Annotated in this window: 94 protein-coding genes, 2 rRNA genes, 1 riboswitch and 1 other annotated feature (2 of these 98 running past the window's edge); of the genes, 13 read left to right on the forward strand and 83 right to left on the reverse strand. The window is 39.3% G+C overall.

Features of this window, described 5'->3' with window-relative positions; genetic code table 11:
- The 14 genes from IGJ19_RS13555 to pth form a co-directional block, all read right to left on the reverse strand.
- A 23S ribosomal RNA gene (locus IGJ19_RS13555) occupies positions 1 to 644 on the reverse strand (it extends 2,271 nt beyond the left edge of the window).
- 230 nt (positions 645 to 874) lie between these two features.
- Positions 875 to 2,435, reverse strand: a 16S ribosomal RNA gene (locus IGJ19_RS13560).
- The 16S and 23S rRNA genes sit together here, the layout of an rRNA operon.
- 914 nt (positions 2,436 to 3,349) lie before the next feature.
- Complete coding sequence (lysS, locus tag IGJ19_RS13565) at positions 3,350 to 4,846, reverse strand: lysine--tRNA ligase (protein WP_010734126.1); 1,497 nt, start codon at positions 4,844 to 4,846, stop codon at positions 3,350 to 3,352.
- Positions 4,847 to 4,961: 115 nt separating this feature from the next.
- Positions 4,962 to 5,960, reverse strand: a complete 999-nt coding sequence (gene dusB / locus IGJ19_RS13570; protein ID WP_142433808.1) for a tRNA dihydrouridine synthase DusB — start codon at positions 5,958 to 5,960, stop codon at positions 4,962 to 4,964.
- On the reverse strand, positions 5,961 to 6,848 hold the full coding sequence (hslO, locus tag IGJ19_RS13575; protein ID WP_071866559.1) for an Hsp33 family molecular chaperone HslO: 888 nt from the start codon (positions 6,846 to 6,848) through the stop codon (positions 5,961 to 5,963).
- A gap of 151 nt (positions 6,849 to 6,999) precedes the next feature.
- The gene (ftsH, locus tag IGJ19_RS13580; RefSeq protein ID WP_019722333.1) at positions 7,000 to 9,096 is read right to left on the reverse strand and encodes an ATP-dependent zinc metalloprotease FtsH; all 2,097 of its coding nucleotides are present in this window, start codon (positions 9,094 to 9,096) and stop codon (positions 7,000 to 7,002) included.
- A 90-nt stretch (positions 9,097 to 9,186) separates the two neighbouring features.
- On the reverse strand, positions 9,187 to 9,732 hold the full coding sequence (gene hpt, locus IGJ19_RS13585; protein ID WP_010734122.1) for a hypoxanthine phosphoribosyltransferase: 546 nt from the start codon (positions 9,730 to 9,732) through the stop codon (positions 9,187 to 9,189).
- Positions 9,732 to 11,162 (reverse strand): tRNA lysidine(34) synthetase TilS, encoded by a 1,431-nt coding sequence (gene tilS / locus IGJ19_RS13590; RefSeq protein WP_430604216.1) that lies wholly within the window; start codon positions 11,160 to 11,162, stop codon positions 9,732 to 9,734. The genes hpt and tilS overlap by 1 nt, the downstream gene beginning before the upstream one ends.
- Positions 11,163 to 11,240: 78 nt before the next feature.
- Positions 11,241 to 11,711 (reverse strand): S1 domain-containing RNA-binding protein, encoded by a 471-nt coding sequence (locus tag IGJ19_RS13595; protein WP_010734120.1) that lies wholly within the window; start codon positions 11,709 to 11,711, stop codon positions 11,241 to 11,243.
- 46 nt (positions 11,712 to 11,757) lie between these two features.
- Positions 11,758 to 12,183, reverse strand: a complete 426-nt coding sequence (locus IGJ19_RS13600; RefSeq protein WP_010734119.1) for an FtsB family cell division protein — start codon at positions 12,181 to 12,183, stop codon at positions 11,758 to 11,760.
- A 63-nt stretch (positions 12,184 to 12,246) separates the two neighbouring features.
- The gene (locus IGJ19_RS13605; protein ID WP_019722335.1) at positions 12,247 to 12,522 is read right to left on the reverse strand and encodes an RNA-binding S4 domain-containing protein; all 276 of its coding nucleotides are present in this window, start codon (positions 12,520 to 12,522) and stop codon (positions 12,247 to 12,249) included.
- A 9-nt stretch (positions 12,523 to 12,531) separates the two neighbouring features.
- Positions 12,532 to 14,130, reverse strand: coding sequence for a putative polysaccharide biosynthesis protein (locus tag IGJ19_RS13610; protein WP_071866557.1), 1,599 nt, complete (start codon positions 14,128 to 14,130; stop codon positions 12,532 to 12,534).
- Positions 14,131 to 14,145: 15 nt separating this feature from the next.
- Positions 14,146 to 17,667 (reverse strand): transcription-repair coupling factor, encoded by a 3,522-nt coding sequence (mfd, locus tag IGJ19_RS13615; RefSeq protein WP_071866556.1) that lies wholly within the window; start codon positions 17,665 to 17,667, stop codon positions 14,146 to 14,148.
- Positions 17,668 to 17,684: 17 nt separating this feature from the next.
- A complete protein-coding gene (gene pth / locus IGJ19_RS13620) occupies positions 17,685 to 18,245 on the reverse strand; it encodes an aminoacyl-tRNA hydrolase (RefSeq protein WP_071866555.1) in 561 nt (186 codons plus the stop codon).
- Between the two features lie 346 nt (positions 18,246 to 18,591).
- Here pth and IGJ19_RS13625 point away from each other — a divergent pair, with 346 nt between their 5' ends.
- Both IGJ19_RS13625 and IGJ19_RS13630 read left to right on the forward strand, forming a co-directional pair.
- Positions 18,592 to 19,566: an L-lactate dehydrogenase gene (locus tag IGJ19_RS13625; protein ID WP_019722338.1), complete on the forward strand. Its 975-nt coding sequence runs from the start codon at positions 18,592 to 18,594 to the stop codon at positions 19,564 to 19,566.
- 297 nt (positions 19,567 to 19,863) lie between these two features.
- Positions 19,864 to 21,264, forward strand: a complete 1,401-nt coding sequence (locus tag IGJ19_RS13630; protein ID WP_071866554.1) for a L,D-transpeptidase family protein — start codon at positions 19,864 to 19,866, stop codon at positions 21,262 to 21,264.
- Positions 21,265 to 21,312: 48 nt separating this feature from the next.
- On the opposite strand, the gene IGJ19_RS13635 is transcribed toward IGJ19_RS13630, so the two are convergent.
- Positions 21,313 to 21,819, reverse strand: a complete 507-nt coding sequence (locus IGJ19_RS13635) for a VanZ family protein (RefSeq protein WP_071866553.1) — start codon at positions 21,817 to 21,819, stop codon at positions 21,313 to 21,315.
- Between the two features lie 122 nt (positions 21,820 to 21,941).
- Here IGJ19_RS13635 and IGJ19_RS13640 point away from each other — a divergent pair, with 122 nt between their 5' ends.
- Both IGJ19_RS13640 and IGJ19_RS13645 read left to right on the forward strand, forming a co-directional pair.
- A complete protein-coding gene (locus tag IGJ19_RS13640; protein WP_430604217.1) occupies positions 21,942 to 23,747 on the forward strand; it encodes a M3 family oligoendopeptidase in 1,806 nt (601 codons plus the stop codon).
- Between the two features lie 126 nt (positions 23,748 to 23,873).
- The gene (locus IGJ19_RS13645; protein ID WP_430603971.1) at positions 23,874 to 25,169 is read left to right on the forward strand and encodes an ISL3 family transposase; all 1,296 of its coding nucleotides are present in this window, start codon (positions 23,874 to 23,876) and stop codon (positions 25,167 to 25,169) included.
- A gap of 216 nt (positions 25,170 to 25,385) precedes the next feature.
- On the opposite strand, the gene IGJ19_RS13650 is transcribed toward IGJ19_RS13645, so the two are convergent.
- From IGJ19_RS13650 to IGJ19_RS13730, 17 genes are all read right to left on the reverse strand, one after another.
- A complete protein-coding gene (locus IGJ19_RS13650; protein WP_430604218.1) occupies positions 25,386 to 26,903 on the reverse strand; it encodes a PcsB-like coiled-coil domain-containing protein in 1,518 nt (505 codons plus the stop codon).
- 363 nt (positions 26,904 to 27,266) lie between these two features.
- The gene (gene mreD / locus IGJ19_RS13655; protein ID WP_065096081.1) at positions 27,267 to 27,791 is read right to left on the reverse strand and encodes a rod shape-determining protein MreD; all 525 of its coding nucleotides are present in this window, start codon (positions 27,789 to 27,791) and stop codon (positions 27,267 to 27,269) included.
- 3 nt (positions 27,792 to 27,794) lie between these two features.
- The gene (gene mreC / locus IGJ19_RS13660; protein ID WP_010734107.1) at positions 27,795 to 28,649 is read right to left on the reverse strand and encodes a rod shape-determining protein MreC; all 855 of its coding nucleotides are present in this window, start codon (positions 28,647 to 28,649) and stop codon (positions 27,795 to 27,797) included.
- Positions 28,650 to 28,808: 159 nt separating this feature from the next.
- Positions 28,809 to 29,447 carry a thiamine diphosphokinase gene (locus tag IGJ19_RS13665; protein WP_071866550.1) on the reverse strand — a complete coding sequence of 213 codons (639 nt, stop codon included), beginning with the start codon at positions 29,445 to 29,447 and terminating at the stop codon, positions 28,809 to 28,811.
- Positions 29,447 to 30,097: a ribulose-phosphate 3-epimerase gene (gene rpe, locus IGJ19_RS13670; RefSeq protein WP_019722345.1), complete on the reverse strand. Its 651-nt coding sequence runs from the start codon at positions 30,095 to 30,097 to the stop codon at positions 29,447 to 29,449. The genes IGJ19_RS13665 and rpe overlap by 1 nt, the downstream gene beginning before the upstream one ends.
- 12 nt (positions 30,098 to 30,109) lie before the next feature.
- Positions 30,110 to 31,009, reverse strand: a complete 900-nt coding sequence (gene rsgA / locus IGJ19_RS13675) for a ribosome small subunit-dependent GTPase A (protein ID WP_029593934.1) — start codon at positions 31,007 to 31,009, stop codon at positions 30,110 to 30,112.
- 151 nt (positions 31,010 to 31,160) lie between these two features.
- Positions 31,161 to 33,209, reverse strand: coding sequence for a Stk1 family PASTA domain-containing Ser/Thr kinase (pknB, locus tag IGJ19_RS13680; RefSeq protein WP_108145313.1), 2,049 nt, complete (start codon positions 33,207 to 33,209; stop codon positions 31,161 to 31,163).
- Entirely contained in the window at positions 33,206 to 33,946 is a 741-nt protein-coding gene (locus IGJ19_RS13685; protein WP_010734102.1) for a Stp1/IreP family PP2C-type Ser/Thr phosphatase, read from the reverse strand. Before IGJ19_RS13685 ends, pknB begins: the two co-directional genes overlap by 4 nt.
- Before the next feature lie 12 nt (positions 33,947 to 33,958).
- Positions 33,959 to 35,317: a 16S rRNA (cytosine(967)-C(5))-methyltransferase RsmB gene (gene rsmB, locus IGJ19_RS13690; protein ID WP_104872214.1), complete on the reverse strand. Its 1,359-nt coding sequence runs from the start codon at positions 35,315 to 35,317 to the stop codon at positions 33,959 to 33,961.
- Positions 35,317 to 36,261 (reverse strand): methionyl-tRNA formyltransferase, encoded by a 945-nt coding sequence (gene fmt / locus IGJ19_RS13695; RefSeq protein ID WP_010734100.1) that lies wholly within the window; start codon positions 36,259 to 36,261, stop codon positions 35,317 to 35,319. Before fmt ends, rsmB begins: the two co-directional genes overlap by 1 nt.
- Entirely contained in the window at positions 36,254 to 36,745 is a 492-nt protein-coding gene (gene def / locus IGJ19_RS13700) for a peptide deformylase (RefSeq protein ID WP_071866546.1), read from the reverse strand. The genes fmt and def overlap by 8 nt, the downstream gene beginning before the upstream one ends.
- Positions 36,746 to 36,758: 13 nt before the next feature.
- Complete coding sequence (gene priA, locus IGJ19_RS13705) at positions 36,759 to 39,167, reverse strand: primosomal protein N' (protein ID WP_430604219.1); 2,409 nt, start codon at positions 39,165 to 39,167, stop codon at positions 36,759 to 36,761.
- A gap of 190 nt (positions 39,168 to 39,357) precedes the next feature.
- A complete protein-coding gene (gene rpoZ / locus IGJ19_RS13710) occupies positions 39,358 to 39,663 on the reverse strand; it encodes a DNA-directed RNA polymerase subunit omega (protein ID WP_010734097.1) in 306 nt (101 codons plus the stop codon).
- A 4-nt stretch (positions 39,664 to 39,667) separates the two neighbouring features.
- The gene (gene gmk, locus IGJ19_RS13715; RefSeq protein WP_034688579.1) at positions 39,668 to 40,282 is read right to left on the reverse strand and encodes a guanylate kinase; all 615 of its coding nucleotides are present in this window, start codon (positions 40,280 to 40,282) and stop codon (positions 39,668 to 39,670) included.
- A 264-nt stretch (positions 40,283 to 40,546) separates the two neighbouring features.
- Positions 40,547 to 41,437, reverse strand: a complete 891-nt coding sequence (locus IGJ19_RS13720) for a YicC/YloC family endoribonuclease (protein ID WP_074801781.1) — start codon at positions 41,435 to 41,437, stop codon at positions 40,547 to 40,549.
- Between the two features lie 18 nt (positions 41,438 to 41,455).
- Positions 41,456 to 41,674: a YdbC family protein gene (locus IGJ19_RS13725; protein ID WP_019722353.1), complete on the reverse strand. Its 219-nt coding sequence runs from the start codon at positions 41,672 to 41,674 to the stop codon at positions 41,456 to 41,458.
- A complete protein-coding gene (locus IGJ19_RS13730; RefSeq protein ID WP_142433061.1) occupies positions 41,644 to 43,335 on the reverse strand; it encodes a patatin-like phospholipase family protein in 1,692 nt (563 codons plus the stop codon). The genes IGJ19_RS13725 and IGJ19_RS13730 overlap by 31 nt, the downstream gene beginning before the upstream one ends.
- A 231-nt stretch (positions 43,336 to 43,566) precedes the next feature.
- On the opposite strand from IGJ19_RS13730, the gene IGJ19_RS13735 reads away from it, so the two are divergent.
- A complete protein-coding gene (locus tag IGJ19_RS13735; protein ID WP_071866542.1) occupies positions 43,567 to 44,343 on the forward strand; it encodes a hypothetical protein in 777 nt (258 codons plus the stop codon).
- Between the two features lie 53 nt (positions 44,344 to 44,396).
- Here the strand turns inward: IGJ19_RS13735 and thiT are convergent, their stop codons facing one another.
- From thiT to glmU, 3 genes are all read right to left on the reverse strand, one after another.
- Positions 44,397 to 44,981, reverse strand: a complete 585-nt coding sequence (thiT, locus tag IGJ19_RS13740) for an energy-coupled thiamine transporter ThiT (RefSeq protein WP_071866541.1) — start codon at positions 44,979 to 44,981, stop codon at positions 44,397 to 44,399.
- 83 nt (positions 44,982 to 45,064) lie between these two features.
- Positions 45,065 to 45,167: riboswitch (TPP riboswitch) on the reverse strand.
- Between the two features lie 23 nt (positions 45,168 to 45,190).
- Positions 45,191 to 46,159 (reverse strand): ribose-phosphate diphosphokinase, encoded by a 969-nt coding sequence (locus IGJ19_RS13745; protein ID WP_019722356.1) that lies wholly within the window; start codon positions 46,157 to 46,159, stop codon positions 45,191 to 45,193.
- Positions 46,160 to 46,248: 89 nt separating this feature from the next.
- Positions 46,249 to 47,622 carry a bifunctional UDP-N-acetylglucosamine diphosphorylase/glucosamine-1-phosphate N-acetyltransferase GlmU gene (gene glmU, locus IGJ19_RS13750; protein ID WP_074801778.1) on the reverse strand — a complete coding sequence of 458 codons (1,374 nt, stop codon included), beginning with the start codon at positions 47,620 to 47,622 and terminating at the stop codon, positions 46,249 to 46,251.
- A gap of 237 nt (positions 47,623 to 47,859) precedes the next feature.
- Here glmU and IGJ19_RS13755 point away from each other — a divergent pair, with 237 nt between their 5' ends.
- Entirely contained in the window at positions 47,860 to 49,155 is a 1,296-nt protein-coding gene (locus IGJ19_RS13755; protein WP_430604220.1) for an ISL3 family transposase, read from the forward strand.
- A gap of 145 nt (positions 49,156 to 49,300) precedes the next feature.
- On the opposite strand, the gene purR is transcribed toward IGJ19_RS13755, so the two are convergent.
- From purR to mprF, 6 genes are all read right to left on the reverse strand, one after another.
- Positions 49,301 to 50,119, reverse strand: coding sequence for a pur operon repressor (gene purR, locus IGJ19_RS13760; RefSeq protein ID WP_010734088.1), 819 nt, complete (start codon positions 50,117 to 50,119; stop codon positions 49,301 to 49,303).
- A 175-nt stretch (positions 50,120 to 50,294) separates the two neighbouring features.
- Positions 50,295 to 51,116 carry a metal ABC transporter permease gene (locus IGJ19_RS13765; protein WP_019722358.1) on the reverse strand — a complete coding sequence of 274 codons (822 nt, stop codon included), beginning with the start codon at positions 51,114 to 51,116 and terminating at the stop codon, positions 50,295 to 50,297.
- Positions 51,089 to 51,769 (reverse strand): metal ABC transporter ATP-binding protein, encoded by a 681-nt coding sequence (locus IGJ19_RS13770; protein WP_074801775.1) that lies wholly within the window; start codon positions 51,767 to 51,769, stop codon positions 51,089 to 51,091. Before IGJ19_RS13770 ends, IGJ19_RS13765 begins: the two co-directional genes overlap by 28 nt.
- 18 nt (positions 51,770 to 51,787) lie before the next feature.
- Positions 51,788 to 52,726, reverse strand: a complete 939-nt coding sequence (locus IGJ19_RS13775) for a metal ABC transporter substrate-binding protein (protein ID WP_074801772.1) — start codon at positions 52,724 to 52,726, stop codon at positions 51,788 to 51,790.
- Between the two features lie 534 nt (positions 52,727 to 53,260).
- Entirely contained in the window at positions 53,261 to 54,109 is an 849-nt protein-coding gene (gene ispE / locus IGJ19_RS13780; protein WP_071866538.1) for a 4-(cytidine 5'-diphospho)-2-C-methyl-D-erythritol kinase, read from the reverse strand.
- A gap of 112 nt (positions 54,110 to 54,221) precedes the next feature.
- The gene (gene mprF, locus IGJ19_RS13785; protein WP_071866537.1) at positions 54,222 to 56,792 is read right to left on the reverse strand and encodes a bifunctional lysylphosphatidylglycerol flippase/synthetase MprF; all 2,571 of its coding nucleotides are present in this window, start codon (positions 56,790 to 56,792) and stop codon (positions 54,222 to 54,224) included.
- Positions 56,793 to 56,987: 195 nt separating this feature from the next.
- Between mprF and proC the strand changes: the two genes are divergently transcribed.
- Positions 56,988 to 57,782 (forward strand): pyrroline-5-carboxylate reductase, encoded by a 795-nt coding sequence (gene proC, locus IGJ19_RS13790; protein WP_074801768.1) that lies wholly within the window; start codon positions 56,988 to 56,990, stop codon positions 57,780 to 57,782.
- 136 nt (positions 57,783 to 57,918) lie between these two features.
- Here proC and IGJ19_RS13795 read toward each other — a convergent pair whose 3' ends face one another.
- The 10 genes from IGJ19_RS13795 to yfmF form a co-directional block, all read right to left on the reverse strand.
- Positions 57,919 to 58,272: a hypothetical protein gene (locus tag IGJ19_RS13795; protein WP_430604221.1), complete on the reverse strand. Its 354-nt coding sequence runs from the start codon at positions 58,270 to 58,272 to the stop codon at positions 57,919 to 57,921.
- A gap of 568 nt (positions 58,273 to 58,840) precedes the next feature.
- On the reverse strand, positions 58,841 to 66,739 hold the full coding sequence (locus IGJ19_RS13800) for a QWxxN domain (RefSeq protein ID WP_430604222.1): 7,899 nt from the start codon (positions 66,737 to 66,739) through the stop codon (positions 58,841 to 58,843).
- Positions 66,740 to 67,113: 374 nt separating this feature from the next.
- Positions 67,114 to 67,308: a hypothetical protein gene (locus IGJ19_RS13805; RefSeq protein ID WP_130029219.1), complete on the reverse strand. Its 195-nt coding sequence runs from the start codon at positions 67,306 to 67,308 to the stop codon at positions 67,114 to 67,116.
- 193 nt (positions 67,309 to 67,501) lie between these two features.
- On the reverse strand, positions 67,502 to 69,058 hold the full coding sequence (gene rny, locus IGJ19_RS13810; protein ID WP_071866532.1) for a ribonuclease Y: 1,557 nt from the start codon (positions 69,056 to 69,058) through the stop codon (positions 67,502 to 67,504).
- 288 nt (positions 69,059 to 69,346) lie between these two features.
- On the reverse strand, positions 69,347 to 70,387 hold the full coding sequence (gene recA, locus IGJ19_RS13815; protein ID WP_010734076.1) for a recombinase RecA: 1,041 nt from the start codon (positions 70,385 to 70,387) through the stop codon (positions 69,347 to 69,349).
- 105 nt (positions 70,388 to 70,492) lie between these two features.
- Positions 70,493 to 71,737, reverse strand: coding sequence for a competence/damage-inducible protein A (locus IGJ19_RS13820; protein ID WP_071866531.1), 1,245 nt, complete (start codon positions 71,735 to 71,737; stop codon positions 70,493 to 70,495).
- A 226-nt stretch (positions 71,738 to 71,963) separates the two neighbouring features.
- Positions 71,964 to 72,542 carry a CDP-diacylglycerol--glycerol-3-phosphate 3-phosphatidyltransferase gene (gene pgsA / locus IGJ19_RS13825; protein ID WP_019723896.1) on the reverse strand — a complete coding sequence of 193 codons (579 nt, stop codon included), beginning with the start codon at positions 72,540 to 72,542 and terminating at the stop codon, positions 71,964 to 71,966.
- A gap of 171 nt (positions 72,543 to 72,713) precedes the next feature.
- Positions 72,714 to 73,604 carry a helix-turn-helix domain-containing protein gene (locus IGJ19_RS13830; RefSeq protein WP_071866530.1) on the reverse strand — a complete coding sequence of 297 codons (891 nt, stop codon included), beginning with the start codon at positions 73,602 to 73,604 and terminating at the stop codon, positions 72,714 to 72,716.
- A gap of 294 nt (positions 73,605 to 73,898) precedes the next feature.
- On the reverse strand, positions 73,899 to 75,188 hold the full coding sequence (gene yfmH / locus IGJ19_RS13835) for an EF-P 5-aminopentanol modification-associated protein YfmH (RefSeq protein ID WP_086335491.1): 1,290 nt from the start codon (positions 75,186 to 75,188) through the stop codon (positions 73,899 to 73,901).
- A complete protein-coding gene (gene yfmF, locus IGJ19_RS13840; protein ID WP_074801424.1) occupies positions 75,181 to 76,449 on the reverse strand; it encodes an EF-P 5-aminopentanol modification-associated protein YfmF in 1,269 nt (422 codons plus the stop codon). The genes yfmH and yfmF overlap by 8 nt, the downstream gene beginning before the upstream one ends.
- 222 nt (positions 76,450 to 76,671) lie before the next feature.
- Between yfmF and mscL the strand changes: the two genes are divergently transcribed.
- Positions 76,672 to 77,136: a large conductance mechanosensitive channel protein MscL gene (gene mscL / locus IGJ19_RS13845; protein ID WP_010734070.1), complete on the forward strand. Its 465-nt coding sequence runs from the start codon at positions 76,672 to 76,674 to the stop codon at positions 77,134 to 77,136.
- A 35-nt stretch (positions 77,137 to 77,171) separates the two neighbouring features.
- On the opposite strand, the gene IGJ19_RS13850 is transcribed toward mscL, so the two are convergent.
- The 12 genes from IGJ19_RS13850 to IGJ19_RS13905 form a co-directional block, all read right to left on the reverse strand.
- Complete coding sequence (locus IGJ19_RS13850) at positions 77,172 to 77,609, reverse strand: GNAT family N-acetyltransferase (protein WP_161642450.1); 438 nt, start codon at positions 77,607 to 77,609, stop codon at positions 77,172 to 77,174.
- A 93-nt stretch (positions 77,610 to 77,702) separates the two neighbouring features.
- Positions 77,703 to 77,948: a Veg family protein gene (locus IGJ19_RS13855; protein WP_010734068.1), complete on the reverse strand. Its 246-nt coding sequence runs from the start codon at positions 77,946 to 77,948 to the stop codon at positions 77,703 to 77,705.
- A 116-nt stretch (positions 77,949 to 78,064) separates the two neighbouring features.
- Complete coding sequence (locus IGJ19_RS13860) at positions 78,065 to 78,640, reverse strand: sigma-70 family RNA polymerase sigma factor (protein ID WP_074801430.1); 576 nt, start codon at positions 78,638 to 78,640, stop codon at positions 78,065 to 78,067.
- Positions 78,641 to 78,717: 77 nt separating this feature from the next.
- Positions 78,718 to 79,248, reverse strand: coding sequence for an NYN domain-containing protein (locus tag IGJ19_RS13865; RefSeq protein ID WP_010734066.1), 531 nt, complete (start codon positions 79,246 to 79,248; stop codon positions 78,718 to 78,720).
- 3 nt (positions 79,249 to 79,251) lie between these two features.
- Entirely contained in the window at positions 79,252 to 80,115 is an 864-nt protein-coding gene (rlmB, locus tag IGJ19_RS13870) for a 23S rRNA (guanosine(2251)-2'-O)-methyltransferase RlmB (RefSeq protein ID WP_023520524.1), read from the reverse strand.
- A complete protein-coding gene (locus tag IGJ19_RS13875) occupies positions 80,099 to 80,503 on the reverse strand; it encodes a Mini-ribonuclease 3 (protein ID WP_010734064.1) in 405 nt (134 codons plus the stop codon). Before IGJ19_RS13875 ends, rlmB begins: the two co-directional genes overlap by 17 nt.
- Positions 80,500 to 81,912: a cysteine--tRNA ligase gene (cysS, locus tag IGJ19_RS13880; protein ID WP_086335490.1), complete on the reverse strand. Its 1,413-nt coding sequence runs from the start codon at positions 81,910 to 81,912 to the stop codon at positions 80,500 to 80,502. Before cysS ends, IGJ19_RS13875 begins: the two co-directional genes overlap by 4 nt.
- The gene (epsC, locus tag IGJ19_RS13885) at positions 81,896 to 82,444 is read right to left on the reverse strand and encodes a serine O-acetyltransferase EpsC (RefSeq protein WP_010734062.1); all 549 of its coding nucleotides are present in this window, start codon (positions 82,442 to 82,444) and stop codon (positions 81,896 to 81,898) included. The genes cysS and epsC overlap by 17 nt, the downstream gene beginning before the upstream one ends.
- Positions 82,445 to 82,526: 82 nt before the next feature.
- Positions 82,527 to 82,759 (reverse strand) — a binding site (T-box leader).
- Positions 82,756 to 84,216: a glutamate--tRNA ligase gene (gene gltX, locus IGJ19_RS13890; protein WP_010734061.1), complete on the reverse strand. Its 1,461-nt coding sequence runs from the start codon at positions 84,214 to 84,216 to the stop codon at positions 82,756 to 82,758. It overlaps the preceding feature by 4 nt.
- Positions 84,217 to 84,541: 325 nt before the next feature.
- The gene (locus tag IGJ19_RS13895; RefSeq protein WP_019723035.1) at positions 84,542 to 85,690 is read right to left on the reverse strand and encodes a PIN/TRAM domain-containing protein; all 1,149 of its coding nucleotides are present in this window, start codon (positions 85,688 to 85,690) and stop codon (positions 84,542 to 84,544) included.
- A 26-nt stretch (positions 85,691 to 85,716) separates the two neighbouring features.
- On the reverse strand, positions 85,717 to 87,087 hold the full coding sequence (radA, locus tag IGJ19_RS13900; RefSeq protein WP_019723034.1) for a DNA repair protein RadA: 1,371 nt from the start codon (positions 87,085 to 87,087) through the stop codon (positions 85,717 to 85,719).
- A 65-nt stretch (positions 87,088 to 87,152) separates the two neighbouring features.
- Positions 87,153 to 87,680: a dUTP diphosphatase gene (locus IGJ19_RS13905; protein ID WP_161642453.1), complete on the reverse strand. Its 528-nt coding sequence runs from the start codon at positions 87,678 to 87,680 to the stop codon at positions 87,153 to 87,155.
- A 214-nt stretch (positions 87,681 to 87,894) separates the two neighbouring features.
- Between IGJ19_RS13905 and proB the strand changes: the two genes are divergently transcribed.
- Entirely contained in the window at positions 87,895 to 88,698 is an 804-nt protein-coding gene (gene proB / locus IGJ19_RS13910) for a glutamate 5-kinase (protein WP_074801434.1), read from the forward strand.
- Positions 88,698 to 89,945, forward strand: coding sequence for a glutamate-5-semialdehyde dehydrogenase (locus tag IGJ19_RS13915; RefSeq protein WP_071866523.1), 1,248 nt, complete (start codon positions 88,698 to 88,700; stop codon positions 89,943 to 89,945). Before proB ends, IGJ19_RS13915 begins: the two co-directional genes overlap by 1 nt.
- 175 nt (positions 89,946 to 90,120) lie before the next feature.
- Here IGJ19_RS13915 and IGJ19_RS13920 read toward each other — a convergent pair whose 3' ends face one another.
- The 4 genes from IGJ19_RS13920 to IGJ19_RS13935 all read right to left on the reverse strand — a co-directional run bounded on the left by IGJ19_RS13920 (position 90,121) and on the right by IGJ19_RS13935 (position 93,624).
- Positions 90,121 to 90,429: a hypothetical protein gene (locus tag IGJ19_RS13920; protein WP_071866561.1), complete on the reverse strand. Its 309-nt coding sequence runs from the start codon at positions 90,427 to 90,429 to the stop codon at positions 90,121 to 90,123.
- An 84-nt stretch (positions 90,430 to 90,513) separates the two neighbouring features.
- Positions 90,514 to 90,954, reverse strand: a complete 441-nt coding sequence (locus IGJ19_RS13925) for a DUF2798 domain-containing protein (RefSeq protein ID WP_161642456.1) — start codon at positions 90,952 to 90,954, stop codon at positions 90,514 to 90,516.
- Between the two features lie 190 nt (positions 90,955 to 91,144).
- The gene (locus IGJ19_RS13930) at positions 91,145 to 92,329 is read right to left on the reverse strand and encodes a glycoside hydrolase family 73 protein (RefSeq protein ID WP_071866521.1); all 1,185 of its coding nucleotides are present in this window, start codon (positions 92,327 to 92,329) and stop codon (positions 91,145 to 91,147) included.
- 449 nt (positions 92,330 to 92,778) lie between these two features.
- A complete protein-coding gene (locus IGJ19_RS13935) occupies positions 92,779 to 93,624 on the reverse strand; it encodes an SDR family oxidoreductase (protein ID WP_071866520.1) in 846 nt (281 codons plus the stop codon).
- Positions 93,625 to 93,745: 121 nt separating this feature from the next.
- On the opposite strand from IGJ19_RS13935, the gene IGJ19_RS13940 reads away from it, so the two are divergent.
- The 3 genes from IGJ19_RS13940 (at position 93,746) to IGJ19_RS13950 (ending at position 97,858) form a co-directional block, all read left to right on the forward strand.
- Positions 93,746 to 94,213 (forward strand): Rrf2 family transcriptional regulator, encoded by a 468-nt coding sequence (locus IGJ19_RS13940; RefSeq protein WP_066025859.1) that lies wholly within the window; start codon positions 93,746 to 93,748, stop codon positions 94,211 to 94,213.
- 172 nt (positions 94,214 to 94,385) lie between these two features.
- The gene (locus IGJ19_RS13945) at positions 94,386 to 95,993 is read left to right on the forward strand and encodes an SWIM zinc finger family protein (RefSeq protein ID WP_430604229.1); all 1,608 of its coding nucleotides are present in this window, start codon (positions 94,386 to 94,388) and stop codon (positions 95,991 to 95,993) included.
- Positions 95,994 to 96,172: 179 nt separating this feature from the next.
- Entirely contained in the window at positions 96,173 to 97,858 is a 1,686-nt protein-coding gene (locus IGJ19_RS13950) for an IS1182 family transposase (protein WP_430604230.1), read from the forward strand.
- 90 nt (positions 97,859 to 97,948) lie between these two features.
- Here IGJ19_RS13950 and IGJ19_RS13955 read toward each other — a convergent pair whose 3' ends face one another.
- From IGJ19_RS13955 to IGJ19_RS14030, 16 genes are all read right to left on the reverse strand, one after another.
- Positions 97,949 to 98,281, reverse strand: a complete 333-nt coding sequence (locus IGJ19_RS13955) for a DUF4176 domain-containing protein (protein ID WP_430604231.1) — start codon at positions 98,279 to 98,281, stop codon at positions 97,949 to 97,951.
- The gene (locus IGJ19_RS13960) at positions 98,274 to 99,167 is read right to left on the reverse strand and encodes a DUF4176 domain-containing protein (RefSeq protein ID WP_430604232.1); all 894 of its coding nucleotides are present in this window, start codon (positions 99,165 to 99,167) and stop codon (positions 98,274 to 98,276) included. The genes IGJ19_RS13955 and IGJ19_RS13960 overlap by 8 nt, the downstream gene beginning before the upstream one ends.
- Before the next feature lie 35 nt (positions 99,168 to 99,202).
- Positions 99,203 to 100,111 (reverse strand): hypothetical protein, encoded by a 909-nt coding sequence (locus IGJ19_RS13965; RefSeq protein WP_430604233.1) that lies wholly within the window; start codon positions 100,109 to 100,111, stop codon positions 99,203 to 99,205.
- 5 nt (positions 100,112 to 100,116) lie between these two features.
- Positions 100,117 to 101,709, reverse strand: coding sequence for a hypothetical protein (locus IGJ19_RS13970; RefSeq protein ID WP_430604234.1), 1,593 nt, complete (start codon positions 101,707 to 101,709; stop codon positions 100,117 to 100,119).
- Positions 101,700 to 102,050 (reverse strand): hypothetical protein, encoded by a 351-nt coding sequence (locus IGJ19_RS13975; RefSeq protein ID WP_430604235.1) that lies wholly within the window; start codon positions 102,048 to 102,050, stop codon positions 101,700 to 101,702. Before IGJ19_RS13975 ends, IGJ19_RS13970 begins: the two co-directional genes overlap by 10 nt.
- A gap of 9 nt (positions 102,051 to 102,059) precedes the next feature.
- Positions 102,060 to 102,314 (reverse strand): hypothetical protein, encoded by a 255-nt coding sequence (locus tag IGJ19_RS13980; RefSeq protein ID WP_071866513.1) that lies wholly within the window; start codon positions 102,312 to 102,314, stop codon positions 102,060 to 102,062.
- An 11-nt stretch (positions 102,315 to 102,325) separates the two neighbouring features.
- The gene (locus tag IGJ19_RS13985) at positions 102,326 to 102,727 is read right to left on the reverse strand and encodes a DUF4176 domain-containing protein (protein WP_108173512.1); all 402 of its coding nucleotides are present in this window, start codon (positions 102,725 to 102,727) and stop codon (positions 102,326 to 102,328) included.
- Positions 102,724 to 107,133 carry a type VII secretion protein EssC gene (gene essC, locus IGJ19_RS13990; RefSeq protein ID WP_430604236.1) on the reverse strand — a complete coding sequence of 1,470 codons (4,410 nt, stop codon included), beginning with the start codon at positions 107,131 to 107,133 and terminating at the stop codon, positions 102,724 to 102,726. Before essC ends, IGJ19_RS13985 begins: the two co-directional genes overlap by 4 nt.
- On the reverse strand, positions 107,120 to 108,292 hold the full coding sequence (gene essB / locus IGJ19_RS13995) for a type VII secretion protein EssB (protein WP_086335481.1): 1,173 nt from the start codon (positions 108,290 to 108,292) through the stop codon (positions 107,120 to 107,122). The genes essC and essB overlap by 14 nt, the downstream gene beginning before the upstream one ends.
- Positions 108,289 to 108,564 carry a type VII secretion protein, YukD family gene (locus IGJ19_RS14000; protein ID WP_430604237.1) on the reverse strand — a complete coding sequence of 92 codons (276 nt, stop codon included), beginning with the start codon at positions 108,562 to 108,564 and terminating at the stop codon, positions 108,289 to 108,291. The genes essB and IGJ19_RS14000 overlap by 4 nt, the downstream gene beginning before the upstream one ends.
- A gap of 13 nt (positions 108,565 to 108,577) precedes the next feature.
- Positions 108,578 to 109,063, reverse strand: a complete 486-nt coding sequence (locus IGJ19_RS14005; protein ID WP_142433078.1) for a hypothetical protein — start codon at positions 109,061 to 109,063, stop codon at positions 108,578 to 108,580.
- Positions 109,064 to 109,076: 13 nt separating this feature from the next.
- Positions 109,077 to 112,475, reverse strand: a complete 3,399-nt coding sequence (gene esaA, locus IGJ19_RS14010) for a type VII secretion protein EsaA (RefSeq protein WP_430604238.1) — start codon at positions 112,473 to 112,475, stop codon at positions 109,077 to 109,079.
- Between the two features lie 247 nt (positions 112,476 to 112,722).
- Positions 112,723 to 113,016: a WXG100 family type VII secretion target gene (locus tag IGJ19_RS14015; RefSeq protein WP_430604239.1), complete on the reverse strand. Its 294-nt coding sequence runs from the start codon at positions 113,014 to 113,016 to the stop codon at positions 112,723 to 112,725.
- A 148-nt stretch (positions 113,017 to 113,164) separates the two neighbouring features.
- Entirely contained in the window at positions 113,165 to 114,049 is an 885-nt protein-coding gene (locus IGJ19_RS14020) for an Rgg/GadR/MutR family transcriptional regulator (RefSeq protein WP_115358384.1), read from the reverse strand.
- A 366-nt stretch (positions 114,050 to 114,415) separates the two neighbouring features.
- On the reverse strand, positions 114,416 to 115,312 hold the full coding sequence (locus IGJ19_RS14025) for a phytoene/squalene synthase family protein (protein ID WP_430604240.1): 897 nt from the start codon (positions 115,310 to 115,312) through the stop codon (positions 114,416 to 114,418).
- A protein-coding gene (locus IGJ19_RS14030; protein WP_074801476.1) for a phytoene desaturase family protein crosses the window boundary here: on the reverse strand, positions 115,299 to 115,343 show its 3' end. It continues 1,446 nt past the right edge of the window; the window shows 45 of its 1,491 coding nt (coding positions 1,447-1,491); its start codon lies beyond the right edge, outside the window — the gene reads right to left on this strand; the stop codon is at positions 115,299 to 115,301. Before IGJ19_RS14030 ends, IGJ19_RS14025 begins: the two co-directional genes overlap by 14 nt.

Consider the following 115,343-nt stretch of genomic DNA (forward strand, 5'->3'; position numbering starts at 1 on the left):
TAACCTCGCATGCAATCGTAACTCGCCGGTTCATTCTACAAAAGGCACGCCATCACCCATTAACGGGCTTTGACTTGTTGTAGGCACACGGTTTCAGGTTCTATTTCACTCCCCTTCCGGGGTGCTTTTCACCTTTCCCTCACGGTACTGGTTCACTATCGGTCACTAGGGAGTATTTAGCCTTGGGAGATGGTCCTCCCGGATTCCGACGGAATTCCTCGTGTTCCGCCGTACTCAGGATCCTCCTAGGTGCCTTCCAAATTTCATCTACGGGGCTTTCACCCTCTTTGACTGACTTTTCCAAGTCATTCGACTATCTGAAAGAACTACCATATCGGAGTCCTACAACCCCAATGAGCAAGCTCATTGGTTTGGGCTTTTCCCGTTTCGCTCGCCGCTACTCAGGGAATCGAATTTTCTTTCTCTTCCTGCAGGTACTTAGATGTTTCAGTTCTCTGCGTCTACCTCGTATACGCTATGTATTCACGTATACGTAACATCCTATAAAAGATGCTGGGTTCCCCCATTCGGAAATCTCTGGATCATAGCTTACGTACAGCTCCCCAAAGCATATCGGTGTTAGTCCCGTCCTTCATCGGCTCCTAGTGCCAAGGCATCCACCGTGCGCCCTTATTCACTTAACCTTATCAACCTTACGGTTGGGTTTTGATCTTTCTTCTAGCGATAGAAGTCCAATCAAGAAAAATAAGCAATTGAACTTATTAAAAAACTCATTCAACGCGGTGTTCTCGGTTTGTATTACTTACATTTTTACTTCAATATCCAGTTTTCAATGAACAAAATTTTGAGAGTAGACCTCTCAAAACTGAACAAAGTATCGACAAACGTGTGTAGTCTCCGTAATATTCCTTAGAAAGGAGGTGATCCAGCCGCACCTTCCGATACGGCTACCTTGTTACGACTTCACCCCAATCATCTATCCCACCTTAGGCGGCTGGCTCCAAAAAGGTTACCTCACCGACTTCGGGTGTTACAAACTCTCGTGGTGTGACGGGCGGTGTGTACAAGGCCCGGGAACGTATTCACCGCGGCGTGCTGATCCGCGATTACTAGCGATTCCGGCTTCATGTAGGCGAGTTGCAGCCTACAATCCGAACTGAGAGAAGCTTTAAGAGATTAGCTTAGCCTCGCGACTTCGCGACTCGTTGTACTTCCCATTGTAGCACGTGTGTAGCCCAGGTCATAAGGGGCATGATGATTTGACGTCATCCCCACCTTCCTCCGGTTTGTCACCGGCAGTCTTGCTAGAGTGCCCAACTAAATGATGGCAACTAACAATAAGGGTTGCGCTCGTTGCGGGACTTAACCCAACATCTCACGACACGAGCTGACGACAACCATGCACCACCTGTCACTTTGCCCCCGAAGGGGAAGCTCTATCTCTAGAGTGGTCAAAGGATGTCAAGACCTGGTAAGGTTCTTCGCGTTGCTTCGAATTAAACCACATGCTCCACCGCTTGTGCGGGCCCCCGTCAATTCCTTTGAGTTTCAACCTTGCGGTCGTACTCCCCAGGCGGAGTGCTTAATGCGTTAGCTGCAGCACTGAAGGGCGGAAACCCTCCAACACTTAGCACTCATCGTTTACGGCGTGGACTACCAGGGTATCTAATCCTGTTTGCTCCCCACGCTTTCGAGCCTCAGCGTCAGTTACAGACCAGAGAGCCGCCTTCGCCACTGGTGTTCCTCCATATATCTACGCATTTCACCGCTACACATGGAATTCCACTCTCCTCTTCTGCACTCAAGTCTCCCAGTTTCCAATGACCCTCCCCGGTTGAGCCGGGGGCTTTCACATCAGACTTAAGAAACCGCCTGCGCTCGCTTTACGCCCAATAAATCCGGACAACGCTTGCCACCTACGTATTACCGCGGCTGCTGGCACGTAGTTAGCCGTGGCTTTCTGGTTAGATACCGTCAAGGGGTGAACAGTTACTCTCACCCTTGTTCTTCTCTAACAACAGAGTTTTACGATCCGAAAACCTTCTTCACTCACGCGGCGTTGCTCGGTCAGACTTTCGTCCATTGCCGAAGATTCCCTACTGCTGCCTCCCGTAGGAGTTTGGGCCGTGTCTCAGTCCCAATGTGGCCGATCACCCTCTCAGGTCGGCTATGCATCGTGGCCTTGGTGAGCCGTTACCTCACCAACTAGCTAATGCACCGCGGGTCCATCCATCAGCGGCACCGTAAAGCGCCTTTCAAAACGAAACCATGCGGTTTCGATTGTTATACGGTATTAGCACCTGTTTCCAAGTGTTATCCCCTTCTGATGGGCAGGTTACCCACGTGTTACTCACCCGTTCGCCACTCCTCTTTTCCCGGTGGAGCAAGCTCCGGTGGGAAAAGAAGCGTTCGACTTGCATGTATTAGGCACGCCGCCAGCGTTCGTCCTGAGCCAGGATCAAACTCTCATAATAAAAGTTAGAACAATCTTTCGATTGTTAAGCTCAATTGTTTGCTAGCATATTGCTTGCTTGTTAAAAATGTTTGTTGTCTTGAATTGAATCAAGACGCCCTACACATTTGGTTTGTCTTACTTTGTTCAGTTTTCAAAGGTCTACGTGATAAATGAAACACAACTGTCTCAACTTATCGTTTGTGATTGCCGTAGCAACTTTTATATCTTAGCAAACTCTCGAATGATTGTCAACTATTTTTTAAAAGTTTTTTTGAACTCTTTTTTCATGAGGTCGTTTTAGCAACTCACTTATCATAACTTATCGTTTGTTATTTGTCAACAGTTAATTTTGTTTTTTTTCTTTGCGAAATCAACGTTTATCTGTTGTCGTTCACAAGCGACTTGGTTATCTTATCATGTGTTGTCCCACACGTCAAGAACTTTTTTATGATCATTCAGAAGCTATGAAACTTAACTTTTGAACAAATAATAATATACCAACTAAAATCTTATTGGTCAACGAATTTTTTTGTGTTTTTTCAAGTTTTTTAGTTATACGATTAATATACTAAAAAACGATTTAAACGTTCGCGTTTCGCATGGCATAAAGATGTTGAAAACCTTTATCTACATAAATCATTCGCCATTGCAATTACGCTGAAACTTCTATAAAGTAGACTCATTTCTAATGGTTCCGTTTTCTTTTTTTATATCTATCTTATCCCTTTCCATAATTTTCTCTGAAATGGTTCATTGATACGCATTTACTTAAAAATTAGTTTCAATAAAGTCTTAAATATAGAACAAGATTTCAAGCAAAGTTATCTCATTTTTTCTCTAAAAAATAAACCGACAGCAGCTAGAAATAAAAAACATTTCTGGCTATTGTCGGTTTGGTTCCCTGAACTGGTTGTTTCTATTTATGTCTCAGATTTAACGCATGGTTGGGAATAGTAATACGTCACGGATCGATTGAGCATCGGTCAATAGCATGACTAGACGGTCGATTCCGATACCTAGTCCGCCAGTTGGTGGCATGCCATATTCTAGCGCTTCTAAGAAGTCTTCGTCTAAACCATGTGCTTCATCGTTTCCAAGCTCGCGTTCTTTTTCTTGCGCTTCAAAACGTTCTCTTTGATCGATTGGATCATTCAGCTCAGTAAAGGCATTAGCAAATTCTTTACCTGTGATGAACAATTCGAAACGGTCAGTAAAACGTGGGTCTTCAGGATTTTTCTTCGCCAATGGAGAAACTTCTACTGGATGTCCATAGACAAAAGTAGGTTGCACTAAGGTTTCTTCCACAAACGCTTCAAAGAATTCATTGATGACGTGACCAACACCCATTGCTTCTGTCACTTCAACTTGGTGTTCTTTTGCAATCGCTAGTGCTTCTTCTAAGGTCATTTCTTTCCAGAAATCAACACCTGTATGCTCTTTGATTGCATCGACCATATGCACACGTTTGAAATCACTCTCTAAATCAACTGCTTGACCTGCATAAGTGATTTTAGCTGTTCCTAATACTTTTTCAGCTGCATTACGGATGATACCTTCTGTCAAGTTCATCACATCTTGAAAATCAGTATATGCAGTGTATGCTTCAAGCATCGTGAACTCAGGGTTGTGGGTCGTATCGATTCCTTCATTACGGAATACACGGCCGATCTCATAAACTTTTTCCATACCACCAACGATCAGACGTTTCAAATGAAGTTCTAACGCAATACGTAGATATAGATCCATATCTAACGCATTGTGATGTGTGATAAACGGACGTGCTGCTGCTCCACCGGCTTCATTATGCAAGACTGGTGTTTCAACTTCGATATAGCCGTTCCCATCTAAATAGCGACGGATCTCACTAATGATTTGACTGCGTTTCATGAAGCGGTCAAAACTATCTCTATTACTTACTAAATCAAGGTAACGCTGTCTGTATCGTTGTTCGATGTTCGTTAATCCATGATATTTATCTGGTAATGGACGAAGTGCTTTTGATAAGATGACGATTTCAGAGGCTTTAATCGATACCTCACCTGTATCAGTTTTCATGATTTCTCCAGTTACGCCAAAGAAATCTCCTAAGTCAGCATGTTTGAATACTTCATAAGCTTCTTCACCTACTCGGTCTTTGCGTACGTAGATTTGGATTTGGCCTTCTCTGTCTTGCAGATGGGCAAATCCAGCTTTACCTTTTCCACGGCGTGTCATCATACGGCCAGCAACACTCGCTGTCAATGCCATCTCCGCCAATTCTTCTTTTGTACGTGGATCAAATAATTCGTGCAATTCTTGGGAATTATGTGTACGCTCAAATCGCTTACCAAATGGATCGATCCCATTTTCTCTCAATTGCTCCATTTTTTCACGACGAACAATCATTTGATCGTTTAAATCTTCTAATTGATTTTGTTGTTCCTCAGTCACAAAAGTTCCTCCATTCTCATCTTATTCTCTTCCTTATAATGCCAATGAAACGCAAAAAAAGCAAGCCGAACTTAGTGTTTCGGCTTGAATTTCGCAAAAAACTTAGAATAACTTCCTAAGATTGAAGTGATAATTTTTCACTTTTTTCAACCAATTGGTCAAGCAGTTCATTGATTTCATGCTGTTTTTCAGTCTTATTGATCGCTAATTTGATCTTGGCTGCCCGAGAGATACCTTTTAGATAGTAGGAAGCGTGTGTCCGAAACTCACGACAGGCGATGGTTTCTCCTTTTAAATCAACTAAACGTTCTAGATGTAATTTTGCAGTAGCGATTTTTTCGCGTGCGGTTGGTTCCGGAATCAGCTCTCCAGTTTCTAAATAATGTTGTGTCCGATGGATCATCCAAGGATTCCCTAAAGCAGCACGGCCGATCATGACGCCATCGGCACCCACGTATTCCAACATGCGTTTTGCATCTTCTGGCGTTTTGACGTCTCCATTACCCATAAAAGGAATCGTTAGATGTTTTTTGACTTCCTTTAACACTTCCCAATCGGCTTTTCCTTCATACATTTGCACACGTGTTCGTCCGTGCATGGCTACTGCACCGGCACCGGCTGCTTGAGCAGCTAATGCGTTTTCGACAGCAAAAACATGTTCTTCGTCCCAACCAATACGCATTTTCACAGTAACTGGCACATCAACTGCCGATGCAACTGCATGAACCATTTCATAGACTTTATCAGGGTCTAATAACCATTTTGCACCTGCTTCAGCTTTGATGATTTTATTGACTGGGCATCCCATATTGATATCAATGATATCTGCTGTAGTATGCTTCTCAACAAACTGAGCTGCTTCTACTAGTGTGTCTTTGTTCCCACCAAATATTTGCAAGCTTAATGGATGCTCAGTTTCGTCGATATGCAGCATTTCCAATGTTTTTTTGTTGCGGAAATGGATACCTTGGTCACTGATCATCTCGCAAACGACCATTCCTGCACCAAATTCTTTGACGGTTACACGAAATGCGGCGTTCGTGATCCCTGCCATTGGTGCTACAACCACGCGATTCGGTATTTCAACGTTCCCGATTTTCCATGTGTGATCCACTTATAATCCTCCCAAGGCTTCTGTCTTCAATGCTGCTAGGTCATCTTCTGTGTAGGTATACTTATTATTACAAAATGAGCAAACTGCTTCTGCGCCATGGTCTTCATCGATCATTGCTTGGATTTCTGCTGCGCCTAAAGCAATGATTGCTTCACCAAACTTTTCTTTCGAACAATCACATTTGAACTGCACAGGCATTTTTTCTAGTACTTGCAATTCGTCTGTTCCTAACAATCCTTGCAAGATTTCTTCAGGTGTCAACCCTTCATCTAAGAGTGTAGAAATACGTGGTGTTGTTTTCAGTTGCTCTTCGATTTTCGCAATCGTTTCTTCGTCTGCCCCTGGCATGATCTGGATCATAAAACCACCCGCTGTCTTGATGGTATCATCCGTATTGACTAAGACGCTTAGCCCTACAGCTGAAGGGATTTGTTCTGAAATCGCTAAATAGTACGTGAAATCTTCAGCTAGTTCACCAGATACAATCGGTGTTTGTCCTGAAAAAGGTTCTTTTAACCCTAGATCTTTAGTCACACTGAACATCCCTTGTGTCCCTACTGCTCCACGTACATCGATTTTTCCTTCTGCGTTCAGCGGTAAACTTAGGTGTGGATTTTTGATGTACCCTTTGACATCACCTTTACCATTCGCATCAACAACGATCCCACCTGCAGGGCCATCTCCTTGGATGCGTACTGTTAATTTATCTTCTCCTTTAACTGTCGCACCTAGAAGCAGACTACCAACTAATGCACGGCCTAATGCTGCTGATGATGTATGCCAAGTATCATGGCGTTGCTGCGCTTCTGCGACAGTATTGGTTGCACGAACAGCATATGCTCGAACAAATCCGTCATTGGCTAATGCCTTTACTAAATAATCTTCCATTTGTATGTACCTCATTTCCCGATTTTAAACTCATAGTGAATCATACTAGTAACTTCCAAATTTTTCAACTTTTGAATTTGTAAATTCTGCGTTTCTTTTTTAAATATCAGACACAAAAAAAGAGCTGCGACTTTCGTCACAGCTTCTTTCTTTATCTATTTTGATCATCTGAATGATTTTGTTCATCCGTTGAAGTCGATTGATTGTCATCATTCAACTCTTTTTTCGCTTCATCAAACTCATGTTTTTCTTCTGCTTGTTTTTCCGCATCTTTTTCTTCTAGTGCACGTTTTGCTTCTTCAAACGTTTGCGCTTCTTTTTCACTAGGGAAGTCTGCCGATTCTGCTCCTTCAGGCATTACACCTTTTTCAAAGAGAGATTTGATTGCTTTGGCATCCAATGTTTCAAATTCAAGCAGTTTTTCTGCGATCAGTTTGTGTTGCGCACGGTGTGCTTCGATGATTTCATGTGCTTTTTGATGTGCTTCCATCAAGATCTTGCGTACTTCTTGGTCGATTTCAAAAGCAACTTGTTCTGAGTATGCTTTCGTTTGACCATAGTCACGGCCTACGAATACTTGGTGGTTTCCTTCATATTGGACAGGACCTAAGCGATCACTCATCCCATACTCTGTAACCATACTTCTTGCTAGTGCTGTTGCTTGTTCAAAGTCATTTGATGCACCAGTAGATTGAACGTTGAAGATGATTTCTTCTGCGGTACGTCCACCTAGTAATCCAACGATTTGTTCAAACATATCTTCTTTTGTCATTAAGAATTGATCTTCTTTTGGTAAAGCGATCATATATCCACCAGCACGTCCACGTGGGATGATCGTTACTTTGTGAACGACACGGGCACGACTCAAGACAAGCCCAACGATCGTATGACCTGCTTCATGGTAAGCGACCATTTCGCGTTCGCGTTTGCTGATGACACGGTCTTTCTTCGCTGGTCCAGCAATCACGCGGTCTTCTGCTTCATCGATATCAGAAGCATCGATTTTTTTCTTGTTTCGACGAGCAGCTACTAACGCTGCTTCGTTTAAGACATTTTCTAAATCCGCACCAGCAAAACCTGGTGTTTGTTGTGCCACGACTTTTAAATCAACATCGTCAGCAATTGGTTTGTTTCTTGCGTGAACTCGTAAAATCGCTTCACGGCCTTTGACATCTGGACGACCAACTAAAATTTGACGGTCAAAACGTCCTGGACGAAGTAAGGCTGGATCTAATACGTCTGAACGGTTTGTCGCTGCAATCACGATCACGCCTTCGTTGCCATCAAATCCATCCATTTCAACAAGCAATTGGTTCAGTGTTTGTTCACGTTCATCGTGTCCACCACCCATACCAGCGCCACGTTGACGACCGACAGCATCGATTTCATCAATAAAGATGATTGCTGGAGCATTCTTTTTCGCAGTTTCAAATAAGTCACGAACTCGGCTTGCACCGACCCCAACAAACATTTCAACAAAGTCTGAACCCGAAATAGAGTAGAATGGTACGCCAGCTTCACCAGCAACTGCTTTGGCAAGCAACGTTTTACCTGTTCCTGGAGGTCCTTCTAGGAGAACTCCGGCTGGGATACGTGCGCCTAATTCAATGAAGCGTCTTGGATCTTTTAGGAACTCAACGACTTCGACAAGTTCTTGTTTTTCTTCTTCCGCACCCGCTACATCAGAGAAACGAACGCGATTTGCTTTTTTGTCGGCTTCTTTTGCTTTGGATTTCCCAAAGTTCATCACACGGCCTCCGCCGCCTCCGCCGCCTCCTTGTTGTCCCATCATCATATAGAAGAAGAAGACGATGATCACGATTGGCAAGAAGCTTAATAGGAGTGATACCCATACGCCGCTACTTGATTCTTCTCTGATCGTAGTTGCTACGTTGTTGTCTTTTGCCAACTCTGTGACTTGGCTCAATGTTGTATCGTTTGGCAAAATAATCGTAGTGAAGTGCGTAGTTGATGTCTCGGTAGTACCTAGAATCGATAGACCGCCACTATTTGCAACTGTCTGTTGTTCTTTGTATTCACCTGAGATCTTATACACACCATTAGCAGGTTGCACCTCAAAGTTTTTGATTTTGCCTTCTTGTAATTGTTCAGTGAATTTTGAGTACTCGATATCTGACGACCGTTGGCCATTGTTACCAAAAATAAAGTAGACGACCATTACCATCGCTAAGATTACGAGGACATAATACAAGGCATTTTTCATCATGCCATTGTTTTTTTTGTTCATAGTTGTCCTCCCTATGCGTTATTTTTACTTGATAAATCTTTTATCAATCCTGACCATACTATTGTAACATAATTTATGAGAGATAGATGATTAATTTGATTGATAAACGCTCGGTTTTAGTACACCGATGTATGGAAGATTTCGATAGGCTTCTGCATAATCTAATCCGTAACCTACCACAAACTCGTTTGGCACATTGAAACCAATGTAATCCGCTTCGATATCTACGACTCTGCCTTCGGGCTTATCAAGAAGTGTCACGATTTTAACTGAGTTTGCTTTACGGTATTTAAATAGATCGACTAAATAAGCAAGTGTTCTTCCGCTATCAATGATGTCTTCGACGATCAATAAATCACGGCCTTCCACATTCGTATCCAAGTCTTTTACGATTTTCACTTCACCTGATGAAACAGTTGCGTTACCGTAACTTGAAACATCCATAAAATCCAATTCTAGGTAAGCATCGATCGAACGGATAATGTCTGCCATAAATGGGACAGCACCTTTCAATACACCAACAACCAACGGATTTTTATCTTGATAATTTTCAGTTAACTCTTTTCCTAGTTCTTTACAACGAACTTGTATCTCTTCTTGCGTGATCAATACTCTCTCGATATCTTTTTCTAACATCAGGTTCTCCTTCCAATTGCTTCTTTTTGATATTTGTAAAGAAGTATGTAGTGTATTTTATCAGTTTCTACACCAATACTCAAATAAGAATGGACAAAAGGGACTAGACTCCATAGATTTCTCCCTTCATCTATAATAACCCATGAATTTTTTCGTTGTGCAACAGATATTTTTTTATCGATAAAATATCTTGACACTTTTTTGTTCAATGTCTCCGTCAATTGGATGCGATCTCCCGGTTTTCGCCGATCGACCCAAAGCGATTGTTCGGCTGATAACCAGAGATCATGAGTGAAGATTTCACCTGTTTCATCCAGTTTCCAATCTGGAAGTTGGTCGGGGGTGTAGATCCCTAACCATTCCGACTCTCCTAACTGAATGGATTGATTCGGTATGATTTCTAACGGAGTATCTTGGTGATTAGTTGATCGTTCCTTTTTTCTTTTATAAAGATAAAGTACTTCATAGGAACGTTCGATCACCCAGCGTTTGCCCAGATCAATCTGCCATTGTCCTGCGGCTTGTTCACATTGTTGTAACAACGTATCAATCTGTTTTTCTTTGATCGTCACTTTCGTAACTGGAAAAACGTAATCAAAGAACGTGTAAAAGAAGAAGTAACGTTCAAATGATTCCAAACTTTCGATCACCGTCCACGGAATAGATAAGCGCTCTTCTCCATACGTAAGATGTTCCGTGATCATCTGATGAGTATTTTTTCGGATAAATTGCTCTGCCCATTGGATTTGTTGCGAGAATTTTTGGAAATGAGCCATCGCCTGGGTATTTTCTTTTTTCAATTGTGGTACGACTAAATGACGCAGTCGATTACGTTGGACAGTTAGTTCCTGATTGGTATGGTCCTCAAAAAAAGGTAAATCTTCTGCTTCCGCATACGCATACAATTGTTCTTTACTAAATGACAACAACGGTCGAATCAGTCGCCCACCAGCAAAAGATTGCGTTTCCTTGATTCCCGCATACGTACCTAGCTGCCCACCACGAATGATTTTCATCAAAATCGTTTCCATTTGATCATCCCCATGGTGCGCTGTCATCAATGTATCATAATGATCATGTCGTACGATCTCATCAAATTTCTCATACCGAAAAGCTCGAGCAGCCGTTTCAATTCCTTGTTCCGCTGGATTCTCCCATACTTTCAAGTGGAAAGTAAGATTGTTTTTATCGCAAAAGTCAGCAAGATAGGCTGCTTCATCCGCAGAAACGCTCCGTAAGCGATGATCGATATGGACAACCCCTAACCGAAAGCCAATTTGTTTTTGGGCGGTCATTAAGCAATCGAGTAAAACCATCGAGTCTACACCACCGGAAACAGCAACTAGTATTTTCGTATGTTCAGACAGATAGCCACGGCGTAAGCCTCTTTTTATAAATGCTTGTTTAAACTGACTTGCTCTTCTATCCATTGGTGTCACATCCTTTTACAAAATAAAAAGAGCGGACAAAAGTCTGTGACAATTGCCTGCCCTTCAATTTCGCTTAGCTTAGCTACGGCGACCGCCACGGCCTCCGCGTTTTCCTTCTGTGTTGCGTTTTAAGGAAGTCAATCGATCATCGCTATCTTTTAAAAATGAGCTCATCAATGAATCGAAGTCTTCTTTTGTATTGGAAGGTTGGCTGCGAGAAAAAGATTTTTTCTGCGGTGCGCGTCCTCGATTATCTCGAGTTTCTTTTTGTGGATATCTCTTTTGACGATTTTCATCATTAGTTTCTACTGGTTGCTCTTGTGCTTTGCGGATAGATAAACCGATTTTCCCATCATCATTGACTGTAATGACTTTGACTGTTACCTCATCACCAACGCTCAATACATCATGAATATCCTTGATATAACCGTTTGATACTTCACTGATATGAACTAACCCTGTTTTGCCAGCTCCTAAATCAATAAACGCGCCAAAATTTGTGATTCCTGAAACTTTTCCTTGCAGTTTTGCTCCTACCTCGATTGACATAAAAAAAATGTTCCTCCTAATTATTTCCCTTTTTTTATATTACTGCTTATTGGGCAGTTGTTGAACTCGTTGTTTGTTCATCGGTGTCTGCTGAATTATCTGTCGTAGATTCAAGTATCGGGTAGACTTGCTCCCCTTCTTTTGAATAGAAAAATTTGCTTCTAGCAAGTTTTGCTACGTAATCTTCATCTTTAAGCAATTTCACGTCTTCTGTGAGTTGGTCTACATCTTTATTGATTTGTTGTAACTCTGTATCTGCTTCGACTTTTAATTCATTTAAATGATTCATTCGTTGCATATCATTAAAAATTTGGAAACCTATTACAGCGAAAATGACCAAAGCACCTAAAAAGATGGCTGCTAACCTGCGTCTACGAAAAATCAATTGGCGTTGTTGTTGTTGAAATTCGACATATTTTTTCTTTGCATACTCTGTGTCTAGTGCAGCGATTTTATTGCTTTTGTTTGCCACCTGTATTCGCTCCAATCTTTTTTGATTGTCATTCTTTATTATACCAACATCCTGAATGCTTGTCTAATCTATTTCGCTTGTGTTTTGTACTCGTGTTTCTGACAAGACTTCATACATTTTTTGTGCATCTTCTTTTTTTGTTGACTCGTGCAACTCTGCTACCTTGATTTCCATCGTCTTGTTGCCAAATTGGATGTCCAATTGGTCTCCAACCTTGACATCACTGGAAGATTTCGCGAGTTTGCCATTGATTTTGATTCGTCCTTTATCCGCCACTTCTTTAGCGACAGATCGGCGCTTGATGATTCGCGAGATTTTTAAAAATTTATCTAGTCGCATCTCATGTCCTCACTTTTCTTTTTTTATTTTTTTCAAACGTAAGATTTTCTTACCAAATGGCAGTAACAGCCATTCACGGATCGTAAATAATTTTGTCCAGATCACTGCATATACAAATGTGACTACGCCTATAATGACACCGCCTAGGCTGGCAAAAAGAGCAGTCGAGCGATGGCTCACTGGACCAAACAATAAGTTTAAGAAGCCATAATACACAAACAACGCTAAGACCATACAACCTAAACATTGGATCAATTTCTTACCAAATTTTCGTTCGTGCCAAAAACTATTGATTGCTGGAGTTTCAGTACGGACAAAATACCATAAAGTCACTGATAGTCCAAGTAATGTCGATAAACTAGCACCGACTGTTCCTAAATAACTCGTGAGAAGGGGGGTAGCTAAAGCTTTAGCAAGCAAGCCCCAACCAGCACCCTTTAATGAGGGGCGAAAAGAGTTTTTACTTTGAGCAATGCTTTGGTACGCTTGAATAATTGCAGTTAGTCCAATGGAAAAAACAAACAGAACTAGTGTCATATTCCCAGCATAATCTTTAAACAATGCGTAATTGATATAAGGCAACAATACAGCTAATCCTACTGAAGCTGCCAACGCCAATGCAGTCGTCAGACGCAAGTAAATTTTTGCTGTGGAATAAAATTGTCCTTTGACTGCACTCGTTAGGTAGCGTGTCAACGCGGGTAAGAACGTAGCACTTAAAGCTGTAGCAATAACTAATCCTAATTGAACTAACGGTTGCCCACGATCATATACTCCTTTAGCTATTTTAGATGCTTGCTCGGATAAACCATAGATTTGTAACGCATTCTTAACAAAAAAAGAATCAATCAATTGGAAGAAGATCAATAGACCACTATAAATGGATACTAATCCCCCTTCAATCAAGAACCGGCGCACGAGTGATTTCGCTGGCCTTCTTAAAATCGGAAAGTGGCGGAAGCTCAATGCACCACCATGGATTTTTTGTTCATAATAATACAGTACACCATATGCACATACGCCACCAAATACTGCGCCACTCATTGCCGCTGTGCCTGTTTGATAGACTGTCCAGCCTAATCGCTTAAAGGCAATCGCGCTAAAAACAATGATCGCTACACGAACAATTTGTTCAACGACTTGCGAAACCGCTGTGGGCTCCATTAAAAACCGACCTTGAAAATTCCCACGATAATAAGATAGTCCTGGCATCAACAAAAACGTGAAGGAGACGATCCGAATCAACGGCATCAGTTGTTGATCCCCCATCATGAGAGCGATCCAGTGACTAAATGAAAATACGAAGAGCCAGAGTAAAAAGCCTGACCAAAAAACAAGGGGATAAAGATTTTTCAATGCTTGTCTTTGTTCGAAAGGGTCTTTTTTTTCTGCTACATATTTAGAGATAAACTGGGGTAGCCCCGACAAAGCGAGTGTCATCGCAATACCATAAATAGGATAAACTTGTTGATAAACATAAAAACCTTCATCGCCCACTAAGTTTTGCAATGGAATCCGATATAGTGCGCTGAGGACTTTTGCTATAAAGGAGGCAAGCGTCAACACAAAGGCACCGTGCATCACTTGACGCATTTCTTTATGATCCAAAGGTTCAGCCCCTTCCTATGCAGTCGCATATTTCTGTTCGCGCAATGCTTTGACAAATTGTTGGATTTCTTGCAACCAAACAGCAGTCGTTGTTTGAGGTGGCAAGGTCAAACGAATCATCATTTGTTCTTTTTCCACACCAAGTCCTGCTTTTAATTTTGTAGCAGTCAGCGCTTCAAATAATTGTTCAACCGTGTAGCGTTTTGTTCCCACTTTGCTCAACTTGAACACAATGGTTTGTTGTTGCTTACGGATCATCTCTAGCAATGCACGATCGCCATCCATTTTGATTTGTCCAATCGTCAACAAATGTGCGACTTCTTCAGGATATTCACCAAAACGATCCAGGAGATCTGCTTCTAATTCATCCAACATCTCTTGTGAATCCAATTCGCGAATCCGTTTATATATTTCGATTTTTTGGCGTTGATCTGACACATAACTTTCTGGTAGATAGGCATCGACGCCTAGATCAATCTCCACAGAAGTTTTTTCTGTTTGTTGATTTTTACCTTGTTTACGAGCGACTGCTTCACTCAACATTTGAGAGTACATATCGAAACCAACAGCATCGATAAATCCATGTTGTTGCGCCCCTAGCAAGTTACCAGCACCACGGATCGATAAATCTCGCATCGCGATTTTAAATCCTGAACCCAATTCCGTAAAGTCTTTGATTGCTTGAAGACGCTTTTCGCTGACTTCATTAAGGATTTTTTGCTGTTCGTACATAAAATAAGCATAAGCGACGCGATTGCTTCGTCCGACACGTCCTCGTAATTGGTAAAGCGTAGAGAGTCCCATATAATCGGCATTTTCTACGAAGAGTGTGTTTGCATTTGGAATATCCACCCCTGTTTCGATGATCGTCGTCGTCACTAAGACATCATACTGTCCCTCGATAAAGTCGAATAATGTGTTTTCCAGTTGGACTTCCGTCATCTGTCCATGTGCATAGGCGATCCTCGCTTCGGGAACTAATGCTTGGATTTCTTCTACTTTACGCTCAATCGTTTCTACACGATTATATAAGTAGAAAACTTGTCCACCACGTCCCATCTCTCGTTGGATCGCTTCTCGGATCGCACCTGGATTTTTTTCCATCACATACGTTTGGATCGGATACCGATTCGCCGGTGGCGTTTCGATCACCGATAGATCCCGTACGCCCAGCATCGACATATGCAGTGTTCGCGGAATAGGTGTCGCTGTCAAAGTCAGCACATCCACTTGCGCACGCAATTGTTTCAAACGTTCTTTGTGTTTTACACCAAAACGTTGTTCTTCATCCACGATCAATAGTCCTAAATCGCTAAATTCAATATCTTTTGATAATACTCGATGGGTACCCACAACAATATCTAGTTGTCCTGTGCGTAATTCTTCGATCGTTTCTTTTTGTTGTTTCTTTGTTCGGAAACGACTCAGCAAACCAACATTCACTGGGAATCCCTCAAAGCGTTCCAACATCGTTTCGTAATGTTGTTGCGCCAAGATTGTTGTCGGCACAAGAAATGCCACTTGTTTACTTTCTTTGACTGCTTTAAAAGCGGCACGTAGCGCAACTTCTGTTTTCCCATAGCCGACGTCCCCCACGAGTAAACGATCCATTGGTTTTTCTTTTTCCATATCTCGTTTGATTTCCGCCGCACTTCGGAGTTGGTCATCTGTTTCCGAATATGGAAAAGCATTCTCAAATTCTTTTTGATAAGAGTCATCTGGACCAAATGCGTATCCCTTTTCTGCTTCTCTGACCGCATACAATTGGATCAAGTCATCCGCAATATCTTCGATTTTTGAGGAGATTTTACGTTTCGTTTTCGTCCATTCACTACCACCGAGTTTGTTGATTCGTGGTGTTTTGGATTCCGAAGCTACATATTTTTGGATCAAATTCAACTGCGTGACAGGAATAAATAGCTTATCATCGTTTTGATAAATGATCGTCATATAATCTTGGTGGACCCCATCGACTTCTAAGGTTTCCATGCCGATATATTTCCCGATCCCGTGATTCGCATGAACAACATAGTCTCCAGCTTTTAATTCGTTGTAGCTTTTTAGTCGTTCTGCATTCGTTACCGTTTGACGACGTGTCTGTTTTTTTGTTGTCTTTTGAAAAATCTCTTTTTCCGTGATCGTTACGATTTTTTCTTGCGGCAACTCAAAACCTGTCATCAATGCGCCTTCGACTAATTGGACTTGGCCTTTGATCAATTGGTCTGCTTCTGTTTCTACCACTAATATATCTTCATCACGTAACATTTGCTCCGCCTTACGGATACGTTCTTTCGTTGGAATGAAGATGACGACCGTTTGCTCTTGTTTGCGCCAACGATCCATTTCCGTTTTCAGCAATGGCATTTGCCCAAAGAACTGTTGCATCGTGCGATACTGGAACTGGTACAGTGCTTGGAACCTGAGATTTCCCATTCCTTTTTGGAATAAAGAGAAAAAAGTGGTCGCAAATTTTTCTTTTTGGATGATCCCATGTACATCTGCCACAAATTGTTGTTCAGAGAATACGCGCAACTCACTGATTTTTTGTGTATGCCATTCCGCTGCTTCTCTTTCCATTTCACGATTCGTTTCCATGATTCGTTGGTAATCGTCCACGATCAGCAAGCTATCTTGGGGAAAATAATCCAAAATCGATAAATGTTCAGGATACAAAAGATCCGCATAGAACTTCGCTTCGTCTGTCGGGACATTTCGTTGCCACTCCGAGATCAACTGACCGAAATAGTCATGCAAAAATTGTCGTTCAGTAGGTTCTGAGGTCGTTGCTAATTTCTTTTCTAAGAGGTTTTCTATTTTGTTGATACCGTCAAGCAGATTCTCTTGAGAATAAATTTGTTCACTTGTTGGTGGCAACCACACTTCTTCAATCTTTTCGATCGATCGTTGCGTATCGGCTTCGAAGTATCTCATAGAATCAATTTCGACATCAAATAATTCCACACGAATAGGGTATTCAAATGTCAAAGGATAGATATCGACAATACTCCCTCGCATACTAAATTCCCCAGGTTTTGCGACCATCTCTGTCCGCTCATAGCCCATCAAGACGAGTTGTTTTGGTAATGAGTCCACGGCGATCTCGTCGCCAATCTGCCAATGTAATTGGGCGTTGTTCCATGTTTCTTTATCAGGAAGACGTTTGTGCAATGCTGCCACTGGAAGAAGATAGATTCCTGGCTCATCTTGTTGCAAACGATTCAACGTCGCTACACGTTCAGCCCGAGCTTCAGGAGAAGAAAAAGCCATTTCTGCGGAAAGCACTTCATCTACTGGAAATAAGTGAATACTTTCAGCCGGCAGAACGTGTTGCAGATCCTCTGCCAATTGGTTGACGTAATATAAATTCGGCATCAGGATAATCAGATTTTTATCCAGTTTTTTAAACGCATGGGCAAACAACAACGTCTTAGCAGATCCAGCTAAACCTGTAATCAACTGTCTAGACATCCGTTGTTCAAGATTCATGGACCATTCAGCCACTTGAGCATCTTTGCCAATCAATTGGATCATATCCATCGTTTCATTCTCCTTTCTTAATTAAATTGATTCATTGTATCTATAAAGGAATGGCCATCCAATAGAAATTCAATAGCAGCTACAGATTGATCGATGCTTTGTTCGATCAAGGGTTGCGTCTCTTTACTAAAGGGACTGAGAACATGTTGGACGACTGTTTTTTTACCTTCTGGTCGACCAATACCAACTTTTATTCGATCAAAGATCGTACTATCCAAATGAGAGATAATACTCTTGATCCCATTATGTCCGCCTGCACTTCCTTTTTGTCGTAAACGGATTTTACCGATTGCTAAATCTAGGTCATCATAAACAACCACCAACTCTTCTGGATAAATCCCAAAGTAAGTCATCAATGGACCAACCGCTCGGCCAGATTCATTCATAAATGTTTGGGGTTTGACTAATAAAATTTTCTCACCTTTGTGGAAAAATTCAGCTACTTCTGCTTCAAATGTGTTTTTCTTAAAGGTCGCTTGGTGTTTTTCAGCCAAACGATCCACCACCATAAATCCAACGTTATGCTTTGTATGTTCATATTTCGTTCCTGGGTTTCCAAGCCCTACGATCATTTTCATTTCTGCGCTCATCCAATCTTATAAACAGCACAAAAGGCTGGACTGCTCATCGGCGGTCCAGTCTTTGACTCGATTTTTTTATTATTTTAGCTCCTATTAGTATAACACACAATCCTTTGTTACAGCTAAAAAGAGAAACTTAATAAATGAAAAAATGATTAAAATTATAATTCAAAACTAATGAAATCATTGGTTTTGCTAAATAGTGAAATAACGCACATGTAAGCTTTTACATATGGTACAACCTTGTTATCTGTTATATTTTGTAACCAAATAGCGTGACAGCAGGCTTTTTCCATGTTAGCATAGGCATGGGAAAAACAAATCAATGGAAGGATTGATATAAATGACTGCAAACGCAGAAAAAAAAGATCATCAAAAAGTAATACTTGTTGGAGACGGTGCTGTAGGTTCTAGCTATGCCTTCGCTTTAGTTACACAAAATATCGCTCAAGAAGTTGGTATCATCGATATCAATACAGCAAAAACTGAAGGAGATGCGATCGACTTATCACACGCTCTAGCATTTACTTCACCTAAAAAAATCTACTCAGCTTCTTATGCAGATGCACATGATGCAGACTTAGTCGTTATCACAGCTGGTGCACCACAAAAACCAGGTGAAACACGTTTAGATCTAGTAAATAAAAACTTAAAAATCAACCGCGAAGTTGTTACACAAATCGTTGACTCAGGTTTCAATGGTATTTTCTTAGTTGCTGCTAACCCAGTTGATATTTTAACTTACTCTACTTGGAAATTCTCAGGTTTCCCTAAAGAGCGCGTAATCGGTTCAGGAACTTCACTTGACTCTGCTCGTTTCCGTCAAGCACTTGCTGAATTAGTTGACGTTGATGCACGTAACGTCCATGCGTATATTTTAGGTGAACATGGAGATTCTGAGTTCCCAGTTTGGTCACATGCCAATGTTGCTGGTTTACAAATCTATGAATGGGTGAAAAATAATCCAGACGTTGATGAAGAAGCAATGGTCAACTTATTCTTCGGTGTACGTGACGCTGCTTATACGATCATCGAGAAAAAAGGCGCAACATTCTACGGTATTGCTGTAGCTTTAGCACGTATCACTCGCGCGATCTTAGACGATGAAAATGCAGTTCTTCCATTATCTGTTTATATGAATGGTGAATATGGACTAAACGATATCTATATCGGTGCACCTGCTGTCATCAACCGTCAAGGTATCCAAAAAGTCATTGAAATTCCATTAAGCGACAGCGAACAAGATCGTATGGCCGCTTCAGCAAAACAATTAAAAGATATCTTAGATGAAGCTTTTGCTAAATTGGATGCTGAATAATTAATTACTTGAGACGCTATCGTTCTCACTAAAAAAGAATACACGTTGTTCCAGAAGTAATGTCTTCGAAAACAACCTCATCTTCACAGGAAATCCTGAAAATCGACCTTCCATTTTCTAGGATTTCCTGTTTTTTTATACACTTCTGCATATAAAATTATTGTCTAACTATCGTTATTTTTCTATGCAGTATGTTAATTTTTATATAAAGAGGAACATCATTTCGTCTTTTACTGTAAATTATGCTATGATAGAGTCGTTACACCCTATAACTATTATTATTAAGGAGTTGCAGATATGACAAGATCTTCTCATCGAAAAAAATCAATGCGTATTGGTTTGCTTTCTGTTCTCGGTGTGATTCTAGTATTAATCGGCTTTTACACCTACCGTAGTACATATTACACGAATCGTTTTCTTCCTAAAACGGAAGTCAATTCGATCAATGTAAGTAACCTGACTATCGACCAAGCAAATGACAAGCTAAAAGAAGCTTATTCCAATAAGACGATTTCAATCAAAGAAAACGGAACGGTTTGGAAAGAGATTGCAAAGTCCGATCTTGGTTATAAAAAGGATTTTTCAACTGATCTAGCTTCCATCTTGAAAAACCAAAATGCTTGGACTTGGGGAATGAACTATGTAGCTGCGGCCGAAAAACAAGAAATCGATCCATTAAGTGCGGAACGGGAACAACTGGATCAAACGATCGAGACATTGTCTACGGAATTGACTGAATTGAATAAAGATCGTACACCTACTGCCGATGCAACGATTGAAAAGTCTGGTGACTCATTTAAAATCAAGCCTGAAGTGAAAGGGAACACGGTCGATGTCGAGGCCGTTACGAAGGAATTGACGACTGTCGTAAATGATGGAAAAGATACGATTGATCTGACTGAGTTCCAAAAAGAACCTGCCGTCACATCTACAGATAAAAAGTTGACTGAGCAGTTAACGACAATGAATAATATCGCTAAAGTAAAAGGAACTTACAGTATCAATGGTGAAACAGTGACGATCCCTTCTTCACTCATCGTTGAATGGTTAACCTATGAAGATGGAAAACCAGCACTTGATTCAGAAAAAGTTCGTCAATATGTTAGTGAACTTGGCGAAAAATACAATACAAGTACGAATGATACTAAATTCAAAAGTACCAAACGTGGCGAAGTAACTGTTCCTGCTGGCACGTTCAGTTGGACGATCCAAACAGATAGCGAAGTAACAGCTTTAACAGAAGCAATTTTAGCAGGACAAGATTTCACACGTTCACCAATTGTTCAAGGTAGTACAACTGCCGACCACCCATTGATTGAGGATACGTATATCGAAGTCGATTTAGAGAATCAACATATGTGGTTCTACAAAGATGGGAAAGTAGCACTTGAAACAGATATCGTTTCAGGAAAACCTTCTACCCCTACTCCTCCTGGTGTCTTTTATGTCTGGAATAAAGAAGAAAATGCTGTATTAAGAGGAACGAACGATGATGGTACACCATATGAAAGTCCAGTGAACTATTGGATGCCAGTCGATTGGACAGGTATCGGTATCCACGATTCGGATTGGCAACCAGAATATGGCGGCGACTTATGGCGAACTCGTGGTTCTCATGGTTGTGTCAATACGCCACCAGGTGTCATGAAAGAATTATTTGGAATGGTTGAAAAAGGTACGCCTGTTTTGATTTTTTAATCGTAACTACTAGAGCACAGTTGCAGACACGCAACTGTGCTCTCTTTTTTACTTTCTCTTCTTTATAAAAGTAAATAAAATACATATAATAACTGCAGTCAATGCCCCCATCGAATCAAGCATGACATCTTGGAACATTGGTGAACGATCACCTGTCAACATTTGATGGAACTCATCTAGACCGGCGTATCCTGTCGCAGATAACCAAGCAAGAACCCCCGTTAACCACCAGATTTTCATTTTCGGGAATACACCTAGATACAGACTACCTCCTAATAGAAAATAGGTGCCAAAATGGGCGCCTTTTCTTAAAAAGAATTCAATGAATTTGCTGTATCCAGAATGGTCGATACTGATAACACTTTCTCCATAAGTAAACTGGATACCTGATAATGCTTCTTTAAAGGGTTGGTTTGGGAACCAGGCATCAATTCTTGAAAGTTGCGATTGTTGTCCATAGGTTTGCGAGGAGCTATAAAATAAAATAGCCATGATCATTAATGCAAACACTAAATAGAAATTTCCATTTTTTCTTTGTTTTTTTAAAAACTCCATAAGTCACCTCTTCTTTCTATGATAGCTTTTTTTTCATAAAACGACAATAATTTCTCCAAGACTTATTCCTTCTTTAAATGCTATACTAGAGATAGTACCATAAATATGAGAGGGGTTTTTTGATGACTTATTCGCTTAACTGGGATTTAGATTCTATCTTTCCTGGAGGAAGTGCTTCAACTGAATTAAATGAACGTTTGGCTCAATTAGAACGACAAATAGAAACATATTACGAACAAATCAATCAATGGTCATTTTCATCCGAAGATATCGATTCTCTTGTGACGATTTTGGCACTTCAAGAAAAAGTAACCAATGGCTTCAGCCAATGTAATAGTTATATTACTGCTTTATTATCTGCTAATGTCAAAGATTCCGATGCAAAGATTTTGTCTGGTAAACTCTATGCTTCGTTACCACGTTGGCAAGCAGCAGATACGATCTTATCGAAAAAATTTGCAGAAATATCTGACAATGAATGGACAAACTTGATTGCCCAAGATCAATTAGCTCCGATTGCTTTTCGTATGAACGAAATTCGTCGCGATGGCGCACGCTTGTTATCTGAAAACGAGGAGCACATTATCAATACATTATCTTTGGATGGTTTGAATGCCTGGAGTAGTCATTATGATACGATTGTCGCTAGCGTGACTGTACCATTTGAACAAGAGGGAGAAATCATTGAATTATCTGCTGGTCAAGCATTCAATAAAATGATGGGTGATCCTGATCCAGAAGTCCGCAAACAATTATTTACAGCTTGGGAAACTGCTTGGCAAGAAAAAGCACCTTTATTTACAGACACCTTGAATCATTTAGATGGGTTCCGTCTATCTACCTATAAACTACACGGTACAACAGATTTCTTACAAAAGCCTTTAGAATATAATCGCTTGAAAAAAGAAACATTAGATGTAATGTGGGAGACGATCCAAAAAAATAAACAACCCCTTGTCGATTACTTAACAAGAAAAGCCAATCTTTTTGGTAAAGAAAAAATGGAATGGCAAGATCAAGATGCACCGATCATTCTAGGTGATATGAAAGAAAAAACCTTTACCTTTGATGAAGCAGCAGCATTTATCATTGAGAATTTCAATAAATTCAGTCCTAAAATGGCTGAATTTGCTCAAGACGCTTTTAACAAAAGTTGGATTGAAGCAGAGGATCGTCCTGGCAAACGACCTGGTGGTTACTGCACGGAATTGCCTGAAACACAAGAATCCAGAATCTTCATGACTTATAGCAATTCAGTCAACGAAGTCGCTACTTTAGCCCATGAGTTAGGTCATGCTTTCCATAGTAGTACGATGTGGGATCTTCCAGCGTTGAATCGTGAATACGCAATGAATGTTGCTGAAACAGCAAGTACCTTTGCAGAATTGATCGTAGCTGATGCAACACTTAAAGCGGCATCAACAAAAGAAGAAAAAATCAATTTGTTGGATACAAAATTACAAAATGCTCTGGCTATGTTCATGAATATCCACTCTCGTTTTATCTTCGAAAATCAATTCTATACTGCTCGTCAAAAAGGACTAGTGGCAGAACAAGAGATCACTGATATGATGATCGAAGCGCAAAAAGAAGGATATGCAAATGCATTATCTACTTATCATCCTTATTTCTGGGCAGCAAAACTACATTTCTTTATTGATGATGTACCGTTTTATAATTTCCCTTATACTTTTGGTTACTTGTTCAGTTTAGGTATTTACGCCTATGCTAACGAGCAAGGTTCAAGTTTTGAACAAGAGTATATCGACTTACTACGCGATACTGCTTCAATGACAACGGAAGAATTGGCTCAAAAACACTTAGGTGTAGACTTAACGAAACCAGATTTTTGGCAAGCAGGCATCAACATGGTCTTAGAAGATATCCAAAACTTCATGGAATTGACGGAAGAATTTATGGCTCTATAATTTATGGGACTGATGAATCAAAATTGATTCTTCAGTCCCATTTTCATTTTAGGTATTAAAAAACATATCGTTCTCTAGTATGATTAAATCACCACAAAATAAACAACTGAGAGGACGATATGCTATATGAATGATTCTATCAAAAAAATGCTGAGATTAATAGATAAAGATTTGATGATTACTGAGATCTCTTACGAGATCTTTCATCAGGAAAAGACATTGGTCATTAATGCCATTCTCTCACCTGATCCTCGTACCTGTAGAAGTTGTGGTTCTACTGTGGTAGATGGAAACGGGAAAGCAATTGTGGTGAAAAATGGGAAGAAGGAAATCATTGTCCGCTTTGAACAATACAATCATATGCCAATGGTTATGCGCTTAAAAAAGCAACGCTATACCTGTAAAAACTGTCGAACCCATTGGACTGCTCAAAGCTATTTTGTCCGCCCAAGATATTCAATTGCGGAACATGTCAGATATAAAATTGCTTCTTTACTGACTGAAAAAGTCTCTTTATCTTTTATTGCGAAAAGCTGTCAGGTATCTTTGACTACCGTTATTCGTACATTGAAAGAGTTTAAAAGCTATTTACCAAAGCCCACTAAGAGGATTCTCCCCAAAGTATTGATGGTTGATGAATTTCGTTCGCACACTTCCATAGAAGATAAAATGAGCTTTATTTGCGCAGATGGAGAAACAGGTAATTTAATTGATATCTTACCTACGCGTAAATTACCTCGATTAACAAACTATTTCTTGGGCTGCACCAATCCAGAAGAAGTAAAATTCTTAGTCACAGACATGAACGCCGCCTACTTCCAGCTCACCAAACGCGTTCTGCCAAATGCGAAAGTAGTGATTGATCGGTTTCATATTGTCAAACACATGAATCAAGCTTTCAATGAGTTGCGTATCCGTGAAATGAATGAACTGCGTAAAGCAGGACAGAAAAGCCATGCAGAAAAACTGAAAAAGAACTGGCGCTTTCTGCTAAAAAATCGTGCAAACATTAACCACTATGAATATAAAACATGGAAAAGTTTCCGAGCACCTAAATACCCATTTCTTACTGAAGCAATGATGATTGATCGATTGCTTAGCTTTTCTACGTCCCTAAAGGAGGCGTATCCCTTTTTCCATGAGTTAGTTGAAGCTTTTCGAGACAAAGACCCTGACTTGTTTTTCTCCTTATTGGCAGAACTTCCCGAAACGTTAGATGACGGCTTTCGTGAGAAACTTCAAAACCTTCTGACCTACCAAGAAGGCATCGCCAATGCGATGATTTATCCATACTCCAATGGAAAAATAGAAGCAAAGAATACCCACATAAAAACAATGAAACGAGTATCCTACGGATTTAAATCATTTGAGAACATGAAAATTAGAATCTTTTTGACCAATCAATTAATCAAAGTTAGATAACAAAAAATCTGAGCCAGAATGAGGTTCATTCTGACCCAGATTTAATTTTTCGCAACTCATCAGTCCTTATTGACAAAGAGCCGAATTTATTTGATCATGCTTTCTAAGCAAGAAAATTTTAAAGGATCGGACAGACAGTTATCAAAACTGTTTGTTCGATCCTTTTTAGTTTCGTAAAAAAAGAACTAACTCACTTAAGAGTTAGTTCTTCATAAATTACATACTTACAGCGAAGTCAGGTGCATACCATTGAACTGAGCCAATTTTAACACTTTCGCCCGGTTGTGGTGCATGGATGTATTGTCCGCCACCTAAAGAAATTGCTACGTGGTAAGTGCCACCAGCTGCTCCCCAGAACAATAAGTCTCCAGCTTTTGCTTGAGAAACTGAGATTCTAGCTCCTGCTGATTCTTGAGGTACAGTCCAACCACCGATGTCACGGCCAGTTACTTGTAGGTACACATAGCGTGTAAATCCAGAACAGTCAAATCCACTTGGATCTTTTCCACCCCATACATAAGGAGTCCCAATGTATTTCATCGCTTCAGCTACAATCGCTGCTCCATTAGTAGATGGAGTCGTTGGCGCTGGAATTGATGGTGCCGGCGTTGATGGTTCAGGTGTTGGAGCTGGTGTTGCAGGTGTTGATGGCTCCGGTGTTGATGGTGTTGATGGCTCCGGTGTTGATGGTGTTGTTGGCTCCGGCGTTGATGGTGTTGTTGTTTCTGGAACAGATGGTGTAGTAGTAGATTCTTCTGTTGAAGATTCTGGTACACTACTTTCAGTTGTTGAATCTTCTGTTGATGTAGATGATTCAGGAACTGAAGATTGTTCTGTTGAAGATTCAGCACTTGATGATGATTCTGAAGTAGCTGATTCAGAAACTTCTGTTGATTCTTGTACTGATGAAGAAGCTTGTTCTTGTTCTTGCTCTTGTGCTGCTGCAGCGGCAACTGCTGCTGCTTGTTCACGTGCTTCTCTTTCAGCTTGTTCTTGTGCTGCTTGTTGACGCGCTTGCTCTGCTAAACGAGCTTGTTCACGAATACGTGCTTGCTCTGCTTCAGCTTCTGCTTTTTGGCGGTTCAAGTCTTCTTTTTTATCTTCTGCTGTTGCTTGTTCAGCCGCTAAAGTAGTTTTTAGAACATTTAAATCAGCTTGTTTTGATAGTAAGTCGCCTTTTTGTGATTCTAAAGCCGCTTGATTTTCTGCTAACTCTTTTAGCTTCGCTTCATTTTCAGCTTTTTTATCTTCAACTGCCTGTTTGTCTTCTTTTTGTTGTTTCACTAAGTCTTGGTTCGCACGTACAATCGATGACATTGCTTGAACGCGTCCGATTGCATCTGAGAATGACTCAGCATTCAATACTGCATCGATGTAGTTAGAGCTTTTGCTGCTAACTTGTGTTTCACGTGCTTGCTCTTGGATTGTTGCTTCACGTTTTTCGATACGTTCTTGTAGATCTGCAATTTCTTGTGTCAATTGAGAAGACTCTTGACGTAATGTTGCTTGATTAGCTAATAAAGTTTCAGCTTTTGTATTGATGTCAGCGACTTGACCTTCTAATGCCTCGATTTGAGATTGGGCACTTGCTTGTTGGTTTTGTAATTCCGCAATTTTTTGATCTTGTTGTTGTATTTGAGAATCAAAATCTTCCGCCGCGGCTGCGATCGGTGATGCTACGGCAGTCAAGGCCATTGAACTTACCATTACTGCTGATATTAAACTCTTTTTCACTCTTCATTCCTCCGACTGGCTTAATTTAATAAATATCTAAAAATATTTAAGTCTTTCTTAACGATAACAAAATTGTACCATAGCTGTATGTCAATGAGATAATAGTTATGTTACAAAAACATTTCAAAACAACTGATTATAATGACAGAAATGTAAGATGACATGGTTATTTTCATAATACATTTTTCAATAATTAAATAATGCCCGTTTTAAATTAAATAAAAAAAGGCTGAAACATTCGTCCTTTCGCACCACCTAAAACCGAATAAACGGTGGGAACAGAAGTAATCTCTTCGGAAAATAAGGCGCCATCCACAAAAATTTGAAAAACAATTTTCGTGGATGGCGCCTTATTCTGCGAGGCTAGACACTTCTGTCCCGACCTTCTTTAAATAGCTTCTTTAATGGGAATACAAGTAGAGCGAACAATACCATATTCAATAATAATGTTGGACCTAAATATTTAGTGATAAAGTACGTACTATCTACACTCGCAAGTTTGAATACCATTTGTACGATCAATGTAAACAACTCATAGCCTGTGATGAAAATGATGAGGCTAAAAAACTCAGTAAAAATATTTACATGGATGACCGATTTCATCCCATACATGATAAATACTAATAAAGGTAAAGCAACTGCATAAATGCCAATCACACCAATATAGTAAGAATCAAAGATAATACCTAAAACTAATGTCGTGATCAGTAAGTAGCGTTTGGAGAAACTCAAACTGCAAAATAGTAAAACCAATATCAAAAGATGCGCACTTGCCATGTAGTCACCGCTCGACCACCTGATCATCATTCGGGTAAAGTGCCCATCGATCAACATGAGTAAGAACAAGAGGATCGGCAAATAAATGGTCATTTTCTCTTTTTTCAGCATGGACTACTCCTCCACAAGACGTTTGATGATCGTTACTACTGGGAGATCATACATATCCGCATAAGGTTTGACATAGACTTCGCGATCTAGCCCATAACTATCTGGTTTTGTTTTGATGACTGTACCGATTTGCAGATCTGCTGGCGAGTTGCCTCCAAGACCTGATGTTTGTACTACGTCGCCCTCTTTGATTTCACTGTCACCTGTTAGCTGTGTCACAACTAGCGCTTGTAACTTTTCGTCATAATTCTTGAGTAAACCGAAAGATTCTCCGTTTCCAGAAGATACGCGGACAGGGAAATGGTTGGAACTTACGTTTGATGAAGTCAGCAATTCTACTTTAGAAGAAGTGGCATTGACTTCAATGACACGTCCGACTAAACCTTTTTGCGCCATGACTGCCATATTGACTTCGATTCCATCATTTGATCCTTTATCGACGACTAATAGATCTTGCCATGAGTCAGGTGAACGAGTGATCACATTTGCTGTGACTCTTTCATAACTCGTCAACGTTTGGCTTAAATCGAGTTCGCTTTTTAGTGCATCGATTTCTTTTTGCATGTTCTTGTTTTTTTGAGCTATCTCATCATAGCTGTCGATTTTTTCTTTTAACCGTTCATTTTCTGAATAGGTGGTGAAAAGATGATGTACTGAATCCACGCCATTTTGGACCCATTTGACCGGAGCAGAAATCGTCCGATCGACAAAAGAGACACTGTCGTTCACAATAGATTGGAAGAAATTGGGCTTTCCTTCATTCGCTCGCTGGGCAGCTGTCACACTTAGGACCGTTACTACAATAATAACGATGACTAAGGTAATAATGATATTTTTATTAGGATTGAACTTCTTCACAAAGACACCTCGAATTAAATTAGACTCTTACCTGTAATTTTATCATTAAATAAGGGGAAACAAAAGGCTCGACCCTTCTTTTAAGCTTTTTTTAGCAAATAATTTAAACTGTCATTTTTCCGCTTCATTTCTTTTGCTACTTTGTCCTGAACCGATCCATCAATCTTTACTTTGGATGACTGAAATGATTCCTTCAGAGAAGCTGAAGGATGCTTTGTCAGTGACAAATTCATTGCTTGCATAAGAAGTTGGACGAGATACTTCCTCGTTTGATAGTTGATATTTGCTGTCAGATAATGTCAATTGACTAACAGGTGTCAAACAACAGTAAGCCAAATACTTCATTTCAGGATTTTTTTTTATCTCGTAAGCTCCTGGTAGATAGTAAGTGATCACGTTTTGTTTGTCTTGTATTTGGATCTGTCGTATAAAGGGTTGAAACCGTGGTTCTAATGCTAACCATAGATTAGCTAATAAATGATCTAATCTTCCACCAGTTGCACCGATCAGTGTCACGCTTGCTTCTGGAAAGTGTTCGAATGTCTTTGCTAAACCTAGCTGAGTGTCCGTATCGTCTTTCTCTGCTGGCGCTTGGTGTACTTCGACAGCTTTATCGGATACTCGTTGATATTCTGAGGAAGACAATGAATCAAAATCACCGATTGCTAGATCTAACGAATAGCCTTTTTCAAGCAAATAGAGTGCCCCACGGTCGATGCCCACGTATCGATCAAATGATTGCTGTGACAAGTCTGGCCAATTTTCTGGTGATCCGCCTGCAACAAGTAATACTTCCATTAGCCTAATGCCTTTTTCAATTGATCGATTTGAGCTGCTGGATCTTCTGCACTATAGACATAGGAGCCTGCCACAAATACGTCTGCACCTGCTTCATGACAAATTTTTGCAGTTTCTGGAACGATTCCACCATCCACTTCGATTTGATAGGTCCAATCGTTCACCTTGCGTAATTCCGCTAACTCTGCGATTTTATCCACTGTTTCTGTAATAAAGCTTTGTCCGCCAAAGCCTGGATTGACTGTCATCACTAACACTTGATCAACTAAAGGCAAAACATGCTTGATCATTTCGATCGGTGTACCAGGATTGATAACGACCCCTGCTTTGACATCTAAATCTTTGATCATCTGGATCGCACGATGGATATGTGGTGTCGATTCCACATGGACCGTAATGATATCTGAACCTGCTTTTGCAAAATCAGCAATATAATTTTCAGGATTGATGATCATCAAATGAACGTCTAACGGTAGTTTTGTGACCGGACGAATTGCTTGCACTACATTCGATCCGAATGTAATGTTGGGAACGAATTGGCCGTCCATTACGTCCACATGGATATAGTCTGCTCCACCTTTTTCTACTCGTTCAATGTCTGTTTGGAGATTGGCGAAATCTGCGCTTAAAATCGATGGTGCTATTTTCATAAAAATACCCTCCTACTTTCTTCTAGTTTCTTTTTTGTTGTACATCGGTTTACGGTTTTCAACTTCTTGCAAAAATTGCAAGTAATTGTCATAGCGAGTCTGTGCAATTTCTTTTGCCGCTACTCTTCGTTTGACTTCACAATCTGGCTCTTTTACGTGCATACACTCTCTAAAGCGACAGTCTACAGAAGCATCGACAAATTCAGGGAATTGTTTGGATAACTCGACAGGTTCGATGACTAAGAAATCAATAGAACTGAAACCTGGTGTATCGGCAACCAATCCATCATAAAGTGGTAATAACTCGACATGTCTTGTCGTGTGACGTCCCCGTCCCAAAGAATCAGATATTTCACCTGTTTCTAACTCAAGCTCTGGTGAGATTTGGTTGAGCAACGTCGATTTACCTGCACCTGACTGTCCCATGAAAACAGTCAGTCTTTCTGGAAAATAGCGAACTAATTCATCCGTATCACCCTGTGTGCGAGGGACGATCACTGGATAGCCAATTTTTTCGTAAGTCTCTTTAATTTCTTTTATTTGTGTAGAATCGACAGCTAAATCCGTTTTCGTCAAATAGATCACTGGCTCGATCGATTCATATTCCAACATGACTAAAAAACGGTCGAGTAGATTATAAGAGAATGTTGGTTCGATCAAACTCGTCACAACAACTCCTAAATCAACATTTGCTACTGGTGGTCGTACTAATTGATTTTTACGTGGTAAAACTTCTAGTAGATAGCCATCGGTCTTGTTTTCACTTTCAAATATGACTTGATCGCCAACAAGGGGCGTGATCTTTCGATTACGAAAATTCCCTCGACCTCGTGTCTGATAGGTCTCTCCATCTTTATATACGTAATAAAATCCACTTATTGCTTTTCTGATTTGCCCTTTAATGAAACCCACCTCCATTTTTAGTATATTTTACCATAGGACAGCAGAAGTTAGGAGAAATCACCAAAAAATAGACCTAAGAATTTCCTCAAATGCCGCCGACATTTTGAATTCTCAGATCTATTTTTTATCATTGTCGTTTTAGTTCGTTTAATTCTGTCTACTAGTCACTATCCGTCGAGGACGTTGTAGTGGTACTACTACTAGTTGTTTCGGAACTTGAACTACTGCTTGAACTGCTAGAAGAACTGCTGGAAGAATCTTTTTCAGAACTTGATGATGCTTTCGCTGGGTCTGGTCCTTTTGAGTAAATCACATTGACGATCGTTCCTGATGTGATCGATGCACCTACTCCTGGATCTGTACGGATCACTTTGTCTTTTTCTACTGTATCTGAAAACTCATACGTTTCATGACCAATGTAGTCGGCACCGATACCAGATAAGTAACTTTGCGCATCACTTTTCGTATAACCAGAAATGTCATTCAGTGTCTTCGCATCTGGTCCTTTACTCACCACGAAACTAATAAATGTCGCATCCGTCAATGGTTCCCCAAAACTTGGTGACTGACTGATGATTGCACCGGCTGGGACCGTATCACTATAATCATTCGTTGCACTGATATTCGTATAGCCATTCGTTCTCAAAATACTAAGAACTGTTTCATAGTTTTGTCCGGTGTAATCGCTCATCGTCGGCTGACTTCCTTTACTAACAGTAAAAGTAATCGTATCTGATGTGGGATCGACTTCTGTTCCTTCATCTTCTGATTGTGAGATGATATTTCCACTAGTGACCTCATCACTAAATTCTTCTTCTTTTTTGATTCTACTTGAAGAGAAACCTAAATCCAGTAGCTGCTTGCGCGCTTCATCGTAAGACATACCCGTAAAATCATCGAGTTGGATTTTCTTCTTACCTGTACTGATATAAAGCGTGACTTCACGATTTTGTTTCACTGTTGTTCCTGAGGCTGGATCTGTTTTGACCACATTTCCTTTCTCAATCGTATCGTCAGCAATTTCTTCAGTGTTCGTTGCTACCTTTAATTTTGCTTGTGTCAAAGCTTCTCTTGCTGAAGCTTCGGATTGACCCGAAACATCGGGAACCGTTACTTCTCCTCGTCCACCTGAAGCAAATAAAATCGCTGTCCCAATCCCTAACAAAGCAAGCAAGACCAGCAAAATGATCCACCATTTTTTTCTTTTTTTAGTCTTTACATCTGGCATTGTTTCTTCGGGATCTGGTAATTCTTCCGCTGGTTTCTCTTCGGGAAGAGGCATTGACTTAAAGGAATCTGGCATCGGTGTTTCTGCCGTCAGTGGTGTCAATACTCTTGTTTCGTTGTCCATCGCCTGGGGTTGCCATTTTTCTTCGTTTGCTCGTTCTAACGACAACACCGTTGCTAGGTCATCTGCCATTTCTTCTGCCGTTTTATACCGGTCGACAGGTTCTTTGGCTGTTGCTTTCAAGACCACATTCTCCAATGACTGAGGTGCCCCTGGATCTAACTCTTTGATTGAAGGCAAGTCATCCTGAAAATGTTTCAGTGCAATGGTGACAGCTGATTCCCCATCAAAAGGAACGCTCCCTGTCAGCATTTCATATAAAATGATCCCTAACGCATAGATATCTGATTGTTTTGTCGCCATACTACCTCTTGCTTGTTCTGGTGAAAGGTAGTGAACCGAACCAAGCATCGTATTCGTTTGGGTGATCGATGTTTCCGATAAAGCAATCGCAATACCAAAATCGGTGATTTTCACAACACCTTCATTATCGATCAAGACATTTTGTGGTTTTAGATCTCGGTGGATGATTTGATGGCTATGTGCTAAAGAAATCGCAGACAAGATTTGTTGCATGATGTTTACTGCTGTTTCATAAGGAATCGGATAGTGCGTTTGGATATACCGTTTTAAATCCATTCCTTTTACATATTCCATAACTAAGTACTGCATGTTATCTTCTTCACCGACATCATAAACACTGACGATATTTGGATGAACTAGTTCGGTTGCCGCTAATGCTTCTCGTTGAAAACGACGGATCGCCGTTTGGTCATTTTGGAAATCAAAGCGTAGGACTTTGATTGCAACATCTCGATCTAAAATCAAGTCATGGGCTAAAAAGACATTTGCCATACCGCCACTACCGATGTTACCGGTAATTTGGTAACGACCATTTAATTTTCTTCCTGGCTCAATCATGCAACATCCTCCTTGTATTCAATAAGAAGAACGCTGATATTATCTGCTCCGCCAGCTTCATTTGCTTGATCCACTAATTGCGTTACTTTTTCTGATAATGATCCTTCTTGATTGATGATCGTACCGATCGTTTCTTCTGACAGCATATTCGTCAAACCATCCGAACATAGAAGTAAACGATCTTGGAGTTGCCAAAGATACGTTGCAACATCGACTTCTAATGATCCTGGCATGCCGACAGATCGAGTCAAGATGTTCTTACGTGGATGATTGACGGCCATTTCTTCGCTGATTTCACCAGATTTGACTAATTCATTTACTAAAGAATGGTCTTCCGTCAAGCGAATGATCCGATTGTCGCGAAGCAAATACGCACGACTATCCCCAACATTGGCAATCGTGAAACGTTCCTCTGATAGGGCAGCTGCTACGATCGTTGTTCCCATTCCGTTATATTCAAGCTGTTCTTGTCCTAATTGATGAATCGCGCGGTTTTCTTCTTGGATCGCTTGGATAAACCACTGCGCGATTTTTTCGTCATCAAGTAACGCTTGCTCTTCCCAGGCTTTCCCTAAGTTTGTGACGGCCATTTGACTAGCAATATCGCCTGCGCGGTGCCCACCCATGCCATCTGCTAAAACCGCCAGCGTGAGACCGACTTGGTTTTCAAATACACTGACATAATCTTGATTCGTATTACGTCTTCTTCCTACATCTGATTGATATTCAATCTGCATACTTTCACCTCATTACTTTTTGCGCAAACAACAAATGAAAAAGCCATCTGTATAAGATTGATGTGGATACAACGTCAACATCTTCTCCTTGATTGATGATTGTAGCACAGGATCAACTAAAACATCAATCTTCTCAAAATCAGGATGTCGTTGTAAAAACGCTGAAACAACTTCTTGATTCTCTTCTTTCAAAATCGTACAAGTACTGTAGGTCAATATTCCTGAAGGTTTAAGAGCCGTAGCTACACTTTCCAAAATAGCTAGTTGGATAGCCGGTAAATTGGCTAATTCTTTTTCATTATTTTTATAACGAATATCTGGTTTTCGGCGTAACAAGCCAAAACCGGAACATGGAGCATCTACTAAAATACGGTCAAATTGTTCTGCTTCAAACTGTTCTTTGACTTCACGTGCATCCATTTTTTGTGCGAACACTGCGTTGGCAACTCCTAAACGGCGAGCGTTCTCTTCCACTAGTTTTACTTTGTGGTCATGGACATCTAGAGCCACGACTTCTCCTCCACAAGTTGGATCAAGGAACGTGGCGATATGGGTCGTTTTGCCACCAGGGGCAGCGCAGGCATCTAGTACATGATGTTCTGGCTCAATCTGCATTGCTGGTGCAACAAGCATCGAGCTTTCATCTTGGATCGTCATCAAGCCATCGTGAAAAAGTGTCGTAGAGGCGAGTCTGCCCTTTTCAGCAATCACACCATATGGGCTTATTGGACTTGCTTTTACATCTAGTCCTTCTTCTTTCAATTGATCCAGTGCTTGTTCACGCGAAAGTTTACGGGTATCAATACGGCCACTCACATGACTTGGTTGATACAATGAAAGACCTAACTTTTCTGTTTCCTCGTAGCCGATTTGGTCAATCAAGCGCTGTGTCAGCCAATTCGGCAGACTTAATTTAACGGCTAAACGTTCGACTTCATCTGTGATAGTTTCCAGATCAGGTTTTCCTTGACGTAAATAATTTCTTAATACGCCATTCACAAATTTCCCTGTGCCGGGGTTACCTTTGATTTTTGCAATTTCTACTGCTTCATTCAAAATTGCATGATCAGGTACTTTATCTAAAAATTCGAGTTGATAGACAGACAAATACAGCAAAGTTTTGACCCAGTCATCCACTTTTTTTGCATTTGCAATCAATGGCGCAACATAAAATGCAATCAAACGATGGCGACTGATCGTTCCATACACTAGTTCTGTAAACAGACCGATATCTTTTTGGTTAAGGTCGCCTTGGTTGATCATCTCATTCAATAATAGATTGGAGTATGCTCCACCTTTGTTGACACGCTCTAATGTCATCAACGCCATAAAGCGAACCGAACGTTTCATTTTTTTTGGTATTTTCGCCATTATTTCACCTGCTGTCCTACAGCGACTTGTTGTCCACTGCCATTTAGGAATTCTTGTATTAGTTGTTTTGCTTTACCGGCAGGTTGTAGTTCTTTGATCGATAATACCGTCTGTTCCCCACAAGCTACCCATAATTGTTTTTTATCTTTATGGATGATAGTTCCTGGTGTTTCAGATGTCGTCTCATCTGCCAACACATCTACTGCCCAAAGCTTCCAGCGTGTTCCTTCATAGGTTGTAAAAGCAATGGGCCATGGACGCATGCCACGAACTTGGCAGTCGATTTCTTCTGCTGTTTTTTCCCAATTGATTGCTTCTTGTTCACGTGTGATATTCGGTGAAAACGTTGCTTGGTCCTCATTTTGAGGCGTAGGCGTCAATTCGCCAGAAATGATCTTTGGTAGTGTTTCTAGCAATAACTCTTTGCCTAATAGACTAAGTTTTTCAAACATCGTACCGACATCATCTTGTTTAGTGATTGGTAGGCTTGCTTGTGAGAAAATACCACCCGCATCCATTTTTTTGATCATCTCCATGATCGTTACACCTGTCTCTTTTTCCCCGTTGATAATGGAATAATGGACTGGTGCACCACCACGATATTTTGGCAACAAAGAGGCATGAACATTGATTGCTCCATGTGTTGGAACTTGCAATAGTTTCTCCGGCAAGAATTGACCAAACGCAGCTGTTACCAGCACATCTGGTTGCAAATCAATGATTGTTTGCATTTCTGGAGAACCCGTGATTTTTTCTGGCTGTAGCACAAGAAGATCGTGCTTCAAAGCCGCCACTTTCACAGGTGTCGGGGTAATGATTTTTTTTCTTCCCACTGGTCGATCAGGTTGTGTCACGACAGCGACGATCTCATACCCTTGGTCGATCAGCCCTTCTAGTACAGGAACTGAAAATGCTGGGGTTCCCATAAATACGATTTTAGTCATCTAAATGTTCCTCCATGTATTCTTCGAGTTTTTCTTCGGGGATTTGTTCGATCATTTTATCGATAAATAAAATCCCATCTAAGTGATCGATCTCATGTTGAAAGGCGCGTGCAAGATAACCAAACGCAGTGACTTCGATTTCCTCTCCGTCACGATCATAATATCGAACCGTTACTTCATCTGCACGTTTGACTGTACCGTAGACATGCGGAATACTTAAGCAACCTTCCACATCGATACTTTCTCCTTTTGCCTCGATAATCTCAGGATTGATGAGTTCAAACTTATCCCCTTCATCGACTTCAACAATAGCGATCCGCTGATTTTTGCCGACTTGCGGCGCGGCGATGCCGACTCCGTCATTTGCCACCATTGTTTCATACAAGTTATCTAACAAGACGATTGTCTCATCAGTGATCATATCGATTGGTTGGGCTTTTCGATTCAATTTTTTATTTGGGTGGATCATTATTGGATAACTCATAGTGTTTCCTTTCTTAAATAAAATGTAGCGGCTCATTGTCGATCGCAACAAATAGATTTTGTCGCTGTTCTTTTTGACTTTGATCCAAAATTTCTTTCAGGACATTAGGCAGTTCTGGTTCATGTTTATATTTGATGATCAGCTGATAGTAATAGCGATTTTTCACACGTAAAACGGTGCTAGGTACCGGACCTAACAGAAGGCTGTTCGTTCCTAATACTTGCTTTAATTGACTGGCGATCTGAAAGATTTTTTTGGCTGCGACTTGTTCTTCTGGATGACTCGTCGTGATTTTCACAGTGAAGTAATAAGGCGGATAGCCTCCACGATGGCGTACATTCATTTCTTGTTGATAAAAGCGTTCATAATTTTGTTCCTTTGCTAAAGTTACCGCATAGTGATTCGGATTAAATGTTTGGATCACAACTTCCCCAGCTTTTTCGGCTCTTCCTGCCCTTCCGGAGACTTGTGTCAATAATTGGAAGGTATGTTCACTAGAACGAAAATCTGGCAGGTTCAACGATGTGTCTGCATTTAGAACGCCGACTAAGGTCACATCAGGAAAATCTAACCCTTTTGCGATCATCTGCGTTCCTAATAGAATATCCGCTTGTTTGTCCCCAAATTTTTGTAAGATTCGTTCATGCGCACCTTTTTTTCTTGTGGTATCCACATCCATCCGCAAGATTCTTGCTTGAGGATAAAGTGCTTTTAGCTCTTCTTCCACTTTTTGTGTTCCCGTTCCATAATACCGGATTTTGTTTTCTCCACAATTTGGACAACGATGCGGGATCGCTTCTTCATGTCCACAATAATGGCAACGCATCGAGCGAGAATCCATATGGAGAGTCAAAGAGATATCGCAATTTGGGCAAGGCAAGACAAAGCCGCAATCTCGGCACATCACAAAGGAAGAATACCCTCGTCGATTCAATAGAAGAACTGTTTGTTCTTTTTTTTCTAATCGATCTTGGATTTTTTCTTGTAATAATTGAGAGAACGTCGATGCTTGATTCTTTTCTAATTCTTCACGCATATCGACGACTTCGATCTCAGGTAATTGCGCACTCATTTTCGCACGCTGACTCAAGTGCAACATGCGATAGACCCCTTTTTGTGCACGGGCTCTTGATTCGAGGGAAGGTGTCGCACTCCCCAAAACGATCGGGCAATGATGGTAATTCCCACGCCATATAGCTAAATCTCTGGCATGGTAACGCGGGGTTTCATCTTGCTTATAGCTTGATTCATGCTCTTCATCAATGATGATCAAACCAATGTTGTCTAGTGGGGCAAAGATCGCTGAACGTGCACCGACGACGACTTGCGCTTCATTGCGCTCGATTTTACGCCATTCATCATATTTCTCACCTTGAGACAAGCCACTATGTAAAACTGCGACGGATTCTCCAAAGCGCCCTTTAAATCGTTCGACCATCTGAGGGGTCAATGCGATTTCAGGGACCAACATGATCGCTGTCTTCTTCTCTGCCAAGACATCAGCAATGGCTTGAAGGTAGACTTCCGTTTTCCCACTACCAGTAATTCCTTCAAGTAAAAAGGTGTCATTCTTTTCCTGATGACAGGCTTCAATGATCTGCTGAACCGCCGATTGTTGTTCTTCATTCAATTGTAAGGCAGTCGTTCGTTCAAATATCCGATCTTTATAAGGGTCGCGATAACTTTCGACTTCTTCGATACGCAACCAACCTTTATCTCTACCTTGATTCAATACGGCAGAACTGACTCCTTTTTCTTTGAAATAAGCAATAGGCATCGGGTTTTCCATTTCTGACAAATAAAGAAGTAATTCTTTTTGTTTTTTCGCATTTTGTCTCAAGGTGCCCCAAGCTTCATCGAGTTGTGCTTTTGACAAAAGAGAGTGAACGACACGGATCGTTTTCACTTTGTTTTTTGTATGGACTTCGTAACGGATATCAACTAGCTTGTTTTTACGCCAACGGATCAATTGCGGTAAGATCCCAGTTTCTTCCGCTTCCTTCCAAGAAATCTCTTGTCTACCTGCGAAAAATGCAACGACTTCTGGTTCATCGGTCACTGGGTAAATGAGCTTATCGTATTCTGCTTTCATGACACTTGGGAGCATCGTTTGTAAACAGGTGATCTTAAAAGCATAAGTAATGGTTTTCATATAGTCTGCTAACCTCATCAACTCTTGATTGACAACAGGTGCCAAGTCAAGTAATTGAAGGATCGGCTTTAATTCTTTTTTAAGAGGTTGCTCGTTGGCTGTCAACGCCATCACAAAGCCTTGGACTTGGCGATTGCCGTTTCCAAATGGTATCGCTACACGCATACCGACTTGGATAGCCGCTTCCATTTCAGAAGGAACCAAGTAGGTGAATGCTTGATCGGTTTGCATAGTTGGTACATCGACAATCACATCCGCAATAACAGTCATGGACTCCTTCTCCTTTCTTCATCTTGGTTTTAAACACAAAATGGCTCTTGCCTATTTTACTAGAGATTCCTTGTTTTGTCTTACTTTCTGCCAAATCCTAACAAAAAATTAACGCAGGAAAAAAAAGAGCCTAGGAACATTTCCCAAGCTCAAATCTTTCGCTATCCATAAGCTGAATAGTGAGTTGATTTTATAGTTTTTGCTCGTCACGAATACGCGACTCTAATTCTTGTTGTGCACGGTCTTTTTGCGCACGACGTTCTTCGTCTTCCATACGTAGACGTTCACGTTTTAATTCAGGATGTGGATCACTGATCACATTTCCTGCTTCGATTTCTTCTAAAGCTTGTCCAACACTTTTGACAGAATCAAATGAATCCATTGTTGGTTGTGCTTTTGCGTCTAATTCATGTGCACGTTTACTTGCTAAGATCACTAGAGAATATTTTGAATTCACGCGATCTAATAATGAGTCGATTGAAGGCTTTAACATCATAAGACTACATCTCCTTTAACATTTTGATATATTTTCCGATGACACGATCGACACGGAAATGTTCACTTGCAATAATATCTTTGATTCGGTTGACCGCTAATGGAACTTCATCATTAACAACAGCATAGTCATACAGTGCCATCATCTCGATTTCTTCCTTAGCGACTTTCATTCGTTCTTCGATTACTTCATCTGCATCTGTCCCACGCCCAACGATTCGTGATTTCAATTCAGCTAAATCTGGGGGCGTCAGGAAAATAAATACGCCGTCAGGTACTTTTTCTTTTACTTGTTGTGCACCTTGGACTTCAATTTCAAGAAAAACGTCTTTTCCTTCGTCTAAGGTTTTGTTGACATACGATAGTGGTGTACCATAATAATTCCCGACATATTCTGCATATTCCAACATTTCGCCTTCAGCGATCATTTGTTCAAATTCTTCGCGGCTTCGGAAATAGTAGTCGACTCCTTCAACTTCTCCTTCACGCATCTTGCGTGTCGTCATCGAAATCGAATATTGGAAATCATTATCCTCACTCTCAAAAATTGCTTTTCGCACTGTGCCTTTTCCCACACCCGATGGACCAGACAACACGATTAATAATCCACGCTCTGACATGACGACGTCCTTTCAACTAGTCTTTTTTATACTATTGCTTATTTTGCACTTTTTTCTTGCAACTTTCAAGGCTATTTTTTTATTATAGCTAGAAAACCTAGAAAAAGCTAGTCTACTTCCCACTAAAGAGTCCGAGACAAAAGTAAAATTTACTTTTGTTGTATACCTAAAAAACGAATAAACGGCGGGAACAGGAGTAACCTCTTTGGAAATAAGACGGAATCCTGCCTAACGGACAGGTCATCGATCAGACAGGCTGGACACTTATTCAATATTTTGGATTTGCTCACGGATTTTTTCTAAAATCGTTTTAGACTGAACAACATGGTTTTTGATTTCGATCGCGCTTGATTTTGAGCCGATCGTATTGATTTCGCGATTCATCTCTTGTAAAAGGAAATCTAGTTCTCTACCGATGGGATAATCTGCTTCAAGTAGCTCTTCCAATTTCTGCGTATGGATGATTAAACGGTCGATTTCTTCATGGATATCGCCACGCTCTAAAAGAATCGCTATTTCGGTCAATAAACGATCTCGCTCAACTTCTGTACCAAGAAAAGCTTCTAATTTTTCTTGGTATCTCGTCTGAAATTCTTGCTCGTAAATCTCGACAAAGCTAGCTAATCCAGCAATATTTTGTTTTAATTCTGCGGTTTGTTGAAGTAAAACGTTCGCCAAAGCTTGGCCTTCTATACTCCGACTTTCTTCGATTGAACGAAGTGCCGTTTGCATCGTTTCTTTCGCTAATTGTGCAAGTAATTCTTGATCCTCTTCCGTTGCTTCAGCAATTGTCACAAACTCTTCGTTTAGTGCAAAACGTTCGATCAGTTTACCGATCGACAATGCGTTCGCTTCGCCATACCTTTCTTTAATACCGGTAGTCATCTGTGTATAGAGCGTATCGATCAGTTGCCAATTGATCGTCACTTTTTTATCTTGTTCACCTAAATATGTTAGGTTGATAAAGACATCGACACGTCCTCGACTTAACTTCGTTTTGATCAATTGTCTCAGTTCATTCTCAACAAAGCCTAATACTTTAGGGCTACGTATCTGGATATCTAAAAACCGTTGATTGACGCTTTTGATCTCGATTTCAAGTTGATAGTTCTTTTTTTCGCGGATGGCATTGCCAAAGCCAGTCATGCTCTTCATGCGACAGAGTCCTTTCTTTTACATATTTTTAATTGCTTTTTGTAACTCTTCAAACTCTTCGTTCGTTAATGTTAGTCCCTTACCCATTTTTTCATGGTCCGGTGCCCAATCCCGCAAGTCAAATTTCGGTGGTCTACCATTCCAACTCACTAAGTTCAATTCTTTGCGCCATCCTTTATTGTTTTCAGATAATACTGCAATTTCTTCTACGATCTCATATGAGAATTCTTGTGCCATTTTTGTTCCTCCTTTATATGATAAAGATAGAGATACATCAGAGTTTCTACTGTATCTGCATTGAGTTGTCGTTGTAAGCGATCACGCTTTTTTTCTTTCACGTATTGGTAGATCGCGTGTTCCTTCATTACGTGTATTTTAGCATTTCGCTCCAGTTTTCGAAACTTCAACCATTCGCTGGCGTTTAATTGACCGACCTTTTTTAAAAATGCTTCATCGATTTTACTTTCTTGGCAAATGATTGGTAACATTTCTTCGACGGTATACACTTTATTCGGTAAGATCAATTTTTGTTTCGCTAGTAGCTCAAGCATCGCCAATCCGCATGTTTCACTTGTGACCCTGTCTTTATATACATTACGCAAGTCCCGCCAGAATTTTTCTTTGTAAAAAAAGGATACGTCTAAATCAAGTGTTTCGACTAAGAAACGTAAGAAACGTCGCCAATAACGTTCAGCTGGCTTTGCGGTTTCAAACGTATACCAGTTTCCTTGATAGATCCCTAAACATTTTTTAGCCTCTAAATAACCTAATTGGATATTCAATTGGTTTCTTTGTCGCTCAAAAACTAAGAAACCACCTAAAGACCAGTTTGAACAACATTTCCAGGTCACCAAAGCATCAGGTTCCTTGTATTTTTTGGCTACACCAGGTCCTTGGACATCGACAATCAAGACTTCGGTTGCACCTTGTTGGATAGCAACATCTACTGGCACGTTATTTCGATAGCCACCATCAACATATTTTGATCCATCGATCTGGCGATAAGCCATGGCAGGATAAAAAGAAGCAGAGGCGAGGATCCAATCGGCGATCTCTGTTGGTTCTAATGCTTGCATCTTTGTAACTGTTTCTTGAAATTCTGGGATTTTAGTTGCGATTGTATAGAGTTGCGGTTTTTCTGTACATTTGATTTTTTCTGCATCTAGGTATTGCTCTAGTAACGCTTCCAACGGTGCAATCGAGGTTCCTCCTTCGACTACTGCACGACGTGTCATCAAGCTGGCTTCTTGGATATAACGTTGCCTCAAATCTTCTGATAAGGCAACCTCTGGTAAAGCCAATACTTGATTGGTTGATAGTTCCTGCCATAACTCAATGGCTTGTGCTAGTTGATCCTGAACGACTAAAGCCCCATTTAGCGCACCTACAGAAGTGCCAGTAACGAGTGAAATCTCTAGATTTTCTTCTTTCAATGCTTTCCAAACACCTATTTGATAAGCTCCATGCGCCCCGCCCCCACCTAAGACAAGCCCTGTATGATAGGAAAGTTCCTTCTCAAACGATTGCGTTCCCGAATAACCACTTCGGTGGAAAAGGTCGACCATGTTGGGTGAGATCGAATGATCAAAGCGGACGAGTCCGTATTTTTTGAAAAAATAACGACCCGTACTTTCTAACAATAGGAAAATATCGGACCACTGCCAATATTCTTCTTCAATCAACACGTTGGTATAGATCATTTTTTCATTCGTTATTTCTGCAGTAAAGTAAATGTTCAGCCTTTTCGATACGATCTTCCATGCCTGTTGTTTTTTTGCCTGTTGCCAAAAATGTTGCCGGCTTTCTTGATGTGTAGTAAAAAAACTAAAAACTTGTTTTGCTTGCTGCACTCGATTCTGCTGATAACGTTCCGACCAATAGACTTTTTGAACTTTCATAGACACCTCGTATTCTCTTTTTCTTTTATTATATCAGTAATCAGAAAAAAAGGGCGGGGTGAATAGTTATCCGATTCCAGTGTTATATATATATAAATTTTTACTCTATGTTCATCTTTTATTCATAAAAAAAAGTTGCTTTGTAATCGAATTTTAAAATAAAAGAAACAAGCTTTTTTTCAGTAAATGTTGTAAAATGAAAGGGATGAGATACAGGGGAGGAGGAGCATGATGAGTGATTCAGTATATGTACATATCGATACAACTAGTAACGCCGTTTTGACCAAAGGGCTGACTATCAATGATTTTTCAAATAGCATCGTGCATTTCCCTCAAAATCTACTTTTGTTGGACCCTTCCGCATCTGCTGGAGAATATGAATCACACACAGGCTTGAAGGTCATTCGTGGAACTGAGAATATCCAAAGATTTTTCCAAACCGTTCGTAGCCGTAACAATAATACGGATCTTAAATGGATCGATTTTACTGATTTGACGATGTTAAAAGAATTAAGTCCTTTAGAAATCTCAGAGTTGCTTTATTTTGGTCATATGAAAACACATCTCCATTCACCTTTTTTCTATAAATTACAAAATAACTTTGTTTATTTTGATTTGAGCGATCATCTAGGTAGAACCTATTATCGTTATTTAGATGAATTTTATCGGATTTTTGCCAACAAATTAAGCACGATCTTGGCGGGGAAAATCAACGAAAAAAAATCATTCTTTCGAAAAGAGATCCCCGTTGAAAAAATCAGTGTGGAGATACTGAAAAAGATGCGTAATTTGATGCAAGAAGGAATCATTTTTTCGTTTGATCAAGCAGGTTTGGTCGATGACAAGTATGAGATCCCGATTTATGTCATTGAAGATTACGTTTGGAAATTAAAAGGGACACGTTACTTGGAAGAAAAACCGGTAGCTGTTCTCGTCTATCATGCCACTCAACAACGTTGGCAACTAGACGGCAACGTTTCTGATTTTGTCTACAACACATTTGTATAATGACATTCAACTCCACTAAAAAAGCGTAAAGGTAGCTACCTTTACGCCTTTTTTTAATTTTTGCTTTTACGTACTTGCAATCCTTCTCCTTCAAATAAAGAAGGAACGGTCTGTTCAATACCTAGTAGGACAATAGTTGTTACAATCCCAGTAGCTAACCCACTAGCGCCATTCATGACTAAGGAGAACAACCATGGATTCATCCCCCATAGTGCGAAACTTCCCCAAAAAGCAACCCCAGCGACAAAATGCCAGAAATATCTGGCAGTCACACCAACGAATGTCGCTAAAATGATCGTTGAGGCCATTTTCTTACGATTGCCTTGCAGATAACTCTGCTGCATTCTTTGCGAAAAAATCCCTGCAACGCCAGCAAACGTGAACGCGATCGGATACTCGATCAATACTTGGATGACACTCAAATAATAGACAGTTCCCATGGGAAAATGAAGGATTCCCCACAGAAAAGCCGATCCCATACCAGCTTTCCAACCCCTTCTTAAGGCAAATAAAGTTAAAGGGATTTGTCCGAGCGAGATTGCAAAACTACTACCGATTTGTAGAGGAATCATCGACAATACTAAAGATAATGCTGCGACGATCGTTCCCTCGATCCAGACACGATGATTCTTATTCATAAAAAAGCTTCCTCCTTTATAATTGGACATCACAAAGGAGGAAGCAAGTTTGTTTTTTTACAAACAGCTTCGTGCTTTCACACTAGCTATTCATTCACAATTCCTACGCTCGCATAACCGAAACAGGTACGAAGGGTTTAGAATATATTCAGTCTCAGCCCAAAATGGACTCCCCTTTGTGATTGTAATTATTTAGTTTTTATTTTCCTTTATCTTTTTGTTTCAAATAAAGGACTAACTGGTTTGTTTTCATGGATACGTTTGATTGCGTCACCCATCAAGCCACCAACGCTTACTTCGTCAATCTTATCAATTTTGCGATCTTCTGGCAAATAGATTGAATCCGTTACAACTAAGCGCTCGATTGCAGAGTCTTCGATTCTTTGTAAAGCAGGTCCTGACAGTACAGGATGTGTACATGAAGCATAAACGCTCACTGCTCCAGCTTCTTTCAACGCATTGGCAGCCAATGTGATCGTTCCAGCTGTATCGATCATGTCATCGATCAAGACACACGTTTTGCCTTCTACTTGACCAATGATATTCATCACTTCTGCCACGTTTGCTTTTGGACGGCGTTTATCAATGATTGCAATTGGTGCTTTTAAAAATTCAGCCAATTTGCGTGCACGAGTAACACCACCATGGTCAGGTGAAACAACGACAACATCATCGCCTTGAATCCCTTTTTCTAAGAAGTAATTCGCAATCAGTGGTGCGCCCATCAAATGGTCGACCGGAATATCAAAGAAACCTTGGATTTGGACTGCGTGCAAGTCAAGTGTCAACATTCTTGTTGCTCCAGCTTTTTGGATCATATTTGCCACTAATTTTGCAGTGATTGGTTCACGCGCGCGCGCTTTACGGTCTTGACGTGCGTAGCCGTAATACGGCATTACAACGTTGATCGTTTTGGCACTTGCACGCTTCAATGCATCGATCATGATCAACAGTTCCATCAGGTTATCATTTACCGGACTACTTGTTGATTGAATAACATATACGTGTGAACCACGGATACTTTCTTCGATATTGACTTGGATCTCACCATCACTAAATTGAGTGACGGATGATTTTCCTAATTCAACCCCAACAGCTGCAGCAATTTTTTCTGCCAATGGACGATTTGAGTTTAATGCAAATATTTTTAATCTTGGATCAAAGTAATGTTTGGACATGAGGACCTCCGCTTTCTTTTTCACAACTCTACTACCTAATAAATACTAGTCATATTTGCCGAATAAATCAAGTGATTTTGCAAAAAGTATCAATTTGAATATGGGAGTTTCTTCGCGTATCCTTCTTTATTGACTTGTCTAGCGCGTGCGATTGCCATCGCATGTTCAGGAACATCGTTAGTGATCGTCGAACCAGCAGCGATACATGTATTCTCTGCCACTTCCACTGGCGCCACAAGATTCGCATTTGACCCAATAAAACTATGGTCACCGACTGTTGTATGATGTTTTGCTTTTCCGTCATAATTGACAAAGACGACACCACACCCCACATTGATTTCTTCACCTAGTGTGGCATCCCCGACATACGTCAAGTGACCAACTTTTGTGTTTTTGCCTATTTTCGCATTTTTCACTTCTACAAAGTTGCCGATATGGACGCCTTCTGCAATTTCTGCTTTTGGACGTAAATGGGCATACGGTCCTACATCTGCTTTACTTTTGACAACACTGTGTTCGATCACTGAGTTTTCGATGACTACTTGGTCACCGATCTTGCTGTCAACAATACGTGAATGTGCACCAATAAAACAATCTTCGCCAATTTCTGTTTCCCCTTGGATCTGAACGCCCGCTTCGATCACTGTATCTGAACCAATCACAACATCTGCATCAATATACGTAGTTGCAGGATCAACAAAGCTAACGCCATTGACCATATGTTTTTTGTTGATTCTTTGGCGCATCAACTCGTTTGCTTTTGCTAGTGCCATACGATCATTGACACCCATACACTCATCGAAATCTTCCGTCTGATACGCAGCAACTGGATTTCCAGCATCTTTCAGGATCTCAACGATGTCTGTTAAATAATACTCGCCTTGTGCATTGTCGGTTCCTACTTTATCCAATGCTTCAAATAACGCTTTGTTATCGAAACAGTAAGTTCCTGTATTGATTTCTTGAACTAACGCTTCTTCTGGAGAAGCATCTTTTTGCTCAACGATTTTTTCAACGATTCCTACATGGTCACGAATGATTCTGCCATAACCTGTCGGATCTTCTGCTTGTGCAGTCAAAATCGTGGCACTTGCATTTTTCCCTTGATGGTATTCAAACAAGTTGTTCAACGTCTCAGTTGTCAACAAAGGGGTGTCACCACTAATGACTAACGTCGTGCCTTCCTTGCCTGCTAAAAATGAGGCTGCTTGTAGTACCGCATGACCCGTCCCAAGTTGTTCAGCTTGTAACGCATACTCGCTGCGCTCGCCTAACTGAGCTTTGACTTTCTCTGCACCGTGACCAACGATCGTCACGATTTGATCAGGGTTTGTCTCACTTACACGGTTGATGATATGTTCGACCATCGGTTTTCCAGAAACAGGGTGTAGGACCTTGTATAGTTTTGATTTCATGCGAGTACCTTTACCCGCGGCTAATATGATTGCATAACGTGCATCCAAATATGTCACTCCTAAATTACGATTTATTATTTTTAGTTTAGCCCAGTCGCTCTTTTTTTTCAACTAAACGTTCATTTTAGCAACCAGGACGCAAAAAAAAGGGCTCTATAATTTATGGGACTGATGAATCAAAATTGATTCTTCAGTCCCATTTTCATTTTAGGTATTAAAAAACATATCGTTCTCTAGTATGATTAAATCACCACAAAATAAACAACTGAGAGGACGATATGCTATATGAATGATTCTATCAAAAAAATGCTGAGATTAATAGATAAAGATTTGATGATTACTGAGATCTCTTACGAGATCTTTCATCAGGAAAAGACATTGGTCATTAATGCCATTCTCTCACCTGATCCTCGTACCTGTAGAAGTTGTGGTTCTACTGTGGTAGATGGAAACGGGAAAGCAATTGTGGTGAAAAATGGGAAGAAGGAAATCATTGTCCGCTTTGAACAATACAATCATATGCCAATGGTTATGCGCTTAAAAAAGCAACGCTATACCTGTAAAAACTGTCGAACCCATTGGACTGCTCAAAGCTATTTTGTCCGCCCAAGATATTCAATTGCGGAACATGTCAGATATAAAATTGCTTCTTTACTGACTGAAAAAGTCTCTTTATCTTTTATTGCGAAAAGCTGTCAGGTATCTTTGACTACCGTTATTCGTACATTGAAAGAGTTTAAAAGCTATTTACCAAAGCCCACTAAGAGGATTCTCCCCAAAGTATTGATGGTTGATGAATTTCGTTCGCACACTTCCATAGAAGATAAAATGAGCTTTATTTGCGCAGATGGAGAAACAGGTAATTTAATTGATATCTTACCTACGCGTAAATTACCTCGATTAACAAACTATTTCTTGGGCTGCACCAATCCAGAAGAAGTAAAATTCTTAGTCACAGACATGAACGCCGCCTACTTCCAGCTCACCAAACGCGTTCTGCCAAATGCGAAAGTAGTGATTGATCGGTTTCATATTGTCAAACACATGAATCAAGCTTTCAATGAGTTGCGTATCCGTGAAATGAATGAACTGCGTAAAGCAGGACAGAAAAGCCATGCAGAAAAACTGAAAAAGAACTGGCGCTTTCTGCTAAAAAATCGTGCAAACATTAACCACTATGAATATAAAACATGGAAAAGTTTCCGAGCACCTAAATACCCATTTCTTACTGAAGCAATGCTGATTGATCGATTGCTTAGCTTTTCTACGTCCCTAAAGGAGGCGTATCCCTTTTTCCATGAGTTAGTTGAAGCTTTTCGAGACAAAGACCCTGACTTGTTTTTCTCCTTATTGGCAGAACTTCCCGAAACGTTAGATGACGGCTTTCGTGAGAAACTTCAAAACCTTCTGACCTACCAAGAAGGCATCGCCAATGCGATGATTTATCCATACTCCAATGGAAAAATAGAAGCAAAGAATACCCACATAAAAACAATGAAACGAGTATCCTACGGATTTAAATCATTTGAGAACATGAAAATTAGAATCTTTTTGACCAATCAATTAATCAAAGTTAGATAACAAAAAATCTGAGCCAGAATGAGGTTCATTCTGACCCAGATTTAATTTTTCGCAACTCATCAGTCCTTATTGACAAAGAGCCAAAAAAAGAAGAGACATCATCCATCGCCTCTTCTTTTTCCATAGCACCGCTATGTTCGTTGTTTTATTCTTCGAAATAGTTACCTGGTACTACAGTGATATTTTTCGTTTTTGTATCCACATCTTTGACGTAAAGTAGTGACGTGTAGTCATTGATTGCGCGATGTCCGTTGAATTTTGATTCCGCAAACACAGTGATACCGACAAGCTCAGATTCAAATTCTTCAATCAAGCTCTTCATTCCGTTCACTGTTCCGCCGCCTTTCATAAAGTCATCGACGACAAGCACGCGAGAACCACGTTTCAAACTTCTTTTTGATAGCTCCATTTTTTCGATCCGTTCCGATGAACCTGAAACATAGTTCACACTCACTGTAGAACCTTCTGTGATCTTAGAGTCACGACGTACGATGACAAACGGTGCGTTCAAGTAATAGGAAACGGCTTGAGCGATAGGCACCCCTTTTGTGGCTACAGTCATTACAGCATCGATTTTTTCTCCTAAATATTTTGAGGCAATGATTTTCCCTACTTGACGTAATAGCTCAGGTTCTCCTAATAGATCAGATAAGTAAACATAGCCTCCAGGGAGTAAACGGTCTTGTTCAGACAAGCGCTCAGCTAGCGATTCAACATATTTCTTTGCTTCTTCGTAGGAAATCTCCGGAATGAATAGAACACCTCCGGCTGCGCCAGGGATTGTTTCAAGCGTTCCGTAACCTCTTTCTTTAAATGTTTTTTTGATGATCCCCAAATCTTCACTGATCGAAGATTTAGCAGATTCATAACGTTCGGCAAAGCTTGTTAATGAAATCAATTCATGCGGATGATCTAATAAATACTGTGTCATATCGACAAGACGCTCACTGCGACGTACTTTCAAAAATTCCAGCTCCTTTTTCCAACAAATTTTATCGTGTTTCATTATATAAGTTTTTTCGGGAAAATTCGAGCATTTTATCCAAAATTAAGAAAATAGTTCGGTATTTATAAAAAAACAGGTAGCTATTTAAGACATTTGTTTGTCCCAAATAACTACCTGTTTTTCAAATAGTAATCTATTTTTTCCTTCTAATTCCTAATAAAATACGTTTACTCAAGTTGACTAATAAGAATAAAAAGATAAATACTAACGTGATAGTTGCCCCTGGAGGTGTATCCAAGTAAAACGAACTAGTCAACCCAGAAAGCATACCAATAAAACCAACGATGATACTAATCAATATGACAATATTGAAGCTTTTCCCTAAACGCATCCCGATTGCTGCTGGTAAAACCATAATAGCAGAAATCAGCAACGCGCCTGCTATCGGGATCATAACAGCGATTGCTACCCCAGTAATGATATTGAACATCATTGACATCCAACGAACCGGCAGTCCATCGACATGAGCGGTGTCTTCATCAAAGGTCAACACGTACATCGGACGTTTGAATAAGAAAAACAAAAGACCGATCACTGCAAACAAAATACCTAGGAATAGAACTTGTGGCCAAGTGATCGTCACAATCGATCCAAATAAATAAGATTGGATGCTCGTGGCAGAATTACCCCCACTCAAATTCATCAAAACTAATGCAAGCGCAAGTCCTCCTGCCATTAAGATCGCAATGGAAATCTCTGAATACGTACGATACATCGAACGTAGGTATTCTAAAATGATTGCAGCGATAACGACTACCACCATTGTGGTCATCGTTGGATTGAGATTGAGGAAAAATCCTAAGGCTACCCCTGCTAAAGAAACATGAGACAGTGTATCTGCCATCAACGATTGCCGACGTATCACTAAGAATACTCCTAACATCGGTGCGATTCCTGCAATAAAGATCGCAGCAAGAAATGCCCGCCTCATGAATTCATATGAAAGCAACGCCATTGAGAATCCTCCTTTCTCACTAAACGGATTTGTCGATCCGCATATTGTTTGATGTCTTCGTGATCATGAGTGATCATCAATACAGCTTTACCATGGTCGTGTGCGCTATGGCGCAACAAACGATAAAATTCATTTCGTGATTCTTCATCCATTCCAGTAGTTGGTTCATCAAGTACAAATAAATCTGGATCAGTCGCAAAAATACGTGCTAAACTGATTCGTTGCTTTTGACCACCAGACAGCTCACCGATCCGACGATGACGCATATCCCACATACCAACAGATTCTAAGGCACGCTTGACATGCTCATGGTCTTTTTCGCTTAACCGTTTGAACCAACGACCTCTCGGATATCTGCCAGAACGTACTAATTCTAAGACTGTACTAGGAAAACCCGCATTAAAGGAAGAAACTTGTTGTGGAATGTACCCGATACTTAATTTGTCTCCTTCTTGATTTTTTCCTGCAATTTTTATGGTCCCTTTAGAGGGTTTCAATAGCCCCAAAGAAGCTTTGATCAATGTAGATTTTGCCGCTCCGTTTTCACCAGTCAAAATCACAAATTCACCGGCATCTACATGATAAGAAACTCCTTCTAACACAGGTTCTTCATCATAATAGAAAGTAAGATCGGCTATTTCGATATAACGCACATAGAGGACTCCCTTCCTTTACTTTATGCTTTCTTTTAATGCCTCTAGGTTTTTCTCCATGGTAGAAATGTAGGTTTCACCCGCTTGGATTTGTTCATTCGTCAAACTCTCAAGGGGGTTGAGTACTTCAAGTTTTACACCTGTTTCCTTCGATAATGTCTCTGCTACTTTAGATGACGCATTTTCTTCAAAATAGATGACTTCGATTTTATTTTGATCGACAAAATCTTTCAATTCAGCTAATCGACTAGGTGTAGGCTCTTGATCCGGTGAGACTCCTGAGATGGCTACTTGTTTTAGGTCGTAGCGATTTGCTAAATAAGCAAAGGCAGCATGTTGCGTCACAAACGTTCGGTTTGTTGCACCTTTTAATGCTTCTGTATAGGCCTGATCCAATGCTTCTAATTTTTTGATATAAGCTGCGGCATTTTGGTCAAATGTGTCTTTCTTCTCTGGATATTTCTTGCCGAGCTCTGTAGCAATCGTCTGTACTTCTTGGATCGCTAATGTTGGATCTAACCAAACATGAGGGTCATAGGCATGGTCATGCTGATGTCCTTCTGATTCTTCGTGTTCTTCTTCATGCTCTTCTTGTGACTCTAGACGTTCAATTCCCTTAGCAGCTTCGATCATCAACGTTCGATCGGTATCGACCGTGTCTTTCAATGAGTCAACAAAAAATTCCATGTCTGAACTGTTATAAACAAAAACATCTGCATCCGCAATGGTTGCACTTTGTTTGGCACTTGGTTCAAAATCATGGGGTTCCGTTCCTGCGGGAATCAATAATTCGACCTTCCCAGTATCACCAACGACTTCTTTCGTAAATTCATACATCGGGTAAAACGTTGCGACAACGTTCAACTCATCTTGTGCCGATTCTTGGGTTGTCTGTCCACACGCTGTAAATAGGAAAGCTCCTATTGCTAAAGATGCGGCTAATAAATATTTCTTCATATATGCTCCTTTCAAAACAAATCGTAATATTACGATTTATCAACGAGGATTAATGTACCAAATTAAAAAAAAACAGTCAATAGTTTAACCTGATTTTCTGATTTAAATGCAAACTTATCCTGTAAATCGGAAAACAAATGAATTGCCCGTCATATCAACAACGAACGTAATCGTTTTCTTTCAACTTTGGTTAAAAAGTGTCTGTTCCACACTATTATTTTTTGTTCCGATAACACTGAACGATTGGTTGAGATTGATAACAAAAAAGAAGGTAACGATCCTTCATCTTCTAAAACGAAATCAGCGGGAAAGATGTCTGGGATATTAGTCCTCTTATATCTCCTAAAACTGAATAAACGGCAGAAACAGAAGTAACCTCTTCGAAAATAAGGCGCCATCCACAAAAATTTGAAAAACAATTTTCGTGGATGGCGCCTTATTTCTCGAGGCTAAACACTTCTGTTCCGATCTCTTTTACCGCTTATTTCTCGAAGCTGACTACTTCCGTCATGACATCGTGTCTCTTTCATGCGTTTATAGCGTTCTGACAAGATAAACTTCCTCACAAAAACCTTTTAATCCGTTGTAGACACGTTGGGCTCTGGAATAGTGTTGACAAAGGGCAAAAACAGTTGGACCACTACCACTCATCAGGGCCGCATCTGCGCCATATTTGATCATTCGCTCTTTGATTTGATAAATGACCGGATGGCGTTTTCCTGTCACATCTTCAAGACTGTTCCCCATTTTCGTCAACATTTTTTGATAATCTTGTTGTCGAAGCGCATCAGCCAAACCAGGAATATCTTGATGTTGGATTTTTTGCGTATCGATTTCTCGAAAAACAGTTCGTGTCGAAACACTCATTTTAGGTTTTACCAAGATGATCCAGCAAGAGGGCATCGCTGGCAACAATTGGACGATTTCTCCCTTTCCGCCTACGTAAGCTGTTTGTCCGTAAACACAGTAAGGTACATCTGTCCCCACTTCCAAACCAATCTCAGCTAGTTCTTCTAAGCTACAGCCTAAATCCCATAACCGGTTGATCCCTCTTAATGCTGCAGCACAATCTGTACTTCCACCACCTAGTCCAGCGGCAACAGGGATATTTTTCTTCACAGCGATTTTTACGCCTTTTTTTATCTGGTATTTCTTTTTCAGCAACAAAGCTGCTTGATACACATTGTTACGCTGATCTACCGGTAAAAATGCTTTATTCGTCTCAACAATGATCCGATCTTCCGATAGCTCTTCAAAGAACAAGTGATCAGCTAAATCTACACTTGACATCACCATTTCCAACTCATGATACCCATCTGGTCTTTTATATAACACATCCAACCCTAAGTTTATCTTCGCTGGTGCTTTTTCAATCAATTCCATCCTCTCACCCATTCGAAAAGTCTAAGTCGAAAGTATTCTATCATAGGGGAAAATAAAAGTATAGCTTCCACCAACATGCGTAAACACTTTCCTCACAGCTTTACAATCATTTTTACAATTCTGTCAGAACTTCTTCTGCTAGACTTGTTCCTTTTTCTTTCCCTTTACCAATCAATAAGAAAAGCTGCCATGTGGCTAAAGTAAAACTACTTCCTTTCATATACGCAAAATAACGGCCTTCCCAATGAGTAACATACCGTTGTTTTTCTTCGTAAGTTAATTGGAATGAGTAAAAGAAATTCCCGTAATTGAAGATGATCCTCATCACTTTTTCTTGCAAGAACGAGAAATCAGTTTCTCCGACATTTGCAAGGGGAGCCAGCCCTAGATTCGCTTCTGCATACCCATTTTTGCGATAGACATCCAGTAGATTTGCAAGTAAGTAATCACCTAGACTATTCGGCTGGTTCGGTAGATACCGCAATAAATCATACCCCGCTTGGCGGTCATTGATTGGTTGAGATGTAATGAACCCAACGATTTTCTGCTCTTTCCTAACAATACCAATACCACTCATCAAGAGATAATCTTTCTCAAAATAACCAACAGAGAAATGCTTCTCACGAGAACCATCCAACCATTTTTGAGAAACTTCCTGAATCGGTTCGAGCAACTCTTCAGGTAATTGGTCATACCAAGTAAAATGGTATCCCTCATTCGTCAAACGTTGCAATTCGATCTGCTTTGTACGCCAGTGAAGCGCGTCTGAAGAAAGATTAGTAATCGCTGCTTCTCCAACTTTTGCAAAGTGAAAACCCGCTTCGTGAAGCATGACGACATAACTTTCGGATACTTTATAAAAAGCTAATTCATAGCCAAAACAATCGGCTTTTTTCAAAAACTCATGCGTAGCTGTACGTATCTTCGTTGGATCACCAATCGGATCACCAAGAACAAAACATTTATTTCCTTTGATTTGGTAACCAAACACTACTTTATCTTGACCATTTTCCTGATAATAAAAATAAGTATATCCAGGTAAGTGCAGATAATGACTAGCCGCGGTTCCACCATAGGCTGTCAAGAGGCGATTTAAACGCATTTGATCCAGAGGTTCACCAAACCCTGTTTCTGAAGCTAAATATTGGTACAATGCAACTAACGCAAGTAATGAGATTCCTAAACCAATCAGTCCTGAAAACCAAACATCCTCAGATGGAAAGAGAATAAAGCGATTCGCAGTTAAATCTCCTACCCAAAAACTTCCACGGTGATAGCCTGCGATTGCATAAACAATAAATAAAAAGCCAAACAAACACGCATCAAATATGATTGCTCCCCATGAATAGACGAACTTTTCACGATAAAACTCTTTTCGGGATAACCACACCGCTAATAAAATCAAAAGGTATACAACAATCAGTTCCCATGATAAGGTGCGCATTACAGTATTGATGATTCCAAAAGCGAGTAAAGCAATAGTAGGAATAAACGCTTTTTTGACTTTCATCGCTAAAGCTCTAGCTAGCCCTAACAATAAGAACCCAACCAGCAGGTTCAATGACTGATCTAAAAAATCAAACGAAAAGGGTAAGAGTATTTGAAACAACCGACTGACAGTCGAAAGATTCGTGATCGTTGAAAGTAAGACCATCATGATTCCCGCAAAATAAACGGCACATACTAACACTAAATGAGCAATTTTTTGAAAAAATAGTCGGGGAATATTATCTAAAAATCGATTGATTTTGACGCCTGTGTGTGTCAAAAATAAAACGATCCCTGAAAGAAATGGTAGAACATAGTAGAACAAACGATAATAAAGCAACCAAACAAGTGCAACATCTTGCCGCACGCCAAGTTGACTCATTCCTAAGATCATCAGCACATCAAATGTGCCTACACCACCTGGTACCATTGTCAACATCCCAATCAATGTGGCAATGATAAACATAGGGTACAAGGACCATACAGAAATATCTACAGCCATCAAGCGCCCAATCAACAAGAAAACCACTAAGGCACCAGTCCATTGTCCAAAGGAAGCCAGTAACAAGCCCAGTAAACCTTTAGGATAAAATTCTGCAAATAGCGTTTTACGTTTCAAATAGGCAAACAAAAAGATAAGCGGTGCTAGAAAGCTACCACCAAATAACCAAATCCAATAACTACGAAACACACTATCTGTTTGAAGAAAGAAGACATTGATGAACGTCACTAATGACCAAATAGAAAGACCCGTCAATAGAAACAAAGCAACCTTAGAGACTGTTGCCAACACCATTTTTCGATTCGTGTGCTTGCCATAAAAACTGGCGCGCAAGCTTGCTCCGACAATCCCTCCGAATCCTGCCAAGTTATTGATCGTATTCGTAATCCATGCAGATAACAAAAAGTCTTTACGACTCATTTTGGGCTTGCCTTGTTTTTCCAATACTCGAATCGTTACCCAATCATAAAGTAACATCGGCATCACACCAATCAAACCTGCTAATATCATCCATGCTAACGTGACATGACTTTGTTGTTCCATCGTGTGCCAGACATCTTGCCAACTCATCCCATGGGCAATGTTTGCGACTTGATTCGCCACAAAAACAAGGATCGATCCAAAGAAAATCAGCTTCAAAATCAACTGATGTGCTTTCACCCACTGGATCATGATCTGTAATTTATTTTTCACCGGCACCCTTCCTCACCTGTAGACTTTCTAAACATATACATTCATGTTATCTTATTTACATTGATTTTTCCACTTTGGGCATTAGGTTGTGAAAGAAGCGCTTTGACCTGAGCAGTAAGTTGGAAAAACAGTTCGTCTCTCGACTTGCAGATTATGAGAAAGAAAGCTATGCTAAAAATCAAAGGAGAGGATTACATGAAAATCGGATTTATCGGTACAGGAAATATGGCACAAGCAATTATTCACGGTATCTTAGCAAATAATCTAGTGGCTAAAGAAGATATTTTTGTTTCAAGCGGTCATTATGAAAATGCTCAACGCTTTGCTGGTAAAGTTGGGATCAATGCTTGTCAAACCAATCAAGAGATTGCTGAAAAAGCAGAAATCGTTGTTTTGGCAGTAAAACCAAAAATCATCGAACAGGTGTTAAATGAATTACGCGACTATCGTAAACAACAGTTGTTTATCTCAATTGCTTCAGGAAAATCGCTTGCAACACTAGAACAAGCACTTGATCCAGAAGCTGCTATCGTTCGTGTGATGCCCAATGTCAACGTGAGTGTTGGCGCGGGTGTTTCTGCAATCTGCAAAAACCAAGCAGCAACAAATGAACAGTTGACACAAGCGACACAAATCTTTGAAGCGATTGGCAGTGTTTATCCTTTAGCAGAAGATGATTTCAGTACATTTATCGGATTAGCTGGAAGCTCCCCTGCTTTTATTTATATGTTGATCGATGCAATGGGACGTGCAGGTGTTTTACATGGACTACCTAAAAAAACAGCAACAGAAATTGCAGCCAAAGCGATTTTAGGTTCCTGTCAAAAGTTCCTAGCAAGCGATGAAAATCCTTGGGAATTAGTTGACCAAGTATCTTCTCCAGGCGGAACGACAGTTGCTGGTGTCGTCGCATTAGAAGAGGCTGGGTTTATCCCCGCAATCATTACAGGGATCACGAAAACGATCGAAAAAGACAAAGAAATGTTGTAAACGAAGAAGCGATGCAAGGATAGACTGAAAAAAATAAAATTTAATATTGTTAAAACAAAATAAGCCGAATGATCCGAAAACAACTGTGTCTACTTCCGGATTATTCGGCTTGTTTATATTGAACATTTGCTATTATTTATTTCTTGTTTCTATGCGAAGTAAAAGTTACTCCACATAAAATTAGTATTCCTACAAGCATTAATCTAGCGTACAAAAAACGTGTAATCTCAAATCTTTCAACTTCAAATGAGCTTACTATTTTAGGTGGTAAGTAAAAACACAAGAATAGAAGAACCGCATATTGGATTTTTCTTATCCTAGTTTCATTCTTAAACGGTTTAACGGATAAAAATGGAACGCCAAAAACATAGCCTAAACCACTGGTTGATATTAGTATAGATTTATTTCCTTTCAATAAAAACTCAACCAAGCCGATAAAGGCTAATACAAGTGAAAATATAACTAGTAATTGAACGATGTATTTCTTCATACGATTAGTCATCTCGTTCTGTGATGCTTTCCATGATGTACCCTCCATGAGTCATCCCATACTTCTCGAACATATCATCCAGTCATATCACCAGTAGCTAAAGAGAATGCACTTGCTTCTCCACTAGATAACATACTCATTGTGACAGACAAGGTAAAAATTTCAGATTTAATCATTTATACTCCTCCTTTAACATTTAGTGAGAGTGCTCGCTAAACATTAAACCACTCATTTAGAGTACTGTATTCAATAATTTGTGTTTTTTTATTGTTACTATTCGACATACGATAACCTATTGTTAATACGTCCTTTATCCGTTGATTTTCAAATTAAATAATAACAATAATACATAAAAATCCTTGTAAATTCACTTTTTTCTGTCACCTTAGAACTGAATAAACGCCGAGAACATCCGTAACCTCTTCGAAAATAAGACTGCACATTTTTATGCTTACTGTCTTAGTGATCGAAGAGGTTGTTCTTCATATTTTAGCTGATACTTACAGTAGTAAAATTATACCTTATCTCTGTTCTATCTTTTTTTGGCTAGTGTCCTTTACTGTTCGTTTTACAGACTGACCTGTTTTCCCTTCACGATAGACTGCTGGTAAGTGATTGTCGCGTTGGTCTCTTTACTAACCTTTTTGCCATGACTTATGATCTTTGCAAAATCTACCGCTCCATCTCTTGTTTGAGCAGATACTTCTGTCGACATTTTTGGTACTACTTGTTTCTTTTCTAAACGTTTATCTTGTTCTATCACTAAAAAATCACCTGTTTTCATTGTCGTTGCAACAGGAAACAGCTTACCATCTCCCGATTCTTCTTTTGTCTCTCTTTTGACGCGGGGGTGATCGTGGGACTCATTTTTATCCTCATCCCCTCTCATGATCCTTGCAAAATCTGCCGCTTTATCTCTTTTTTGAGCAGATGCTTCTGTCGGCATTTTTGGTACTACTTGTTTCCTTTCTACATTTTTATCTGGTGGTATAACTGAAAAATCATCGTTAGACTTCTGGTAAGTTGCTGTCGCATTGGTCTCTTTATTAATCTTTTTACCATGACTTATGATCCTTGCAAAATCCGCTACTTCATCCCTTATTTGAGTAGATCCTGTCGGCATCATTTCAGACAAGTCTTGCTTCTTTTCTAAATCTTTAGTTTGCTCTAACACAAAGAAATTACCTGTTTGCATCATTGCTAACACAGTGAATAGCTTGCCATCTCCCAATCCCTCTTCCTTTGTTTCTCTTTTGACACGCGGTTGGTTATAGAACTCATTTTGATTGGCGAAATCTCTCATAATCGTTGCGAGTAATTGAGCATCCGTCAGTTTAAAGTTAGTAAATAACATAGCATCTGTTTGAAATGCTTTGACGACCGTTTTTTTAGATAAACGAGGGGCATTTTGCTGTTTTGCTACCCCTGTAACAAATTGATCAAAATTCGGATGTTCAAAAAAACCCGAGTATCTTGTAAGAAAATCATCTTTCACATTTTGTCCACTCGGCAAAAATCCAGTAAGCGTTAGCCCATATTTAACAACATCATATGTTCCTGAAACAATATGTGTGGTTTCATGCGTGATCGTTATCTCTGGAGGCGCTGCTATTTGGATTCCTGGTAAAATTTCTGGTCTTTTATGGAAAGCATCAGCTACAATAATGATGCGACACTCGGCATCTTCTTTCAATACAAAGGCATAGGCTTTCGGATTATCATTACTAACAGAGTAATAGGCATGTGTCTTCTCATCTAGAACAAAATCAGTCGAAACGATCCAAATATTTTCAAATCCCCAGTCTGCTGATTGTCTCAGAAATTGTTCACCTTTGGTTGCGATTGAAAGGAGTCTCTTTACCGATTCCTTTAAAATCTTCTCTTGCTGAACAGAAGGTGGCACGTCAAGGAAATTTATTAAGTATTGACCTTCGGCTGTTTCTGCGATTTTATCTACTTTTAACAATTCTAAACACACATCTTTGACGATTCTGAAATTTTCTATGGCATTCTTGAATTCTTGAGGAAGTTTCTCTATAAACGGTCTAAGTGATTCCGGCACCATACTTATGTCTAAACCGGAAAAAACACGAAACTGGTCATCTGGTTTCAAAGACAATACTTTGGCAATCTCATCAGAAATCGATTTTTGTGCTTTCTCCTCGTCGATATAGACAATTCTTTGTGGCTCTGGGACAAAATGATCCAATGGTTTGATCGGAACTAATTCATCTTCCAACCTTGAAATGCCTTGCATTGGCGAATACTCGATTGCATTAAGCATACCGTACCATCCCCACCATCTATTTGGGGATTCTGGAAGGGTATTATACGGCGGATACAATGAATTCTCATTCCTCTGCGCAACTGTCTTTCCCCGAGCTGATCCTACATCCTCTTTTTTTGACATACCTTCTTGCGGAGAATTAGGGCTATTATATTGGACAGTCCCTGGATATTTTTCATTGGCTTTCTCTAAAGGCGTTTCAAACCGAAAAGCACCATTATTCGTGTCCAATCGTAATACGGTCATCGGTGCAAGAATATTTTTTTTCACCAAATGGTAACGATTCGTTTCCTTGTCCAACAAAACTAATGGAATGTATTGCTCTTGGATTCTGATATAAGATCGCCCAGCAGAATTCCACATCAACCCATTTTCATCCGGTGGGGATAGCGTAGTCGGAGTCAGTAATGACTCATACTGACTTAATTCCTTTCCTACCTTCTCACGTACTGCTAGCGAAACTGTTGGGCTAGTTTCTGCTTCAAAATACCACTCTATCCCGTTAAAGTTTACCGGATATATCGCTCCTCTATCATGTATATCATAGCGGACACCATGATTCTCAATTGTACTGATTCTGACAGGCACTAATTTCTTATTCATTTCAATGAACGTTTGCCGAAAATCTCCTTCTCCAGTAACAGTTAATGTAGTTGCCTCCCCATAAGCTTTAGGATTTAAATTTAGTTCTTTTACAGCTACATCTCTGTTAGGAATCTTCCTTGAAATTCGGTTAACCAAATATTTGTGTCTGCGAAAAAAAACTGCCGGTCCCTCAAACAGCCTTAGCTTTGTTCCACGCAATGTAAAATGATTTCCATAAACAGTCCCTTTTTTTAAATCTGATACTGGGACGTACAAATGATCTTGCACACGTTTCACGCGTATTTCTGGACCATTATTTGGTAAAGTAGCTTGCGTATAACTTTTCGCCCAATCGTGGGTTTCTATTCCAAATTTTTCAAGTTTTGCCACTACTTCCTTGAGTTCTTTTCTAATAAATGCTTGGTTTTTTAAACGTATCAACCCCTTAAATAGGGCTTGTGAACTATCATTTAGAAATTCTATTCCTGGATCAGCGTAACGTATAGCACTAACAACAATTGATCGGAGTTCTGATGTTCTTGGGAGGAAGCGCGTACTATGACGTACTATACCTGCTACACCTTGTTTCATGATCGTTCTTGCCATACCAAATACAAATCTCGTATTGAGGGCTGTGACTTGACCCAATACAGGAATCAAGGACACTGCATCGAGCATACAACTGGGAACCGCCTCACCAATATCTTTATTCATACTACCGACCACGCAATCGTAAAAAGGAATGAGATGCTTGAAAACATCCCAAATTTTTGTAACCATTGTTGTCTCTCTTCCTGAATCATAGAGTTGTCGATAGACTTTATCCCTGTGTTTACCGCTGATATGGTTGATAAACGCCTCCTGTGCATTTCCTTTCAATAAAAGTTTGTTCTGATTCGATTCTAGTTTAAAAATATAAGGCTTATCTCTGATCAGAACTTTATCACCATATTTTCGAAATTCATTTTTCCAAAGATCTTGTCGATTAAAAAGTCCATATCGGAGATATGACATAGGATCTTTATCAACGCGATAAAGCTTGTATCCTCCATCTTTTTCAAGCCTTTTCAACGCATAGCATCTTTCTTCTCCACCAAGAATAACTACAAATAAATCTGTCTCATCTAAGGTAAGAAGCGTCTCTACTTCCACTTCTTTTGCCAAAAAGACTGGTGGAAAACCTGACGTTCCTGGTCCACTTGCCGAATGCCTTGCTTTATGACTCAGCACTGCCTGTGCCTCATATATACGACTTTCCGATGAAAATATAAAATTCAAATCATCTTTGTGAAATGAATCCACCGCAAGTCGTATCAGAAACTGATCCAATGAATAAAATGATTCAGATACAGCTTTCGTTAACCGCATATACCATTCATTGATATCTGGTGGAATCCATGGACCAGGACAGGGATTTCCGCCAGCGAGATAAACTTGCCCACCCGCAAGACTAACCGCGATACCTAGTTTTTTGCACTCTTCCAGTACTTCATCCACAAGCGCTGATTGTTGGCGCCAGTCTATTACTGCTGTTTGATAAGATAAGACAAGGTCATTGACCATTTCTTGCTTTTTTATTAGTTCAAAATAGCCACGTTGCAAATAATTGACAAAGGTGCTTAACGCGACTTGTTGATAGTCCCCTTTTGCTATTGGACCTCTGAGAATATCTGGGTCCAACTGAGCGATAGCCAATGTCGCTGGAATTAAAAGATGAGAAATTTCTTCGACAGTATCAATCCCTTTATCTCTAAAACTCTCAAAAAAAAGTTCGCCTACTGATTTGATTTCTGTCTGATTGAATTTCTCAAGATACCCTAAATCCTTTAATATTCTAGAGCCAGTCATCTGCATTAAAGAATCATAATCAGCGATCAATACATCGTCACCAACCTCACTTGATTTAAGAAAATAATTAGGTAGTGCTCGATTCATGAACATAATCCATAGTTTAGTGATATTATTTTGTCTTCCTATTTTTTGATCGACTTGTTGAGTGGCAGATTTCGGTGGGATGTTGATTAGATCAGCTTTTATCAATTCTTCTACGGAAAATGACTTCCTAAGCTGGCCGATCGTAAATGTAGATGGGTCAGATGAATCAATGATTTTTTTTGCGGCATACCCTTCTATTGTGGTACCCAGGACATTTTCAACTGTCCATTTCATTACGGTCAATTCAGCGTCCCTATCTGAGATCACTTCCTCTGTCTTTCCACCATATAGTTTTAACTCTTTCAGGATAACTTTTGCTATCGCTTGGACTTTCTCAGATGAGACTCTGCCATCCATCCCTGTTTGTCCAAACCATTCCCCCATAGCGGACAAAACATCTTCTTTGCTTACTTGGGTAGTAGACAACATGCCTTTTTGACGAAAAAATGTCTCAACTTGTGTCATGATTTTCTTATCCAACCACTTATTGATTGTTACTGCTGGTATAGATTCTGCTTTTTCATCTACAATCGCAGAGGGAGTGGTGGTAGGCAAAACTAAATGATTGCTTTCGATCATGTCCCACAACCAATTCGTGAACGTGATTTCTGCGCCTTTATTTGAAATGACGCCATCTACTTCCTCACCAAGGATGACTTGAGCAATTTGTTTCATTTTTACCATGTCTATAACCTCTTGATTTGCTCCTTCCAGCAGTACCCAACTTGAGACTATTTTCGCAAAAGCATCAGCATCCGTAGTTTCACAATCTACGCCTTTTTCAGTTAAAAATTTAGCTACTCTTTGTTTTTCTTTCTCTAACTTTATACGATCTACGGTAGTATGTAACACTTCTTTTGGCTGGCTATTCGTTTGTGTCGTAGGCTTAAAATCATTTTCTAAAAAAAAACGTTCAATCTTTTTCTTAACTTCTTCTTCATGCTCCTGTTCTTGATTCTTTTTGATTTCTTCAATATCGATACCCAAACGATTGTCTTGCCCCTTCTTATACGTATAGCCAATCTGTGCGTTATTGTTTTCCCACTGCAACACAATCGCTCGTGACTCAGCATCCGTCAAGGGAACAGCTGCCCCACCATAAGCCCTCACAATCATATTCGCTGCTATGTTCTGTCTTTTGCAGATTTCTTCGTACTGTAAACCTGCAAAGATCCATTTTTGTAACAACAAAACCAGTTGACGTGGTGTTGCCGTTGTAAAATACATTTGTTCTTTATATAGGAACTTGCCGACTTCGCCATTCGCTTTTTGGGTATTCTCTCGCATATCAAAAATCTGTTTATGATAATAAATTGGTACGATTAGTGTTTGCTTAGGAATACTATCTGGTCGATCAAGGATAAAGTCCTCATAGATCTGATTGTTTTCTTTTAAATATTTTTGAACTTGAAGAATTGAGGCAGTCTCTGCTGGTGATAAACCATATTGAATGGTTTGTTTCGTCTTCTCTTTATAAAGATACCCCGCTAGCAACGTGTTAGTTTTCCATTGTTTATAAATTGCTTGTAATTGTATATCGGATAAGAAATCTCCTAGTCTACTATTTTCAATCCCGTACCCTTTGTGGATGAGATAAGCTAAATATTGTGCCCGCTCTGACTGTATGGTTTGGTCATTTTTCCAATTCCTACCTGCCCAATTTTGAACAACCTTAATCAACTCCAAGTCGGTATCTATCTGGCTAACAACTCCTGTACCGATGAAAAAAGATTTAAGTATCTGATTCACATCAGTTGTCTGATTTTTCTGCTGAAAAAGCGGTTCATCAAAATGAAAAACTGGCAATAATTCTGACTGATCAAAGGGTTGTATATCTTGAGAGATGGCTTCGGTGATTTGAAGGACCATACTATAGTCAGAAGCACTAACAGGGATGAATAAATTATTGGTTAGATCATTTTCTGTGACTGTTTCATTATGTTTTTGTATCGGATTGATCTCAATATTCTTAGTTTCAGTAAAAGTATATGGTTTAAACACGTTATTTGTTTCCCATTGAAAGAAAATATTGATTGCTCTAATGGCAGATAACTGCACGACGGAAAGACCATAAGCACTAAGAATAATTTTAGCAAGCTGTTGTCTCTTCTCAAGAAGTTCATGGTTTGATGCACCTCTATTCGCCCAGCTTTGAAGAGCGAGAAAAAACTCATTATATGGCTTATCTTTAATGGCACATAACTCACTGCGTTGTTCACAAACAGCTTGTCTGATTCTTTCATTTGCTTTGTCTGTTTCACTGCGCTGCCCAAAGACTTCTTGATCATACCAGAACGGTGTAAATGGTTCATTGACTGGTACAGGTGAAGGTTTATTTTCCATATAAGCTAACATGATTTTGTTGATTTTCTCATGTGTTGCTTCAGAGAGTGCTTCCGACGATTTCAGTCCAACAAGCGTTGGGTTTGTTGTTTCAATTAAAGGTGGCGCATCCATTGACTGCGTAGGGATGGTTGCTGCTTCCGCGCCAATTCTTGTTTGTAAGTAATCATAACGTTTAACGAAACGATCGAACACTTCTGAAAAATCTTTGGCCAAAGCAACAAGTTTTGCGGTGATGCTCACTTCTGTTCCGTGAGCGGCTTGTCTTTTCGAATCACTTGCCAGAAGCTGCTGTTTTAAAATATGCTGTCGCTCATATTTTCTATTATCTTTGCCTAACGGATCAGAAGATTTCTCTTGTGTTTTAGGATCGCTAGAAAAAGTTTGGATCAATAACTCTGTAAAATGCCCTAACATATTGTATTTTTCATCTGTGTGATTCAATGAATCAATGATCTGCTCTTGCTGATAAAAGAATGAGCTGAACACTTCATTTAGACCATTCCAAAAAGAAGTCACACTAAGAGTTACGTTTTCTGGTACTGGAACGTCTGTTGTCGTCCCATTCTTCTGATACTTTTCCTCAAAAGTCTTTTGAAAAAAATTTTTCAACTTTTCAGCCGCATTACTTGCATTAAATTGCTGTGGATCATTTGCATCCGTACTTTTCTTGAATGAAAATTGCTGGAGAGAGCGCGTTGTATTACTTCGTGTTTCATTCAATGTTTGTGAGGCGGCGATAGCATTTTGGCAAACTGTCTTAAAGTGGATTTGTGTATGATTTTTATTTTCCCATAAGCCGTATTCTTTTTTGTGGAATGCTTGTTCGGACGTTGAACAGTCAATAAGTTCTGAAATACCATAGGCTAATTTGTGCACATCTATACTGAATTGGTGAGCAGCGTCTGCTAAATCCGAAAGCGGCGAGACAACTTCTAGTTTGTTTTGTTTTATTTGAGTAGTATTCGTTGGTAAAGGCGGGGTTATTTTTTGGGGGTTAAAAGTCGAGCTAGACTTGAGCGCAGGCATTCGTACTTGATTTCCGATCTGTTGAATTTCGACATGCGTATCTACTTCTAACACCGCACCTGAATCTTGGACAGCTCGTTGCTGATCAGGGCGATCCTCTGGCATCCGTAGACCTGCTAGAACGCTCCATATAAAGAGGAAGCCTGCAGGGGTCAGGAGGTCTGTCGGCGTCTGACCTAATCTACTTGCAATGTCATACATCGTATTTTGCCGTTCTTTTGGGTCATCCTTCATATTAAATTCGTTGTAGAATTCACCGATTCTTCTATTAAAATCTTCTCCTGGCATTTCGTCTCACTCCTTCATTAAAAGATGCACATCAACTGAATAAAGTGTTAAAAATCACTAGTTTTATTTGCTTTTCTACATATCTCTTCTCCCCTTCACTTTCATCATACAAGGGTGGTAAACATTTATGTGCCTTTTATTCAAGTATTTTAGAAAAAAATGGTCAAATAAATTAGCTTGAACGTTCCAAGATGAAATGCCTGATTTTCAATTTATTACTCAAGAAGGTGTGCATTTTTTTGCTAGGTAAAAAGGAATTCATTTAAGTGTTTTTACACACCTAAAACGACTGAAATGAACACTTCCTGGCATTTCAGCCGTTTTTTATGGATGTATGTAATCATATCTTTTCTTATTGTCTTGTTTTCATTTGTTTATTTTTTAGATTTGAGTTTAACGATCGACAATTCTATGACATAGTAAAACATCAGACTATAAATGCCACTCGGCAGGAAATCACGATTCACGATATATTCAATCGTGATCCCAAAAGCACTCCCAAACAATCCAGAATAAATGACGATTAGATAGGGATGATCGTCAGCAAATTTCATTATTTTTATCAGCAATATGCTTCGCCTCCTTATACTATAGTTATTTCAAGTATTACTATACCGTTAAAAAACTATGGATATCTTATCTGTCATAAAAGATCATTTTAAAGTCATAAGCGTTGTCACGATCTGTTATGCCCTAGAATCAAAAAAAATGACCCAACAGACTAATCTAATCTGTTGGGTCATCCTATATTTTAACTATTTTTTATTTCGCATAATCGGTTGCACGAGTCTCTCGGATCACGATTACTTTGATGTGTCCTGGGTAATCCAGATCATCTTCGATACGTTTACGGATATCGCGTACTAAGCGTACCGCATCTAAATCAGAGATTTCTTCTGGTTTGACCATGACGCGTACTTCACGTCCGGCTTGGACAGCAAAACTTGATTCAACACCGGCAAAGCTGTTTGAGATTGTTTCTAGGCTTCTCAAACGACGGATATAGTTTTCCAATGATTCACTTCTTGCACCTGGGCGAGCTGCTGATAATGCGTCTGCAGCGGCTACTAGGACGGAAATAACAGAAGTCGCTTCGACATCGCCATGGTGAGAGGCAATCGCGTTGATCACAACTGGATTCTCTTTGTATTTCGTTGCTAGTTCTGCACCGATCTCAACGTGAGATCCTTCGATTTCATGGTCTAACGCTTTTCCAATATCATGAAGCAAGCCCGCACGTTTTGCCAATTGGATATCTTCGCCTAACTCCGCTGCTAAGATTCCTGATAATTTCGCTACTTCGACCGAATGTTTCAACACGTTTTGGCCATAACTTGTTCGGAAATGGAGACGACCCATGATCTTGATCAAATCTGGATGAAGCGTATGTGCGCCGACTTCAAAGGCTGCTTCTTCTCCATATTCACGAATCCGTTCGTCCATTTCTTTACGTGATTTTTCAACCATTTCTTCGATACGCGCTGGATGGATCCGTCCATCTTGAATCAGTTTTTCTAATGTCATTCGTGCGATTTCTCGACGAATTGGATCAAATCCTGAAAGAACGACTGCTTCTGGTGTATCATCAATGATCAAATCGATTCCTGTAAGTGTTTCAAGGGTTCGAATATTTCGTCCTTCACGTCCGATGATACGACCTTTCATTTCGTCATTTGGTAATGTCACGACGGACACTGTCGTTTCAGAAACTTGATCTGCTGCACAACGTTGGATAGCCAATGAGAGCAAGTTCTTCGCTTTGCGATCTGCTTCTTCTTTTGCACGTTGTTCTGATTCTTTTACCATCAAGGTCAGTTCATGATTCAACTCTTCTTCGGTTGATTTCATGATTACTTCTCTTGCATCTTCTTTCGATAAACCAGCAATTTTTTCTAATTCTTTTTGTTGATCTTCAATCAATCTTTCAACGTCTTTTTCTCGCTCTTCAATTAATTGCTGTTTTGAACTAAGTGCCTCTTCTTTACTTTCAAGTGAGTTTTCTCGTTTTTCTAACGAGTCATCTTTACGATCTAACGTTTGTTCACGTTGGATCAATCGATTTTCTTGAGATTTTAGCTCTAATTTACTTTCTCTCAGCTCACTTTCAACTTCAGAACGATATTTCTGATTTTCTTCCTTAGCTTCCAACAATGCTTCTTTTTTTAGAGTTTCTGCTTCTTTTTTTGCACCTTCAAGAATACTTGCAGCTGATGTTTTTGCACCAGCAATTTCTTTCTCATGACGTGACTTCGCAACCATAAACCCTAAACCAAGACCGACAATTAAACCGATGATAGCGAGGAGAATGTTGAGTCCCATTAAATCCACCTCCATACTATCTTTTCCATTTTTATCATCTACCAATTTCTATGATAAATTATTCTAAACTATAAATATGCTGTTGCATATGTGCATAAAAACCTGCACAAGTTTATTCTAATGTTTGTTTCCAGTAGTGTCAACTTTAAATACGAAAAGAAACGGCTTCCTCGATTTTCAAAAAAGGGAGGTTTTGAGCGAGTGATGACTTATTTTTTGGTTCTTATTCTAGTGAAAAATAAAAAAACATCCGGTAGTTATTAGACTACCGGATACCCGCTTATTTCTTTATTCATCTAGTGGTAATTCTTCTTGTGCTTCTTCTGGTACATCAACTGGTTCACCGATGCCATAAGCCGCACGCACTAATGTAGATACTTCAGCCATCATCTCTGGATGATTTGACATATAGATTTTCGCGTTTTCACGACCTTGACCGATGCGATCTTCTTTGTAAGAATACCATGCACCACTCTTATCAACGATATCTTTTTCAACTGCCATATCCAATAGCTCGCCTTCTTGAGAGATACCTAAGCCATACATCACATCGACTTCAGCGATTTTGAATGGCGGTGCTACTTTATTTTTTACGACTTTGATCTTTGTACGGTTACCGACAATGTCCGTTCCTTGTTTCAATTGTTCCGCACGACGTACTTCCAAACGGATCGTTGCGTAGAACTTCAACGCACGTCCTCCTGGTGTAATTTCTGGATTACCGAACATCACGCCAACTTTTTCACGAATTTGGTTGATGAAAATCGCGATCGTTTTTGTTTTGTTGATCGATCCTGAGAGTTTACGTAAGGCTTGAGACATCAAACGAGCTTGTAACCCTACGTGTGAGTCACCCATCTCCCCGTCGATCTCTGCACGTGGTACTAAAGCTGCTACTGAGTCGATAACGACAATATCTACTGCACCACTTGATACTAAAGCATCAGCGATTTCTAATCCTTGTTCTCCGGTATCTGGTTGAGAAAGGAGTAATTCATCGATATTTACCCCTAATTTTTGGGCATATTGTGGATCCAAGGCATGTTCCGCATCAATAAAGGCGGCAGTCCCACCATTTTTTTGGACTTCTGCGATTGCATGGAGTGCAACCGTTGTTTTACCTGAACTTTCTGGACCGTAGACTTCAATGATCCGTCCACGAGGATAGCCACCTATCCCTAAAGCAACATCTAGTGCAAGAGAACCACTTGGAATTGTCGAGATTTGTTGGTCGATTTTTTCGCCCAGTTTCATGATCGAACCTTTCCCATAGTTCTTTTCAATTTTTTTCAATGCAGCATCTAAGGCTGCTTTACGATCATCTGCCAATACGATAATCCTCCTTATTTTTACGACTCAAAGTAACATTTCATTACGTTTATAATATCTTTTTTATTTATAAAAAGCAAGCAAAAACCGAACAAATATTCGCATTTATTTTTTTCTTAATAGTTGCTTTCTTAGCAGATCAAATCCTTGCATAATCGCACTATTTCTGATTGCCGAACGGTCTCTCGTAAAGTGACATTCTTTTGTTTCTACGCCTTCTTTTGATGCAACGGCAAGCCAAACTGTACCCGCAGGATGTCCTTCTAATGTGTCGGGTCCCGCCACACCGGTAAACGCTACGGCATAATCTGTACCAACGAGTTGGCGTGCTCGAATCGCCATTTGTTCGGCACATTCTTTACTGACTGTGCCAAACTGCTCTAATAGTTCTGGATCGATGCCTAAGAGCTTTGCTTTGGTCTCTGCTGAATAAGTCACAAAGCCCCCAGAAAAGACTTGAGAGACGCCAGGAATTGCTCCTAACGCGGATTGAAAGCCTCCCGCTGTCAAACTTTCAGCTGCTGTGACTGTCTTCCCCTGTTCTTTTAGCAGATCCACGACGGCTTGTGGCAACGAATAGTCATCCCCATAGCCATAAAAATATGCACCGACACGGGCTTGGATTTTTTCTTCTAGTGCGTGCAATGCTTGATTCCCTGCATGGATATCTGACGTTTTGACTGTCAATCTCAGTGTGACTTCATTTGGTTTGGCATAAGGAGCAATCGTGGGATTGATTTGGGTAGCAATCAAGTCTTTTAGATCGGTTACTAATTGTGATTCACCGATGCCATAGAAGCGCAACACTTTTGAAATCAGTTTTTCTTCTGAAGGGAATTGTTGTTCTAACAGTGGTCGCACTTGTTCTACAAACATCGGCTTCAACTCACTTGGTGGCCCAGGAAGTAAAAGATAAGCATTGCTTTTCGTTTGATAAAACGTGCCTAACGCTAAGCCAGTTCGATTAGGTAATGGTGTGCCCCCTTCAATGATCTGAGATTGTTGTAAATTGTTCTCCGTCATTTTTCTTTTTGTCGTTTCGAAAAATGCCAGCAGTTTCTTGTACCCTTCTGTGTTTTGGATCAGCTCTTTGCCGAGGTGTTGAGCGACAACTTCTTTTGTTAAGTCATCTTCTGTTGGTCCTAGTCCACCACATAAAATGATTAGTTCACTTCTCGATTCAGCTAACTGGAGTAACTCCTCCAAACGAGTCGGATTATCCCCGACAACTGTGTGATAATAGACATCGATTCCTAGATCTGCTAACTGTTCTGATAAAAATGTCGCATTCGTATTCACGACTTGTCCAAGTAATAATTCTGTTCCTACTGCTATGATTTCAGATTTCATATTTGATCGCTTCCTTTAGTTGAGGTTGCTTTTGCAACATCTCTATTTATCTGTAAATCAGTCTTTTTTCGACTAATTGTCTCTACCAAATAGTATACGCTATTTGCTGATAGAATCATTTCTCCTTGCTCAATTTGTTCTTGTGATTGCGTCTATGTCAAAAAAATAAAAATCAGACCGGGAATGACCGATCTGATTGCAAGGGTAATTAAGTGACTCTATGATTTTACATGGATCCTTTGAATACGCCACGATTTTTGATAAAGTAATCGACACCTGAATAGATGGTAAAAATCAGACAAGCGTATAACATGATTTGATCGAGGGGTACATTGATCAAGTTGAATGGGATATTATTGATAAATAATAAAATAATCGCAATCATTTGCGTAGCTGTTTTTACTTTTCCAGGCCAAGCAGCTGCCATGACTTCCCCATCCTCGACAAGCAATAATCGTAACCCTGTTACAGCCAACTCACGACAAACGATGATCGCAATCACCCATGCTGGCGCTTTCCCTTGACCTACCAACATGATAAAAGCTGTCATAACTAACATTTTGTCTGCTAATGGATCAGCAAATTTTCCGAAGTTCGTCACTAATCCTCTGGACCGAGCAATTTTCCCATCTAGCCAATCCGTCACACTTGCTAAAGCAAAAATGATGGCTCCTACTAGTTGCGTGATCGCTAATGACGTTGTTCCTACCGTTAATTGCCCCCAATCTAACGGGAGACCGACTACTAAAATAAACACCGGAATCATACAGATTCTAAGTACAGTTAATTGATTTGGTAAATTCACAAGAACGACTCCTTTCTTTCCTATTTTACGTCAGTCCAGCAAAAGTTTCCACCAATAGTCTCTCAATTGCTCAACAAATCTTTCACTACTTTATAACCTACTATCCAAACAAGAAAAGAGAGCCCAAGACGAGATTCCGGCTCTCTTTTACACGGTTGTTTTTTAAACTAATTATTCTGCATACTGCAAGGAAAGCGAAATATTCTTCAGACTTGTATTGTTTGGTCCTGCGTTGATAGGCAGTTCTTCGCCATTTAATTTGACCGTTGCATTACTCGCTGCCCCAAGTGTGATCATCGCATTTGTCGTATTTTCTGGAAGCTCTGTTGTTTTTGTATCATTGGCAACCAAGGTTTCTTGATAATGATAGTCAAACGTATTGTTCAATTGGACACCGATCCAGACACGTTCACTTGCTGTGAATTCCAATGTGATCGGTTTTTTCGCATCTTTCACCTCGATCGAAAGCGCACTTCCTGTGTCTTGCCCCGGTGTGATGGTCATTTTTTTCTCTTCTTCTGTTGATTTTGTTGTCGATTCCACGGTCGATTCAACCGTCGATTCACTTGTCTCCGGTTCTTCTTCCGTGATCGAACCATCGACAGATACCGTTGAAGCTGTTCCACCAATGATCGGCTCAGATTGACGGTCTTGCCATGACATATATGCCACTACTGTGATGATTGCTACAGCGACTAATCCTAATAAAATTACTGGCAGACTTGTCCAGAATTTTGTTAGATTCTTTTCTTCTTCGTGCATAGCTTTTCTTGAACCACTCACTGTTTCTGGTTCTGGTCGTTTTTTGATGGTTTCATCTGCGAAAGATTTTTTTCCATCAAAAACATCCACTAAATAATCACCATCTTCACCAACAGCTTCTGCATATTGACGAATAAATGCACGAACATAAAATTTACCTGGCAATTGATCAAATTCGTTTTGATCGATTGATTCCAAGTAACGTTTTTGGATCTTCGTCATTTGTTGTAATTCATCTAATGATATTTTTTTGTTTAAACGGGCTTGCCGTAATTTTTCCCCGATGGTTTCAAAAGCCACTCGTTCATCTTCTCCAGTCTGTGTATTCTAGTCAGAAGGTGTTTTCTCTACTGAGGATCGACCATTTATTCTGACTGCTTCTCATTGAATTTTTGCTTTATTCATGCTCAATGTATAGTGTTTCCTCTATATTGATCAATCTTGCACTCAATCTACTTAAGAATACCACAAAGCGAACTTACTTTGGATAACATTTCATCTGTTTTAAACTGAAATTTAAGACTTTCTTTTATTCTTACAAAAAGTATGACGAATCAGCGAGTATGTCCAAAAAAATCAGAATTTTTTACTGTTTCACTTTTTTGGCTGCATATAAAATTCACTAAACACGTCAGCATTGATAAAAGAGCGTCCTACTTGAAGAAGATCCGTCATCTGGATTGATTCAATGATTTCTGGCAGATCAAATAATGTTTGGTCACCAAATAGACTTTGTGTAAATTGATTGGCGATGTATTCGATGGAGTTCAATGATTGGAAATACTGCCCTAACATTTTCTTTTTCAATAAGTTCAAGTTTTCTTCTGTGATTCCTTCGTCATGTTCAAAGTTCAAAAGAATCTCTTTTATTTTTTGTACTGCTAGTTTTGGTTGGTCCGAATCGCCACTGAAGTCAGCAAAATGAAATTCACGATCTAAACTAAACTCAAAGCCAAAACTATCATCAATAATTCCTTCGTTGTAAAGGGCTAAATAGTTTTGTGCAGTTGGGCCTAAAAGTAATTGTAGTAACAAACGAATCGCTGTTTTATATCTAAGCAATTCTCTCCCATTTTCAGGTAACGCATCGATTCCTTTGATCCCTAATACAAATTTTTCTCGTGTGATCGCTGCTTCTAAGGTACTTATCGGCAGAACATCCGCTTGATTTTCGGGAAAGAATCGTTCGATTTTTTGAGCGGGTGGAAATTCTTTGGTAGCTTGATTGTGGCGAATTTGCTCCATCAACTGTTCTGGTTCCAAATTGCCAACTACAAATAACACCATATTGCTTGGTTGATAAAAAGTGCGATAGCAAGTATATAGATCCTCTGCTGTGATGTCAGCAATACTTTCCACCGTTCCTGCAATATCGATGTGTAATGGATGATTGGGATATAGATTGTTTAAGATACCAAAGAATAAGCGCCAATTCGGATCATCTTCATACATCTGGATTTCTTGGCCAATGATTCCTTTTTCTTTATTTACTGTTTCTTCAGTAAAATAAGGTGCTTGAACAAAATCAAGAAGCGTCAAAAGATTTTTTTCTACTTGATCTGTCGTTGAAAACAAATAGCTGGTTTTTGTAAAGCTCGTGAACGCATTCGCTGATGCTCCTTGTTGACCGAACAACTGGAAAACATCGCCTTCTTCTTTTTCAAATAACTTGTGCTCCAAGAAATGTGCGATACCGTCAGGAACTTTCACTTTTTCCGTTGCACCATAGGGAATAAATTCATTGTCGATCGACCCATAGTTCGTACTGAATAAACCGTATGTTTTGTGATAATCGTTTTTTGGTAACAGATAGACCGTCAAACCATTCGGTAAGACTTCGTGATACAGTGTTTCGTTGATTTGACTATACTCTGCTTTATTCATTTTCTTCACCCCCAGCTAAAAAGAAAATTGCTTGTAATTCGATTTGGTTTGCTACTTCTTGAATATCTTCGATCGTTACACGTTCCATGCGAGCTAACCATTCCTCGTCCGATAGTTCAGTATCAGGAAGCCAGTGTGCTAAATAAGCGGATTCGATGGCAGCTTGTGGTGAATCCAAAGACAACAAATAGTGATTACGTAACATTGCCTTGGTTTGTTCGAGCTCCAATTCAGTGACTTCGCCATTTTGTAAACTTGCCAGTTGTTGATGGATCAAGTGCAAGACTTGATTACGATTTTTTGTCTCAATACCTGTTTGTACAGTCAATAACCCACGAAAAGTATCAACGTTACTAGACGCATAATAAGCTAAGCTTTCTTTTTCACGTACATTCATGAAAAGTTTGGAGTGAGGGAAGCCTCCGAATAAGCCATTAAAGACCATCAATGAAAAACGTTCTGGCTGATCGTAATAAATATTGGTTTGATAGGCTAGGTTCAGTTTGGCTTGCACCACTGGTTCTTGGATTTGTCGTTCCTTGATCACGTTGTTTTGTGTTTGTTGATAAAAGATTTCTGGTCGTACCACTTTTCGCTCAGTGAAAGGAAGCTCTTTTAACGCTTCGATTGCCATTGTTTCTTTGATATCACCCACTACAAAAATATCCACTTGGTCTTCTTTGATCATACGTGCATAATATTCGGCTAAGGCACTTGATGTGATATTTTCTAGTTCTTCAACGGACCCCATACTTGGGATTTTTTGTGCATCTGACTGTTCAAAATATAATTCTTGTAATGCTAATGAAGCCATTGTTTGCTTATCTTCATTTAAGCTTTCCAAATATTGCTTTAAGTTATTTTTCTCTAAATCAAATGTTGCTTGATCAAATGTTTGATTTTTGATGTTAGGAAAGAATAATACCTCTTTTAAAAAGGAAACGGCATTCGTCAAAATCGTGCTGTCATTGACATACGCACCATTGACGAAACTGATTCCTGCATTCATCCAATGTAGATTACCTTTTTTCCGGACAGAAAAACCAAAACCAGCTCCATACAAATCAGCTAATTTTGCACTTAATTGTGTCTGATCCGGATAGTTCAAGCTATTCGTCTCTAATAGACTACTCAGTAGTGAACGTTTGGTGACGATGTCTTTTTCTAAGGCTGTGGTGAACCGTACAAAAATACGGATTGTTTTAAATTGTTTGGTTGGTAGCACATGAAGGTTGACACCTTCTGTCAATTGATAGGCCATAAATAACTACTCCTTTTTGTCATGATCCTTGGAACTCTTAGCGATGATCGTTGTTGTTTCAACGACATGAAAGTTCTCTTTTTTTGTCCAATTTTTTTAAAAGTCACTTTCTAGTATAGCATACAAGTGATTGAACGAACGTGTGGGGATATTATTAAGCGTGTTGTTTTTACATTTTTTTATTCTTCGATATACTAGGATTAACAAGAAAGGAGAAAAACAATGATCAAAGAATTTAAAGAATTTATCATGCGAGGCGATGTGCTAGATCTAGCTGTCGGTGTAGTGATCGGTAGTGCTTTTACGGGCATTGTGAATCAAATCGTTCAAGGCCTGATTACTCCCTTAATTGGTTGGGTCGTTGCAATGATCACAGGTACCTCTGATTTGGATGGTGCATTGTCTGTTCTTGATTGGTCACCTGCGAAAGGGGTCACCTTTTCTTTTGGGAATGTTATTAGCGCAATTATTACATTTGTCATTACTGGTTTTGTTCTATTCCTAGTAGTCAAAGCAGCCAATCATGCGAAAAACTTACGACCAAAAGAAGAAGAAGTGGTGGAAGACAAACCCACTGCGGAAGATTATCTTAGTGATATCCGCGATCTATTGGCACAACAAACAGCTGAAAATAATGCACGCCCAACTGCCCAAGCAACTTCTGAGAGCACGGATCCTAAAGCGTGAGATAAAAAAAACAGAAGGAAATTCTTCTGTTTTTTTTATGCTTGTTTTCTCATGTCTAAGTGGGGGATTCCATCTTCTAAATATACTTCTGAGATTGCCTGAAAACCAAAGGATTCATAAAATGATTGTAGATACTCTTGTGCCCCGATCACGATCGGACGTCCAGGTGCATTGGCTTCGATCGCCGCTAATGTTTGTGCCACGATTTTTTGTCCTAAACCTAATTTGCGATGCGCCTGATTGACCAAGACCCGTCCAAAATGAACCGTGTCTTCTTCTGCATAAATACGTGTATATGCCAAAATCGTACCATCTTCATCTTTAAAATAAGTATGCCATGCGATTTCATCGATCTCATCGACTTCTTGGTAAGGACAATTTTGTTCAACAACAAATACGGCGATTCGCTCTTTCACGATTGCATAAAATTCTGCTGTTGTTAGTTCTGCAAATTTTTTTACATAATGCTTCATCATCAGGACCTCCGTTCTTTCTTGCTAATAGCATAACGAGTTAGATACAAAAAAGCAAACGAACCTCATATATAATCTAGGTCCGCTTGCTTTTTAAACTGCTTCAGTTAAAAATTCGATCTCAACTGTTCGAGTAAGTACATCTGAATAACTGTAAGACACTCGTTCAAATGAATTTTCTTCAGGATCTAAGTCTACGACAAATACTGAAGGATAGGTTTCTGTTAAAACGCCTCGGCGTTCCGTTTGACGCTTTCTTCCGGTCTGTGCAACCAACATGATTTGGCTGCCGATACGACCTTCTAAATCTTTTTTGATTGTAGCTAAAGTTAGTGGCATACAATTCACCTCAATTACTATCATACCATATATAATAAAATTTTTCAAGTTTACCATATCAAAAAAAGAAATGCAATAGAAATAAGTAAGAAAAACATTAGTAATGCTATAAAAAATCACTCATTATAATCTTTCAGATGTTTTTTTATCTTATATTTCACTCGACCGTAAGCGCTTTTTATTTGCTTCAGATCCATTGATAATTCTCTCTCCATCTCGCTAAAATCATTGCCTTGCATGTAATGTTGAAAGATTTTTGCCTCTTTTGTTGAGAATTTGATATCGCAGTCCTCGAAAGCTTCTTTTAATAGTAATTGTTGCATCGCAACAGGTTCTTGGATGGTGATCTCGGCTAAAAAATCTGGTCCTTCTGTAGCTATTTTTTGTTCAATAGAAATTTCATTTTTTTGGTCTCGACGTTTTAGCGCGTTTTGCTTACGCAATAAAGAGTAGATTTGGTTACTGATAATACTTTTGTAATAACTCCCAAAACTGACACCTTTATTATTTTCGTACGTTTTAAGTGCTTGATATAGAGCAATCCTTGCTTCTTGTTCCCAATCTTCACTTACATAATTCCTTAGATAATAAATATTTTTCAACCGTAATAATAACGGGAAATATTTTTGATACAGCATAGAAAATGCTTCTTCATCTCCATTACGGGCGGCGCACAATAACTCCTCGGACATAAAATAATTCCTCCATAACTTTCGATTATGGAGGAATCTTACCATCAATTCATTGAATAACTAATCATATCTGGCTGTTATTTTTCTTTTCTCATTAAATCGTCCAATTTTTGGGACAATTTTTCTAATTGTTCTTCATTCCACGGAGAATTTCGTCGAAAATCAATAAAACGCATATTTATATTATCTTGGGTAATATTTTTTTCTGTTTTTTTGATTGTTTTATATAATTCGTACGCGGAAGTTCGTAAGGCACCTTGTGAAAAAATCACCCATTGTTCTGCTAAGTCACTCGTTGCGACAGTCACTTGCGTCAAGCGAGTATTCAACTCTCCCGCGATGCGCTCGATATACGTATCTGCCGTTTCATCCTCTTTTGTGAAAACAACTTCTAATTGGTATTTTCGATAATTTTGTTGGATACCCGGCACTAATTGCGCATCAAAGACAACGATTACTTCTAGGCCTTCATATTTTGCATAATTCGATAAACGATGCAACAAGGCTTCTCTGGCATCCGCCATTTTATCTTGCTTTTTCAGTGCCACTAACTCTGGCCAAGAACCGATCATATTATAGCCATCGACGATCAACAGCTGCTTCTTCATGCCTTATCCCCCCTGACGCTGAGAAAAAGCCTGATACATCAGTAGTCCAGCCGCAACACTTGCATTCAAGCTTTGAACATGACCGACCATAGGGATCGTTAACAACTCATCCATTTCTTTCTTCAAGCCTGCACTCATGCCACGACCTTCATTACCGATCACTAACGCTATCGAGCCTTTTGCATTCCATGATTGGAAATTCGTTCCTTCCATATCTGTTCCGAATACCCAAAATTGCTGCTCTTTTAGCTGCTGGACAGTTTGAACTAAGTTTGTCACACGAGCCACTGGCACGTATTCAACGGCGCCTGTCGATGTTTTCGTCACGATTGGTGTGATTCCGACTGCACGATGTTTAGGAATGATGACACCATCTACCCCACTGGCATCTGCCGTTCGTAAAATCGAGCCAAAATTGTGAGGATCTTCGATACTGTCCAAGATCAAGAAAAAGGGTGTTTCCGTTTTGCTCTTCGCCTGTTCCAATAGTTGATCCAACGTCAGATATTCATAAGGCGTGATGGCCAATACTACCCCTTGATGAACGCCACGATCACTGAGTAGGTCTAATTTCTGCTTAGGGACCCACTTGACTGGCACCGATTGTTCTCGAGCAATATTTTTCAACTCTTCAACCTTGTCTCCCCGTGAATCTTCTTGAAGGAACAATTTATTTCCACGACCTTGTTGCAAAGCTTCGACTGTCGCATGATGACCAAATACAAAATTGTCTTCACTCGTTGTGTCCTCTTGACCAACATAAACTGTTTCCTTCTTTGCACTACGTTTCTCATTGCCTTTTGTAAAACGTTGAGAATCTTTTTTGTTTCGTTTTTGATAGTTACGTTCTTTATTTTCTTTCCTCATGGGTTTCACCTACTTTCTCAATACACCAATTAATCAATTCTTCCATACGTTCGGTTTGTTTTGTTAGATGTAAGTAGCCCATCAAGGCTTCAAACCCTGTTGCAACACGATAAGTTGTAATATCCGCATTTTTTGCACTCGTATGACTTTTGGCATTTCTACCCCTGCGATAGTAAAGCTCTTCATTTTCTGTTAAGAGGTTTTCTTGCAACATTTGTTGGATCAAAAAAGCTTGTGCCTTTGCCGAAACATAGTGTGTCGCTGCTCGGTGCAGTTTATTCGGCTTTGTTTCACCTTTTTCAATCAAGTAATCTCGAATATAGATTTCGTAGATAGCATCTCCAACATAAGCAAGCGCTAAACCATTTAATTGTGTATGATCTCTCATGCTTCTCTTCTCCAACGAGTACCTTGTGGGGTGTCATCTAACAAGATACCTTTTTCTTTTAATTGGTCCCGAATTTCATCACTACGGGCGAAATCTCGGTTTTTTCTGGCTTGTGTTCGTTCTTCGATCAGTTGCTCGATTTCTTCATCCAACATTTCTGCTGTCGTAAATAAGATACCAAAGATCGACAACCATTGGGTAAATAGTGCCTCACTTTTGGATAGGATCGTTTTGGAGACAGTCGGTTGTTCCAAATACGTATTGATCCATTTTGCTAATTCATAGACAACTGTGATGCCGTTAGCCGCATTGAAATCATCGTCCATTTCTTTGATGAATCGTGTTTCTAATTGTTCCAGTTCTGTTACCTGTCTCTCATCTTCCGACTGGGCTTCTACCGCATTTTCAAAACGGAAGTTTAGATTATCAAACGTATTTTTCAAGCGTTGTAAATTTGTCGCTGCTTCTTTCATCGTTGCTTCACTATAGCGGATCGGTCGACGATATTGTGTGGTTGCCATAAAGAAGCGTAACACTTGTGGGTCTACCTCTTGGATCATTTCGTGGACAGTGATAAAGTTCCCTAAAGATTTACTCATTTTTTGATCGTCTTCACCAATCGTCACATAGCCATTGTGCATCCAATAGTTCGCAAATTTTTTGCCTGTTTTCGCTTCACTTTGGGCAATCTCGTTCTCATGATGAGGAAACTCCAAATCTTGGCCACCGCCGTGGATATCAATAGTCTCACCTAAATGTTTCGTTGCCATCACGGAACATTCGATATGCCACCCTGGACGTCCTTCTCCCCATGGCGATTCCCATGAAATCTCTCCTGGTTTTGCTTTTTTCCACAAGGCAAAGTCTAAAGGATCTTCTTTTTGTTGCTGTTCTGCGCCAGTACGTTGACTTGCACCAATCTCTAACTCGTCGATCGATTGATCACTCAATTGACCATAATCAGTAAATTTTCGCGTACGATAATAAACATCGCCATTCGATTCATAAGCAAAACCTTTGTCGATCAATGTTTGGATGAATACGCGAATATCTTCCATATGGTCCATTACTCTTGGATGGCTCGTTGCTGGCTGCACATTCAATGCTTTCGTATCTTCTTCAAAAGCTTTGATAAAACGATCAGCAACTTCAGGCGCTGTGATCCCAAGCTCATTGGCAGCCTTGATGATTTTATCGTCCACATCTGTAAAGTTCGATACGTAGTTCACTTGGTATCCACGGTATTCCAAATAACGTCGAATCGTGTCAAACGCAATCGTACTTCGTGCATTGCCAATGTGGATATAATTATAAACAGTTGGTCCGCAAACATACATTGAAACTTGTCCTTCTTTTAAAGGAATAAAAGTCTCTTTTTCTCTTGATAGCGTATTATAGATTTTTATCATTCTCATCCCCTACTTTCTCTCCATTGATTCGGACAACTTTTGCTGGTATCCCTACTGCTGTTGCCCCATCAGGTATATCTTTTAAGACGACTGCGCCTGCGCCGATTTTCGCATCTTTTCCTATGGTGATCGGTCCTAGGATTTGGGCATTGGCGGACAACATTGCACCTTTTTTGACGGTTGGATGTCTTTTCCCCGTTTCTTTTCCCGTCCCACCTAAAGTGACACCATGAAACAAGACCACATCATCTTCAATTTCTGCTGTTTCTCCAATGACGATCCCCATACCATGATCGATAAACACACCCGTTCCGATCGTCGCTCCTGGATGTATCTCTATTCCCGTAATGAATCGCCAAAATTGGGCATTCATTTTGGCAATCAAATAGAGACGATGGCGATATAAATAATGGGAGAAACGATGCCAAAATAACGCATGTAGCCCAGGATAGGTCAAAATGACCTCTGCTGTAGTACGCGCTGCTGGATCATTTTTCTTTACGGCAATGACAGCTCGTTTGAACCATTCCATCAACTTCCTCTCCTTTCTTTTTTCGACTGTATGTATGAACAACGAAAGACAACTAAAAAACGTCTTTTAATAAGTTTCCTTATTAAAAGACGCTATGAGGCGTGGTTCCACTTTTTTTCATAATCAAATGATTATCTCTAACAGGTAACGTCTGCTATTCGTTCTTCGCTACTTTCAAGGATTGATATTGATCAACCCCTCTTCGCAAAGACCACTCCCAGAGGCATTTCAAAAAAGAACAATTGACAACTTACACCACCCGTTGACTCTCTTGAAACCATTCTTTTTTTACTTCTTTCTGTTCATCGTGTTTAGTTCAATACTTGATTTAAATGTGCTAAAGATTTTTCTTTCCCTAACAATTCGATTGTTTCTGGTAATTCAGGTCCATGCATTTGTCCTGAAACAGCGACACGGATCGGCATAAATAGGTTCTTTCCTTTTACCCCTGTTTCTTTTTGTACTGCTTTGATTGCTGCTTTGACTGTGGGTGCATCTACAACTTCCATTTGAGTAAGTTGTTCTTTGAAAGCTTTCAACACAGTCGGAACCGTTTCACCCGCTAATACTTCTTTGGCTGCTTCATCTAATACAGGATGTTCGTTAAAGAATAATGTTGATACCTCAACGATTTCCGCTGCATAACTCATTTGTGGTTGATACAGACGAACGATTTTTTTCACCCATTCGATTGTTTGTGCATCTGGATTTTCTTGCACACGACCATCAGCGATCAAATAAGGTAAACACATTTCTGTCAATGCATCTAGATCCATTTCTTTGATGTAATGGTTGTTCACCCATTGTAATTTTTTCGCGTCAAATGCAGCTGGTGATTTGCTCAAGCGCTGTGGATCAAACATTTTGATCAATTCTTCTTGACTGAACAATTCATCTTCACCGACAGGAGACCAGCCTAGTAAAGCAATAAAATTGAACATCGCTTCTGGTAGGTAGCCTAATTCACGGTATTGTTCGATAAATTGTAAAATCGATTCATCACGTTTACTTAATTTTTTGCCCGTTTCAGAATTGATGATCAAGGTCATATGCCCAAATGTTGGCGCAGTCCAACCAAACGCTTCATAGATCATTAATTGTTTTGGCGTATTCGCAATATGGTCATCCCCACGTAACACGTGAGTGATCTTCATTAAATGATCGTCAACAGCTACCGCAAAGTTATAGGTTGGCATACCATCACGTTTTTGGATGACATAATCCCCACCGATATTGTCTGATTCAAAGGTGATGTCTCCTTTGACCATGTCGGTAAACGCATATTCTGTATTGCGAGGCACACGGAAACGAATCACCGGTACAATGCCTTCTGCTTCTTTTTTCGCTTGTTCTTCAGGTGACAAGTTCGCACAAGTCCCAGCGTAGTGAGGCATTTCGCCACGGGCACGTTGCGCTTCACGTTCTGCTTCTAATTCTTCTTCTGAACAATAGCATTTGTAAGCACGATTACTTGCTAATAACTGATCGATCCATGGTTGGTAGATTTCTTTTCTTTCAGATTGACGGTAAGGACCGTATTCACCTGGATTTTCAGGTGATTCATCCCATTCCATCCCTAACCATGCAAGATTCTCTAATTGGCTTTTTTCGCCATCTTCAATGTTTCGTTTTTGGTCAGTGTCCTCAATGCGGATAATGAAATCTCCATCATTGTGACGGGCAAATAAATAATTGAATAATGCAGTTCGTGCATTCCCAATATGCAAATGCCCTGTTGGACTTGGTGCATAACGTACGCGTACTTTCGTCATTTTCTTCCTCTTCTTTCAAACTAGACTTTGAGACGCCCAAAACAACTGACAATACAACATCTGATCAGATTGTTTTGGGTTGGATCTCCTTTAGCGATAAATGTTGAAATTTAAAGCTACTCAGCACAAATTTTACCTTTTATACGTTAAATAGTAAAGAGATTATGAAAAAGTCATTCAAATCTACGTAAGAAGGCGGGAATCGAAAAAATAGTTTGCCCTACTTTTCAATCCTCGCCTGCTCTAGCTAAACTGAGGAAGCAAAAACCATCTCTCAAAAAAATCTTACGATGTCTAACTGCCTCATATTTACCATATTACGTTTTTATTTCGCTTTTTTCTCATTTTCACGCTTGTTATCGATTCCTCTACCCGCATGAGCAGGTTTTGCAAAGATCATTCGGCCGGCAGCTGTTTGTAGTGCACTCGTTACTACAACTTCGATCCGTTCATTCATGTAATGTTGTCCATCTTCAACAACCACCATTGTGCCGTCATCTAGATAAGCAACCCCTTGTTGACGTTCTGTACCTGCTTTGACCACTAGTACATTCATATTCTCACCGGGGATAACGACTGGCTTCACTGCGTTAGCAAGTGCATTGATGTTGAGAACTGGTACATTTTGAAATTCAGAAACTTTGTTAAGATTATAATCATTGGTCACGATGACACCATCTAATAGTTTTGCCAATTTGATCAGCTTACTATCTACTTCACTGATGTCTTCAAAATCGCCATCATACATCTCAACTGAAATACCTTCTTCTTTTTGTAACGCGTTCAAAATATCTAGTCCGCGACGCCCACGTACCCGTTTCAAGCTATCGCCAGAATCAGCGATATATTGTAATTCATATAGAACGAAATTTGGGATCATCAACGTTCCTTCTAGAAATCCCGTTTTTGTGATGTCGTAAATACGTCCATCAATAATGACGCTTGTATCTAAAATTTTATATTTATGAAAATGATCATCTAGTTTGCGTTCTAATAACTGGCTTTCCACCTGACTAGGTGTTTCTTGTTCGACCTTTTTACTTCTTGGTCCAAATATTTTCTTCCATTCTTCGATGCGGGTCGTTCCCATTCGCAAGCCCAAATAGCCAAGGATCACCATCAATAAGATGGGTAAAACACTGTTTACAAAAGGTATTTCAATATTGTAAAGCGGTGTTGAAATCACAACCCCCAACGTTAGGCCAATAATTGCTCCGATTGCGCCAAATAAGAGATACGTCAAGCTGACCTCACTTAATTTTTCTTCAATTTGCTTGATGACTGCTGTTATATGTTTTGCCAATAGCAAAGATAATAGAAAGAAAATAAGTGCACCTAACAAGCTATTGGTAAAGGTGTTATTCAGCCATCCATTCGTCTGTTGACCGATCGCCTGCCAAGCTGTAGGTAAAAAAGAAATCCCTAAGCTGGCACCAACGATGATCATCAGTAAGGTGATGACACGTTTTTGCATCCTGTTTCCTCCATTTCATTTTGATTTTATCGAAATACTCGTCTAAGAGTTTCATCAAGTGTAGCAACACCTACGACTTCGATACCCTCTGGAATATTCCAACCACCTAAATTATTTTTAGGTAAATATACTTTTGTAAAACCTAATTTTTGTACTTCTTTTACTCGTTGTTCAATTTGGTTAACTCTTCTGATTTCACCAGTCAGACCAATTTCTCCAATAAAACACTCCGTTGGTTGTGTTCCTTTTTCTTTGTAACTAGACGCAATACTGACTGCAATTGCTAAATCGATCGCAGGTTCATTTAATTTTACCCCACCAGCTGCTTTTAAGTAAGCATCTTGATTTTGCAACAATAATCCTGCCCGTTTTTCTAAGACTGCCATGATCAATGACACCCGATTAAAGTCTAAACCAGTCGTTGTTCGTTTGGCATTTCCGAACATCGTGGGTGTGACTAAAGCTTGGATCTCTACTAAGATCGGGCGTGTTCCTTCCATGGCGACAACGATCGCTGAACCTGTCGCTCCATCCAATCGTTCTTCTAAGAAAATCTGTGAAGGATTCGCTACTTCTTCAAGCCCATGGGCGTGCATCTCAAAAATACCGATCTCATTGGTGGAACCAAAACGATTTTTGACGGCACGTAAAATACGAAAACTATGATGTTGCTCACCTTCAAAATACAAGACCGTATCAACCATGTGCTCTAACATGCGCGGACCTGCAATTGAGCCTTCTTTCGTGACATGACCTACTATAAAAATGGCAATACCGTTTGTTTTTGCGATTTTCAATAGCTCAGCTGTGGTTTCTCGCACTTGACTAACACTACCAGCGACACTCGTAATATCAGGTTGAGTCATTGTTTGGATCGAATCGATAATGACATAATCAGGTGAAATTTGTTCGATGGCTCGACTGATTTCATTCATATCTGTCTCTGCATACAAGTAAAACTCTGTGTCGATCGAACCTAATCGTTCTGCACGCAACTTGATTTGGTCCGCACTCTCTTCTCCCGATACGTAAAGGACTTTTCCACCAATAGCAGCCAGTTGCTGTGATACTTGCAAGAGTAGGGTGGATTTTCCGATACCAGGATCGCCACCAATCAAAACCATCGAGCCAGGAACCACACCACCGCCTAAAACACGGTTCAATTCTTCTAGCTTCGTCTTTACTCGTGGTTCTTTTTTAGGAACCACCTCAGCGATTTTTGTTGGCTTGGCTTTTTCTCCGGTCAAACTCGTTCGTACTCTGCGGTCCGTTGTATCTTGTTCGATTTCTTCAACCATGGTATTCCATTTGCCACAATTTGGGCAACGTCCTAAAAATTTAGGCGACACATAGCCACAATTTTGACAAACAAATTGAACTTTTGCTTTTTTGGCCATTTCGGTGTACCACCTGTCTTTCATTTTACTTTTCTTGAGTTAAAGATAACTTAAATCTACTTTGCTTATTGGTTGGATGAACCAAATCCACCTTGGCGAGCATTAGCGGTTTGATCTTGGTCCGCTTTTAAGAACGGTAGGAAGATTCCTTGCCCAATTCTTTCCCCTTTTTTGATCACTACATCTTTGAAACCAAAATTCGTGAATTGGAACATGATATGCCCTTCATTTGCTTCGTTATTATAATAGTCACTGTCGATCACGCCGACACCATTCGTCAAAAACAAAAAACGTTTTAATGGATTGCTCGAACGATTGGCTAATTGTAAGAATTCATCCTCACCCATATACGCTTTGATTCCTGTAGGCACTAAAACGGGTTTGATTTTCTTTTCCTCTGCTGACATTTCAGAGATCAGCGCATCTGATACAGCTGTTAGTCCTTGCTTGAACCCGGCTTTCCAAACACTAGGAATCACCACATCTTCTGCTGCTTCAAAATCATAACCGGCAGCGTGATGAGTCGCTCTTTGCGGCAATTGGATCTGTTGATCCTGATAACGTGTAATTACTTCAAAACCTCTTTTATTCACCGAATCCCTCCCAGAGTAAACTAGTTCTATTTTAACATACCAAGCGACTGAATACCCAAAGTTAACGAATTCTTCATGAAATTCCTTTCTCTGCTTAAGAAACAAATTTATTGATTTTTTGAAAAAAAGTTTATTAAAACATGACTTTATGATTGAAAACAAGTAGAATAGAGCAAAATCATTTCTGTGTAAAAAAGATTAGTTGAGGTGCTCCATGCGAAAAGAAATAATAGAAGCAAAACGAATCATTATAAAAGTAGGAACAAGTACGTTGATCTATCCAAATGGCAACATCAATTTGGGCGCGATCGATCAACTCGCTTTTGTTCTCTCTGACCTTCGTAATCAAGGCAAAGAAATCGTCTTAGTCTCTTCCGGTGCAGTAGGTGTTGGGATGCACAAGATGAATTTAGCAAAGCGTCCTAATACGATCCCAGAACAACAGGCGATTGCAGCAATTGGACAAGCTGAATTGATGAATATCTATAATCAACGGTTCAGTGCGTATGGTCAACAAACTGCCCAAATCTTAGTGACGCGAGATGTTATCGATTACCCTGAAAGCCGAAAAAATGTTGTCAATACGTTAGAACAGCTACTAGCAATGGGAACCATTCCGATCGTCAATGAAAATGACACCGTCGCAGTTGATGAATTAGATCACTCCACCAAATTTGGCGACAACGATCAGTTATCTGCGATCGTTACCAAACTGATTGCCGCTGATCTACTCATCATTCTTTCAGATATCGACGGTTTTTATTCGGATAATCCAACCATCAATCCTGACGCTGAAATGTATCAAACAGTTACCGCAATTGATGATGAACTGATGGCCCAAGCAGGTGGTGCTGGTAGCACCTACGGAACTGGTGGGATGGCAAGCAAACTAAAAGCAGCTTTAAGGATCTTTGAAGCAAATCGCCCAATGATCTTAGCAAATGGAAAAAATCCAGCAATCATTTTTGATATTTTGGCTGGAAAAGAAATCGGAACATTATTTAAGGAGGTTTTATAATGACTGATCTTATCCAACTTGGGAAACAAGCAAAAAAAGGCGCACGCGAACTTGCTTTGATGCCGACTAAACAAAAAAATGACTTATTGTTGCAAATGGCACAAACAATCAAGAGAAATCAACTAGCCATTCTTGAAGCCAATCAAAAAGACTTAGATCAAGCGACAGAAAATAATATTAGCGAAACAATGCAAGATCGTTTACGGCTAACACCAGAACGTATCCATACAATGGCGGAAGAAATCATTAAAGTGGCGCAACTAGACGATCCAATCGGAAAAGTCGATCACATGTGGCAAAACGAAGACGGTTTATTGATTGGCAAGAAGCGTGTCCCTCTAGGGGTCATCGGCATGATCTACGAATCACGTCCGAATGTGACAACTGATGCGGCCAGTCTCGCATTTAAATCAGGAAATGCAGTGATTTTACGTGGTGGAAAAGAAGCCTTCCACTCCAATCAATTGTTGGTTGAATTACTTCAAGAAACATTGGAAAATGCTGAAGTATCGCCTTATACAATCCAATTCGTGGATGATACCTCTCATGAGACCGCTGCGGAATTGATGCGTTTAACAGATTATTTAGACGTATTGATCCCTCGAGGTGGTGCTTCGTTGATCAAACGTGTGAAAGAGCAAGCCACTGTCCCAATCATTGAAACAGGCACCGGCAACAACCATATCTATATCGATAAAGAAGCACAATTAGCCATGGCAGTGGATATCATTGTGAACGCCAAAACATCTCGCCCTTCTGTCTGTAACGCTGCCGAGACTTTGCTGATCCATTCAGAGATCGCGCCTTTCTTCTTGCCATCTATTGAGCAAGCACTGGTTGAACATGGTGTCTCTCTACATGCAGATGCTCGTGCGTTGGATTATTTAGAGACCGCAACCTTAGCAGACGAAACCGATTGGGATACAGAATATTTGGATTATATTTTAGCGGTTAAGATCGTTGATTCTTTGGACGAAGCAATCGAACATATCAACCGTCACAATACACAACATTCCGAAGCTATCGTGACGGACAGTTACACAGCAAGCCAACGCTTTTTAAATGAAGTTGATGCAGCTGCTGTTTACGTCAATGCTTCCACTCGCTTCACGGATGGTTCAGTATTTGGCTTCGGTGCAGAAATCGGTATTTCTACACAAAAACTCCACGCTAGAGGTCCAATGGGGTTGAATGAGTTAACAACGACGAAATACATCATCTATGGAGATGGACAAATCCGCAAATAATGTTTCCCGTGAAACATTTGAGGTTTGAGGTGTCTTTCATAATAAAGTTACGTAAAAACCAGAATATTCTTTATTAAAAAATAAGACGACATTCACAAAAATTTGAAAACAAATTTCGTGGATGTCGTCTTATTGCTAAATAGTGAACACTACTAGCACATTCTCCCTTGATAGACTATTCTTCCGGTAATTGATCAAATAAAGAAAAGCCATCAAACGTTTCTCCATCATAATAGCGCAATAATTGTTCACTCGTCAGATTCGTGGTAGTTTCTTTTTCCTCTTCTGATTCAAGAAGAAGTTGTTCACGATAGATTCGGTAGGTCTCTGCTAATTGTTGCTGCATTTTTGCCCTTGAATTAGCCTCCGCATTGATCGTCGGAAGCTCCTTGATCAACCCTCGATAAATCAACTGTTCATCTACCCATTCAACAGGTAGTTCGACCATCGTCAAGCCTACCTCTTTAAAATATTCTTCGATCATCATCTAAGCCTCACATTTATGTCTTGCTTGCATTTTAGCTTATCTCCCAGAAAGTTGCTAGCGACAACATAGAGACTTCTTTATTTATTTTTGGATCGTCGCCAAAACTGCACGTGAAACTGGACCGACAAATAATAATTGTAACGGCAACGCCATGATCACATTCATTTTCCAAGCTGTAAGATAGGCAGAAAGAAATTGTTCTGGAATCCCTTGTTCAATAACAATACCGAATAATGACATACATGTCACCATACCTAAAACCATGAGGCATGAAATCGTGAGGATCATTTGCATTTTATTTTGTTTATTTATAGGTAATTTGAAAGCAATCTTTTTCGCGATTACTCCTATGATAAAAACATCTAAGATAAATGCCACGATAAATCCTGATATAAGGCCTACGAATAAGTTTGATACATGCAACGCATTATGTAACCAGAGATTATAGATACTCATCCCTAAAACCATCAGAAAACACATCATCGTTGTAAAAATAATTCCTTCTTTTTTGTTTGTTGGCACTTCAATCACTCCTTTTCATGAAAAACAGCATAGCATAAATGAAAATTTTTCGTAAGTTTTTTTCATAGCTTGCGTTAAGTTTTTTTATTCCAAAAAAATATCGCTCCCGGTTTAAGAACAACCTAGGTGCGATATTTATTATCTCAATCAATTCTTTTTCGATAGATAAACTACAACGTAAATTCTTGTTTTAATACGCATAGAACCCGATACCTTCATATCTCCAACCCAATGGTGTCAACGAATCTCTCTCAGCTGAGCTTAGCGTATAATGGTGCGTTCCTATTGTTTCATTTGGATTAAACAAACGATAAATTGGTTTTGAACCACCTGAAAAGAAACTTAATCCTTCATATCTCCAACCAAGTGGCGTCAAAAAGTTGATTTCTGACTGAGCCATCGTATAATGATGATCCCCGTTATTTGGATTGTACAGACGATAAACCGGTTGCCCACTGTTTGGTGCTTGCCATGCAATCCCTTCATAGATCCAGCCAACTGTTGATAAGTGGTTTCTCTCACCCACATTCAAAGTATACAAATGCTGTCCAGTACTACGATTATATAAACGATACATTGGTGAAGTATCGACATTCGGTGTGTCATACTGAGTAAGATTGTATGTTTCAATCACGTTGTTTAGAATAGAACCATAATTAGGAGCTGTAGCATAGCGGCCCGTCAACCATGCTGTGGCATCTCGATAAGAAGAAGTATTACTTCTCCATGCACCTGAATAGAAGAAGACTCCTGGTTGGAAAGAAGTAGTCTTCAATACCGTCACATTATCTTGTAATGACTCTGCATAAGATGGATATTTACGAAAAGCTGCATTTACAGTAATCCATTGCCCATTGATAAACTCTGAAGTTGGCATCGTAACAGATTGTCCATTATAGCTACCTTTGATACCAAATAAATTATAATTTGGAGCAGCAGATAGCGTACTTCTGCCCCAACCACTTTCCACAATCGCTTGTGCAATCATAACTGAAGCATATAGATCATTTGCGTTAGCTAATGTTTGGGCACTTGCTGCAATACTATCTATAAATGCTTGTTGTGCATTAACAGAAGAACGTGCAGAAAAAGCTGATACCTCTGGACTTTCAAATTGTGATAAATCTGCTTGATGCGTATGCGTTAATTCATCTCCATTAGTTAGAGGATTCGTAATTACTTCTGTTTTTTCTACAGGTTCGCTAGTCTGTTCTGATCCGTCTGATTCAGTGGTTGCCGTTACTCCCTCGATTTGGGTTGAAACTGTTGTTTCAGTAGAACTCGATGTTATTGATTCTTCTGCAAGTACTACAAGGTTCGTAGATACTAAACTGCTTAGAACGATTGCACTAAATAAAATATTTTTTGCTTTCATTTCATTCTCCTTTTTCTCAATAATTTTATAACAGCATGTGCAATTATGAGAGATCAGATATATGTATCATCAAATCTTCAAAAAATTAATTTTATTACTCCATAAAAACCACACATTTTTAATTATACACAACTATATACCTCTTTTCAGCCACAAAATTATTAAGATTTACAAGTGGTAGAAATATTTAAATCAGGAAAACGTTTATGTCAAACCTTATAAAATAAATTAAAACAAAACAATAAATAGCTGAGATAACGCAAGCATGAAATTCCTTTAAACTAAAAAACTAACTAAACAGCACCATCAAAAAATAAGTCGAGAAACTAAAAATCAACAACTGACTCTTAGCTACTCGACCTATGTTTGATTTGAATTTTAAAAGAAAAACAACACAAATAATGAGTAAGAAAATGTTTTCTACAAACTCTACTTTTTACGTAAATTTGCTAGATACCTAACTCCCTTAACCCATCTTCTATCGAAGTCAATTTGCGACCTAATACTTTTTCAAAATCATCAGAAGTTACATCTAACTGATTGTTGCGAATATCATTTTGGATTGCAGTCGTCATTTCTGCACCACCTTGAGAAAATCCCGACGCTGTTAGTTTAGCTGTGAATTCATCTGCATCCAACGAAAGGATTTCTAAAGATTTCCCGCTTACTCTAGCAACTTGTTCTGCCAAGGCTTGATAGGTGATTGGTTTTCCAGATAATTCTAAGACCTCAGGATAATCCATTCCTGCTAATACTTTTGCAGCTACTTCTGCATACTCTCTCTTTAACGCCCAACCGGTCTTGCCTTCGCCAGCTGCATAAACAAACTGACCAGTTTTCAATGCTACTTCAATCAATGGCATCTCATTTTCTAGGTACCAGTTATTTCTTAAAAAGGTATGTTTGATACCAGATTCTTTGATGATTTTTTCTGTAAATTGATGGTCTGGAGCCAAGATACTGGTCGAATGATCTGCATCCGCAAAACTAGTATAGGCAATAAAAGAAACCCCTGTTTCTTTTGCTGCTTCTACAACATGTTGATGTTCAGCTTGTCGGTTTCCCGGTACACCTGATACAAATAATAGACGATCGATTCCTTGTAGCGCCTGTACCATTGTCTCGCGATCTGCATAATCACCGATGCGAACTTGAAGACCTGCTTCAATTAATTTCTGGGCTTTTTCTTCATTACGAGCAAGGACATAGATTTCCTCCAAAGGAACCAGTTTCTTTAATTCTTCTAAAGCGTAGCGTCCAAATCCTCCAGTTGCTCCTGTTACTAAATAAGTCATATTCCCACTCCCTATTGATTAATTATTTTTGTTCACATAGCTGTACATTTTTAAAATACACCATTATCATAAAGAGTATGCTAAGATAAGTCAAGAAATCAAGTTGAAAGGATGGATTTTAATGAAATATTCTCTACAATTAAGCGATGCAATTCATATCCTAGCTTATATCCACATATTTCAAGGAACTGATTTACTTTCAAGTGACATGATTGCAAGTAGCATTGAAACGAATCCAACAAATGTTCGAAAAATCATGAGTCAATTAAAAAAAGCAGACCTTATCCATACAACAAGTGGGAAACCAACACCCGTACTTGCGAAAGCTCCCGAAAATATCAATTTATTGGAAATTTATCGAAGTATTGAAGGTAACACGAATTTGATCCAAGTAGACCCAAAAACAAATCCGAATTGCGTGGTAGGCGCTAATATCCAAGAAGTCTTAGCTGCAACTTATTCTCGATTACAAAAAAAAGTGGAAGAAGAAATGGCAGTAATCACTTTAGATGGACTCATTAAACAGATTGTATTATCAGAAAAAGAGAAACGTCCAGAAAATCAGCCACTCGTGGAAAAATTCCTTTAGTTTTTAAGTAAATCGGAGTTACTTTTAGTTATCTAAAAATTAAAATAACAGTTTTATATTATTATTACTTTTATAATAGATTAAATAATCTTCGTACTGGAAAAAAATTGCTGTTTTCTTTTTATTTATTCGGTAAAATTAAACTATGAAGATAACTAAAGGAGGAAATATTATGAAAGATTGGAAAAACGGTTTTTGGGAATCTGATTTAGATCATGGCTATGAATTGTTTATTGAAAAACGTGTTCATGGATATTTGTTTACAAAAGAAAAAATCATCGCAAAAGTCACAGAAGAAAACAACAAGGAGTATGACGTACTTGTCCAGTTAACAGATGACGACCAATTCTATGGTCTGTCTTGCAGTTGCTCCCACGAAGACACAGGTCATTGTCCTCATGTCGTAGCTATCTTGTTCAAATATGAACAAGAAAAAGAGCAGGATAAAGCAAATGAACTGGTCAAGTTGATCTCTTATGCAAATGAACAAGATATTCAAGACTTTCTATTAAATGTTTTAAAAGAGAATCAAGAACTAACTCAACGATTCCAAGAACATACTGCAATCAAAAATATTGACGATTACGATAAAATGATTGTTATTTTAGAAAAACATACCCATTATTCTGGGAGCAACATTCATGATCGTACACTTCAAAACATCAATAAAGAACTGTCTGAATTTTTAAACAGTCTTATTGATACATCAATCGAAAAAAAGCAAATCCTTCATGCATTCGAATTAATGAACAGAATAGTGGAACACTTTGATTTATCAAAAGTACATAATGTAGAAAATGATATCAGTCTTATCATGCATCACTGTTATTCTCTATGGAAAAAGTTACTGAGACATGCATCCGAGCCAGAAAAACAACGAATATATTCTAAACTTTCGACCAAAATAAGTAGTGCAGGCCAATCTAGCTTTTATATCCAACAAATTTTACATGAAGAATTCCCCGAACAGTACTTTGATCAGGATCAGCAAAAACTTGATCAAACATCTGAAAATGGCGGACACTTCAACTATAAAAACAAACGACTTCTATCCATTCGCCAAATGGAAAATTTGAATTATACAGACAACCAAATTCATCAACGTGCACGTGAAAGCTGGCAATCTCCAACTATACGTTCACAATATATCGACTATCTGATGCAAAAGAGAGCTTATGAAGAAGCAATTACTGTTTTGAATGAAAGTATTGTATTAGATCAACACTCTTCTGATATGGTCACCTTGCATCGCTATGCATTAAAAAACCTCTATCATAAGTTAGGAAAAAAAGAGCTTTATGCGGAACAAATTTTACATCTCCTATTAGAAGGAGAGACCGTCGATATGAATTTGATTCATCAATTGAAAAAAACATATTCGATTGATCAGTGGGAAGAAGTACGAGAAAACTTATTTGAAAAATTAAAGTATCGTACAGACGTTGGATTGTTCTATTCGAAAGAAAGACGATACGATCTATTGTTGGATTATGTTCTCAAGTCACCTGGACTGGAAGAAGCCAGCCGCTATTTTTCTTTCTTAAGAAAGCAGTTCCCAGAAGCACTCCTTCAAAAATATGAATATGAATTACGCCGGATGGCTGCTGAGACGACTACACGTTTACGGTATCATAAAATGGCTTTGCTGATCGCCGAAATGGCCACCCTCCCTAGTAGCACGATCTCTGTTCAATTACTGATCAAAGAACTAAAAGAAAAGTACCCGCGCAGAAAAGCAATGCTAGAAGAACTAAAAAAGTTAGAAAAAACATATAAATAATCTAGCGATAGCGACCCTATTCACAGTCATTATTTCGAAAAGAGAGTGGGACAATAATCAGAAGAAAAGCTGATTATCGTCCCACTTTTTTTGCATATTTTTGAATTTAAGGAACACAAAAAAGCACACAACCTTGTATGATTAAAGTGACTAAACCCAATCAAAAAGGAGTGTGCCTTATGTTCAAAAATTATACCATTAATCAAACCACTTTACCACTAGATATGGAACAGTTTATTCCTGAAACTGATGTTGCGTTTGCCGTCAATTCTTTAGTTGAAGCAATCCCTCCACACCTCTTCAATGAATTAGAACAACAACTTGGGCGTCCTGCCTATCATCCGAAAATGATGTTAAAGATTCTTCTTTATGCCTATACCCAACGTGTTTTTTCTGGTCGAAAGATTGAATTTCTTTTAGACGATAGCTACCGAATGCGTTGGTTAGCCAATCACGAACAAGTTAGCTACCGCACAATCAACCGATTTCGAAGTGATGAGACAACCGCTCAGCTGTTAACTGAAGCCTTTGTTCTATTTCGTCGTCAGTTGATTACGAATCAAGTCATCGATAATGAAGCGATTTTTATTGATGGCACGAAAATTGAAGCGGACGCCAATAAGTTCAGCTTTGTTTGGCGAAAAGCAACTACTCGATACGAATGCGCTTTAGATGAAAAATCTGAAGCATTCTACCAAACCCTCTATCAAGAAGAGATCCTTCCTTGTTTAAAAGAAGAAGGGCAATCCGATGGATTGTCGAGCGACCAACTAGAAGAAGTCGCTCATCATCTCGAAGCTGAACTCCATGAAACAAATACACAATTAGCTCAAGAACAATCCCCAAAAAAGCAAAGTCAGTTAAAGAGAAAAAAACGAGTCTATAAAAAATACCTTCGACAAGTACAAGCGGATTACCTACCTAGAAAACAAAAATATGAACGATACCGTCGTCTCTTCCAAGAACGAAACAGCTTTTCTAAAACAGATACGGATGCCACTTTTATGCGAGTGAAAGACGATTATATGCGTAATGGACAGCTAAAACCAGGGTATAATCTACAAATTGCGACAGAAAACCAGTATATCTTAGCCTATGACTTATTCCCAAACCCAACGGACACTAAAACCTTGGCGCCATTTTTAGACAGTTTTTTAGAACAACATAAAGAGCTACCAGAATATATTGTAGCTGATGCAGGTTATGGGAGTGAACAAAATTATATGTATATCCATGATGTTCTACATAAAACACCATTGATCACCTACAGTACGTATTACAAAGAAAGCAAAAAGAAGAACAAGGAGAATCCGTTCAACATAGAAAATTGGCACTATCTGGAAGAACAAGATGAGTATATTTGCCCAGCAAAGCGACCTGTCCCGTTCAAAGGCTATAGTCGGAGAAAAGATAAAGGGGGCTTTGTCCGAGATTTCAAAGTGTATGAATGCGAAGATTGTCGAGCTTGTCCAGTCCGGAGTCAATGTACCCGTTCGAAAGGCACACAAAAGCGGCAGCTTCTAGTGAATAATTCTTGGCGCTATTTTAAAGCAGAATGCAAAAAGAAGCTTTTGGAGGAAAAAACCGGTTCGATTTATCGTCGGCGAAAAGTCGATGTCGAACCAGTGTTTGGTCATCTAAAGGCTCACTTAGCGTTCCATCGTTTTCACTTACGAGGAAAACAAGGAGCGACGATTGATGTGGGTTTGGCACTTATGGCATTAAATCTGAGAAAATTAGGGAAGTACATGGAGAGAAATGTGCGAATAAAAACAAAAACGAGTCCAATTTTGACAAAACACATCAAATTTGGACTCATTTCTATTTTTGAGGAAGGACTAATGTCCCACTCTCTTTTTGTATAGACGCTTATAAATAAATTCGTTGATTTCCTATATTTTCCTAAAAAAGAAAAAGCATTTCAACCACTTTTAAATAACATGCCGGTTCATCTGTCAATCAAATCCAACCGGAATTGATTGGGCTGGTTTACTGGTTGCTTGCTTCACGTCAGTCTCCCACTTGCTATAGATATCTAAAAATCTCATTTCTTCCTCATCACTATATCCTTCAAAAACAACTTTATCGATATTTCCATGATCAAAAAAAATCGTTGTTTCAGGATTTAATCCTGAGGGGTAAAGTACTGCCATATAGTCTGCAAATATATCTTTTTCCGTCTGTTGATCTGTATATATAGCTCCTCTTCCAACGATAACTAATTTTTGTAAACCTTCTTCAAGCAACACGACACTTCCTAATGGTAATAACTTTTTACCCTCATTCATCTTGCATTTCCTCTCTTTCGGTTCCTTTGATATGTTTGTTAAAATATTTCTCTCCGTACCATTCTAATTGTGTTTTCCCTTCAAAATTGCGGTATTCTTCTGAGTATTTGTGTTTATAATAACCGTGTAATAGATACGGGAAGAATAGATAGGCTTCGGCGATGATAAATCCTATATCAAACGCTAACCACATCGCTAAAATATTTATAAAACCTACCATATCTGTTCGAGGTGTATCTCCATCTGGAAAAATAAAATTCCAAATTATAACTATTATGACCACTATCCAGCCGTAATTCAGTACCATTTGAATGATTTTTTCTATAAAATCATCGACTTTATTTTTTTCTTTATCTTTTATATTAAGCATTTTTATATTTAAGGAATTACATTTACTTCTAATAACGATATAACCTACTATGGTTAATAAAATCAAAACGATTATCATCCCAATAGAAGTTAATAGTTTCAGAAACATAGTAATAAAAAATAAATTTACTGTCAGTATTAACCAAATAAGGTAATTGTTACAGGTGTTCATTGTAATAAAAATTCTTGTACTACTATTATTCTTATTTTTATATCTTGTATATAACCAGATAAATAAATACATAAAAAGAAATATCCAAAAAAAACTTTCTGTCAAAAAATTTATATCTGGTTCAGGAACAAGGCTATTTCTATCAGGATCTTTCATCCCTAATTCAGTAAATTTAACAAAACCATATTGTGCCATTATTAAAATTATTGATATAGATATTAATAAAAAACGCTTTTTCCCATTATATAATCCTCTTTTTTCAGTATCTTTTATCATATAATCGACTAAACGATCATCCAACAAGTTTAAGCTTTGTTCAAACGTCGCATTGAATAATTTTTTCATATTCTTCACCAATTAGAGTTAATCTCTTCTAATTTTTAAATATCTACTCCTTGTGTTTTTGTTGTTTCTTCTCTATCAGTTCCTTTGATGTGCTTATTAAAATGCTTCTCTCCGTACCATTCTAGCTGACTCTTCTTTTCCCAATTGCGGTATTGTTCTGTGTATTTTTGCTTATAATACCCCTGTAATAGATAGGGGAAATATAGATAGGCTTCTGCAAAAATTATTGCAATATCCATAGCTATCCACATACCTAACATACCTATGAATCCAACAAAATCTGTTCGTACTTCATCACTATTTGGAAATATGAACTTCCATATCATGACGATAATCACAACCATCCAGCCATATTTCATTGCTAATTTCATTACGTTATCTACCAGTATATCTACCCTGTCTTTTTTTCTCTCAACTTCATATAACACATATTCAATCGTACGTTTTTTACTCCTAAACACGACATAGCCTACTAGCCCGATTGAGCCTAGCACGAACAACATACCTAAAATGGTAAGGGGTTTAAAAAATACAGTTATGAATAAAAGATTCATCTCTATCACTAACCAAATGATATATAAGTTTAAGTTGAATTGACCTCTTATTCTTGTAAGGTAATACTCCCCTTTATCCCTAAAAATGAAAACTAAAATTAGCCAGATACAAAATAATAAATAAAACGACCACATTGGTAAAAAATTGATCTCTGGTGTAGGAACTGTACTGGGTCCTAGTTCTCCTTTACTAATTTTCGTGGATATTACGGCGATCAAATAATTGATTCCGATTAAAAAGACAAGCAATAGTACTCCTATCACTCTAGCAACTACCTTACCGCCTGTTGGATCCGGCAATTGATTAACATCTTTATTCATAAAAGTAACAAATGTATCATCACATAAATTTAAACTTTCCTCGAATGTTGCATTGAATAGCTGCTTCATTATTTTTATCCATTAACGCTAACCTCTAATAGTTTTACTGAAGATAGCACCTTTCCTATTGATTTTCCCACTATCTGAATATTACTGAACACACGTTTTACTGTGCTTATATTTTGTGTCACTGATTTCCCCATCTTTTTTGTGACATCACTTATAGCTTCAGACGCCTTATCGTGCAAACTATAAGCTCCATCTTTTGCACTATCATAGATATCTGGTTTAACAAATTGCACTAACTTGTTTATTCCACCTATAGCTCCACCAATTAGTGCACCTCCTACAGCTCCCGAAACTGTTCCCAAAAACGGAATAGGAATTGCGGTACCAATAGCCCCTCCTATTGCACTACCAATCGTCATTCCCTCTAACGGTCCAATACTCTTCACCATCTCTATTCCACCACCTATTATTCCTTTGCCAACACTTCCTGTTTTTCCATATTCATTCACAGCATTGGCGGCGAAAGTGACTCCTAATTGCGCATAAGTAGCTACTTGGCCTGCCGTTCCTAATCCTTTGGCGACACCCCAATTTTTAGCTCCTTGTATAAAGCGGGAGTTCTTTAAGCCTTCACTGACGTAGGTTTTTACAGGAGAGGTAAATTTAGTGAAATGTTGATAGGCCTTGCCTATCGTATCGATTTTAGGAATCCATTTTCCTTGAGCAACAGCTTTACCGAACATTTCATATTTTGCAAGACCGCTAAATAATTTATTTTTCATACCTGATGGTAGATGATTAGCAAGCATCAAAAATTCATCGTTGGATGCCAACTTGTTTACCAATGCATCAGGATAATTGCTGAGCAACATTTCAAGTCGTCTGATTGTATCGGTTTTCCCATCTTTCAGGGGTTGGACCAATTTTTCGATCTCCGCATACAGTTCTAAGTAAGCATTGTTTGAAGATTCTTCTAACAATGCTTGTCCGTTTGGTTTGTACTTCTCAAACCAACTCCCATCCACTCCTTTCGGCAATACATAACTACCGTCTGTCTTGATGGTTGTTTGATTCAAGACTAATACGCTTTGCATGGCGAGTTTCAATTCCAGCAGACTGTTATTGAACAGTCCACTGGTTTGGGTGTTAAAGGCATGCAGTTTTTGTTGTTTGCGTTGCAACTTGTAGATATCTTCTTGCAGGCTGTCCGCCATTCGCATCAAGTTTCGATGAAAATCACTGAGCATTTCTGTAATACCTGGTAATATGCTTGTATTGGCGATCTGCCTAATCGTCTGCGCGTGGTTATCGATCGATTGTTTAGCGAATGTTTTGGCACGAATCTGTCCGCTTAAATTCTCTTCGTCCAAGTATCCTTCACTGGCAATCATTTGATGTGCGGAAGAGTAAAGATTCAAGTCTGACTGAATCCCTTGTACCGCAGTGTTTACCCGATTGATCGTAGGAATGATCAACTCAGAAAACAGCCCTTTTCCAGCTTGATAAGCAGCTCCTGAGAGTTTTTTGCCATCAACCGCTTGAACAACTTGTTGACTACCTGTTCGTAGTTGGGTGATCGTTGTACGAGCAAGCGATAAATTAGTGGTCAGATTGCTCATTAAATTAGAAGACTCTGTGGCTGAATAGATTAGTCCCATCGTTTATTCCTTTCTTTCTGAAGTTCCATACGTTCTTCTTCAAGTTTTATCAAACCTTTTAAGTATTCTTGATCTAGTTGATGCTGTTGGGTTTCTACCAACTGCGTGAAGTAAGTTGATTTCCCTTCATTCTCATTTTGCTCCCAACGAGCAACTTGGCTTCCTTGAGATACTAATTCTTCTGTGAATTGTTGGATTTCTCGAAAGCTTTTTCGCATATCCATCTCTAAATAATGCATACATTGTTTTAACTGCTGTTTTTCTTTACTCAGACGCTCCAATCGTTGTTCATTGTTGCTGATTTTACGATCATATTCAGCGAGCAACTCTTCCTTTTCCATACTGACTCCTTACTTGAATCTTGATTGACTGTCTCTGACTGCGATTGCTTGAGCAAGCTGGGGAAATTTGTTTGCCTGTTCATTGACACAAGTAACTAGATTTGAAATATCGGTGAGTAGGTTGTTACTGACCTCTACGCCTGTTTTCATACTGCTGATCGTGCTCTTGCTTAAAGAACTTGTTTTGCTACTACTAACAGAAACATTTTTTATTCCTGATACGGCTGCTGTTGCAGTTGATTCCTGAGAAGCGATTTTCGTCATCTATTTTCTCCTTATCTGAATTGATAGAATGGGTCTTCTTTTAATCTCTCTTCTTCATTAATTTTTATGGTTTCTACAATCGGTACAGGTTGCTCCTCTTGCACGAGTAGTGGTCTAGTTGGCGCATCCTTAAGTTGTCTCAATAAATCGTCTAAAAATTCTTCATCAGCTTGGTTTTGGAAGCCTTCGAATAACACTTCTGTGATTTGATCCGCATGGATAGAAAAGACTTCTTGGCTTGGCACATCGCCAAACGGATGAGGGGCTACTCGATATCTCGATATCACTTTTTCTTCTTCATTTTTGGCGATGGCACGAGCAACAACAAAATAGAGCAGTTGGTCATCCTCTGTCCCTACCAGTCTTAAGATACTGCCTAGTGGCAAAAAAGGTGTGATCATTTCTTCTCTCATGCTTCTTCCTCCGTAGGAAACACCAAAGCTTCCAATTGTTCATCCTTCAAACTGTGTAGGACGTTTTTAGCAACTATTGCGTTTTTTTCTTGATAAGAAAGATTTTCAATAAATAATTGATTTTGTAAGCTTCCACCAAATAAAATATGGTCGATATTTTCTTTTACGAACATAGTGATTCCGCCAAAGGTATTGCCCACTTTCGTCATATGATCGAGAAAAACAAATTGTAAATGGTCGTTTCCGCCACTTAGCAGAGCGGTAACTTCCTCAGGGTTCAATGTTAATTTATCGATCAAGTCTGCAATACCATTGATAATGATGATCCTCTTGCCAGTTTCATTTGTTAAGAGAGCTTCTAGAGCCGTTTTTAGAGCTGTTGGTTCTTCCGTGAGGCATGAACGGTCCAAGTATAGTGAAACTTTCGGCTTTGCTGGTTCGAGTGTTCCATTTGCATCGATCAACACCACTTCTTCTTGTCTTTCTTGACAAATTTGTTGAAGTAGCCAAGGCATCATCGCACGAAGTTGCTTATTGGATTTGAAAAAGATCCCTAATCTCATTCGCTGGAACAAGTCGAATGATTCTACTGAAGAAGTGGCTTTGTTTAATCCCAAATACAGTGTGTGGTCGTCTTGTTCAAGGTAAGAAGCAAAACTTTTTTGCGTTAGGTTTTCTGGTACCATTGGAATTTTATCTGGGCGTTCGCCTGTCCAAGCTTGATTGATTTCTATAATTTCTTCTTCCAGATTTTGGAGTAATTCAGCATCATTTTTCCCATTAATCGGCAGATAAACCTGAATGGTAGTTGGCGTAGAAAGTAAGACTTGTCCGCGCCCATTGATTGCTTCAGGTGACAAAGCATTTCTGCCCATGACCATGTTTATTTCATTTTCATCGTTTAAATATAGCGTGATCTTAGTGGCAATATTGCTCATCATGTTCGTCCGAATACTTCCTGCACGATTCGCGGTCATCACAAGAAAGACACCCAAACTGGCTCCATCTCTTAGTAATTGAAGAAGCACTTCATCGATTCTATCTTTGCGCTTATCTTCCAAGCTCAGGCCATCATAACTATCGAGAATGATTCCTAAGATCGGTAATTTCTCTCTTGTTCTTGTTTCGTATTGCGTTAGATTCGCGACACCAGCTTGCTTGAACAAATTTTTGCGCTCTGCCAATAATTTTTCGATGCGATCAAGCATTTTTTGCAGTTTTTCATCTTCTTCCAAAGTCGCTATATCCGCAATATGGGGTAATTCCTTGAGTACTAATAAGCCATTATTCCCAAAATCGATTAAATGAAACTGAATCGTTGCAGGAGTATTTTGACGGGCAAGGTTCATTACAAGTGTTTGCAACACTGTTGACTTCCCATAGCCTGGACTAGCTACGATCAATGTGTGACTCGCTTCTTCGAGATTGAAGGTATAATTCATTTGTTTTTGTTCAGAAGGAATATCTAAACAACCAAATGGGATAGCTAGATTACGAACTTCTGACTGTTTTATTTTTGGCGTCATAATCTGCTTATCTAAGTTCGGTAGCCACGGCTTATCCGGCAATTTGTAGGTAGAATCGGCAAAGGTTGTCTTGATCTTATCAATCACTGCTTCTAATTGTGTTGGCAAATCTCGTGTATCTTTTCCTTGAATGATTTCGATATCTGGATCATAAAGCAATTCTAACTGGCCCAATTCATTGATTTTGAATACCCGTTCATCGATCACTTCTTCGATCAATTGTTCTGGATCATATGGAACCCCCGCATAACCACTTTGAAATAATTCATACACCTCATTTTCGCCAATTTTCAAATAGCCTCGTCCAGGATTCGTGATTTGTGCGGCATCTGGCGTTTTGAGTAACTCATTCGAGTCTTGGACACTCGCCATTTTCAAGGCAATTTTACTCGTACTATTGGCTTCGATCTGATCATTGACTACCCCAGAAGGTTTTTGGGTGGCTAAAATCAAATGGACACCTAATGAACGTCCGATTCGGGCAACAGAAGTGAGCTCATCTAAGAATTCTGGAACATTGGCTTTAAGCTCCGCAAATTCATCCGAAACTAAAATCAAATGGGGCAAAGGTTTTTGTGGATAAACAACGTCTGGTTTTGGGGTCTTTCTTTGTTTATACAAGGTCATGTAGCCGTTGATATTATTTACGCCATATTTGGCAAACTCTCTTTGACGTTTCGCTAGCTCTGCTTTGATGCTTGCTAAGGCTCGCGCAGTTCCAGCACCATCCAAATTAGTGATTGCGCCCATAAAATGGGGCAAATGATCTAAGGTATTGGCTATTCCGCCACCTTTCCAGTCAATAATCAACATGCCGATATCTTCTGGCGAAAAATTGATTGCTAAACCGATCAAATAAGTCGTTAAAAATTCAGATTTCCCTGAACCAGTCGTACCACCAACTAAGGCGTGTGGTCCATGGACTCGTTCATGTAGATCCCAATAAACCAAATCTTTTTTTCCACGCCAACCGATTAATGAGCGAATCGATTTATTAGGTTCAGCAGTAGCCCAGCGATTTGAAATCGCTAGTTCTTCAACTGTCTTGACCTCATATTGTTCCAATAGACTCAAGCTGTCAGGTACCGCATTTTTCTCTACTTCCACATGATGGAGATTCGCCAAACGCCGAATGGCTTTTTCGATTGGATAGGTTGTCGGCAAATGATTGGGAATAAAACGCTGGTTGACATATTCATTGTTCTGATTGATCAACGTTGCTGCCTCATTGCTTTGATATTCAATTAAAGTAGTCGTTGTTTCGGGCAACATATTCAACGTTTCTTTTCCCCAAATGACCGTAATGCCATAGTCTCCTAAATTTTCGGCTAAAAACTCGTTCAAACCATGACCTGCCAACCAACTTTCATCCAAAATCGAAAAAACATACTGTGGCTGAAAGTGTACCTTTTCATTACCCGCTTCACGTACTTGTTGTTTTCTTTTTGCCACTATTTGATAAAAAGAATTCAAGATCATGTCTCGACTTTGGGGGGTATGCACCATTCCTCTTAGATTTAAAGAACGGATTTTATTATGAGGTAACCAACGCCATTCTCGCCAATGTTGTTCGTACTCTTCCGACGGGATCAGTGTAATGAATTCGACGTCTCGATAAGAATGCAACACACATAACTGAAATAATAGGAGTTGTAATGCTGTTCGCAAAATACTAGGTGTTCCTGCTAAGCCAACCGTCTGTTCCAAAAGTGAAACGATGATCGGGGCATCTCCAAGTTGTTTGTAGGGGCTATTAAGATGCTCAAACGCTTCATTACTCAGTTCATCCTCTTCTACCGGCTGGAAGTTTGTGTGAAAACTAGCATTGATTTCGCCGATTCCTAAGCGGACAGTCAAAAAATCTTCGTTCACTGTCATGCGTTCATAAATCCTCGCATGATAATCTTTAGCCATCAATGCTAATTCATTCAGTGCGGGATTCATATATTCTAATGCTGTTTTTTGTGTTTGCTGTAAGACAGTAAGCTCTGACTTTTTTTTGATCATATACTGACGGAAATGCTCTTCTCTCATGTGATTTTTTCTGTTGATTTCTTTTTTGTTTGTAAAATAACTCGATACAGAAAAACCGGTTGTAAGTAAACTAGCGCCTCCCATACTGATCAACATAACTGGATTGCCCCCGCTCAAAAAACTTGTAGCACCGCTCAAAACAACCATACCTAACGGTGGCACGATGGTTTTCAACCACTCATTCTTTCCTTCATTAGATTTCTGCTTAGGTGATTGGATCTCTATTTTTTCTTTTGGCTCTTTTAAATGGATTCTTGGACTACGCCTAAATGCTGGAAAATTTTCTGGATACTCGGGAATGTAGGGTTCTTCGAGCAACTGCCAAGGGTCCAACTGTAGCTGATTTTTTAAATCTGAGATCTTTAATTGTTTCTCACGCATCTCAATCATGAGATAATCAATGATCAATTGATCACCTACAGAAAATGGAAATACACCTTTTTCTACACGTTGGTGATTGTAATAAATCTTGGCTTTACTAGGATAGATTTTTATTTGATAGTCATCAGTACTATTACGATTAATAAAAATCAAGGCATCCGAATCAATACGGATTGCCGAATCTTGTGCATTTGATAGATAGACGCTTTCCCTTGGCTTATTGACGATCACCGTTTTCAAATTTTCATGATGAACGAGGAGAAACTTTTCATCCTTGACTACTTCTCCTCCACAAAAAAGCTGTCCGTCTTCACAGTAAAGCGTTTGATTGTCCAGTATTACTTGATTGTTTTTTTCTGTTATTTGTTTATGAATAAACGTCGAACCAAAGTAAAAAAGGTCATAAAGAACTGAAACGGAATGTTGGATTTGATCAGTTATTGAAATTGGCTTAGTTTGCTTCATTACTATCCGTCTCGCTTTCTAAGATTTCTAAGTACTTATTGATTTCTTCCTCATAACTCGTTAATAACTCTTGCTTCTTCTGACCACTCATTTTGTTGTTTGCTCGCGTCGCATCGTATAGTTTGGTATAGGCATGTAAAATGTATTGATGATCGCCGAGGTTTTGTGCGATATCTAGTGATCGATCAAAATTTCCCCGTCCGATATAGATCCAGTAAAGCAACGTATTCTCATTTGATTTTTGGGAAATATTATTTAAGATCGCTGTCTTTTGCTCATTCGACAAATTATCCAGCTGTACAGCGCTGACTGCAGCAACATATTGAGCGCCAGAAGGGAGATCTTCGGGTTTATCATCTTTTAATGTGGTTAAAACACCAGCGTAATTATTAGCAATATATTGCGTTTCAGCAGAACTGATCCGTTCTTGTGCGGGAAGTTTATCAAACGCATAGATGCCTGTCGTAAGCGCTAAACCTATTGTTGAAATGCTTAATAAAAGCGTGCCCCACTTAAACATAAAATAGCTTTTTTTGTTCACCATTTGAATTTCTGATGCACGTTTCGTTTTCTGCTGTACGACTTGTTCGCCAATCATGCGGTCGATTTCTGCGACACTGTTTGCTCTTTGGATTCGTTTAGAAAACTCGTCCTTCAATGTGCCATTTCCTTCAATCAGTTGCTCATAATCGAACTTAGGATGTAAAATTGTCAGGATCAATGCACGATATTGCTTCAAAAATTCTTCTTCGGTTATTTCATAAGGAATAATTGAATGCGCAAAACCTCTATGTGCTATGATGATTTCTTCTCCAAATAGAAATAGATTGGCTGGATGGATGAAAGGCTGGATTGGGCTACTCAAAAACTCGGATAAGAAATTGATTTTTTGTGCAAGTAATAATCGTTGAAAAAGTTCTGTTCGTTTAAGGTACTCTTGCAAAGAATAGATTTGTTTACTTTTCTGGTATTGAATGACGAGTTTTTCCTCTGAAGATTCTACGATCTGTCCAGAGAGTAAGTGCTTTTTCTGTGTTAAGAATAGTTGATACTGTTCTAAACGATCGAGTTGGTATTGCTTAGCATTCAGTGTCACTTTGACAGCATCAGTTGATGTCTCAATCATGATCGTTTCAGAAATATCTTTTATGTGGGTCACGTTCGTTCCTCCGATTTTTGTTGAGATTCATAGATCAGTAAATGATCGCCTTCACTTAATGGATAATCTGCCACATATGCCTCTTCCTTTAAGCGGATCGGTTTATTTAATACCACTAAGTCGAACGCATCTGGCAAGGACGAACCATTTTGTATGAAAGATTCCTTTAATAATTCTTTTAATCGTGTAATCGTTACTTGGATCGGGATCTGTAAGTCAATGATTTCTTCTTTGACTTGTAAACTTATCCCAATTGCTTGATTTTTTTCCAACTACAACAGTCCTTTAATCATTTTTGTATTTCTGCTGTGAAAACTTTTTACCAAGATAATTGCCTCCAATAGTCAGTAAAATACTTCCTAGTAGAAGTAAGATCCACAAAACAATCCTTCCCTGGATAGCTGTGTGATTGGGGTTAGCTGACGACTGATGTCCTACAGACATTTGCCCTTCTTTGAATAATTGGGGTGTAATTGTTTGTTCAAAGACCTGTGGCTGTGAAGTTGCTTCCGACACAAAGACGAGGTTCTGAGCAGTGGAAATCTGTTGTCTTTGTTGTTGGACACGTTCTTGGTCTAATTTTGTTTTATCTTCTAAAAATAAATCGTGTACTATAAATGTTGTTTCATGATCTTCGATGCCTTCCCTTTCTTGGTAGATCACATGGTTATTGATAGTGAGTGTACTTGCCAAAACTGTGACATTCGGGTGACTTAAAAATAGTGAAACTACCAACAAAAAGAAAAGCCCCCCTATTTTTTTCTGAACCATTTTATACCTCCGTTTATTCATTTGACCGTTCTTTCTTCTCTTCTGGCCGGACAATAAAATTCAATATCACTCCAAATATCAGGAATAGAACGAGCAATAGATAACTTCCCCAACCGATGAGACCCTCATTCATCAACACAGTAAAACCGTTTTGAATATTCTGTAAAGGTGATAGACGATAGAGCCATTCTGTCAACGAGCCATTTTTGATTGCTACGCCCAACAAAGGAGTCAACATGAAGAACAAGCCAAAAATCCCACCACATAAATACAACGTGATTTTTTTGAATTGGCGCATGAACCCTAAAAGAATCAATTGACCACTAGCAAAGACTAAAAATGCATAAACGAACCAAACAAAAGAATGGGCGGCTCCTGATACTGTGGTCGTTAAAACGCTGTAAATAAGTGACAGAACTAACGTTACGCTGAGTACCGCCACCATATTAGGCACGTTTTTCCATATACGGTTCGGTGTGACTAACAAATCGACAGAAGTCACTACACGTTTTTTCATCACGCTAGATAATTGAAAGGATACTAACAGAATCATAAAGCCTCCAATCAATGTCACGTAGTAAGGAGTCAGTGAGCTTTGTCTTGTTTGACCAAAGCTTCCTTGTCCTAAAATCGGACTTGCTAGAAAATTAAAGACCTGGGGATTATCTGCCCCTCCATTCCTTGTATTCGAAAGGACTTCACTAAATGATTCGGCATATGTTTGATTTTCAGAAACAGTCTGTGCCGATTCATCAAGAGAGGTACTTAGATTACTTAAAATAGTGGTAGCATTCTCTTGTACTTCGATGGTCGATTCTTTTAGCTGATCGATCGTAGGTGTGATATCAGCTACTTCTGCCGCAGATTGACCGGTAACTTCAGCTGCTGCTTTTGAACTTGCCATCAATCCTTGCATCGTTTGGATCAGACTGGCTGTTTGAGCTTCAATCAGGGCGTATTCATTTTCTTTGGGATGTGGATTTTCTTCTGAGATGACGGATTCCGCTTCTGTTTGTGCCGTTTGCTGCCAACTGTCGTATACTGCATGGATTTGTTGATTCGCAGAGGCGAACCAGTGGTTTAATTTGTCCGCTTCTTCCATAAATGTTTGTGGCAATGTCATTAGTTGCAAGGTACCGTACAAGGTTGGTTTTAGTTTTTCAGGTTCTCTAGTCCCTGGAGAACCAATGACTGCTTGTAATGCAATGATTTGATTCTCGGTATCGCTATACAACTGATCCCCTGTTTTTTTGTATTCCTGATACAGTTGTTCGCTGATCATCGAAGGTTTGTCACTTTCCTGAAGATTGTTATATAGCCAGTAGATTGAACGAGAATCAGCTAATTCAATAAGGGATCTCCCCGTATTTTCTGGTTGATCGATCATCTGTCGGTATGCGGGTATCGTTATAGAATGGTGCGGTGCACCAAATAGCGTGACAATTTGTTGCGCAGTCGTACTTAATAGTTGAAACTGTTCCAAGATTTGTGGCACATCGTCGATCAATGGCTGATCCATCGGAAGATAGACTGAGAATTCCCTCGTTTGTTGTACGTGTCCATTGATTATCCATGTGTAAAACACTTGATTGTATGAAGTAGTCTGTTGTTCTGGAGTCAACTGCCACTTTAAAGGAATGCTTACTTCAAAGTTCAATTTATCTGGTAGCGAAGGATATTCTATACGCTGGTGCTCTTCTTCCGTTTCTTCTTCCGTTTCCTCCTCCGGTTCAATCGTCCAAGGTTGTACGATTGTTAATGAATAATCTGTATCTACTCGGATCGCTGTTTCATAGTTGTAGGGTGCCAGTAACTGATTCAATTGATTTTCCATTTCTGTAACATCATATGTTGGATCAAAAAAGAGCATCCCTTGCTGCTCTTCTTCTGTTTGTATCGAGAGGACCGTGTCTTGTTTTAACTCAATTGACATCTGTTGATTGGTGGTGGGTAAAGAAATCGTTGCATCATGTTGCGCTTTCGGTTCAAGATAAGCAAAAGAAGCTTCACTTCCGATTGGTCGGTCAAAATCGTGGGCATAACGTGTAACAATCGCTAGCTCATCATTGAAAATAGCGGCCTGATCCTGACTGATCACTGCTTGATTTTGTAATTCAGTTAATAATTGAGCTAAACTATCCACCGAGATCTGGGGCAAAGTCTCCTCGATAACTGATTGATATGCCCCATCTAATTTGGGTCCATTACTTTGATTTGTCATCAATTTGATAATCGCATTTTTAACTTGATCTTCTGTCGCAGTTACAGGTGTACTTGTCGGATCATTATAATACGCATTGGCAATTTGACCTTTTAAGCGTTCTAGCTGTGCTACCTGACTCTCCAACTCAGTAATTTGTTGTTGGATCTCTTCAATGCGTGTTTGTTGATTGGTTTGAAACGCCGTTGCCTGGGTTAAGAAATCCCAATAGATACCGAAACTATTTTGTTCATTTTGAGTATAAAAATTGCTAAACTGAGCTGAAATTGCATCATTGAACAAGTCGTATTGATTTCTATAGTCAACTGTTGCGTTCTCCCACTGAGTGGTTAATTGATTTTTTTGTAAGGTGACTTGTTGATTGAATTGATTGATTGCTTCAGTGATTTTTTCATTCGCTTCTTTTGTATAATCAACAATTGTCTCCTGAACATTTTCTGTCTCTTTGTAGGTCTCTTCTAAACTTGAATTATTGCGCTCCAAAAGAGATTGTACCGAATCGACAAAGGCTTGTTGCTGTGCCTTGAATGCACTATTTGTTGTATCTAAAATACTAGTTGAGTCTAATACACTCGCATAGTTGTCTGGAATATTTTGGAATGGCTGATAGATACTATTTTCTAGATTTTGCTGATAATTGCTATGTGTATTCGTCATTTTATTCACGTTTTGCTGCGCTTCAGAGAGATTTCCTACAATACTGGAAAAATACATTTGCACAACACGCTGATTGAAGTTTGTTAAAATCTGATTCACTTGTTCTTCGATCATTTGGTTGGTTATTTCATTTTGTCCATCCCGCACTTGATATTCGATGACCGCTTTTTCTGGATTGATGCTTTGTAAAGATAATAGTTTTTCCGAAAAATCTTGGGGAATAATGATTTTTGCATCGAATTGGCCGTTCTCTAGTCCTGCTGTTGCAATATTACGCGTAGTCGTTTCCCAACGATTGGTGGAATCTTTATTGATCAGTGTCACAAAATCGGTTCCTAACAAGTACTGCTGACCTTCAAAATCTGCTCCTCGATCCTCATTCACCAAAACATATTGCATTTTTGTCGTCGGGCTGGCGGTGCTCGTGATGATACTCTTTTCTTTAAAGCCGATATACGCAAAGAAAAGAAGCAAAGATAAACTTGCGATGACCGCAAGGATAAATGGCTGCTTTTGCTTCAAATGGTTTTTCAAGTTGTTCTCCTCCTTCTAAAAGAGCATGGGGTCAGAAGTGACTTTCCTGTATTTCTACCTTTAAAAATAAGCGTCAAAATCCAAAAATAGCTAGCTGATTTCGGATTTTGACGCTTATATCATGGCGATGTGCACTTCTGTCATATCCTCTTTTTAGGCTATAGCTGAGATGCTCTGTTGCACATTGTGTGTTGTTGCACATGTGATTCGTTTAAGAAAACCTAACTGACTTCTGTTTGAAATCAAGTTAAAATCCAAACGAACCTGCATCTTGACGATCGCGTTCTGCAACCGTATCAGCATACTTGTTCAACTGCTGATTGATGCTCTCAAGAAGTTCTTCCATTTGACGGACATTACCTTCTAACTGGTTGTATTGTCCCAAATAAGCTTGAAATGCTTGTCCTTTCCACTGTTGACTGATTTGTTGGTTCATTGAGTTTACTTTACGGATCGCCTCTTGGATCTGAGAGGCTGCTTGTGAATAAACCTGTGCTTGTGACTTCAGTTGTTCGGGTGTGACTGCAATTACTCCTGCCATTTTTGTACCTCCTAAAATTTTTTTGACTAGTTTATCATACTTGATTTTCAACTGGTCAAAATAAAATACGCCGAATAAGGTTGATCTTCGTCGTATACGCACAATTCTTTTCGTATAAGATCAGTTATTTTAAGACAGCATTCAATTACTAGTGGGGGGGAAACTCATTCTTGAGTTCAAAATCAACTTGGTACGCCTGCTCCACGAAGCGTAATAGTTCGTATTTCTTTTGATATTGTTGCTTTGAATCCAAGTAGCAACTGACTGCTAATGCGTTTTTCACATGAGACTTTCCTTTTTCATTTCCTTTGATCATATACCAGACGCCTTGCAAAAACAGTTGCAAGTTCCGCTCATAGTATAGTTCTTCTTCAAGGAAATACTCCTCTAACTTCGCCCCATATTTCCAAACCAGGCGGAGATCCTGATTTTTAATAAATAGAATGAGACCATTCGCCAACATGCGAAACGTTTCACTTTGTCCACTACGGTTTTCTTCATAGACCGCCAAACTAAGAAACGACTTTTCTAAAATCAAATCAATAAATTTAGGATGGAACGCATACATACAGTTAGTAAACAAAAAAATTTCGTAGCGAGTCCATGTTTGCGCCTTCATTAAATACTGATAAACCTCTGAAGATAGGACATCGATTTTTTCCTCTTTTAATTGAGCGATCATCAAGCGACAAAGACTGATAAGATGGCGTTCTCTTTGGGTACTAGGTTCTTCTGTTTCATACAACATGATAATACTATGTAACTCTAAACTATCTTTTTTTTCAAAAGCGACTACCGCTTCTTGCATCAATCGATTAACCTCAGATAAATCATTTGGAAAATTAAATAACTGCAATTCATCGTAGTCCAAATTTAGTTTTTTTAAAAAATAAGTTAACTTACTGACTGTCGTATCTGCTTTATTTTGAATAAAACGTTTATAAACCGAACGACTGGCTTCCTCTCCGCAAAGTTCTGCGATCGTTATTCCTTTTTGCTTTCTGACAAATTCAACGATTTCCCATACTTCCATTTTTTCACTCCTGACCTCTTTCACTGAAATTTGAACTCAATGATTCTTAGAAAGAGCTTCTATGATTGAAATTTGATAAAGCTAAAAATCCCCGTTTATTATAATCTTACCATCATTCTTGTTTGAATATTACATTTATTTATAATAACTACCGTTTTTAAAAATATAAAGACTTTAATAACAAATAAAAAAAAATATAACAAAAAAATATTGATGTTATTTATAAATGTGATAATAAGGGAATAAACAATATATTTCCCGTTCAACATTTCATATTATAAAAAAGAATGAGCGCTCGCAACGGTACTTTCTGCGAGTGCTCATTCCTTTTGATGATGCATCAGATTATCAATGCTATCATACCAATTATAATGTTGATTGTTGTGGGCTATTAAGTAGGGTTTCTACATATTTTTTTGCTTTTCTTAGTAGCTGGATTTTTCTTATCTGACTGACATAGTTTTTACGGTCTAACATTAAATATTTATTTTCTCTGATTACGCTTAATTGCTCTTTATAGATCATAGCGGCAGCAGTTAATGCGAGTTGACAATTCCGATCAATAAACGGCAGCATCGTAAAAGAAGTTTCATATTTTTTCTCTGCTTCATTGGCTACCGCTTCCCATAGATCAATCAACGGCTTCGCAGGTTCATCTGCTTGTAACATGGCTTCAGTCACACCATGGGCACGCATCATTTCCTTTGGTAAATAAATCCGTCCCATTTTATTATCTTCACCGATATCTCGTAAAATGTTTGTGAGTTGCATCGCTTCACCCAGTCGTTTTGCCTGTAACTGGATTTTTTCTGCTTGGTCAGATAATAAAGGTAACAACATCAAGCCAACACTACCTGCGACATAGTAACAATAGTCTTCTAAGTCAGCAAATGTTTTTGGCTGTGTAAAGACTAAATCTTGCTTTTGACCTGCGATCATGTCGTAGAACGGAGACAAGGTCATGGGATAAACGGAAAAAACAACCGACAAGGCACGCCAAATAGGTTGATCAGGAATTTTACCCATGGAGAAAGCATCTAGTTGGTGTTTTAATGCCAACAATTCTTCCTCACTATGCGCTAAGTCAACGGTGTCATCTGCCAAGCGACAAAAAGCATAAATGGCATAGACACTTTTTGCTTTTTCTTCAGGAAGTTGAGAAAACGCTGCGTAAAACGATTTTGAATATTTTTTTATCACAGTTTCACAATAGGCAAAATCGTCTGCGTGTTTTTCAAACAGTTCCTGATTAGTTTTTGTCATCTTTAACCAACTCCTCTACCGCAAGCTTAGC

This window comes from Enterococcus sp. DIV1368b (assembly GCF_050529595.1).
In the GTDB taxonomy this organism is placed as follows: Bacteria; Bacillota; Bacilli; order Lactobacillales; family Enterococcaceae; genus Enterococcus_B; species Enterococcus_B mundtii.

Bases quoted from the DNA above. Each gene is read 5' to 3' on its own strand.
- hslO (WP_071866559.1), bottom strand. From the start codon at position 6,848: ATGGAAGATTATTTAGTAAAGGCATTAGCCAATGACGGATTTGTTCGA.
- ftsH (WP_019722333.1), bottom strand. From the start codon at position 9,096: ATGAACAAAAAAAACAATGGCATGATGAAAAATGCCTTGTATTATGTC.
- hpt (WP_010734122.1), bottom strand. From the start codon at position 9,732: ATGTTAGAAAAAGATATCGAGAGAGTATTGATCACGCAAGAAGAGATA.
- tilS (WP_430604216.1), bottom strand. From the start codon at position 11,162: ATGGATAGAAGAGCAAGTCAGTTTAAACAAGCATTTATAAAAAGAGGC.
- IGJ19_RS13595 (WP_010734120.1), bottom strand. From the start codon at position 11,711: ATGTCAATCGAGGTAGGAGCAAAACTGCAAGGAAAAGTTTCAGGAATC.
- IGJ19_RS13605 (WP_019722335.1), bottom strand. From the start codon at position 12,522: ATGCGACTAGATAAATTTTTAAAAATCTCGCGAATCATCAAGCGCCGA.
- mfd (WP_071866556.1), bottom strand. From the start codon at position 17,667: ATGGATATGATCCAATTGATTGGCAAAGATGCTCAAGTGGCTGAATGG.
- pth (WP_071866555.1), bottom strand. From the start codon at position 18,245: ATGAAAATGATCGTAGGGCTTGGAAACCCAGGAACGAAATATGAACAT.
- IGJ19_RS13625 (WP_019722338.1), top strand. From the start codon at position 18,592: ATGACTGCAAACGCAGAAAAAAAAGATCATCAAAAAGTAATACTTGTT.
- IGJ19_RS13630 (WP_071866554.1), top strand. From the start codon at position 19,864: ATGACAAGATCTTCTCATCGAAAAAAATCAATGCGTATTGGTTTGCTT.
- IGJ19_RS13635 (WP_071866553.1), bottom strand. From the start codon at position 21,819: ATGGAGTTTTTAAAAAAACAAAGAAAAAATGGAAATTTCTATTTAGTG.
- IGJ19_RS13640 (WP_430604217.1), top strand. From the start codon at position 21,942: ATGACTTATTCGCTTAACTGGGATTTAGATTCTATCTTTCCTGGAGGA.
- IGJ19_RS13645 (WP_430603971.1), top strand. From the start codon at position 23,874: ATGAATGATTCTATCAAAAAAATGCTGAGATTAATAGATAAAGATTTG.
- mreD (WP_065096081.1), bottom strand. From the start codon at position 27,791: ATGCTGAAAAAAGAGAAAATGACCATTTATTTGCCGATCCTCTTGTTC.
- IGJ19_RS13665 (WP_071866550.1), bottom strand. From the start codon at position 29,447: ATGGAAGTATTACTTGTTGCAGGCGGATCACCAGAAAATTGGCCAGAC.
- rpe (WP_019722345.1), bottom strand. From the start codon at position 30,097: ATGAAAATAGCACCATCGATTTTAAGCGCAGATTTCGCCAATCTCCAA.
- pknB (WP_108145313.1), bottom strand. From the start codon at position 33,209: ATGATTGAGCCAGGAAGAAAATTAAATGGTCGTTACCAAATTACCGGT.
- IGJ19_RS13685 (WP_010734102.1), bottom strand. From the start codon at position 33,946: ATGCAGATTGAATATCAATCAGATGTAGGAAGAAGACGTAATACGAAT.
- rsmB (WP_104872214.1), bottom strand. From the start codon at position 35,317: ATGGCGAAAATACCAAAAAAAATGAAACGTTCGGTTCGCTTTATGGCG.
- fmt (WP_010734100.1), bottom strand. From the start codon at position 36,261: ATGACTAAAATCGTATTTATGGGAACCCCAGCATTTTCAGTTCCTGTA.
- def (WP_071866546.1), bottom strand. From the start codon at position 36,745: ATGAGTTATCCAATAATGATCCACCCAAATAAAAAATTGAATCGAAAA.
- priA (WP_430604219.1), bottom strand. From the start codon at position 39,167: ATGACTGTTATTGCGGATGTGATTGTCGATGTACCAACTATGCAAACC.
- rpoZ (WP_010734097.1), bottom strand. From the start codon at position 39,663: ATGATGTTAAAGCCTTCAATCGACTCATTATTAGATCGCGTGAATTCA.
- gmk (WP_034688579.1), bottom strand. From the start codon at position 40,282: ATGTCAGAGCGTGGATTATTAATCGTGTTGTCTGGTCCATCGGGTGTG.
- IGJ19_RS13720 (WP_074801781.1), bottom strand. From the start codon at position 41,437: ATGAAGAGCATGACTGGCTTTGGCAATGCCATCCGCGAAAAAAAGAAC.
- IGJ19_RS13725 (WP_019722353.1), bottom strand. From the start codon at position 41,674: ATGGCACAAGAATTCTCATATGAGATCGTAGAAGAAATTGCAGTATTA.
- IGJ19_RS13730 (WP_142433061.1), bottom strand. From the start codon at position 43,335: ATGAAAGTTCAAAAAGTCTATTGGTCGGAACGTTATCAGCAGAATCGA.
- IGJ19_RS13735 (WP_071866542.1), top strand. From the start codon at position 43,567: ATGAGTGATTCAGTATATGTACATATCGATACAACTAGTAACGCCGTT.
- thiT (WP_071866541.1), bottom strand. From the start codon at position 44,981: ATGAATAAGAATCATCGTGTCTGGATCGAGGGAACGATCGTCGCAGCA.
- IGJ19_RS13745 (WP_019722356.1), bottom strand. From the start codon at position 46,159: ATGTCCAAACATTACTTTGATCCAAGATTAAAAATATTTGCATTAAAC.
- IGJ19_RS13755 (WP_430604220.1), top strand. From the start codon at position 47,860: ATGAATGATTCTATCAAAAAAATGCTGAGATTAATAGATAAAGATTTG.
- IGJ19_RS13765 (WP_019722358.1), bottom strand. From the start codon at position 51,116: ATGGCGTTGCTTTCATATGAATTCATGAGGCGGGCATTTCTTGCTGCG.
- IGJ19_RS13775 (WP_074801772.1), bottom strand. From the start codon at position 52,726: ATGAAGAAATATTTATTAGCCGCATCTTTAGCAATAGGAGCTTTCCTA.
- ispE (WP_071866538.1), bottom strand. From the start codon at position 54,109: ATGGAATTGATTGAAAAAGCACCAGCGAAGATAAACTTAGGGTTGGAT.
- proC (WP_074801768.1), top strand. From the start codon at position 56,988: ATGAAAATCGGATTTATCGGTACAGGAAATATGGCACAAGCAATTATT.
- IGJ19_RS13795 (WP_430604221.1), bottom strand. From the start codon at position 58,272: ATGAAGAAATACATCGTTCAATTACTAGTTATATTTTCACTTGTATTA.
- IGJ19_RS13800 (WP_430604222.1), bottom strand. From the start codon at position 66,739: ATGCCAGGAGAAGATTTTAATAGAAGAATCGGTGAATTCTACAACGAA.
- rny (WP_071866532.1), bottom strand. From the start codon at position 69,058: ATGGGACTCAACATTCTCCTCGCTATCATCGGTTTAATTGTCGGTCTT.
- IGJ19_RS13820 (WP_071866531.1), bottom strand. From the start codon at position 71,737: ATGAAATCTGAAATCATAGCAGTAGGAACAGAATTATTACTTGGACAA.
- yfmH (WP_086335491.1), bottom strand. From the start codon at position 75,188: ATGAATAAAGCAGAGTATAGTCAAATCAACGAAACACTGTATCACGAA.
- yfmF (WP_074801424.1), bottom strand. From the start codon at position 76,449: ATGGCCTATCAATTGACAGAAGGTGTCAACCTTCATGTGCTACCAACC.
- mscL (WP_010734070.1), top strand. From the start codon at position 76,672: ATGATCAAAGAATTTAAAGAATTTATCATGCGAGGCGATGTGCTAGAT.
- IGJ19_RS13850 (WP_161642450.1), bottom strand. From the start codon at position 77,609: ATGAAGCATTATGTAAAAAAATTTGCAGAACTAACAACAGCAGAATTT.
- IGJ19_RS13855 (WP_010734068.1), bottom strand. From the start codon at position 77,948: ATGCCACTAACTTTAGCTACAATCAAAAAAGATTTAGAAGGTCGTATC.
- IGJ19_RS13860 (WP_074801430.1), bottom strand. From the start codon at position 78,640: ATGTCCGAGGAGTTATTGTGCGCCGCCCGTAATGGAGATGAAGAAGCA.
- IGJ19_RS13865 (WP_010734066.1), bottom strand. From the start codon at position 79,248: ATGAAGAAGCAGCTGTTGATCGTCGATGGCTATAATATGATCGGTTCT.
- rlmB (WP_023520524.1), bottom strand. From the start codon at position 80,115: ATGAGGAAAGAAAATAAAGAACGTAACTATCAAAAACGAAACAAAAAA.
- IGJ19_RS13875 (WP_010734064.1), bottom strand. From the start codon at position 80,503: ATGAGAGATCATACACAATTAAATGGTTTAGCGCTTGCTTATGTTGGA.
- cysS (WP_086335490.1), bottom strand. From the start codon at position 81,912: ATGATAAAAATCTATAATACGCTATCAAGAGAAAAAGAGACTTTTATT.
- epsC (WP_010734062.1), bottom strand. From the start codon at position 82,444: ATGGAATGGTTCAAACGAGCTGTCATTGCCGTAAAGAAAAATGATCCA.
- gltX (WP_010734061.1), bottom strand. From the start codon at position 84,216: ATGACGAAAGTACGCGTACGTTATGCACCAAGTCCAACAGGGCATTTG.
- IGJ19_RS13895 (WP_019723035.1), bottom strand. From the start codon at position 85,690: ATGCAAAAACGTGTCATCACCTTACTGATGATCATCGTTGGTGCCAGC.
- radA (WP_019723034.1), bottom strand. From the start codon at position 87,087: ATGGCCAAAAAAGCAAAAGTTCAATTTGTTTGTCAAAATTGTGGCTAT.
- proB (WP_074801434.1), top strand. From the start codon at position 87,895: ATGCGAAAAGAAATAATAGAAGCAAAACGAATCATTATAAAAGTAGGA.
- IGJ19_RS13915 (WP_071866523.1), top strand. From the start codon at position 88,698: ATGACTGATCTTATCCAACTTGGGAAACAAGCAAAAAAAGGCGCACGC.
- IGJ19_RS13920 (WP_071866561.1), bottom strand. From the start codon at position 90,429: ATGATCGAAGAATATTTTAAAGAGGTAGGCTTGACGATGGTCGAACTA.
- IGJ19_RS13930 (WP_071866521.1), bottom strand. From the start codon at position 92,329: ATGAAAGCAAAAAATATTTTATTTAGTGCAATCGTTCTAAGCAGTTTA.
- IGJ19_RS13935 (WP_071866520.1), bottom strand. From the start codon at position 93,624: ATGACTTATTTAGTAACAGGAGCAACTGGAGGATTTGGACGCTACGCT.
- IGJ19_RS13940 (WP_066025859.1), top strand. From the start codon at position 93,746: ATGAAATATTCTCTACAATTAAGCGATGCAATTCATATCCTAGCTTAT.
- IGJ19_RS13945 (WP_430604229.1), top strand. From the start codon at position 94,386: ATGAAAGATTGGAAAAACGGTTTTTGGGAATCTGATTTAGATCATGGC.
- IGJ19_RS13950 (WP_430604230.1), top strand. From the start codon at position 96,173: ATGTTCAAAAATTATACCATTAATCAAACCACTTTACCACTAGATATG.
- IGJ19_RS13955 (WP_430604231.1), bottom strand. From the start codon at position 98,281: ATGAATGAGGGTAAAAAGTTATTACCATTAGGAAGTGTCGTGTTGCTT.
- IGJ19_RS13960 (WP_430604232.1), bottom strand. From the start codon at position 99,167: ATGAAAAAATTATTCAATGCGACGTTTGAACAAAGCTTAAACTTGTTG.
- IGJ19_RS13965 (WP_430604233.1), bottom strand. From the start codon at position 100,111: ATGAAGCAGCTATTCAATGCAACATTCGAGGAAAGTTTAAATTTATGT.
- IGJ19_RS13970 (WP_430604234.1), bottom strand. From the start codon at position 101,709: ATGGGACTAATCTATTCAGCCACAGAGTCTTCTAATTTAATGAGCAAT.
- IGJ19_RS13975 (WP_430604235.1), bottom strand. From the start codon at position 102,050: ATGGAAAAGGAAGAGTTGCTCGCTGAATATGATCGTAAAATCAGCAAC.
- IGJ19_RS13980 (WP_071866513.1), bottom strand. From the start codon at position 102,314: ATGACGAAAATCGCTTCTCAGGAATCAACTGCAACAGCAGCCGTATCA.
- IGJ19_RS13985 (WP_108173512.1), bottom strand. From the start codon at position 102,727: ATGAGAGAAGAAATGATCACACCTTTTTTGCCACTAGGCAGTATCTTA.
- essC (WP_430604236.1), bottom strand. From the start codon at position 107,133: ATGAAGCAAACTAAGCCAATTTCAATAACTGATCAAATCCAACATTCC.
- IGJ19_RS14005 (WP_142433078.1), bottom strand. From the start codon at position 109,063: ATGGTTCAGAAAAAAATAGGGGGGCTTTTCTTTTTGTTGGTAGTTTCA.
- IGJ19_RS14015 (WP_430604239.1), bottom strand. From the start codon at position 113,016: ATGGCAGGAGTAATTGCAGTCACACCCGAACAACTGAAGTCACAAGCA.
- IGJ19_RS14020 (WP_115358384.1), bottom strand. From the start codon at position 114,049: ATGGAAGTATGGGAAATCGTTGAATTTGTCAGAAAGCAAAAAGGAATA.
- IGJ19_RS14025 (WP_430604240.1), bottom strand. From the start codon at position 115,312: ATGACAAAAACTAATCAGGAACTGTTTGAAAAACACGCAGACGATTTT.